Source organism: Pseudomonas sp. P4_C4, from assembly GCF_056402055.1.
The window spans coordinates 1-115,343 of the sequence record NZ_JBFUID010000034.1 but is presented as its reverse complement, the minus strand read 5'-3'; the positions used below and the strand labels follow the sequence as shown (position 1 = coordinate 115,343).

Here is a 115,343-nt window from a genome sequence, read left to right as displayed (position 1 = left end):
GCCGTTCGGGCAGATCAAGGCCGTGACCAACCAATCGCGGCAATTCGCCTATGCGTTTTTCTCGGTGCAATTCACCTACGACACTGATGTCGACAAGGCCATTGAACTGATCCGCGAGGCCGGGCATTCCATCAGCAACGACCCATTCCTGCGCTACAACCTGCAAGGACCGCTGGACGTGTTTGGCGTCGACAAGATGGACCTCAACGGTGTGGTGCTGACCGCACAATTCCGCACGGTGTCCGGTGGCCAATATGCGGTGAGCCGCGCCTTCAACCAGCGTTTGAAAAAGCTTGTGGATAACTGCCCGTGGGTGAACTTCGCGCAGACTTATCCACAGCGGGCGCTGGTGCCGAGGCATCCGGTCGAAGCGCCGCCGGAGATCGAACCAGAGCATGCTGCTGTGTTGATGCCGGATCGGCCGCGTTCTCAGTAAGTCGCCCGGGAGGTTTTTGGCGGCTGTAATGGCCCCATCGCGAGCAAGCTCGCTCCCACAGGGTTTTGTGTTGGCACATCAATCTGTGCCCTTGCCCAGATCAACTGTGGGAGCGAGCTTGCTCGCGATGGGGGCAGAGCAGACAGCTTCAGTGCCGGATCAGCTTGCTGCGCACCTCAGCGCCAGTCTGCTGATCCAGCTCCCCCCAAAACTGCTGCTTGCCAGCAATCTCGGCAGCGACCGGCAACCCGTCGCGATACACCAGCCGATTGCTCGCCAGTGCCGGGACTTTCGCGCCGGGCAATAGCGTGCCGGCGAGGTTCAGCGGATCGACCCCGCACACTGCGACCAGGCTGCCGTCATGGGGTCGACGTCGTACTTCCCGCAACAAGGGGATCGCCTCGGGCAGGGCGAATTGCTCGCCCGCCAGGCCGTTGACAAACCGCCCGCCGCGAATCTCGCCGCGAGCCTCCAGGCGATGGAAAGTACGCAGCAGTTCGCGCCAGCTCGGCAACCAGTCCGCCTCACGTTCCAGCAAGCGCCAGAACACCACACCGTAGCGGCGCAGCAAGGTCATGGCGATGTGTTCAAGGGTTTCGGCAGGCGTCCGCTGGTTTTCCACCACCGGCGCGGCAGGTTCGCGTCGCAACAGGGCCCAGCGCCCGGCGTCGTCCATGCCACCGATAAATGCCCCGCGCCCACGCCGACTGTTGCGCGGCTGGCGCTTGCTGACCGGGGTGATCAGTGCGCGCAATCCGGCGAAGCTGTCGGCATTCACCAACCCCGCGCCCACCAGTTCCTGCAGGGCGATCTCCAGCTCCGAACGCAGCAGGTGGGCCTCATGGATCAGCTCATCGAAAAACAGCGCGCCATGCTGGCTGAGGGCGGCGTGGACCTTTTGCGTTTTCGGCGACAGTTCGCTGACCGGCGTCTGTTCGGTCAAGCCGCTCCAGAGTCCGACCCGGTTGCGCGGCAGCAACACGATCGGCGTGCTGCGCAGGGCGGTGCTGGCGCTTTTGTTGTGCGCAGTCAGGCGCGTCCACACCAGTCTGCCGCTGCGGCACAGATCATCGAGCCAGGTCGCCGAGTAGTCCTTGATCCGCGCCGGCAGGATGTCGCTGTCCCAGGCTGAAGCGGCGGCGGGGTAGCCTTCGAACTGCGCAACGACGGCCGGCAATACCGCCGCACCCTGGCCCTGGCTTGCGCTCGACAGATACTGCCAGTCGAACAGAAACCGCATGAAATCCTGCAACGCCACCGGTTCGATTTCCCGGCGCAGGCGCTTGACCGTATAACGGTGAATCCGGGCCAGCAAATGCCGCTCGCACCATTCCTCCTGAGCGGTGCCCGGGGTGAAGCGGCCGCGCAGCACGTAGCCTTCGCGTTCCAGTTGCGCCAGGGCCTGGTTGACCTGTGTAGCGGGCAAGCCCAGCGGTTCGGCAATACGATTGAGCGCCAGCGGCCCGAAGGTGCTGAGCCGCGCGCGGATCAGTTCGAGGATGGCGTCGTCGGGTTCCCAGGCCTCGTCGAAGTCCGGCAGCACTTGCAGCGATGGCGTCAATTCGGCCTGTGGATAAATTGCCCGCAGGCAGGTCAGGCGCTCCAGCGCCAGCCACAGTGATTGCCCGGCGTTGATCTGCAAACGGCTTGCGCGTCCACTGTCGGCCAGGGTCGTGAGCCAGTCGAGCCACTGCGGATTGGCGTCGGCCTCGGCATCGGTGATGCACGCCAGGCTCATCAAGGCCTCGTGCATTTCATCGATACCGGAGGGCGTCGGCCAGGCTTCGTCGCGCACGGCGGCAATCGCCTCGGCGTCCAGCGCGCCGAGATCGTCGGTGGATTGCGGGTCGCTCCAGCGGCGGTTGAGTACGGCTTGGGTGCGGCGTTCTTCCAGTGGCGCATCGTCGAGAAAGGTATAGGGCCGGGCGCTGAGAATCTCCGCCGCCAGTGGCGAAGGCGCCGGCAAATCGCGGCTGATCAGGCGAATGTCGCCGCGTTCCATGCGCCGCAACAGTGCCAGCCAACCTTCAGTGTCCATGGCTTCGTGCAGGCAATCGTCGAGGGTTTGCTCCACCAGCGGATGGTCGGGAATCTCCCGTTCGCCGGCGAGGTTTTCCACGCAGGCGATCTGGTCGGGAAACACGCTGGCGATCAGGTCTTCGCTTTTCATTCGCTGGATCTGCGGCGGGACTTTGCGCCCGCCGCTGTAGCGCGGCAGCGCCAGGGCCACCCCGGCGTTCCAGCGCCAGCGCACACCGAACAGCGGCGCGTCGAGCACGGCCTGGATCAGGATGTGTTCGGCACTGTTGCTGTGCATGTAACGCCAGACGTCGTCCAGTTCAAAACTGTGGCTGGTGGACAGCGACAGCACGATGGCGTCTTCGCTGGCGGCGGCCTGCAATTCGAAGTTGAAGGTGCGACAGAAACGCTTGCGCAGGGCCAGGCCCCAGGCGCGGTTGATGCGGCTGCCGAACGGCGTGTGAATGACCAGTTGCGTGCCGCCGGACTCGTCGAAAAAACGTTCCATCAGTAGCGTGTCTTGGGATGGCAGGGCCCCCAACGCCTGTCGCGCACGGGCCAGGTAGTCCACCAGTTGATCAGCGCTGGCGAGGTTCAAGCCCAAGGTCTCGGTCAGCCAGTCGAGCGCTGGCTGCAAGTTGCCTGGCGCAGCCCCCAGCAGGTCGTCGAGTTGTGCCTGCAAGCGCGCCACCGCCGCGGACAATTCGGCGCTGCGCCCCGGTGCTTCACCGAGCCAGAACGGAATGGTCGGCGGCTGGCCTTGGGCATCCTCGACCCGTACCTTGCCGGTTTCCACGCGCAGGATCCGATAGGACGTATTGCCCAACTGGAAGACATCCCCGGCGATGCTTTCCACCGCGAAGTCTTCGTTGACGCTGCCGATGTTCAGCCCTTGAGGCTCCAGCAGCACGCTGTAGTCGGCGTTGTCCGGAATGGTCCCGCCACTGGTCACCGCTGTCAGTTTTGCGCCACGGCGACCGCGCAGGGTGCGGCTCACGGCGTCGCGGTGCAGGTAGGCACTGCGGACGCCCTGACGCCCGTTGTAGCCCTCGGCGAGCATGTGCAGCAGCGCCTGGTAGTGTTTGTCGTCGAGCCCGGTGTAGGGCGAGGCACGCCGCAGCATCTCCAGTAGCGCTTGCTCCGGCCATTCCTGGCAACTGACCTCGGCGATGATCTGTTGCGCCAGCACGTCCAGCGGCGCTTGCGGGATCAGCAAGGTATCCAGTTCGCCCCGGCGCACGCAGTCGAGCAGCGCGGCGCATTCGATCAGGTCGTCGCGGGTGGTGGCGAACAAGCGGCCCTTGGGCGTGCCGCCGACCTGGTGCCCTGAACGGCCGACCCGCTGCAGAAACCCGGCAATCGAACGCGGCGAGGCGATCTGGCACACCAGGTCGACTTCGCCGATGTCGATCCCCAGTTCCAGCGACGCCGTGGCGATCAGCACCTGCAGGTCGCCGCGCTTGAGTCGCTGCTCGGCGTCCAGGCGAAACTCCTTGGCCAGGCTGCCGTGGTGGGCCGCCACGGCAGCCTTGCCCAGGCGCTCGCTCAGGTGCCGGCTGAGGCGTTCGGCCAGGCGCCGGGTGTTGACGAAAATCAGCGTGGTCCGGTGTTCCCGGGCGAGGGCGGCGAGGCGGTCGTACACCAATTCCCAGACATCGTTGGCCATCACCGCCGATAGCGGCACGGGCGGCACTTCGATATCCAGATCGCGGGGGCGGGCGTGGCCGATGTCGACGATCTCGCACGGGCGGTCGCGACCCACCAGGAAGCGCGAGACGGCTTCGACGGGTTTTTGCGTGGCAGACAGACCGATGCGCAGCAACGGCTCAGGGCAGAGTGCTTGCAGGCGTTCGAGGCTCAGGGTCAGATGACTGCCGCGTTTGCTGGCGGCCATGGCGTGGATCTCGTCGATGATCACCGTTTGTGTCGTGCCAAGCATCTGCCGACCGGAATCGGAACCGAGCAGCACGTACAGGGACTCCGGCGTGGTCACCAGAATATGCGGCGCCGTCTTGCGCATCGCCGAGCGGTCTTTTTGCGGTGTGTCGCCGGTGCGCACGGCGGTGGTGATCTGCAATTCGGGCAGACCCATCACGCGCAACTGTTCGGTAATGCCGGCCAGCGGGTTTTGCAGGTTGATCTGGATGTCGTTGGACAGCGCCTTGAGCGGCGAGACGTAGACCACCAGGGTGGCGTCGGGCAAGCCTTCGGGGCTTTCCAGGCCGCGGTGCACCAGGTCGTCGATGACGGCGAGAAAGGCGGTGAGGGTCTTGCCGGAGCCGGTGGGCGCGGCGACCAGGGTCGAACGGCGCTGGCGGATCGACGGCCACGCCCGGGCCTGGGCGGCGGTGACCGCTGCGAATGTGTGACTGAACCAGGCGCTGACTGCGGGATGAAAGCCGCTCAGGGCACTGTCTGCAGGAATGGGCAGGTTCATGCAGCAAGTTATGCGGGTGGGTGGCCGAAGATGCAAGTACCACTCAAGATCTTCACCGCCTTCCAGGGCCTCATCGCGAGCAGGCTCGCTCCTACAGTGGATCTTCGGTTCACATAAATCCAATGTGGGAGCGAGCTTGCTCGCGATGAGGCCAGTCCAGGCACCGCAAAAGTCAGACATCTACACTTTACGGGTGACGGTTGCGCACTAAACCCGCAAAATGCAACGATTCCGGCAATTACCAACGACATCGCCTGGGTGCGGTGTCGATAACGCCATTGTTTCAATCAGACTGGGCCTGCTGACTCTATGCGAATGCGCCTTATGTTACTGGGCGGCGGAAATGCCCTTGGGCAGGCGCTGATTCGCCTCGGTGCGGAGGAAGACATCGGTTTCCTCGCCCCCCGCCCGCCCGAAGACGGCTGGGATGCCGCGAGCCTGACACAACTGCTCGACGACACCCGTCCCGATGCATTGATCAACCTTGCCTACTACTTCGACTGGTTTCAGGCGGAGGCAGTGAGCGAACAGCGTCTGGCCGGCCAGGAGCGTGCGATCGAGCGTCTGGCGGAACTGTGCCAGCACCACAACATCGTTCTACTGCAACCTTCGAGCTATCGAGTGTTCGACGGCTCCCGTGCCACGGCCTACAGCGAAAAAGACGAACCCGTTCCACTGGGCTTGCGCGGTCAGGCGTTGTGGCGGATCGAACAAAGCGTTCGCGCCACCTGCCCGCAACACGTGCTGTTGCGTTTCGGCTGGCTGCTGGACGACAGTCCGGATGGCACCCTTGGCCGCTTCCTCGCCCGTGCCGAACAACCCGAAGAACTGCTGATGGCCGACGACCGACGCGGCAATCCGACGCCGGTCGACGATGCTGCCCGGGTGATCATTTCTGTGCTCAAGCAACTCGATTGCGCCGCGCCGCTGTGGGGCACCTACCACTACGCCGGGCATGAGGCGACCACGCCGCTGGCGCTGGGACAGGCGATTCTGACCGAAGCCCGCAGCCTGCATCCGCTGGCCATTGAGGCCCCGACCGCTCAGGCTCACGCCGCGCGTCCGGATGCTGCCGAAGAACCGCAACACGCGGTATTGGCCTGCAAGAAAATTCTGCACACCTTCGGGATCAAGCCGCGCGCCTGGCGTGCGGCGCTTCCCGGCCTACTGGACAGGTTCTATCGCCATGGCTGACGGTCCCGTTTTGATCACCGGTGGTGCCGGTTTCATTGGTTCACACCTGACTGACGCCCTGCTTGTCAAGGGCCATGCAGTGCGGATTCTCGATGACCTGTCCACCGGCAAGCGCAGCAATCTGCCGCTGGATAATCCCAGGGTCGAACTGATCGTCGGCGACGTGGCCGATGCGGCTTTGGTTGCCCAGGCGATGGCTGGATGCAGCGCCGTGGCGCACCTCGCGGCCGTGGCTTCGGTGCAGGCCTCGGTGGACGATCCGGTGCGTACGCACCAGAGCAACTTCATCGGCACGCTGAACGTCTGCGAAGCCATGCGCCAGACCGGGGTCAAGCGCGTGCTGTTTGCCTCCAGCGCGGCGGTGTATGGCAACAATGGCGAAGGTGAGTCGATCGACGAAGACACGCCCAAGGCGCCGTTGACGCCTTATGCGGTGGACAAACTGGCCAGCGAGCATTACTTCGATTTCTACCGCCGCCTGCATGGGCTGGAGCCGGTGATTTTCCGCTTCTTCAACATCTTCGGCCCGCGCCAGGATCCGTCCTCGCCGTACTCCGGGGTGATCAGTATTTTCAGCGAGCGCGCACTAAAGGGCTTGCCGATCACCGTGTTCGGCGATGGCGAGCAGACCCGGGATTTTGTCTACGTCGAAGACCTGGTCGACTTGCTGGTGCAGGCCATCGAGAAACCTCAGGTCGAAGTCGGTGCGGTCAACGTCGGCTGGAACCAGGCGACGACCCTCAAGCAAATGCTCGAAGCGCTGGAAGCCGTGGTCGGCAAGTTGCCTCCGGTGAGCTACGGCCCGGCGCGCTCCGGTGACATTCGTCACTCCCGGGCGAACAACCAGCGTCTGTTGGAGCGCTTCACTACCACAGAGCAGACACCGATGCGTGTGGGGCTGGCGCGGTTGCTGGGGCGATAAATCGCTGCCCTGCGGACGTGAAAAAGGCGCCTTTTTACAGNNACAAATTCCTGTGGCGAGGGAGCAAGCTCCCTCGCCACAACGGCCTGGTTCACCACCACGTGAACATTCTTCCAGCGATGTCGCTTAGAACTTGTAACCCAGGCCAACCATGTACACAAACGGATCGACGTCGATGTTGACCTTGGCGCGGGTGCCCGGGGCAATGGCGTTGTTTTCCACTGTGGCGCGGGTATCGATGTCGATGTAGCGCACCTGGGCGTTGAGCATGACATGGTCGGTCAGCATGTAGTCGGCACCGACCTGCCAGGCCAGACCCCAGGAGTTCTTCGCATTGAAGTTACTGAAACCGGCGGACTTGGCTTCGCTGCTGAGGCTTTCGTCGTAGATCCAGGTGTAGTTGATGCCACCGCCGACATAGGGCTGGAAGGCCGACTTCGAATCCAGCGGGTAGTAGACCACGCTCAGGGTTGGCGGCAGGTGTTTCAGGGAACCGAGTTTGCCGTTGGCAGCAGGCAGGGCGGTACCTTTGAGATTCACGTCATGCTCGAACGGAGTGGCGGCAAGCAGTTCGATCCCCCAATTGTTGGTGAGCATGTAGGCGAAGTTCAGGCCCAGCTGCGTGTCGCTGTCCATGGTCGCCTTGCCGCCCAGGTTGGTACCGGCCAGCGGACCCTGATCGACCTTCACGCTGGAACTGTCGGCTTTCGGGTTAACGGTGATGGCGCCCGCCCGAAGGATGATGTCACCGGCCTCGTGGGCTTGGGCGAGCGGGGCTGCGAGCGCGAAGGCAACCAGCGAAGCGCTGAGCATGGACTTGTTCATGAGGGCTCCAGAGGACGTTAAAAATGTTCGATGTCCAATGGTAAGGTGCCTAACGAATCGGTCTTTTGATGCAGCTCAAGGAAAGTGGTAAGGAATGGATTTTGTAGCGATTTCGATGGCCCTTCGCGAGCAGGTTCTGTGTCTGTCAGGCGATTGGACCACGCGGGTAGCGCTTGAGCTTTTCGATCAGCTCATTGCCCGGGATCGGACGATCGAACAGGTAGCCCTGGCCGACGTCGCAGCGGTGACGGCGCAGGAACGACAACTGTTCGGCGGTTTCGATGCCTTCAGCCACGACCTTGAGTTTCAGGTTGTGCGCCATGGCGATCACCGCGGAGGTGATTTCCATGTCGTCCTGGTTGTCCGGGATTTCGTGGATGAAGCTTCGGTCGATCTTGATGATGTCGATGGGGAATTTTTTCAAGTAACTGAGCGACGAGTAACCGGTGCCGAAGTCGTCCATGGCCAGGGTCAGGCCCAGGCGCTTGAGTTGGTCGAGTTGCAAGTGGGTGTCTTCGGTGGCTTCCAGCAGCAGGCCTTCGGTCAGCTCCAGCTCCAGCAAATGAGCGGGGAGGGCTTCTTCCTTGAGGATGTTGGCAATGGAGGCCACCAGGTCCGGATCGGAAAACTGCTTGGGCGACAGGTTGATCGCCACTTGCAGGTTGCCCAGGCCGGCGGCGGTCAGCGCTTTGCTCATGCGGCATGCCTGGCGGGCGATCCATTTGCCGATCGGAATGATCAGTCCGGTTTCTTCGGCGACGCTGATGAACTGATCCGGGCGGATCATGCCCTTTTCCGGATGGTCCCAGCGCAGCAGTGCTTCCATGCCCAGCAGGCGACCGCTGCGCAGGCACAGCTTGGGCTGATAGAACACGTCGAGCTCGTTCTGGGTCAGGGCTCGGCGCAGGTTGTTCTCGACGAACAGCTTGTAGCTGGCCTCGGCGTTGAGCGCTTCGGTGAACACTTGCACCTGGTGTTTGCCGTTGGCCTTGGCCTTGTGCAGCGCCAACCCGGCATTGCGCATCAGGGTTTGCGGGTCGCGCCCGTGCAGCGGCGCGCAGGCCAGGCCCACGGAGCCGGTGACGCTGATCAACTGGTTGTCGACGAACATCGGTTTGTCGAGGGTCGCCAGCAATTGGTTGGCCACTTGCTGGCCCGTCGACAGGTCAGTGTTGTCCAGCAGCACGGCGAATTCATTACTGGCGAATCGCGCCAGGCTGCCGCTCGGAACCAGGCTGTTGCGCAGGCGCCGGGCGAGGCTGATCAGCAGTTTGTCGCCGGTCTGGTGGCCGAGGCTGTCGTTGATCCGCTTGAAGTTGTCGATGTCCACCAGCAACAGGCTGATCGGCGCATCGCTGTCCCGGGCAAAGCGTTCATCGAGGTTGCGGATGAACGCCGGGCGGTTGCCGAGGTTTGTCAGGTTGTCGGTGTAGGCCAGGCGCTCGATGCGTTGCTGAGCAAGCTTGGTCTGGGTGATGTCTTCGTATATGCCGATGTAGTGGGTCAGCTCGCGGTTGTCGCCGTAAACCTTGGAGATCGACAACTGGCCCCAGTAGGGTTCGAGGTTTTTCCGGCGACTCTTGAATTCGCCTTGCCAACTGTTGCTCTTGGCCAACGCCGAAGGTGCGTCGAACAGCAGTTCACTGAGGTTCTCCAGGGCCGGCAGTTCCGACAGGCGCTGACCGTGCACTTCTTCGGTGGAATATTGGGTGATCGCGGTGAAGCTCGGGTTGACGTATTCCACCACGCCGTCGCAGTTGACCAGCAGAAAGGCGTTGGCACTTTGCTCGACCGCACGCTGAAACAAGTGCAGGGCGCTGGTGGCGGTTCGACGATTGTGGTTACTGATGACCTGGGCAAACTGGTCCGCCAGTTCGCCAGCAAAAGCGATTTCGTCCTGTTGCCAGGCACGGGTCGCACCGGTCTGCTCCAGGCACAGCACGCCGACCACTTGGCCATCGACGCGGATACTGGCGTCGAGCATTGCGTTAACGTCGCGCGGGCGCAGGCTCTCGGCCATCTCCCGGGTACGCGGGTCGCGCATGGCGTTATGGGCGTCGATGGCGCGGCCGGTGTGCAAGGCGTCGAGGTAATCGGGGAACACGCTGACGTCGATCGGTTGCGGCAGCAGGTATTCCTGGTTCGTGCGGTGGTAGGCCGAGATCGGCACCAGCATCGAGCCTTCGAGGTGCCACAGGCTGGCGCAGTCGATTTCGTAAATGTCGCAGGCGCTGCGGGTGATCAGTTCGGCAGCTTCTTGCAGGGAATTGTTGCTGCTGTAGCGTTGCCGGGTCAGCAGCAGGATCAGGTCCTGCTGGGCACGCACCCGGTCCAGATGTAGCAGTTGCTCCTGCTGGGCACGCTGATTGAGTTCCAGGGCGATTTGCAGGCGCGAGTTCTGGGTTTCCAGATCCAGGGCCGGTTGCAGCGGGTCATCCTCGAACAGGCCGTCGATGACCAGCAGATAGCCGCGCAACAGGTGGCGGTTGTGTTGTTTGTAGGCTTCGCCCAGTTCCAGCAGATTCAGGGAGCCTGAGGCGGTGTGCAGGGTGTAGCGGATCAGGTAATGCGTGCTTTCAGTCAGCTGTTGCTGGACCGCGTCGTGCAGTTGATAGCGCGCTTGCGGCTCCATCAGGCTGGCGTAGGGCGAGCCCACCAGCGCACACAGCTCCACGGCCGGCAGGCCGAACTGGCGTTCGCAATTGGGATCAAGAAACAGCAGCGCCCAGCTGGGTTCATTAAGCCGTTCGAAACGCAGCATGCCGAGCCGCGAGGGCACAGGCAACTGCGTCACTACCTCGGCCACCATACGGCTGGCGGCATCGGGTTGGCTTTTCATGGAGGGAAACTCGCTTCGAATATGCTGAACGCGCTGGGCTCTCGCCCTCTTGACTGTTGCCTGCGGCAAGGTTGCATCATTGCGACACCGACTGACAAGAGAGATGAAGGCCAAGTGCTATAAGAATATGTCGGCAGGCGACGGGATTTCTTCAGTCGGTGGCAAAAAGTAATGCTGTTCGCCGAAAAGTCGCAGTTTTGCACGTGTTGCAAATGGCTACGATCTGTTTCCGGATCAGCGAAACCGGATGCCAATGGACTGCAATAACTTGCCTTCCCGATCGTGATAATTCACTTGAAGCTGCCCGGCATCGACGACCAGGTGTGCAAAGTTATCCTGGCTGATCACGTTGCTGGTCAGCTCATGGAAATAGTCGCCGGAAGCGGTGCGGACCAGGGGCTGATCGAGGGCGAACGTGGCGGCCGTGGCATAGGGCAACATTCTGCTGTTGCACAGCGGTGACGAGACGATGGTGTGGACTTCGAAATCCGGGTCCTCGCTGTGGGTAAGCCGACTGGTCAGCGAGCCGTGAACATCACCGGAAATGAACACGACGTTCTTGATGCAGTGTGTGCGAATGCTCTCCAGCAGCCGTAGTCGTTGTTCAGGGAAGGCCTGCCAAGCGTCATCACCCAGGCGTTTGCGGTCGGGGTAGAACATGACACTGGTGACCACGAGTTTGACCCGTGCCGGACTGTGGATCAGCCAGTCGCACAAGGCCTGTTCCTGGGCTGCGTCGAGAATGCGTCGGTCAGTGGTCGACAGATTGCGTCGGGTTCGACTGTCGGTAACAAACCATTCGATATCACCTTCAGTAAATTGATACCAGTATTTGTCCAGTCGTTTATTTATCAGTCCATCACTGGTTAGTGCATGAGCTGGGCTATGGCTGGCCTGATACAACTCATAGGCCCTGATTGCGTTTGCATATAAGTAGTCATCGGACCTGCTCTTGTTGGCGGGCCAGTTGTCCTCTATTTCATGGTCGTCAAGGATCATGTAAGTGGGCAGGCTGGACATTAATCTGCCGATATTTATCTGCGAAAACGCCACGCGATATTTTTGCAGGATTTCCTTGAGTTCCCGATCAGGAGCAATGATGTTCAAATCATCGACGTAGATTTGGTCTCCCGTCATCACCAGCGCGCTGACGGGAGGGCTGGCTTGCTCCACCAGGCGTGAAATTGAAGCGAAGATTCTGTCGCCCAAGTGAGGGGCCAAGGCGATACCTGCGGTCATGCGCAGGTATCGGCAAGAGCCGACAATGTAGGCCCTTGGCAGGTTGGCTTCGCTGGAGCGGGTACGCAATTGATAAGTCTGTCGTGGCCATTGCAGCGGCAGTTCCTTCACCGTGTCGACGGTGTGCGCCGGGCTCGTCGGGCTGAACCACCCGGCCTGATATTCATAGTCGGAGTCGGCGGACAGGTTGTTTAGTGCAAAGACTTCGCACATGTCGTGCTCGGGTTCGAGTTTTGTAAAGCTGCCTTTTGACCAGTGATCTTCGCCTTGTCGTCTATAACGAATGCCGGCAAATACCAAGGTGTTTTTATTGTATTCGCCGCGCAAAAAAATACGTGCGTGATTAGTGGTGGTGTGGCCAATAATCGGGCCGACAGTTGGTTTAAGCATGTTTGAGTCCATTCGGCTGCCAACGAATTAGATAGATGGTTGTTTCGGATGTAATAAGTAGTCTTTCAGTCAAGGCTAGTTATTTGGCCCGAAAAAATATCTGGCAGAAATGGATTCGAGTTGTGGGCGATATCAGCCACAAATGTAGGAAGACGTTTTAAGCAGAAAATTCAGGCAAAAAAAGCCCCGCCAAATTGGCGGGGTTGAGGTACGAGCGTGGCGCTCGGAAACGTGGAACGCACTGGCCCTCCGGTGAGGGAGGGCCGGTCGGTGTTACAGGAGCATGGTGCGGATGTCGCCCAGCAGGTCGCTCAGACGCTTGGTGAAGCGTGCAGCAGCGGCGCCGTTGATCACGCGGTGATCGTAGGACAGCGACAGCGGCAGCATCAGTTTCGGCTGGAAGGCTTTGCCGTCCCAGACTGGCTGGATGGTTGCCTTGGAAACACCGAGGATCGCCACTTCCGGCGCGTTGACGATCGGCGTGAAGCCGGTGCCGCCAATGTGGCCGAGGCTGGAAATGGTGAAGCAGGCGCCTTGCATCTCATCCGACGAGAGCTTCTTGGTCCGGGCTTTTTCAGCCAGGGAAGCAGCTTCGGCGGCCAGTTGCAGCAGGCTCTTCTGGTCGACGTTCTTGATGACCGGTACCAGCAGGCCATCCGGGGTGTCGACGGCGAAGCCGATGTTCACGTATTTCTTGCGGATGATCGCTTTGCCGCTTGGCGCCAGCGAGCTGTTGAAGTCCGGCAGTTCCTTGAGCAGGTGCGCACAGGTCTTGAGCAGCAACGGCAGGATGGTCAGCTTGACGCCGGCCTTCTCTGCAACGGCTTTCTGGGCAACACGGAACGCTTCGAGTTCGGTGATATCCGCCGAGTCGAATTGCGTCACGTGCGGCACGTTCAGCCAGCTGCGGTGCAAGTTGGCGGCTCCGACCTGCATCAGGCGGGTCATCGGCACTTCTTCGATTTCACCGAAGCGGCTGAAGTCCACGACCGGAATCGGCGGGATGCCCGCGCCACCGGTTGCGCCGGCAGCAGCGGCCGGTGCTTCCTTGGCCTTCTGCATCATGGCTTTGACGTAAACCTGCACGTCTTCTTTCAGGATGCGACCGTGCGGACCGCTGGCGCCAACGGCGCTCAGCTCGACGCCGAATTCTCGGGCCAGTTGACGCACGGCAGGGCCGGCGTGAACCTTGGCGCCTGGCTTGGCTGGAGCGGCGGCCGGGGCTGCAACAGGTGCGGCGGCGGCAGGTGCAGCAGCTGGAGCAGGTGCGCTCGGAGCCGCAGCGGCAGGTGCCGGAGCGGCGCCTTTGACTTTCAGCTTGAGGATCAGGTCGCCGGTACCGACTTCGTCATCGAGCTTGATGGAAACGCTTTCCACCACGCCAGCGGCTGGCGACGGGATTTCCATGCTCGCCTTGTCGGATTCCAGAGTGATCAGCGACTGGTCGGCCACAACGGTGTCGCCGGCCTTGACCAGGACTTCGATGATCTTGGCCTTGCCCGCCGAACCGATGTCCGGAACGTGGATGTCCTGAACGCTGTCGGCCACTGGAGCAGCCGGTGCGGCAGCGGCAGGCGCTGGAGCAGCGGCGGCAGGTGCGGCCGCCTGAGCTGGAGCGGCAGCAACTGGTGCAGCAGCACCCGCCACTTCCAGATCCAGGATCAGGTCGCCGGTGCCGACTTCGTCGTTGAGCTTGACGCTGATGGCCTTGACCACGCCAGCGGCAGGCGACGGGATTTCCATGCTCGCCTTGTCGGATTCCAAGGTGATCAGTGACTGATCAGCCGCGACGGTGTCGCCGACCTTGACCTGGATCTCGATGATCTGGGCCTTGCCCGACGAACCGATGTCCGGCACGTACACTTGCTGAACGCTGGCAGCAGCCGGCGCAGCAGGAGCAGGGGCGGCGGCAGGTGCAGCAGCCGGTTTGGCTTCAGCCTTGGCCGCCGGCGCAGCGGCAGCCGCAGGAGCCGCAGTAGCGGCACCTTCGACTTCCAGCTCCAGCAGTTCGTCGCCTTCTTTCAGGCGATCGCCCAGCTTCACTTTCAGGCTCTTGATGATACCGGCCTTCGGCGCAGGCACTTCCATGCTCGCCTTGTCCGACTCAAGTGTCAGGATGCTCTGATCGGCTTCGATACGGTCGCCGACCTTCACAAACAGTTCAATTACTTCACCTTCACCGCTGCCGATGTCAGGTACGCGAATGAGTTCGCTCACAGAATCTCTCCTCAGCAGTCCAGTGGGTTGCGTTTTTCCGGGTTGATACCGAACTTGGCGATGGCTTCAGCCACAACCTTAGGTTCGATGTCACCACGGTCAGCCAGTGCTTCCAGGGCTGCCAACACCACGAAATGACGGTCGACTTCGAAGAAATGACGCAGTTTCTTGCGGCTGTCGCTGCGGCCGAAACCGTCGGTGCCCAGGACTTTGAATTCCTTGGACGGTACCCACTGACGGATCTGCTCGGCGAACAGTTTCATGTAGTCGGTAGACGCGATGACCGGACCTTTACGGCCGTTCAGGCACTCTTCGACGTAGCTCAGCTTAGGCTTCTGGCCCGGGTGCAGACGGTTGGTGCGTTCAACGGCCAGGCCGTCGCGACGCAGTTCGTTGAAGCTGGTAACGCTCCACACGTCGGCGCCGACGTTGAACTCTTCGCGCAGGATCTTCGCTGCTTCACGGACTTCACGCAGAATGGTGCCGGAGCCCATCAGCTGAACGTGGTGCGCCGCTTCGCGGGTGTCTTCTTCGAGCAGGTACATGCCTTTCTTGATGCCTTCTTCGGCACCGGCCGGCATGGCTGGCTGCTGGTACGACTCGTTCATTACGGTGATGTAGTAGAAGACGTCCTGTTGCTCTTCGGTCATCTTCTTCATGCCGTCCTGAATGATCACCGCCAACTCGTAGCCGTAGGTTGGATCGTAGGTGCGGCAGTTCGGGATGGTCGCGGCCAGCAGGTGGCTGTGACCGTCTTCGTGTTGCAGGCCTTCACCGTTCAGGGTGGTACGGCCGGCGGTGCCGCCGATCAGGAAGCCACGGGTGCGGCTGTCGCCAGCGGCCCAGGCCAGGTCGCCGATACGCTGGAAGCCGAACATCGAGTAGAAGATGTAGAACGGCAGCATCGGCTGGTTGTGGCTGGAGTACGAAGTACCGGCAGCGATGAAGGAGCTCATGGCGCCCGCTTCGTTGATGCCTTCCTCGAGGATCTGACCCTTCTGGTCTTCCTTGTAGAACATCACCTGGTCTTTATCGACTGGCTCGTAGAGCTGGCCGACGGAGGAGTAGATGCCCAGCTGACGGAACATGCCTTCCATACCGAAGGTACGGGCTTCGTCCGGGATGATCGGCACGATGCGCGGACCGATTTCCTTGTCCTTGACCAGTTGCGCGAGGATCCGCACGAAGGCCATGGTGGTGGAGATTTCGCGGTCGCCCGAGCCGTCCAGGATCGCCTTGAGGGTGTCCAGTGGCGGAGTCGGGATGTTGAAGCTCTTGGCGCGACGCTGAGGTACGAAGCCGCCCAGTGCGGTACGGCGCTCGCTCAGGTAACGGGCTTCGGCGCTGCCTTCTTGCGGTTTGAAGAATGGCAGGTTTTCCAGCTCATCGTCCTTGACCGGGATGTCGAAACGATCACGGAACAACTTCAGGCTGTCGACGTCGACTTTCTTGGTGTTGTGCGCAGTGTTCTTCGCTTCGCCGGCACCGGTGCCATAACCCTTGATGGTCTTGGCCAGGATGACGGTCGGTTGTTCTTTGTGGTTGACCGCTTCGTGGTACGCCGCGTAGACCTTGTACGGGTCGTGGCCGCCACGGTTGAGTTTCCAGATCTCGTCGTCGGACAGGTCTTCGACCATTGCCTTGAGTTCAGGCGTGTTGAAGAAGTGTTCACGCACGAACGCGCCGTCTTTGGCCTTGTAGTTCTGGTACTCGCCGTCGATGACTTCGTCCATGCGGCGTTGCAGGATGCCGTCGACATCCTTGGCCAGCAGTGGGTCCCAGAAACGGCCCCAGATGACTTTGGTCACGTTCCACTGGGCACCGCGGAACACGCCTTCGAGTTCCTGGATGATCTTGCCGTTGCCGCGAACCGGGCCGTCGAGGCGTTGCAGGTTGCAGTTGATGACGAAGATCAGGTTGTCCAGCTTCTCGCGGCCGGCCAGGGAGATCGCACCCAGGGATTCCGGCTCGTCGCACTCGCCGTCGCCCAGGAAGCACCAGACTTTCTGTTTGCCCGGCTGAATGAAGCCACGGTGTTCCAGGTACTTCATGAAGCGTGCCTGGTAGATCGCCTGGATCGGGCCCAGACCCATGGATACGGTCGGGAACTGCCAGAAGTCAGGCATCAGCCAAGGGTGCGGGTAGGACGACAGGCCCTGACCGTCGACTTCCTGGCGGAAGTTGTTCATCTGGTCTTCGGTGATGCGGCCTTCCATGAATGCGCGGGCGTAAACGCCTGGCGAGGTGTGGCCCTGGAAGTAGATCAGGTCGCCGCCGTGTTCGTCGCTCGGGGCCTGGAAGAAGTAGTTGAAGCCGATGTCATACAGGGTCGCACTGGAAGCGAAGCTGGAGATGTGACCGCCGAGGTCAGAATCTTTCAGGTTTGTACGCATTACCATGGCCATCGCGTTCCAGCGTACCAGCGAGCGAATGCGGCGTTCCATGAACAGGTCGCCAGGCATGCGTGCTTCGTGGGTAACGGGGATCGTGTTGCGGTAAGGTGTGGTGATGGCGTAAGGCAACTGCGAACCGCTGCGGGTCGCGAGTTCACCCATACGGGTCATCAGATAGTGAGCACGGTCTTCGCCTTCTTTGTCGAGAACCGATTCCAGGGCGTCCAGCCATTCCTGGGTTTCGACGGGATCGAGGTCTTGCATGGCTTGCTCCAGGGCGGAAAGGCTACCAGAATCGGTTGCCTGAGTTAGCGACTGGCCTTGTGGGCAGACGTTATGAATTCTTGGATTGCCGACAGGTTGTTCCGGCGGCGTGTAGTTTTACTACAAATCTTCCGGCATTTCAGCCCGTCTAATGTATATACGAGTAGTAAAACTACAGATGAGCGGCTTGTCGCCCCCGGCTGCGTTGTGAGAATAATCGTTAAGGTTGGTCTTTTTCCAACTACAGAAGGTAAAAGCTTGATGCTGGCTGCCAAAATTAAAGAAATCTCAGCTATTTCTAACTTTTGTTCGACAGTCCCTCAGGTAGTGAGTTTTCGAAAACCACTACATGCAGTCCGTTGTACGCCGATCAAGGATAGACCATGAGCCTCCCTTCGCTTGCCGAACTGCCCGCCATTCTCCTGCCGTTGGTCTCCCGCGCCGAGCAGTCGTTCCGGGCTGCCGTCGCTGCCCTGGACGATGACCACGGGCTGTCCACCTGGACGCCGGAACGCTGGGCGCAATTTGCCCGCGTCACCGCCGCCAGCGATTTCGTGATTGAACAGTGTGCTCGTGACCCTTTGATGTTGCTGGAGCTGGTGCAGTCCGGCGAACTGGATCGCCGCTTCGCTCCCGGCGAGTTGTGCGGGCAGATCGCGGCCGCCGTGAGCGAGGCCGAGTCCGACGATCAGCTTGGCCGCGCCTTGCGCCGCCAGCGTGCACGCCATCAGGTGCGGATCATCTGGCGCGACCTGACCCGCCAGGCCGATTTGATCCAGACCTGTCGCGACCTTTCGGACATGGCGGATGCCAGCATCGATCAGGCCTATCAATGGTTGTATGTGCGGCATTGCCAGCAGTTCGGCGTGCCGACCGGGCGGCGCAGCGGCGAGCCGCAGCAGATGGTCATTCTCGGCATGGGCAAGCTCGGCGCCGTGGAGCTGAACCTGTCCTCGGACATCGATCTGATTTTTGCCTACCCCGAGGGCGGCGAAACCGTCGGTGTGAAACGCGCGCTGGATAACCAGGAGTTCTTCATTCGTCTGGGCCAGCGGCTGATCAAGGCCCTGGACCCGATGACCGTCGACGGCTTTGTATTTCGCGTCGACATGCGCTTGCGACCTTACGGTTCGTCCGGCGCTCTGGTGCTGAGCTTCAACGCGCTGGAACAGTATTACCAGGACCAGGGTCGCGACTGGGAACGCTACGCGATGATCAAGTCGCGGGTGGTGGCCGGCGATCAAGTAGCCGGCGCGCAACTGCAGGAGATGCTGCGGCCGTTCGTTTACCGGCGCTACCTGGACTTCTCGGCCATCGAAGCGCTGCGCACCATGAAGCAACTGATCCAGCAGGAAGTACGGCGCAAGGGCATGGCCGACAACATCAAGCTCGGTTCCGGCGGTATTCGTGAAGTCGAGTTCATTGCCCAGGCGTTCCAGCTGATTCACGGCGGCCGCGATTTGAGCTTGCAGCAACGCCCGCTATTAAAAGTGCTGAGCACGCTGGAAGGTCAGGGTTACCTGCCGCCGGCCGTGATCGGCGAGCTGCGTGAAGGTTACGAATTCCTGCGTTACACCGAACACGCGATTCAGGCGATTGCCGATCGCCAGACGCAAATGTTGCCCAGTGGCGAGCAGGATCAGGCGCGCATTGCCTTTATGCTGGGTTTCGCCAACTGGACGGCGTTCCACGAACAACTGATGTATTGGCGCGGCCGCGTGGCCTGGCACTTCGGGCAGGTGATCGCCGATCCCGACGAAGAGCAGGGCGCCGAAAGCGAAGTGGTGGTCGGCGGTGAGTGGTTGCCGCTGTGGGAAGAGGCTCAGGACGATGAGGCCGCTTGCCGCCAACTGGAAGAGGGTGGCTTCAAGGATGCCCCCAAAGCCTTGAAAGCCTTGGCCGGCTTGCGCAGTAGCCCGCAATTGCGGGCGATGCAGCGTCTGGGCCGCGAACGTCTCGATGCTTTTATTCCGCGTCTGCTGGCACAGGCCGTGGAACATGACAATCCGGACCTGGTACTGGAACGGGTGCTGCCGCTGGTTGAAGCCGTGGCCCGTCGCTCCGCGTATCTGGTGTTGTTGACCGAGAACCCCGGTGCGCTGCGGCGTTTGTTGACGCTGTGTGCGGCAAGTCCGTGGATCGCCGAGCAAATCACCCGTTTCCCGTTACTGCTCGACGAACTGCTCAACGAAGGCCGGCTGTTCAAACCGCCATTGGCGCCAGAATTGGCGGCCGAGTTGCGCGAGCGCCTGACGCGGATTCCCGAGGACGACCTCGAACAGCAAATGGAAGCCCTGCGCCACTTCAAGCTGGCGCACCGCTTGCGGGTGGCCGCTTCGGAAATCGCCGGCAGTCTGCCGCTGATGAAAGTCAGCGATTACCTGACCTGGCTCGCCGAAGCGATCCTGGAGCAAGTGCTGGCATTGGCCTGGCGCCAGACCGTGGCCAAGTACGGCACGCCACTGCGCACCGATGGCACCTTGTGCGATCCCGGCTTCATCATTGTCGGTTATGGGAAAGTCGGCGGCCTGGAACTCGGGCATGGTTCGGACCTGGACCTGGTGTTCATCCACGATGGCGATCCGCAGGCTGAAACCGACGGACCCAAACCCATCGATGGCGCGCAATTTTTCACCCGTCTGGGGCAACGGATCATTCACTTGCTGACAGCGCAGACCAACTCCGGGCAGCTGTATGAGGTGGACATGCGTCTGCGGCCGTCCGGTGCGTCGGGGTTGCTGGTGAGTTCCCTCGGGGCGTTTGCCCGTTATCAGGAGAACGAAGCCTGGACTTGGGAACATCAGGCGCTGGTGCGTGCGCGGGTGTTGGTGGGCAGTCAGGATGTCGGCCAGGCATTCGAGAAAGTCCGCGCCGCGATATTGGGCAAAACCCGTGATCTACCGACCCTGCGTCAGGAGGTCAGCGAGATGCGCGCCAAGATGCGCGATAACCTCGGCAGCAAGAGCACGGCGGCCGGCACCGGGGCAAATGCCTTCGAAGCCACGGCGCCGTTCGATATCAAGCAGGACGCCGGAGGTATCGTCGATATTGAATTTATGGTGCAATACGCGGCCCTGGCGTGGTCCGAAACACACCCGCCATTGCTGCGCTGGACGGACAATATCCGCATTCTGGAAGAACTGGAGCATGAAGGGCTGATGCCCGTCGAAGATGCCAGTCTGTTGCGTGAAGCGTATAAAGCCTACCGCTCCGCCGCCCACCGGCAGGCCTTGCAGAAGGACCCCGGGGTGATACCGGGCGACCAGTTCGCGGACGAACGGCGGCAGGTCATGCGGATCTGGCTTGAGCTGGGGCTAAGCTGAAACGGGATATTTGATACGCCAATATTCCCTGTAGGAGCGAGCTTGCTCGCGATGGTCGTTAACGATAACGCGGCGAGCCTGACACCCTGAGGGGTCTCAGGTTCATCGTCGGATCGCCGCCCGGAGCAAGCTCGCTCCTACAGTAGATTTGCGTTGTTCTGTAGAATTTTCGAGGCGGGGAGGCGTAGGCCTCCCCGGTTCGTTTATGGAAACCACATGAAAATTCTGATCGTTGGGCCCAGTTGGGTCGGTGACATGGTGATGGCGCAGACACTGTTCCAGTGTTTGAAGCAACGCCACCCGCAATGCGAAATCGACGTGCTGGCCCCCGAGTGGAGCCGGCCGATTCTTGAGCGGATGCCCGAAGTTCGCCAGGCCTTGAGCTTTCCGCTCGGTCACGGTGTCCTGGAGCTGGCAACGCGTTGGCGCATCGGCAAATCCCTGGCTGGCCAGTACGACCAGGCGATCCTGCTGCCCAATTCCCTGAAGTCGGCGCTGGTGCCGTTCTTTGCCAGCATCCCGAAACGCACAGGCTGGCGTGGCGAGTTCCGCTATGGCCTGCTCAATGACGTGCGCACGCTGGATAAGGATCGTTACCCGCTGATGATCGAGCGCTTCATGGCCCTGGCTTACGAGCCTGGCGTTGAATTGCCAAAGCCGTATCCGCGCCCGACGCTGCAGATCGATTCGGTCACGCGCGAGGCGGCACTGGCAAAGTTCGGCCTGACCCTCGACCGTCCGGTGTTGGCCCTGTGCCCTGGTGCCGAGTTTGGCGAGTCCAAGCGCTGGCCGTCCGAGCATTACGCCAAGGTCGCCGAAGCGAAGATCCGCGAAGGCTGGCAAGTCTGGCTGTTCGGATCGAAAAACGACCATGCCGTGGGCGAAGACATCCGCGCGCGGCTGATTCCCGGTCTGCGTGAAGAGTCAGCGAACCTCAGTGGCGGCACCTCGCTGGCCGAAGCCATCGACCTGATGTCCTGTGCAGATTCTGTGGTGTCCAACGACTCCGGCCTGATGCACGTCGCCGCCGCGCTGAACCGCCCGCTGGTCGCGGTCTACGGTTCGACGTCGCCGGGCTTCACGCCACCGCTGGCCGAGCACGTGGAAATCGTACGCCTGGGCATCGAGTGCAGTCCGTGCTTCGATCGCACCTGCCGTTTCGGCCATTACAACTGCCTGCGCCAGCTCATGCCGCAGGCCGTGAACGAAGCCTTGCAGCGGTTGCAAGGCACTGTGGTCGAGGTCAAATAGCTTGCGGGTTCTGTTGATCAAGACTTCTTCGCTGGGCGACGTCATTCACGCGTTACCGGCGTTGACCGACGCGGCGCGGGCGATTCCCGGCATCAAATTCGACTGGGTAGTGGAAGAAGGCTTTGCCGAAATCCCGACCTGGCATCCGGCGGTGGGCAAGGTGATTCCGGTGGCGATCCGTCGCTGGCGCAAAAACATCTGGCAGACCATTAAGAGCGGCGAGTGGAAGCGCTTCAAACAAAGCGTTCGCGCCACCAGATATGACTTGGTGATAGACGCCCAGGGCTTGCTGAAAAGCGCCTGGCTGACCCGTTACGTCAAGGCTCCGGTGGCCGGCCTCGATAAAAGCTCCGCACGCGAGCCCATTGCTGCGCGCTTTTATGATCGACGTCTGGCCGTTGCCCGTGGGCAGCACGCGGTGGAGCGAGTGCGTCAGTTGTTCGCCATTGCGTTGGGCTATGACTTGCCCAAAGGTCTGGGCGACTACGGACTGAATATCGAGCGCCTGGTGGAGTTGCCGCGCAAGAATCCTTACGTGGTGTTTTTGCACGGCACCACCTGGGACACCAAGCACTGGCCCGAAGCCTACTGGCGCGAGCTGACCGAACGGGTTGGCTACCTTGGCGTCGGGGTGAAGTTGCCCTGGGGCAATGCCCTGGAGAAAGCCCGGGCCGAGCGTATCGCCGCGGGTTTCAAGCACGCCGAAGTGCTGCCAAAACTGAACCTGGCGGGTGTCGGCAAGGTGCTGGCCGGCGCGCAAGCCTGCGTGGCGGTGGATACCGGCTTGGGCCATCTGGCCGCCGCACTGGATGTGCCGACGCTGTCGCTGTTCGGTCCGACCAATCCGGGCCTGACCGGCGCCTATGGCAAAGTGCAGATTCACATGGCCAGCGACTTCCCTTGTGCACCGTGCCTGCAAAAGAAATGCACTTATCAGCCGACGGCTGAAGATGCCCGTCAATTTGACCTGAAACGCGAGTGGCCGTTGTGCTTCACGCGTCTGAATCCCGAGCGTGTCGCCAGCCGACTGAGCACGTTGTTAATGGCTGAGGAGCTGCGCTGATGCAATTGGCATTTGTCCTGTACAAATATTTCCCGTTCGGCGGCTTGCAGCGCGATTTCATGCGAATCGCCCTGGAGTGCCAGAAGCGCGGTCATCAGATTCGCGTCTACACGCTGATCTGGGAGGGTGACGTGCCGCCGGGTTTCGAAGTGCTGGTGGCGCCGGTCAAGGCGTTCTTCAACCATCGCCGCAACGAGAAGCTCAGCGAGTGGATGGAAGCGGACCTGGCCAAGCGCCCGGTCGACCGCCTGATTGGCTTCAACAAGATGCCGGGCCTGGACGTCTACTACGCCGCCGACGGCTGCTTCGAAGACAAGGCGCAGAACCTGCGTAACTCGCTGTATCGCCGTTGGGGCCGCTATCGCCACTTCGCCGAATACGAGCGGGCGGTGTTCGCCAGGGACGCCAAGACCGAAGTGTTGATGATTTCCGAGGTTCAGCAGCCGTTGTTCATCAAGCATTACGACACGCCGCTGGAGCGCTTCCACCTGCTGCCACCGGGCATCGCCCAGGACCGTCGCCGGCCGCCGGATGCCGATGAAGTTCGCGCAGGGTTCCGCGCTGAATTCGATCTCAAGGACGACGAACTGCTGCTGGTGCAGATCGGCTCCGGGTTCAAGACCAAGGGCGTGGACCGTAGCCTCAAGGCACTGGCGGCATTGCCTGCCGAGTTGAGGAAACGCACCCGGCTGTTTGTAATTGGCCAGGATGACCCCAAATTATTCCAGATGCAGAGTGCGACACTGGGGCTTGGAGAAAACGTGACGTTCCTTAAAGGCCGCAGCGATATCCCGCGTTTCCTGTTGGGTGCCGATCTGTTGATCCACCCGGCGTACAACGAAAATACCGGCACCGTGCTGCTCGAGGCGCTGGTGGCCGGTTTGCCGGTGCTGGTGAGCGCGGTGTGCGGGTACGCCCATTACATTGCCGAGGCCGACGCCGGCCTGGTGCTGGACGAACCGTTCGATCAGGCACAGCTGACGCAGTACCTGACCGGCATGTTGAACGACGCTCAAGCAAGGGCGGCCTGGAGCCGCAATGGTCTGGCCTACGCCGGGACGGCCGACCTCTACAGCATGCCGCAGCACGCGGCCGATGTGATTCTGGCGGAGCACGCTTAAATGAAGTTGATGCTGGCTGAACCGTTCAAGAGCCTCTGGGCCGGACGCGACCCGTTCGCCGAAGTCGAGGGGCTCAAGGGCGAGGTGTACCGCGAGCTGGAAGCGCGCCGGACCTTACGCACGGAAGTCGATGGCAACGGATTTTTCGTGAAAATCCACCGTGGCATCGGCTGGGGCGAAATCTTCAAGAACCTGCTCACTGCCAAGCTTCCAGTATTGGGGGCCGGTCAGGAGTGGCAGGCCATTCAACGCCTGCAGCAAGTTGGCGTGCCGACCATGACCGCCGTCGCGTATGGCGAGAAGGGCAGCAACCCCGCCGACCAGCACTCGTTCATCGTCACCGAGGAGCTGGCGCCGACGGTCAGTCTGGAAGATTTCAGTATCAACTGGATCAAGCAGCCACCGGAGCCAAAGCTCAAGCGCGCGCTGATCGCCGAAGTCGCACGCATGACCGGCATGATGCACCGCGCCGGGGTCAATCACCGCGACTGCTACATCTGCCATTTCCTGCTGCATACCGACAAACCGGTGACCGCCGACGACTTCAAACTCTCGGTGATCGACCTGCACCGCGCCCAGACCCGCCCGGCGATCACCTCGCGCTGGCGCAACAAGGACCTGGCCGCGCTGTACTTTTCCGCGCTGGACATTGGCCTGACCCGCCGCGACAAGCTGCGTTTCCTCAAAGGCTATTTCCAGCAGCCGCTGCGTCAGATCCTGATTGAAGAGGCGTCTTTGCTGGCATGGCTCGACGGCAAGGCCAACAAGCTCTACGAGCGTAAACAGCGATACGGGGATGCGCTCTGATGTCGGGTTGGAAACTGGAACCGGCCTACAGCGAACTGGCCGATGACTTTGGCAGCCTCGAGGCTGTGTTTGCGCTGCAAGGCGAGCGTTTGACCAGTGATCTGCTTTCGGAGGTCATCCGGGTCGAGCGCAATGGCGTCAACTATTACGTCAAGCGGTATGTGGGCGCTGGCAAAGGCTTGCGGCGTTACCTGGGCAAGCCTCGGGTGAAGATGGAATGGCAGAACCTCAAGCGCTTCGCCAAGTGGGGCATCCCCACGGCCGAAGTGGTGGCCTGGGGGCTGGAACGACGCGGTGTGGCCTACGCTCGCGGCGCGATGATTACCCGGGAGCTGCCTCGTACCGAAGACTTGTCGGCACTGGCCGAGCGTCGCGACCCGAAACTTTCGGATCGCGCCTGGGTCGATACCGTCAGTCGTCAGCTGGCCGAATATACCCGGACCATGCACGACCACCGCTTCACCCATAATGATTTGAAGTGGCGCAACCTGCTGATCGACGATGAGGCTCGAGTGTTTTTGATCGATTGCCCCAACGGCGATTTCTGGCGCGGTTTCTGGCTCAAGTACCGTATTACCAAGGATCTGGCGTGCCTGGACAAGGTCGCCAAGTATCAACTGTCGGCAACCCAGCGCCTGCGCTTTTACCTGCAATACCGCAATCGGACCCGGCTCAACGCTGCGGACAAAAAACGTATCCGGCACGTGGTGAGATTTTTCGAGGGGCGTGAATGACTGATTTTCTGGCCGCTGAAGACCGAGCGCTGCTTGAGCGCCACGGCCTCGGCACATTCGAAGCACTCTGGGCCAAGCAACTCGATGCGGTGGACGAGCCCAACACCGGTCGCGGCGGCTGGAGCAGCGTGTTTCGGCTGGATCTGGAAGGTCATGGTTTCTACCTCAAGCGTCAAAGCAACTACCTGACCCGCACCTTGCGTGCGCCGTTCGGCGAGCCGAGTTTCGCTCGCGAGTTTCGCAACATCTCCCTCTACCGGAGGATGGGCATTCCGGCGCTGGAAGCGGTGTTCTACGGGGAGCGCAAGGTCGATGGCGAAGTCCGCGCGATCCTGCTGACCCGTGCCCTGGATGGTTGGGACGATCTCGACTCGCTGTTGCAGCACTGGGCTGAATTGAGCCCTGAGCAGCACTCGGAAATCCTCAAGGCCATTGGCGAACTGGCCAGGCAGTTGCACGCTGCACGCCAGGTGCATGGGTGCTTCTATCCCAAGCATATTTTCATGCGCGCCACCGGCAACGGCTATCAGGCTCAATTGATCGACCTGGAAAAAACCCGACCACTGCTGTACGGGCAGCGTGACCGAATCAAGGACCTGGAACCGCTGACGCGTCGCGCGCCCGAGTGGGGAGAGTCGCACCTGCGGCAATTGCTGGCCGCCTATCTGGATCAACCACAGGACAGCTCGTTGATCGACAGCTGGCTGGGGCGTTTGACGACGCGGCGCAGCCAAAAGGGACCACGCTGATGCGTTTATCCGAGTTGAAGTCCGCCGGCCGCAATCCGGCGTTGCCATTGAGCGTTTCGCTGGCTGATGCCGCCGGCCCCGCCGAGCTACAACTGCTGAGCCTGTTGCGGGTGTTGCCGGGGCAGCGTTATGTCGGTGCCGGCGTCTGGCGTGGCCGGCCGGTGTTGGCCAAGTTGCTGGTCGGCAGCAAGGCTTCGCGGCACTTCCAGCGTGAGCTGGACGGCGTGCGCTTGCTTGCCGCTCAAGGATTGACCACGCCGCAGCTGTTGGCCGATGGCCTGAAAGAGGGTGAGGGTGGTTGGCTGCTGTTCGAGTTTCTGGAAGGCGCCGAAAGCCTGGGTGATACCTGGAAGCAGGTTGAGCAGCAGCCCGTGCTGTCCGATGGGCAAGGAGCGGTGCTGGCCGAGGCGTTAGGTGCCATCGGTCAAATGCACCGCAAAGGCCTGTGGCAGGAAGATCTGCACCTGGACAACCTGCTGCGTCAGCGTGGTCGTCTGTACTTGATCGACGGCGCCGGGATTTGCTCCGAAACACCTGGCCAGCCGCTGTCGCGGCAGAAGGTCCTGGAAAACCTCGGGGTGTTCTTCGCCCAGTTGCCGAAGTCGATCGAGCCCTTCATTGAAGAGTTGCTGGTGTATTACCTGCTCAGCAACGGCGAGCACGCCTTGCCCATGGAGGCGCTGCAGAAGCAGATCGACAAGGTCCGCAGCTGGCGCCTCAAGGACTTCCTGATCAAGGTCGGCCGCGAGTGCACGCTGTTCAGCGTCCAGCGCGGTGCCTTCGGATTGCGGGCGATTCGCCGCGAGGAAGAGCCGTCGATGGTGCCGGTGCTGGAGCAGGCCGATACCCTGCTCGATCAGGGGCATCTGTACAAGACCGGGGGCGCGGCGAGCGTCGGTAAGGTCGAGGTGGATGGCCGCACGCTGGTGATCAAGCGCTACAACATCAAGGGCTTCGCCCACTGGCTCAAACGCTTCTGGCGTCCGAGCCGGGCCTGGCATTCATGGCGCGAAGGCAATCGCCTGGCGTTCCTCGGGATTGCCACGCCCAAGCCGCTGGTGTTGCTGGAAAAGCGTTTTCTGTGGCTGCGCAGCCGGGCGTACCTGATCACCGAGTATCTGTCGGGGCCGGACATCATCGAGCGTTTTGCGCCGTATGTTGAAAGCGGTGATGCACCGGAAGCCGAGCTGGCGGCGCTGGATCATTTGTTTGCCGAGCTGATTCGCGAACGCATCAGTCATGGCGACTTCAAGGGGCATAACCTGTTCTGGCAGCAAGATCGCTGGGCGTTGATCGACCTCGATTCGATGTGCCAGCACGGTTCTCTCGGCAGTTTCGCCCCGGCGTATGCCAGGGATCGCGCACGGTTCATGCGCAATTGGCCTGAAGGCAGCGCCCTTTACCGGGTCATCGATCAGCGGTTGCCCAAAGACATCTCCAGCGCTGGCTGAATCAGGACCTTCGGTCCTATCGCGGGCAAGCCCGCTCCCACAGTGAATATGTGTTCGACAAAGATTCAGTGTGGGAGCGAGCTTGCTCGCGATGAGGCCGGAACTGCCAACCGAGAAAGCAGACAAGTTCTTGTGATCCGTCCTACGCGATCTTGGGAAGTCATGAACTGTGGCTGAAATCGCCCCGATGCTAGTTTGCCTGACGTTCTCGGAGGTCAGGCTGTGACGATCAAAATGGCAGTTTCAGCAGGTGTTTTATCAGTGTCGCTAATGGGCTGCGGGACCGCCGCCACCGTCCTGCAGGATGAAGCCGAAGCAGCGCAGGGGCTGCGCAGGCAAAAGACCTATTGCCAGTCCATCCCGCGGGTCTACAGCGGCCTGGCTTATGACTTCTGTGTATTGAATGCGCCGCCAGACCCTACGGGTTTCCTTGTGCCACTCGTATTGCTGGACTTGGCCGTGTCTGGCGCGCTGGACACCGTTGTCTTGCCGTACACGATTTACCGGCAAAGCGTGGACGGCAATATTTCCATCTATTGGCGACCTGCGCGCGGATAAAAAATGTCGCGAGGCCCCGGCCGTAGTTGCATGCCGCTTGCGGCTAGAGGTTTGCCGCTGCTTTTACGCTATAATCCCGCCCTTTAGCTGTCTCTCGCCCCTTGCGAGGGCACATTAATTTTTGAGGCGCTTGCGCCTGCATGCAGACTAAAGAGGCTAGACCCCTGTGGCATTGACGATTCTTGGCCTGTCCGGCGCCCTTAGCCATGATCCTTCCGCAGCCCTGTACATCGACGGCAAGCTGGTCGCGGCGGCTGAAGAGGAACGCTTCGTACGCGATAAACATGCAAAGAACCGCATGCCCTACGAATCGGCGAAATTCTGCCTGGAACAGGCTGGCATCAAGCCGTCCGATGTCGACGTGGTAGCGATCCCGTTCGCCCCGATCAGTCTGTTCGGCAAGGCCCGCTGGCAGTACGCCAAGCGTTACTGGTACGCCCCGGACCGCGCCCTCGACGCGATCCTGATGGGCAACCGTCGCTACAAGCGCTATCGCAACAAGATCGTCTGGTGCCTGGAGCAACTGGGCTTTGATCCGAAGAAGATCAAGATCGAGCCGGTCGAACACCACCTGGCCCACGCCTCCAGCGCTTATCACTGCTCCGGTTTCAAAGAGAAAACCGCGATCCTCGGTATCGACGGCAAGGGCGAGTACGCCACGACCTTCTTCGGTTACGGCGAAAACGGCAAGATCCACAAGATCAAGGAATTCTTCGATCCGGACTCCCTCGGCGGCCTGTACGGCGCGATCACCGAGTTCCTCGGTTTCGATATGCTCGACGGTGAGTTCAAGGTCATGGGCATGGCGCCGTACGGCGACGCCAGCAAATACGATTTCTCGCGCCTGGCTTCGTTCGAAAACGGCGAGCTGGTAATCAACACCGACTACGCCAACGTCATCGGCCTGCGTCGCTACAAAGAGAAGGGCAAGGGTTATTACTTCTCGCCGAAGCTGATCGAGTGGCTGGGTCCGAAGCGCGAAGGCGACATCGCCGACGAGCCGTACATCCACTACGCCGCGAGCATTCAAGCGCTGTTCGAAAAAATTGCGCTGCAGATGATCGACTACTACCTGGGCGACGTGCTCAAGGAAACCGGTAAACTGGCCTACGCCGGTGGCTGTGCGTTGAACGTCAAGCTCAACCAGAAAATCATCGCCCGCGATGACGTCAAAGAGCTGTTCGTACAGCCGGCGTCCGGCGATGCCGGCACCGCGGTCGGCGCTGCTGCCTATGTGTCTCACGCCCGTGGCGTACCGGTCGAGAAGATGGAACACGTCTACCTCGGCCCGTCGTACAGCAACGAAGATGTTATCGCTGCGTGCGCCCGTCACGCCAACAAGCCGACGTGGCGCAAGCTCGACAACATGCCGGAGCAGATCGCCAAAATCATGGTCGATGGCAACCCGGTGGCCTGGTTCCAGGGCCGCATGGAGTTCGGTCCGCGTGCATTGGGCGGTCGTTCGATCATCGGTTGCCCGAGCATTGCGGGCGTGGCTGACCGGATCAACCACCAGATCAAGTTCCGCGAGCGCTGGAGGCCTTTCTGCCCGTCGATGCTCGACACCGTGGCGCCGCAGATGATCAAGATCGATCACCCGGCTCCGTTCATGACCTTCACCTTCGAAGTGGCGGAAGAGTGGAAAACCCGCGTGCCGGAAGTCGTCCACGAAGACGGCACTTCCCGCGCCCAGGTACTCAAGCGCGAATACAACCCGCGCTACTACGACATGATGAAAGCGCTGGAAGTGCTCACCGGCAACGGCGTGTCGCTCAACACCTCGCTCAACCGTCGCGGCGAACCGATGATCTGCTCGCCGACCGACGCCCTGAACATGTTCTTYGGTTCGGATCTACAGTATCTGATCATGGAAGACATCCTRGTGGTCAAAGAGGGCGCGAACGCCTATGACACGTTCGGCTGAACGCCATGTGCTGCAGTTCTGCCACGGCTATGACGGGCCGTTCCTGGACTGCGCACGGCAGTACGCCAGCCTGTTCGCGGGGACCGGTTATCGAGTGACCACGGTGTTTCTCACCGGAGTTGCCGATGCCGAAGTCGCCGCGGGTTGTGCTTCCGATGAAGTGCTATTCATGGAGTACAGCTCCAAGGCCATTCGTGGCCTGAAGCTGGGTGCCATCGGCGATCTGCGCAAGATCGTCGCGTCGCGCAACTTCAGTTTCTGCATTGCTCACCGCTTCAAGCCGATCTATATCGCCTTGCTCGGCACGTCGTTGCCGGTGATTGGCGTGCATCACGCTTTTGACGATTACAAGCGTGGTAGCCGCAAACTGTTCGCGCATATTTTCCGCAAGCGTTTGAGTCTGCTCGGTGTGTCCGACGCCGTGCGCGACGACATGCGCAATTGCCTGCCGAAGTGGCCGGCTTCGCGGATCCAGACCATGTACAACCGTATCGACGTAGATGCCTTGCAAGCCTCGCAGGTGTTGGCTCGCGAGGCCCGGGAAACTCTCGGGCTGGCGGCGGATGCCTGGATCGTCGGCAACGTCGGACGGCTGCATCCGGACAAGGACCAGGCCACGCTGTTGCACGGTTTCGCCGAGGCGTTGCCGGGGTTGCCGGCCAACAGTCAACTGGTGATTCTCGGTAAGGGGCGTCTGGAGGAAAACCTCAAGGCTCAAGCCCGGGAGCTGGGTATCGGTGACCGGGTTCTGTTTCTCGGTCAGGTGCCTGATGCGCGCAACTACTTCCGGGCCTTCGATGTGTTTGCCCTGAGCTCCGATCACGAACCGTTCGGCATGGTGCTGCTGGAGGCCATGGCCGCTGGTGTACCTTTGCTCGCAACGGCGTGCGGCGGAGCGAAAGAAGTGGTCGAAGGCGTGGGCATCCTGTTCCCGTTGGGCGATGCCGAGCGTCTGGCCCAAGGGCTGCAACATCTGGCTGGCATGGATGATCAGCAACGCCGACAGTGTGCCGAGTTAATGCTCGAGCGCCTGCGCGAACGCTTCTCCGATTGCGCGGTACGCGATGCTTTCTGGCATTTGCCGCATGTTACCGAACTGGCACAGAGGGGCTGATGCTCAACCGATTTCAAGGCTGGCGCGAGCGTGGCTGGGCGGTAGTCGACGGCTCGACATACGCCGAAACCTGGCAACGTTATGGCGGCAGTGTCGCGACTCATCCCATGGTGGTCGAGCGGCTGGCGCAACTGGCTGACATTCCGGTGCGTTACCTGGCCTGGGTGCAGGGCGATGAGGTCAAGGCGGCGATCCCGACCTGGGGCCGCGACTTGGCCTTGTCCAAGGACGTGCTCAAGCGTCGCGGCAAAAAAGGTCTGTTCGATCTGGGCAACGCCGAGATCATCCTGCCGGCCGCTGCCGATGCCCAGGTGCCATTGCGCCATCGCGCGCGGTATCTGTCGGCGCTGAACGAAGGCCGTTTCACTGGCATCAGGTTGCAGACCGAGCAACTGGCCATGGCCCGTACCCCCGAAGAGCTGTCGAAAAAGTTTCGCTATAACCAGCGCCGCGAGTTGCGCTTGCTGGAAGAGGCCGGTGGCGTGGTTCGACCGGTGTCCGAATTTTCCAGCTTCGATCTGGCGGCGATTTACTGCGACCTGTTCCAGCGCCGCTGGGGTTTCCCGGCGACGGGTGCCGAGCGCATGGCTGATGTCATCGAGTTGCTGCGCGAGTTGCTGATCGGTTCGGTGATTTTCCTCAACGATGCGCCGATTGCGATTCAACTGGTGTACCGCGTAGAAACCACGCAGTGGATCAGTGTCGAGTACATCAACGGCGGGGTCGATCCACAAACCCGTGAGTTCAGCCCCGGCAGCGTGCTGAGTTTCCTCAATACGCAAAGCGCCTGGGAGCATGCCCGGGCGCAGGACAAACCGTTGCGCTTTTCCTTCGGTCGCGCCGACCGTGAATACAAGGATCGCTGGTGCAACCCCGTGCCGGTCTTCACTGTATGAGCCAAGCCATGAGCCGCAAACAGCAACTGCTCAAGCGCCATCGGCGCAATAAACGCATAGGCCTGTTGATTGCACTGGCGTTGTTGATCGTCATCGGTGTTCTGGTGGCCTGGTGGTTGCCGCTGGTGCTGGCGGTTCTGGGCTGGATTGCCCACGAAGCCTGGTTTGCCGACCATCTGTTCTACTCAGCGAAAGACGATTACCAGTACAGCTTTCCCCCGTACACGCCACAACCCAAGGTGCACCTGAGCGGTGAACATTTGCGGCTGGACGAGGGCGTGATGCTGGTCGACGACGCGACGCTGGTGCTGGCCCTGCGGGTAAAGAGCACCTGGCTGGGACGATTTATCGATCCGGTGGTGGAGTTGGCGGGTGGCGAAAACCCTGACCGACAAACCTTCGAACGGGGCGTGAACGGCCTGCGTTACCTCAATCTCAGTGGTCAGGCTCAGGCGTTGTCGCGCGGTGACCTGCGCTTGCGCGGGCGCTTCTGTCGCGTGTTTGGTGAGCCCGTGCTGTGGGCGTTCGAACATCCGGATTACCGGCGTCAGCGGGTGATGGTCATCGCCCCCCACGCCGATGACGCCGAGCTGGCGGCCTACGGTTTGTACAGCCAGGCCGACGAAACCTGGATCGTCACGCTGACAGCGGGTGAAATCGAAGCCGAACACTATCAGCAGATGGGCCTGAACAAGGTCGATGCGGCCCGCTTGAAAGGCCGTCTGCGCACCTGGGACAGCATCGCCGTGCCACGTTGGGCCGGTGTGCCCGAGGCTCACTGTGTGCAACTGGGTTACTTCTGTCTGCAACTGGCGAACATGCAGGCCGCGCCTGCCGTGGCGGCGGGATCGCGGGAGGCGGATATGAGCGACACCCGGCTGTTCCGCCGGTTGAATCCTTTCGCGCTGCCTGGCGATGCCGATGGCGCGCCGACCTGGAACAATCTTCTGGCGGATCTGCGTGAGTTGCTGCTGCGGGCCCGGCCCGAGGTCATCGTCCTGCCGCATCCGACCCTCGATCCGCATCCCGATCATGTCTGCGCCCAGGCGGCAGTCCTCGAAGCCTTGCAAGGCCTGGACTGGCAGCCGGCCACGCTATTGGGCTATGCCAACCACCTGCACGACAACGACCGCTGGCCGATGGGCGATACCGGTGATGGCATCGCCTTGCCGCCTGCCTTCGATTCGGCCCGGCCGATGCAGCCTTATTGCCTGCCGATGCCGCTGGAGCAACAGCGAGACAAAGCCATGGCGTTGGGCATGATGCACGACCTGCAACCGGCGATGCCGTTCAAGCGTCGCTTGCGTCGGCTGATCCAACGGTTGTTGGCCGGCCGCTTGCTGCCCACCTATGGCCAGAACGAATTCTTTCGCAAGGCAGTCCGGCGCCACGAGCTTTTGTGGTCCCTCAAGCACACACCAGGCAATGTTTCTCAGCGGGGAGAGTTATGAGTCAGCGGTCAAAGGTCCTGCAGCTGCAGCCTGACTACAACGTCAAAGCCCATGATTTCGCCGACCTCGCGGAGCAAATCGTCAAGGCCCTGCCCAGTGATCGCTATGAAGTGACCGCCGCGTTTCTGCGTGGCAAACCCGGGCCGGGCGAAGCGGTGAGCCGAGCCGACCGTTCGGTGTACTTCGAGTTTTCCGACAAGTCCCTCAAGGGCATGCGCCTGCGGGCCATGTGGCAGCTGTACAAGTTCTGCCGCCGGGAAAAATTCGATGTGGTGATCTGCAACCGCTTCAAACCGGTGAACATGATGCTGGCGCTCAACCGCTGGTTGAAAGTGTCGTTGTGCATTGGCATTTCCCACGGCTTTGGCGAGTACGACCGCTTTTACCGTCGCCGCCAGACCCAGCGCCTGATTGATCGTCACTGGCGCTTCGTTGGCGTGTCGCCTGCAGTGAAACAGTATCTGCTGGACTGTGACTGTGGCTTCACCGACCAGAATACCTACGCCATCACCAACGCCATCGACATCGAGCAAGCCGAAGGTCTGCAACACAGTCGTGAAAAGGCCCGTGAACTGTTGGGCATCGATCCGTCGGTGCGGTTGATCGGTGCGTTGGGGCGACTGGTGCCGGTCAAGGGCCATATCTATTTGCTGCAGGCCTTTGCCGCGCTCAAGGACAAATACCCGAATACCCAACTGGCGATCATCGGTGCCGGCCGCGAAGAGTCGCGCCTGGCCGCGGAAATCGACCGCCTCGGTCTCAGCGGTCGTGCCCATTTGCTGGGGTTCAAGGAAATCGCCCTGCAGTACATTCGCGCTTTCGATATCTGGACCATGCCCTCCCTGGCCGAAGGCCTCGGGCTGGCGCTGCTTGAAGGCATGAGCGGGCATTTGCCGGTGATTGCCTCGAACGTGCCGGCCATGTTGCCGCTCATCGAGGGCGCCGGTGGCCTGGCGATTACACCGAAGGATGTGCCGACGCTGCAGGCGGCGCTGGACACCTACCTCGGGCTGTCGGATGACGAGCTCAAGGCCAAGGGTGAGCAGGCCTTCCGTTATCTGCAGCAACACCATGACATCGAGGAGTTCCGTCGGGAATACCTCAATCTGATCGACTCCGGCCTGGAACAGGCCCGCAAGGAACAGCCATGAACGACGCGCAACCCATCGTCACGGTCATCATCGCGTCGTATAACCATGCCCCTTACATCGAGGAAAGCATTCTCAGCGTCCTCAACCAGACCTATCAGAACATCGAGTTGCTGGTGGTCGACGATGGCTCGAAAGATGACAGCGTCGAGCGGATCAAGGCGCTGCAGGTCATCCATGGTTTCGATTTCCGGGTGCAGGAAAACCAGGGGCTGACCAACACCCTCAATGGTGCGATTGCCCGGGCCAAGGGCAGCCTGATCGTGCCGTTCGGTTCGGATGACATCATGCTGCCGGAGCGAATCGCCACCCAGGTCGCTCATATGGACGGCAAACCCGAGGTCGGCATTTGCGCCGGCAACATCGAACTGATCGATGCCGACGGCAATCTCTACCCCGAGAAGCGCCAGCGCCGGGATGTGCCGTTCCGTCGCCTGGACTTCGATGACATGTTCCTGGAGCGCAAGCCCTATCCACCGGCACCCACGCTGATGATTCGTCGCGAAGCTCTGGACAAGGTGGGCGGTTTCGACCCGACCATTCGCCTGGAAGACTTGCTGATCGAGTTGAAGGTGACCCATGCCGGTTACTTCATCGACGGTCTGAATGTGTTGATGGCGCGTTATCGCAAGCACGCCACCAACTCCTACAAGAACCACCGCTTCATGATCGACAGCATCCTGCGCACCTACGCGCTCTTCAGCGATCACCCGCTGTATGACGAGGTGCGCTACAAGTTTCTCAATTCCATGTTCCTCAAGACCGCCAATCGTGATCGCAAGCTGGCGCGGGAGTTGCTGGCGCAGATTCCGTTCAAGGCCTGGAGCAAGAAAACCTGGCGTGGGTTGGGCCGGATGTATTTCTCACGGTTGGAGAAAGACTGAGCCATAGGCTGGATTCAAGGGGGGTGGACGACGTGGCATTGTTCGCGGTGACATGCCTCGATTGCTCAACGTTGTTGAACCGTCTCCTCCAAAAGTTCTTTCCTCGGTTTCCTGTTCTGGCGTAACCAGTGCAGGGTTTTCTTGCCGGCATTGATACCGGGCTTTTCGATGTGCAGGTAGGTCAGGCTGCTGATGATGATCAGCAGGCAACTGCACACGGCCAGCAACGGCAGGAAGACCCACACTTCCCTGGCGTCAAGATGCAATACCGGCGGCAGTCGCTGCACCAGTATCCAGAGCACGAAACCGTGCAGCAAATACGTGCTGTAGCTGATTTCCCCTAGCCAGCGAATGCTGCGTGGTCTCAGGGCGCCGAACAAGGTGTTGCCGGACGCCACAATCACAAAAAACAGTGAAAGCAGCAGCAGCGCTCCCGGATTGAATGCCCGGTTGAACGCCGTAAAGGCGATCGCCAATGCGAGCAGGGCGATGATGCCCGCCAGCGGAGAGAGGCTCCAGGCGACCCATTGTGGACGGCGAACCCAGTACGCCGCAGCGATGCCACCGAGGAAACTGGCCAGGTAGTGCTTCTTCAGCGAGTGTTCCCAGCCGACCACCTGGTACAGGGTGTAGATGCCGATCAGGCACAGCACTGTCTGCATCCAGCCGCCGCGATAAATGAACACCATGGCGGCCAGTGGCAGGGCCAGGTAGAAAAACACTTCATACCCCAGCGTCCAGGTGACGTTGGAGATCAGCATGCCGGTCTGGTGGTACTGGTTGACGTCTGGCCGGTCGAAGATCAGCCAGGCCAGGGTCTGGCCAATGAGCTGGGTGCCGGAGTCCTTGAGTTCCCAGTCCTGCAAATAGAACACACAGACAAACACGGTCAACATCAGCGGCAGGTAGAGCGGGTAGAGGCGAAATAGCCGAGATACCGCAAATGCCAGCCAGTCGTGTTGCCGCCCGTGGGTGAGCAAGCGGTCCCAGAACAGAAAGCTGGTGATCATGAAAAAGAGGGCGACGCTACCCTGGCCGAGCTGCGAGTAGAAGTTGCTCGGCGGAAAATCGATCACGCCGGTTTGCAGAAAGATCCAGGTAATGATCGAGTGGTGCACGAACACGCCGAAGGCCAGATACCCGCGTAAGCCGTCGATGCCGGCAAAGCGGCTTTCGCCGCAATGCTCCAGCTGTCGGGTGAATCTCGGCACGCGGTGCAACAGTAGCGCAGCGGTCGCGATGGCGAGCAGGTAGGCCATCATCGCGATAAGGGGGTTGGTTTCTATCATCAGTGAGCCTGGGCCGAAGGACTCCCGGCCAGCACGTGTCTGTGCAAATTATCCACGTCGGCTTTCGAAGCCGCCGCGGCGTATCCCTGCAGCAGCGCTTCGAAGTGATCCTCGAACAGCCAGTGCCGATCTGATGCGTAGCGTTGCATGTGGCGCAGATTACGCCGCCGCAGCGAAGGGCTCAACGATGAAGGGTAAATTCGCAGGTCGGCCAGGTCGATCAGGCCGAACTCGCCGTCCTCCAGCACCAGCACATTGCCCAGGTGCAGGGAGCGGAAGTAGACCCCTTGCTGATGCAGTTGGGCCATGAATTTGCCGAAGCGCTCCACCAGTGCCTGGCGCACCGCCGGGGCGGTGATGCCTTGCAGGATCTGGCGCAGCGTGTTGCCCGGCAAGGGAGAGTAGTGCACAGCGGTGCTGCCGTCTTCGAACCGGTAGAGGTCGAGGATGTGCGGTGTCGGGATGCCCATGCTGCGCAGTTGCACGCTGTTGACGGCAAAACGATCGGAGTAGGGCGTGAAACTGCCCGAGGTGTACCAGCGGCGACGGCGGAACAGCTTGAGAAAGCTGCCATCGGTCAGGCGCAGGACTTTGGGGCCCAAACCATCTTCTTCGATGACCCGGGCATCGACAGTCAGCTGTTGCAGGGCGCTTGGCGTCGCGGTCTTGATTGGCATGTCCAGCAGGCGCCTGGCCCGTTGATTGATGCTCAACGCGGCAATCAGTGCCAACGGGATCCACAGCAGGAACCAGTGCTCCTTGGGGCGAGAGATAATCCCGCCACCTTCGGTCAGGCCTGCACCGATACCGAAGGCCAGCCAGGCGGAGGCAATGATAAACAGCGGTTGCACGCGATGGCGCCGGCTGCTGATGAAGCTCCACGCAAGGAAGAACAGCCATGGCAGCAGGCCGATAATGCCGACGTAGTAGAGCACGCCCAGGGCGAAGCTATGGGGCTCCTGAAGGAGGTAGCCGGCGCCGGGGTCCAGGCTCAGTCCGGCGTTGTAGCCGTGCCCGATCCATGGATGTTCAGCGATCCTGTCCAGGGCCAATTGCCAGAGTTCGATACGGAAGGAACTGCCTCTTTCGAAGATCTTGTCCGCGAACAACGCGAAAGTCGCCGTTCCTGCAATGAGCATGGAACCAAGCATGAAGACCGGGCGTCGATTCCAGCAGATGTAACACAGCCACAGCGCAGCCAGCGTCAGTGCAACCAGTGGGGTCCTGGAGCCGGTGGCCAGGACGGCGGCGAACATGATCGCCATCGCCGGTATGCTCAACCAAAGTACCTGGTGTCGCTTGCAGGTCATGCTCAGGCTCAGCCAGTAGGTACAGAAAAAGCCGAAAACGTGGGAGCTGAGCAGTGGATTGTCGAACGCACCTACTCCGATCAGGCGCATTTCCGGTTGGTAGATCAGACCGAACCTGTACAGGTTGTAGACAGTGGCGACCAGCGCCACAATCGCGGCGCAGAACAGCAGGGGCTGAATGATTTCGCTGCGATAGCGCACCAGCAGGTAGCAGCCAACGAACAGAAACAGGGTATGCAATGGCGGTTTGAACTGACCAAAGTCGATGTCGTTGCCTGGCCCCCAGCACAGGCTGAGCAGTGCCCACGCCAGAAACAACAGGGCTGCAATGACGATCGGTTCGTGCAGCAGTTCTTTGCTGAGCCGCGGACGCAGGCACAGCGCAATCAGTGCCGGAATGCTGAACAGGCCATAGTAAAGCTTGTGATGCACACTGCGCCCTGGCAGGAAAAACAGTGCACAAAGCAGCAATAAATAACCGAGCGGAAGGATCCACAAGCAAATGAAATCGAAGATTCTATTGGACGTGCTGTTCAACGCGTTTAATTGCATGCTGAGTAACTTATTCCTGAATTGAGCGAGCGTACCAAGGCAGGGACATTTGGTGGCTATTTGACGCGCCACAATACACAGACTGTATGCGATTGCCAGAACCCTGGGGAAGCTGTGCTAAAGTCAGCGTCCTTTTTATCGACAATCGCGTGATATGACCGACTCCAGTCTCTGCGCAAGCCCATCGAGCTTGAAAATCTACTTCCGTCTGCTCGGCTATGTCCGGCCGTACATCAGCCTGTTCCTGATCAGCATCGTCGGTTTTCTGATTTTCGCTTCTACACAGCCAATGCTGGGCTACATCCTCAAGTACTTCGTCGACGGTCTGTCCAACCCTGAAGCGGCGCTGTTTCCAACCGTGCCCTACCTGCGGGATCTGCAACTGCTGCAGGCGGTGCCGTTGTTGATCATCCTGATCGCTGCGTGGCAGGGATTGGGGTCGTACCTGGGCAACTACTTCCTGGCCAAGGTTTCCCTGGGCCTGGTCCATGACTTGCGGGTGCAGTTGTTCAACAACCTGCTGGTGTTGCCAAACCGGTATTTCGACAAGCATAACTCGGGGCACCTGATTTCACGTATCACCTTCAACGTGACCATGGTCACGGGGGCGGCAACGGATGCGATCAAGGTCGTAATTCGTGAAGGCATGACGGTGATCTTCCTGTTTGCCTCGCTATTGTTCATGAACTGGCGCCTGACGCTGGTCATGGTCGCCATCCTGCCGCTGATCGCCATCATGGTGCGCACCGCCAGCAAGAAATTCCGCAAGCAGAGCAAGAAAATCCAGCTGGCCATGGGGGACGTGACGCATGTGGCGTCCGAAACGATCCAGGGTTATCGCGTGGTGCGCAGCTTCGGCGGTGAAAAGTACGAAGAGAAACGCTTCTTCGACGCCAGCCAGGGCAACACCGACAAGCAATTGCGCATGACCCGCACCGGCGCCATCTACACGCCGCTACTGCAATTGGTGATCTACACCGCCATGGCCGTGCTGATGTTCCTGGTGCTGTTCCTGCGTGGCGATGCGTCCGCCGGCGACATGGTGGCCTACATCACCCTGGCCGGCCTGCTGCCCAAGCCGATTCGCCAGCTGTCCGAAGTCAGCTCGACCATCCAGAAGGGTGTGGCCGGTGCCGAAAGTATCTTTGAACAACTGGATGTCGAACCTGAAGTCGATACCGGCACCGTCGAGCGTGACGTCGTCAGCGGTCGCCTGGACGTGCGCAACCTCAGCTTTACGTACCCTGACACCGAGCGTCAGGTGCTCAATGACATCAGTTTCTCGGTCGAGCCCGGGCAAATGGTGGCGCTGGTGGGACGTTCGGGCAGCGGCAAGTCGACCCTGGCCAACCTGATTCCGCGTTTCTATCACCACGACAAGGGCGAAATCCTCATCGATGGCGTCGAAGTGGAACAGTACAAACTGTTGAACCTGCGTCAGCATATCGCCCAGGTGACCCAGCACGTGACCCTGTTCAGCGACACCGTGGCCAACAACATCGCCTATGGCGACCTGGCTGGCGCACCCCGTGAAGACATTGAAAAGGCGGCCAAGGATGCCTATGCAATGGACTTCATTGCTCAGTTGCCTGAAGGCCTGGACACCCAGGTTGGGGAAAACGGTGTGCTGCTGTCCGGTGGTCAGCGCCAGCGCCTGGCGATTGCCCGGGCATTGTTGAAGAATGCTCCGCTGCTGATTCTCGACGAGGCGACTTCGGCACTCGATACCGAGTCCGAGCGGCATATTCAGGCAGCCCTGGATCAGGTCATGAAAGGTCGCACCACGCTGGTGATCGCTCACCGCTTGTCGACCATCGAGAAGGCCGACCTGATCCTGGTCATGGATCAGGGGAAAATCGTCGAGCGCGGCACCCATGATCAACTGCTGGCGCAAAACGGCTACTACTCGCGCCTCAACGCGATGGGCCTCGACGCCCCGGCCGAAGACATCGCCTGACCGCGAAAGGGCGAGCCTGGCTCGCCCTTTCGCGCACCCGACGTGCAACGCGTCCGGTGATTTGTATCCAGACCTTTACGCTTCTTGACCAAGCCGGAATTCATCCCATGGGTTTGTATCGGGCTGCCCGGGAAGGCCGGATCAAGGATTTCACCGGCATCGACAGTCCCTACGAGGTGCCGCTGCATGCGGAGTGTGATATCGATACGCAGGCGATGGAAATGAGCGACGCGTGCCGTCGTCTGGCGTTTTTTTTGCTCAAAAAACGAGCAATAAAGCCCGGCGAATAATCCGGTTGCAGCCACCGCACAAGCCGACACCAACCCTGTGTTAATATCGCGCCCCTGTTCATTCTGTATGTGGGTTGCACCATGAAGTTGTCCATGCCGCGATTCGATCAAGCCCCCGTCTTGGTGGTCGGCGATGTCATGCTCGACCGTTACTGGCATGGTGGTACCTCACGGATTTCTCCTGAGGCGCCGGTGCCGGTGGTCAAGGTCGATCACATCGAGGACCGTCCGGGCGGCGCTGCCAACGTTGCCTTGAACATTGCCGCCCTGGGGGCCCCGGCCTCGCTGGTCGGTGTAACCGGCGACGATGAAGCCGCCAACAGCCTGGTCAACAGCCTCAAGGGCGCCGGCGTGCGGGCCATCTTCCAGCGCATTGCGCACCAGCCGACCATCGTCAAGCTGCGGGTCATGAGCCGTCACCAGCAATTGCTGCGTATCGACTTCGAAGAACCCTTCGCCACTGACGCGCTGGCGCTGGCCGTGCAGGTCGATGAGTTACTCGAAGGCATCAAGGTGCTGGTGCTGTCCGACTACGGCAAAGGCGCGCTGAAAAACCATCAGGCGCTGATCCAGGCCGCCCGTGCCCGTGGCATTCCGGTGCTGGCCGATCCCAAGGGCAAGGATTTCTCGATCTACCGCGGTGCGAGCCTGATCACGCCGAATCTCAACGAATTCGAAACCATCGTCGGTGGTTGCGCCGATGAGCACGAATTGGTGAGCAAGGGCGCGCAGTTGATGCACGACCTGGACCTCGGTGCCTTGCTGGTGACACGTGGCGAGCACGGCATGACCTTGTTGCGTCCGGATCACCCGGCGCTGCACTTGCCGGCCCGTGCCCGTGAAGTGTTCGACGTGACCGGTGCCGGCGATACGGTGATATCCACTCTGGCGGCCGCGATGGCCGCTGGCGAAGAACTGCCTCACGCGGTGGCTCTGGCCAATCTGGCGGCCGGTATCGTGGTCGGCAAACTCGGTACGGCGGCCATCAGTGCGCCGGAACTGCGTCGTGCGATTCAGCGTGAGGAAGGTTCCGAGCGTGGAGTGCTGGGCCTTGAGCAGCTGTTGCTGGCGGTCGACGATGCCCGCGCGCACAACGAGCGGATCGTGTTCACCAACGGTTGCTTCGACATCCTGCACGCCGGTCACGTGACCTATCTGGAACAGGCACGGGCCCAGGGCGATCGCCTGATCGTCGCGATCAACGACGATGCATCGGTCAGCCGCCTGAAAGGGCCGGGCCGTCCGATCAACAGTGTCGACCGGCGCATGGCGGTACTGGCCGGTCTGGGTGCGGTGGACTGGGTCATCAGTTTCTCGGAAGGCACTCCGGAAAACCTGCTGAGCGCGGTCAAGCCGGACGTGCTGGTCAAGGGCGGCGACTATGGGATCGACCAGGTGGTCGGCGCGGACATCGTGACGGCCTACGGCGGTACCGTGAAAGTGCTGGGGCTGGTGGAAAACAGCTCGACCACGGCGATTGTCGAGAAGATCCGCAAGTCGTAGGAGCTGGCGTAGCCTGCGATCTTTTCCGGTAGCCTGGGGATCGTAAAATCAAAAGATCGCAGCCTGCGGCAGCTCCTGCATGGAGTACGCAGGCTGCGATCTTTTGCGTTTAAGAGCTTACCTTTTTACGCGGCACGATTTTCTTCAGCAGCAATTTGGCCTTGCCGCGCAACCGCGCCAGGCCTGAATCCTTCCCTGGCGGGGTCAGACCCTGCTGCCTCACCCAGTCCTTCCAGCGAATTCGCTCGTCGCGAACCAGCCAGCCTTCCTGTTGGGCGAAACTCTCGGCCAGGTATAGTCCGCGCGTGCTGGCCGGGTACAGCTGATCCTTTTTCAAGGTGTAGAGCTCAGCCATCGGGTGGCCGTCCTGCAAGGGCATCAAGTACAGATCGGGGCGCTTGCGGTCGAGGCGGGCGACGAGTTGATCGCCTTCCAGTCTTTCATCGACATGGAACAGGCTCAGGGATTTGGCTTCCCTGGGAACGTCCAGGCGCAAGTCGTAAATCAGTTGCAGTGACGCCGTTGGCAAATGCACGTAAGCCCGCGGGCGCTCTATCAGCATCAGGTTGGCGCAACGTACCGGCCGCGCCGAGCCGGACAGTGGCGACAAGCGAAACGGCAGGGCTTCACGGTAATGCAGGGCGGCCGAGTAGGGCGTCGGCAGCCAGGTGTCATTGAACCGCCCACCGAGCCAGCCTTCCGGAGTTTCCAGCAGACATTCTTCGGCAATTTCCTGGATCGCCGTGTGCAAGGGCAGGTTCAGCTCATGGGCCGGCACGTAGCCGGAGATCAGCTTGAGCACCACATCGCCACGGTCCTGCCGGCGTTGGCGCACCAGCACCCAATAATCGCGATTCTGCCAATGCAGGGTCAGGCGCACCGAAACCCCGAGGTTGGCCAGCTCCAGGGCAAACCGTTCGCTGTCGCCGACCGTCACCGGCCGACGACGTTGCAGGGTCTGGGAGAAATTCAGCGGCCTGCCGACGCTCTGATAAGTCAGGCCTTCGGGGGTCGCTTCGACGAATAACGGCAGGGTCTTGAAGTTGCTCGGGTTCTTTCTGATGAGCGTACGCGACATGTCGGCTCCTGCTTAAGGCCGCGTGGGCGGCGTCAGTGGCTACGTAGGACCTGGGCAACGGTCGCGACATTGTGGGCGAGGTGCAGCGGATTGATGGTCCCGACAATAGCACTGGCAACACCCGGATGTTCAAACAACAATTCGAAACTGGCGCGCACCGGATCCACGCCCGGACTCAGGCAGACATGACCACTGGCGAGGGCTTTTTTGACCAGAATGGCTTTGCCGTGTGCAGCAGCATAGTCAATGACGGCCTTCTCGTTTTGTTCGTTCAGATTGTAGGTGACCATCGCGCAGTCGCCTTGCTCCAGTGCCTTCAGGCCACCGTCGACGGTTTTGCCGGAAAAGCCGAAACCGCGAATCTTGCCTTCGGCCTTGAGCGCGGCGAGGGTCTCGTAGACTTCGCAGTCATTGAGGATCGCCAGGTCGTTACCATCGGAGTGCACCAGCACCAGGTCGATGAAGTCCGTTTCAAGACGTTGCAGGCTGCGTTCCACCGACATTCGAGTGTGTGCGGCGCTGAAATCGTGACGGGACTGGCCGTTGGCAAACTCTTCACCGACCTTGCTGACAATCACCCAATCCTGACGCTGACCGCGCAGCAACGGACCGAGGCGTTCTTCGCTGCGACCATAGGCCGGGGCGGTGTCGATCAGGTTTATGCCCAGGTCGCGGGTGAGTTTGAGCAGCATGCGCGCTTCAACGTCATCGGGAATCCGGAAGCCGTTGGGGTACTTCACCCCTTGGTCGCGGCCCAGTTTCACCGTGCCCAGGCCCAAGGGTGAAACCATCAGGCCGGTACTGCCCAGCGGGCGATGCCGGTCGTGCAGGGTCGGTTGGCTCATGGCAGCAGTTGCTCCCAGGCCGGTACGCCCATCGGCGGCTTCGGCAGTTCAGGCAATGCTGCCGGGTGGCTTGGCTGGATACCGTCGCGGGTCAGGCTGGCGATCACGCGGTCGGCGAAGTCCGGCGCCAGGGCGAGCTTGGTCGGCCAGCCCACCAGCAGGCGGCCTTCCTCGGCCACAAAGGCGTTGTCGGGACGCGTCAGGCCTGATTGCAGCGGTTCGGCGCGATCCACGCGCAAGGTCGCCCATTGCACCGTGCTCAGGTCGATCCATGGCAGCAATTGGCCGAGTTCTTTCTGTGCGGTGGCGATCTGTTCGGCGGGCTCACGGGCCACGCCTTCAGATTCCGCGATATCGCCGCCCAGGTACCAGACCCATTGGCCATCCGCCGCCGGGTGCGTGGTCACGGTGATACGCGGTTTGGTGCCGCCACCCAGGCAATGGGCGTAAAGCGGTTTGAGGCTCGGCCCCTTGGCGATGATCATGTGCAACGGACGGCGCTGCATGGCGGGCTGGCTCAGACCCAGTGCTTCAAGCAATGCCGCCGTCCCGGCACCGGCGCTCAGGACGATGCGCTGGGCACGGATTTCGCGCTCATCCACCTTCAGGCCGACCAGCACGCCACCTTCCAGCAACGGCTCGATTCTCTGCCCGGCGAGCAAACCATCTCCCGCCAGATCGGCCAGGCGCTGGATCAGGCTCGGCACATCGACCACCAGTTCCGCCAGGCGATAGACCTTGCCCTTGAAGCGCTTGTCTTGCAGGGCTGGCGGCAATTGCTCGCCCTTGACCTGATCGACGCGACCGCGCACGGCCTTGCTGGCAAAGAAACTGGTGAGGTTGCCGGCAAGGGTGCCGGGGGACCACAAGTAATGGGCTTCGGACAGCAGGCGCACGCCGGACAGATCCAGCTCGCCATTCCCTGCCAATGCTTCACGCCAACGGCGCGGCATGTCGGCGATGGCTTCCGAGGCGCCAGTCAAGGCGCCATGCAGCGCGTATTTGGCGCCGCCGTGGATGATGCCCTGGGACTTCACACTCTGCCCGCCGCCGAGGCTGGCACTTTCCACCAGCACGGTCGAAAAACCCTGGCGGCGCAGGCGCGCGTTCAGCCAGAGGCCGGCGACACCAGCGCCGACAATCAGAACGTCGGTGGAAATAACGGATGGCATGCAGCGACCTCTGTGTTCAAGACGAGGGCGCAGTATACAGACTCGAAGATTGGAGGGGCTGACGCCAGTACTCTCGAGCCAACGAGTAACCCTGTGGGAGCGAGCTTGCTCGCGATGGCGGCATGGCATTCAGCATCAATGTTGACTGAACAACCGCTATCGCGAGCAAGCTCGCTCCCACAGGGGATTGCGTTTCAAATGTTAGTGACCCGCAGTTTTGGAGAACAGTTGGATGACCACGACGCCCAGCACAATCAACGCCATCCCCAGCATCGCCGGCACGTCCAGCTTCTGCCCATAGATAAACAGCGCTGCAACGCTGACCATCACGATCCCCATGCCGGCCCACACGGCGTACGCCACGCCCACCGGAACGCTACGCACCACCAGGGTCAGCATCCAGAAGGCAATGCCGTAGCCGAGGATGACCAGCACCAGCGGCAGTGGGGTGCTGAGGCCCTTGACGGCTTTCATCGAAACAGTGGCAATCACTTCGGCGCAGATGGCAATGGCCAGGTAGTAGTAAGCGGTCATGGGTCAATCCTCGTGTGAAGTGTTGCTCTCTGAGGTCGGCATTCTAGTGATTCGCCAGATGCGGTAAAGTCATTACCTATCTGTTTTGAAGATGGGTTGAGTCATGAGCATGCAATGGAATCTGGAGCAGCTGCAGTTGTTTGTCAGCGTAGCGGAGCAGCGTTCGTTTTCTGCCGTGGCGCGGGATCAGCGCAAGGCGCAGTCGGCGGTCAGCAGTTCGATAGCGTTGCTGGAAGAAGACCTGGGTGTCAGCCTGTTCGACCGTAGCAGCGGGCGTCAACCGAAGCTCACTGAAGCCGGTACCGCTTTGCTGGACGAAGCGCGGGAGGTGTTGCGCCAGTGCGAACGGCTAAACGGGCGGGCATTGGCGATGATGCGCGGCCAGGAGGCACGACTGCGTGTGGCGCAGGATGAAGCGATGCCTTATCAGCCGATCATCGAAAGCTTCGAGGCCCTGGCGGACAAATTCCCCAGTCTTGAAGTGCAACTGACCAGCGCCGCCCAAGGCGAAGTCGCGCGCAAGCTGGTGGAGCGGCGTGCCGATCTTGGGCTGCTGTTCTTTCACGATCAGATTCCCGAGGCACTTGAACGGCGGGTGCTGGGCAGCGTGGAAATGGTCACGGTGTGCGGCAAGGATCATCCGTTGGCGCGTAAAGGCGCAGTGGACAGCCAACAATTGGCGCAACATCGGCAGTTGCTGATGTCCACGGAGTCGAGCATTTATCCCGGCAGTGATCCCGCCAGCCCGCAAGTCTGGCGCGCCGACAGTTTCTATGTGATGGCCGAATGGCTGGTGCGTGGCCTCGGCTGGGCCTGGTTGCCACGCCACGTGGTGCAGTACCCGACTTATCAGAATCAGATGGTCGAACTGGTCAGCGAATGGACCCCGCCGGCCCTGGTGGTGGAGCTGGTATGGCGCCGGGATGAGCCGCTCGGTCCGGCCGCGCGCTGGCTCGCCGAACGTTTTGCCGTGCACTTGCAGACGATTGGCGAAAAAAGCCGATAAACTCCGCCGCCATGAATAGAACTCTCTACACCGCGCTGTTTTATCTGGGGCTGCCATTGGTAGCGATTCGGCTTTGGCTGCGCGCACGCAAGGCGCCTGCCTATGCCAGGCGCATCGGCGAACGCTTTTCCTACGGGATGCCGACGATGAAACCGGGCGGCATCTGGGTGCACGCTGTGTCGGTGGGCGAAAGCATTGCTGCCGCGCCGATGATCCGCGCCTTGCTGGCGCGTTATCCGAATCTGCCGATCACCGTGACCTGCATGACCCCGACCGGTTCGGAACGCATCCAGGCACTGTTCGCCAATGAGCCGCGCATCCAGCACTGTTATCTGCCCTATGACCTGCCTTGCGCTGCCCGGCGTTTCCTCGATCGGGTCCAGCCGCAACTGGCGGTGATCATGGAAACCGAGCTGTGGCCCAACCATATCCATCAATGTGCCAAACGCGGGATTCCCGTGGCGTTGGCCAATGCGCGGCTGTCCGAGCGTTCGGCCAGGGGATACGGCCGGTTCCCCAGGCTGACCCAGCCGATGCTGGCCGAGATGAGCCTGTTCGCGGTGCAGACCGAAGCCGAAGCCCGACGCTTGCGCGATCTCGGCGCGCGAGTGGAAACCGTCGAAGTGACCGGATCGATCAAGTTCGACCTGACCATCGACCCGCAACTGCTTGAGCGCGCCAGCCAATTGCGCGGGCAATGGCAGGCGCTGGAACGACCGGTGTGGATCGCGGCCAGTACCCATGACGGCGAAGACGAGGTGGTGCTGGCGGCCCATCGTCAGTTGCTGGCCACTCACCCCGATGCCTTGCTGATTCTGGTGCCGCGTCATCCGGAACGCTTCAATTCGGTGTACGGGTTGTGCCAGCAACAAGGTTTTTCCACGGTCCGGCGTTCCAGCGGCGATGCGATCAGTGCGAATACGTCGGTGCTGCTGGGCGACACCATGGGCGAGTTGCTGTTTCTCTACGCCCTGGCGGACAGTGCATTCGTCGGCGGCAGCCTGGTGCCGAATGGCGGGCATAACTTGCTGGAGCCGGCGGCCCTGGCTAAACCGGTATTGAGCGGGCCGCATCTTTTCAACTTCCTCGAAATCGCCGCGCAGTTGCGCAGTGCCGGGGCGTTGCAGGAAGTGGAGGATGCCGAAGGGCTGGCGGTGGCGGTGCAACGGCTGTTCGAACTGCCGCGAGATGCGCAGCGCATGGCAGAGGCCGGGTTGAACGTGATGCGCGCCAATCAGGGTGCATTGCAGCGGTTGCTGGACGGGTTGGGGCGGTTGATCGAGCGTTAGACCGAATGGTCGGACAGAAAAAGATCGCAGCCTGCGGCAGCTCCTACACGGGATTGATGTTCATCCTGTAGGAGCTGCCGCAGGCTGCGATCTTTTGCTTTTACTGATCAGGTCTCGCTTTCAACTGCTCAGCCGCAGCCTTGGCCAGATCCGGTGGCAGGAAGTCCTTGTCCGGGTTGTAGTTCGGATTGAGCCAGCGTGCCAGGGTTTGCAGATCCCCGGGATTCAACGTACCGGCCTGTTGCTTCAAGCGCAGGTTGTCGAGGATGTAGTCGTAGCGGGTGTTGTTGTAGTCGCGCACCGAGGTGTAGAGCGAGCGCTGCGCATCCAGCACGTCGACGATGTTTCGCGTACCCACCTGATAGCCGATTTCAGTCGCTTCCACCGCGCTCTGGTTGGAGATGATCGATTGCTTGCGCGCCTGTACCTGCTCGACATCGGTGTTCACCGCCCGGTGCAGGTCACGGGTGTTTTCCACGATGCTGCGGCGCAGGGATTCGCGTTGCTGCTCGGTCTGGTCCAGTTGTGCATAGGACTGACGCACCTGAGAGTTGATCAAACCACCACTGTAGATCGGGATGTTCAGTTGCAGGCCAACGGTCGTTTGCTCGACGTTGCCACCGTACGGCAGGGGCTGGTTGTTCGGGTTGCTGAAGCCCAGGGCGTCGTTGTCGCCTTTCTCGTACTTGGCGATCGCGTCAACCGTTGGCAAGTGCCCGGACTTGCGTTGCTTGAGGGTCTGCTCGGCGGCGCTGACGGCATAGTTGCTGGCCAACAGATTGAGGTTCTGCCTGCCCGCCGTTTCGACCCAGGCCTTGGCGTCGTTCGGTACTGGCGGCAGGATCGGCAAGTTATGGCTGATGCCCCAGATCGAGTTGTACTGGCGATTGGTCAGGGTGATCAATGCTTCAAAGGCGTCGTCCACCTGGCGCTGCGCAACAATGCGGTTGGCACGTGCGGTGTCGTAGCTGGCTTGTGAGTTCAATACGTCGGTCTTGTCCGAGAGACCAACATCGAAACGCTCGTTGGATTGATCGAGCTGGCGTTTGAACGCCGCTTCTTCGGCCTTGGTCGAGGCCAGGTTGTCCTGGGTGCGCAGCACGTTGAAATAGCTGTTAGCGGTTTGCAGGATCAGGTTTTGCTCGGTCGCCGAGAGTTGCAGGGCGGCCTGTTCGTTGACTTCCTTGGCGGCCTGGAACTGGAACCAGCGGTCAGCCCGGAACAGCGGCTGCGCCAAAGTGGCCTGGTAAGAATGAGCATCGCGGTTGGACGTGGCGGACGGCTGATCGAGATCCGTACGCACCTCGGAAATATTTGCGCCGCCCGAGAGGTTCGGCAGCAGCCCGGCGCGGGCCTGGGGTACGACTTCTTTCTGCGCGCCGTATTGGGCGATGGCAGCCGCCAGATCGGCGTTGTTGTTGACGGCTTCCTGATAAACGCTGACCAGGTCCGTCTTGGTCGATAAGGGCGCATCTGCTGCCCAGGCCATTCCGTTGGACGCACAAGACACGGCAAGGGCCAGTGAGAGTTTGCGCAGCATAGACGATCCCTAGAATTGATATTACGAAGGTAATTTGAGCGCCAAGGCTAAGGCCCCGCTTTGACAGCGTCAATGCCGGCTCAGCGTAGCGAGTGTAGTTGTGCATTGGGGCTGCAACAATCCTGATACTGCGTGTAATTACGCCATTCATCATGGTATTTGCCGTGGGGTTGGCGTTCTTTGCCAGTTGTGTCTAGACTGGCCGGGTTCTTGTCGGGGTGCCTTGCTATGAGGCTGAGATCGAATAATTTCGGATCCCGTTGAACCTGATCAGGTTAGCGCCTGCGTAGGGAACAAGATTTCTCGTCACCCGGCGAGTCCTCTTGTGCTTCGTCCGGGATGTTGTTCGACAATCGAACACCCCTCGAGCACTGAGCACAGCACAGCTGGTTTTCCCAGCGCCCGTGCGTCCATTCGTTTACAGGTTCGCTCCGACAAAAATCCACTGCCTGGATGTGTGTCTGGAGAGCCCGTGATGACTACAAAAGCAAAAATCGCCACCAACCTGAGTGACTCGGCCAAGGTCGATCAGCAATCGGTTCAGCCGTTTACCCGCTCGCAAAAAATCTATGTTCAGGGCACTCGCCCGGACATCCTCGTGCCGATGCGCGAAATCAGCCTGGACGTGACGCCGACCGACTTCGGCGGCGAGGTCAACGCACCGGTAGTGGTGTATGACACTTCGGGCCCGTACACCGACCCCAATGTCATCATCGATGTGCGCAAAGGCCTGGCCGACGTGCGTTCGCCGTGGATCGAATCCCGTGGCGATACCGAGCGCCTGAGCGGCCTGAGCTCGAATTTCGGCCAGGAGCGCCTTGCCGATCCGGAGCTGACCAAGCTGCGCTTCGCCCACGTCAACAACCCGCGCCGCGCCAAGCCGGGTGCCAACGTCAGCCAGATGCACTACGCCCGCAAAGGCATCATCACCGCCGAGATGGAATACGTCGCCATCCGCGAAAATATGAAGCTCGAAGTGGCCCGCGCCGCCGGCCTGCTGGACCAGCAGCACRCTGGCCACAGCTTCGGCGCCAGCGTGCCGAAAATCATCACCCCCGAATTCGTCCGTGAAGAGATCGCCCGCGGTCGCGCGATCATTCCGGCCAACATCAACCACACCGAACTGGAACCGATGATCATCGGCCGTAACTTCCTGGTGAAGATCAACGGCAACATCGGCAACAGCGCCCTGGGTTCGTCCATCGAAGAAGAAGTGGCGAAACTGACCTGGGGCATTCGCTGGGGTTCGGACACGGTCATGGACCTGTCCACCGGCAAGCACATCCACGAAACCCGCGAGTGGATCATCCGTAACTCGCCGGTGCCGATCGGTACGGTGCCGATCTACCAGGCCCTGGAAAAAGTCGGCGGCGCGGCTGAAGACCTGACCTGGGAGCTGTTCCGCGACACGCTGATCGAACAGGCCGAGCAGGGCGTCGACTACTTCACCATCCACGCTGGCGTGTTGCTGCGCTACGTGCCGATGACCGCCAAGCGCGTGACCGGCATCGTCTCCCGTGGCGGTTCGATCATGGCCAAGTGGTGCCTGGCGCACCACAAAGAGAACTTCCTCTACACCCATTTCGAAGACATCTGCGAAATCATGAAGGCCTACGACGTCAGCTTCTCGCTGGGCGATGGCCTGCGTCCGGGCTCGATTGCCGACGCCAACGACGAAGCGCAGTTCGGCGAACTGGAGACCCTCGGCGAGCTGACCAAGATCGCCTGGAAGCACGATGTGCAGTGCATGATCGAAGGCCCGGGCCACGTGCCGATGCAGTTGATCAAAGAGAACATGGACAAGCAGCTGGAGTGCTGCGACGAGGCGCCGTTCTACACCCTCGGCCCGCTGACCACCGACATCGCGCCGGGCTACGACCACATCACCTCCGGCATCGGTGCGGCGATGATCGGCTGGTTCGGTTGCGCCATGCTTTGCTATGTGACGCCGAAGGAGCACCTGGGCCTGCCGAACAAGGATGACGTGAAGACCGGGATCATCACCTACAAGATCGCCGCGCATGCCGCCGATCTGGCGAAGGGGCACCCGGGCGCACAGATCCGCGACAATGCCTTGAGCAAGGCGCGTTTCGAATTCCGTTGGGAAGACCAGTTCAACCTGGGCCTCGATCCGGACACCGCCCGTTCGTATCACGATGAAACCCTGCCGAAGGATTCGGCCAAGGTCGCGCACTTCTGCTCGATGTGCGGGCCGAAATTCTGCTCGATGAAAATCACCCAGGAAGTCCGCGAGTATGCGGCCAACCAACGGATCGAAGCGGTCGACGTGGACGTTGCCCAAGGCATGGCCGAACAGGCCGAGCGCTTCAAGCAGGAAGGCAGTCAGCTTTACCAGAAAGTTTGATCTGACCTGAAAGGGTGGGGCCTGCACAGGCCCCATCGCCAGCAGGCTGGCTCCCACATTGGATCTGTGGCGTTCACATGTCCCCTGTGGGAGCCAGCCTGCTGGCGATAGCGATCTACACAACAACAAATGCCCCTCTGAGATAACACCCTTGAGCATTCAACCCAGCACTTACTCCCCCGATATCGCGGTGCCGACCGACAAGCGTGTGTTCGGCGGTCGTGATCTGTTTTCCCTGTGGTTCTCCCTCGGCATCGGCCTGATGGTGTTGCAGACCGGAGCATTGCTCGCGCCAGGCCTGGGCCTCTCCGGTTCATTGCTGGCGATTTTTCTCGGCACCCTGGTCGGCGTTCTGCTGCTGGCGGCGGTCGGAGTGATTGGCAGCGACACCGGCCTGTCGTCGATGGCCGCGCTCAAGCTCAGCCTCGGTGTCAAAGGCGCGAGCCTACCGGCGGTGCTGAACCTGCTGCAATTGATCGGCTGGGGTTCGTTCGAAATCATCGTCATGCGCGATGCCGCCAGCCTGCTGGGTGCGAAGGCCTTCAGCGAAGGCAGCCTGCTGTCCAATCCCGTGCTGTGGACGCTATTCTTCGGCGCACTGGCGACTTTGTTGGCCGTTAGCGGTCCATTGACGTTCGTACGGCAGATCCTGCGCAAATGGGGCATCTGGTTGCTGCTGGCTGCGTGCATCTGGCTGACCTGGAACCTGTTTGCCAAGGCCGACCTGGCCGCGTTGTGGGCCCAGGCCGGTGACGGTTCGATGCCGTTTGCCGTGGGTTTCGATATCGCCATTGCCATGCCGCTCTCGTGGTTGCCGCTGATCGCCGACTACTCGCGCTTCGGCAAGCGGGCGAAAAATGTCTTCGGTGGCACCGCCATCGGTTTCTTCATCGGTAATTTCTGGCTGATGAGCCTGGGCGTGGCCTACACCCTGGCGTTCGCGCCGAGCGGTGAAGTCAATGCCTTGCTACTGGCGCTGGCCGGGGCCGGCCTGGGGATTCCGCTGCTGCTGATTCTGCTGGATGAATCGGAAAACGCCTTTGCCGATATTCACTCGGCGGCGGTGTCCAGCGGGATTCTGCTGCGCGCCAAAGTCGAACACCTGGCCCTGGCCATCGGCGTTATCTGCACGCTGATTGCCTTGCTGGCGCCGTTGGCCCAGTACCAGAACTTCCTGCTGCTGATCGGTTCGGTGTTTGCGCCGTTGTTCGGCGTGGTGCTGGTTGACCACTTCATCCTGCGCAAGCGTAGCGCCCAGGTGGCCTCGGCCGCATTGCGCTGGCCGGCACTGCTCGCCTGGCTGGGCGGGGTCAGCACCTATCATTTGTTGGCCAACCTGTATCCGGATGTCGGTGCAACCCTGCCGGCACTGGTAGTGGCAGGGTTGCTCCAGCTAGTGCTGGGCCGGGCCTTCAGTTACGGCCGGGAAACAGCTCGGGCTTGATGATGCCGTTCAGGCGAGGGTAGGGGATCTTCAGTTCGACGTGGCCCAGCGCGTAAGGCGCGATGGTGCTGGTTTCGTACTTGAGGATCACCCCACCGTAGGTCAGCGCCACGTTCCGGGTTTTCTGGAACGGCCAGCTCTTCACGAACTCCGGTTCCTGATCGAGTTTGGTGCTGATCAACCAGCTGTTGTGCGCCACCTGCGCGGCTTTCCAGAACGCGTCTTCCTGCCCTGGCACCAGCATGTCCGACAACGTCAGCACTTTATGCTGCTGGCGCGAATAGTTGATGAAACCTCGACCTGCGGTGCCGTGGTCACCGCCGGTGTCCAGGTAGCTGGACAATTCGACGATCACCAAGCCGTCATGCTGCTCACGTACCTTCGCCTGCAGATAACTGCTGTTGCGTGGGCCGGCGGTGCGCAAAAATTCTTCGCGATAGGCCGCCAGGGTCGGAGCGACCGGCGCGTCGGGCGAGGTGCGGGTCATTTGCAGCAGGCGTTTTTCGATGATGCCGTCCAGTGCAGGCTCGGCCGGAAAGTGCAGGGTGTCGATGTTGACCAGCGGGCAATCCGGGTTGCTGCAACCGGGCTTGAGTTGCTCGGAGGCGTCGCGGGTGGTTTCCAGCGGCGTCCGGTAGTTGGGCTGGAACAGGCTCGCGCAAGCGCCCAGGGTCAGGGCGATAGCGGCCACGGAGGCGATTTTGAAAAGCGACATGAGCGTCCTTTCTGAAACAGGGGAAGGCAAAAAGTTACCGGCTTCGACTCTCAACAAAGCAGTCAGTTCGCCACTAAGCTAATTAGAGTGGGTTTCGCCCTCACCGTCCATCCCGCTGACGGGAAAGGGGCTGCATCAAACGTCACGGGCGCGTTAGGATGGCGCGAAGTCGAGGCCCAGGAAAAAAAGCAGCCTCGAACAGGATTTGCAGTAAAAGAGGATTGTCATGACGGATTTTGCCAACGCCATTCCGACCGCCGTTGATATCGTGCGGCGCGAAAAGTGCTACGAGGGCTTCTACAAACTCGAACGCGTGCACTTGCGCCACGAATTATTCGCCGGGGGCATGAGCCGCGAGATCAATCGTGAAGTGTTCGTTCGCCATGACGCGGTCTGCATGCTGCCATACGATCCGCAGCGCGATGAAGTGGTGCTGATCGAGCAGTTTCGCGTCGGTGCCATGGGCAAGACCGACAATCCGTGGCTGATCGAACTGGTCGCTGGTCTGATCGACAAGGATGAAGTGCCGGAAGCAGTTGCTCACCGCGAAGCGCAGGAGGAAGCTGGGCTGGTAATCGGGGCGCTCTGGCCGATGCTCAAATACTTTCCATCGCCGGGCGGCAGCAACGAATTCGTGCATCTGTACCTGGGGCGTTGCGACACTACCGGGGTTGGCGGCCTGCATGGGCTGGAGGAAGAGGCAGAAGATATTCGCGTCACGGTCTGGGCTTTCGAAGATGCCCTGCAAGCCGTACGCGATGGACGTATTGCCAACGCGGCGAGCATCATTGCCTTGCAATGGCTGGCTTTGAACCGCGTTGAAGTGAGGGGGTTATGGTCGTAAACAAGCTGCGCGATCGCTATCGGGTGGACCTGGTGGGGCTGCAAGCGTCCTGCGAGGCGAACTACGCACGCCTGATGCGACTGCTGCCGGACATGCGCAGCGAGCCTGCCGCGCGGCGTATCGCCGTGACCCATGGCGACCAGATGCTCGGCGTACTGGCGCTGGAAGTGCTGCTGACCTGTCCTTACACCACGACCCTGCAAGTGCGTCAGGAACACAGCCTGCCCTGGCTGCCGGTGCCGCAACTGGAAGTGCAGGTCTATCACGACGCGCGCATGGCCGAAGTGGTCAGCGCCGAACATGCACGACGCTTTCGCGGCATCTATCCTTACCCGAACGCCTCAATGCACCAGCCGGACGAAAAGGCCCAGTTGAACATGTTTCTGGGCGAATGGCTGAGCCATTGCCTGGCGCTGGGGCATGAATACGAAGTAGTACGTTAGTTGTGAAGCGCAGTTGTGAACTATGTCAGGTTCACAGGTTTCCCCTTTCGATCGTCCCCCAGCATAATTGCGGCACTTACCCATCCCCGTGATCACGCCCTGGGAGAACGCCTTGCCGAGCGTATCCACATTGACCACCGCCGATCCGGCGTTGCTGGTGCAACTCTCCGACAGCCATCTGTTTGCCGAAGCGGACGGCGCGTTGCTGGGCATGAATACCCGCGACAGCCTGCAGAAGGTCATCGAACTGGTGCGCGCGCAACAGCCGCAGATTGACTTGATCCTGGCAACGGGTGATCTGTCCCAGGACGGGACGCTGGAGTCCTACCGGCAATTTCGTGACATGACGCGCCAGCTCGATGCGCCGGCGCGCTGGATTCCCGGTAATCACGATGAGCCGCAGATCATGGCCGAGGCCGCGGTGCAGAGTGCTTTGCTCGAACCGGTGGTGGATATCGGCAACTGGCGGGTCACGTTGCTTGATTCGGCCGTGCCAGGCTCGGTGCCGGGTTATTTGGAGGATGAACAGTTGCAGCTGCTCGCCCGCGCGTTGAGCGAAGCGCCGGAGCGTCATCATCTGGTGTGCTTCCACCATCACCCGGTTTCGATTGGTTGCGCGTGGATGGAGCCTATCGGTCTGCGCAATCCCGAGGCGTTTTTTGAAGTGCTGGATCGTTTTCCACAAGTGCGTGCCGTGCTGTGGGGACATGTGCACCAGGAAATCGATCAATTACGTAACGGCGTGCGTCTGATCGCCTCGCCCTCGACTTGCATCCAGTTCGAACCGGGCAGCGAGGATTTCAAGGTCGGCGAACAGGCACCGGGCTATCGCTGGTTGCGACTGCTGCCCGACGGGCGGCTGGAAACCGGGGTGGAGCGGGTCACCGGGTTCGATTTCACTGTGGATTACGGTTCCAACGGCTACTGATAAATCCAGTAAACTCCGCCTCTTTTAGCCGACGCACAGGGAACTCAAATGTCCGGTTCGATCCTTTATGTCCACGGCTTCAACAGCTCGCCGTTGTCGAAGAAGGCCTGCCAGTTGATCGACGTGATGGAGCGCTTGGGCCTGAGCGAACACTTGCGCGTTCCAGCGTTGCACCATCACCCGCGCCAGGCTATTGCTCAACTGGAGCAGGCGATTGCCGAGCTGGGGCGGCCACTGCTGGTCGGCAGCTCGCTCGGCGGCTACTATGCCACTCACTTGGCCGAGCGCCTTGGCTTGAAAGCCCTGTTGATCAACCCTGCCGTCAGCCCGCACCGGATGTTCGACGGCTTTCTGGGGACACAGAAAAACCTGTATACCGAAGAGACCTGGGAAATGACCCACGACCACGTGGCGGCCCTGGCCGAACTGGAAGTGCCGGTGCCCCAGGAGCCGCAGCGTTATCAGGTATGGTTGCAGACCGGGGACGAAACGCTGGACTATCGCCTCGCCCAGCAGTATTACCGGGCCTGTGCCTTGCGCATTCAGGCCGGCGGCGACCACAGTTTCCAGGGTTTTGCCACGCAACTGCCGGCCATGCTGAGTTTTGCCGGCATTGGCGCCGATTTGTATCAGGCAATCGATTTCAGCGCATTGTGAGCGATAGCCCCATGAATTCTTTTTTCACCGAACACTGACGACGAGACCCCATGGCCACTCCCAGCGCTAGCTCTTATAACGCAGACGCCATCGAAGTCCTCTCGGGCCTCGACCCGGTGCGCAAGCGCCCCGGCATGTACACCGACACCAGTCGGCCGAACCACCTTGCCCAGGAAGTCATCGACAACAGTGTCGACGAAGCCTTGGCCGGGCATGCCACATCGGTGCAAGTGATCCTGCATGCCGACCACTCCCTGGAAGTCAGCGACGACGGCCGTGGCATGCCGGTGGACATTCACCCCGAGGAAGGTGTTTCGGGCGTCGAGTTGATCCTCACCAAGCTGCATGCCGGTGGCAAGTTTTCCAACAAGAACTACCAGTTCTCCGGCGGTCTGCACGGTGTGGGTATTTCCGTGGTCAACGCCTTGTCCACCGAAGTGCGGGTGCGTGTAAAACGTGAAGGCAACGAATACCAGATGACCTTCAAGGATGGCTACAAGGCCACCGAGCTGGAAATCGTCGGTACGGTCGGCAAGCGCAACACCGGCACCAGCGTGTTCTTCGCACCGGATCCGAAATACTTCGACTCCCCGAAATTCTCCATCAGTCGCCTCAAGCACGTGCTCAAGGCCAAGGCCGTGTTGTGCCCGGGGCTGCTGGTCAGTTTTGAAGACAAGGCCACCGGCGAGAAAGTCGAATGGCATTACGAAGACGGCCTGCGTTCCTACCTGGTGGATGCGGTCAGCGAATTCGAGCGCCTGCCGGACGAGCCGTTCTGCGGTAGCCTGGCCGGTAATAAAGAAGCGGTGGATTGGGCGCTGCTGTGGCTGCCCGAAGGTGGCGACGCGGTCCAGGAAAGCTACGTCAACCTGATCCCGACAGCCCAGGGCGGCACCCACGTCAACGGTTTGCGTCAAGGCCTGCTCGACGCCATGCGTGAATTCTGCGAATTCCGCAGCCTGCTGCCGCGTGGCGTGAAGCTGGCGCCGGAAGACGTCTGGGAGCGCATTGCCTTCGTGCTGTCGATGAAGATGCAGGAACCGCAATTCTCCGGCCAGACCAAGGAGCGGCTGTCTTCTCGTGAAGCGGCGGCGTTCGTCTCCGGTGTGGTCAAGGATGCGTTCAGCCTGTGGCTCAATGCCAACCCGGAAACCGGCATGCTGCTGGCGGAACTGGCGATCAACAACGCCGGCCGTCGCCTCAAGGCCAGCAAGAAGGTCGAGCGCAAACGCATTACCCAAGGCCCGGCGCTGCCAGGCAAGTTGGCTGATTGTGCCGGGCAAGACCCGATGCGTTCCGAACTGTTCCTGGTGGAAGGTGATTCCGCCGGCGGTTCCGCCAAGCAAGCGCGGGACAAGGAATTCCAGGCGATCCTGCCATTGCGCGGCAAGATCCTCAACACCTGGGAAGTCGACGGCAGCGAAGTGCTGGCCAGCCAGGAAGTGCACAACATTGCCGTGGCCATCGGTGTCGATCCGGGCGCGGCGGACATCAGCCAGCTGCGCTACGGCAAGATCTGCATCCTCGCCGACGCCGACTCCGACGGTCTGCACATCGCGACCTTGCTGTGCGCCTTGTTCGTCCAGCATTTCCGCCCATTGGTGGATGCCGGTCACGTCTACGTCGCGATGCCGCCGTTGTACCGCATCGATCTGGGCAAAGAGATCTACTACGCCCTCGATGAAGCCGAACGCGATGGCATCCTCGATCGCCTGGTGGCCGAGAAGAAGCGCGGCAAGCCGCAGGTCACCCGATTCAAGGGCCTGGGTGAAATGAACCCGCCGCAGCTGCGTGAGACCACCATGGACCCGAACACCCGGCGTCTGGTGCAGTTGACCCTGGAAGATTTCGAGGCGACCTCGGAAATGATGGACATGCTGCTGGCGAAGAAGCGCGCCGGTGACCGTAAGACCTGGCTGGAGTCCAAGGGCAACCTGGCCGAGGTTCTGGGCTGATGCGCCTGGGCTTTGCCCTGGCCTGTGGGTTGCTGCTGACGTCGAACATGGTATCCGCCGAGCCGGCGCCACAGTTGCGCCTGTTGTCTGAACATGTCGTCGACGGCATGCGCGGCGGCAACCTGTCCGGGCTGGCGCAGTGCGGCAATGATCTGTGGGCGGTTTCCGACCGCGACGATAATCAGATCTACCGCATGGATACCAGCGAATCTGTCTGGCAGGCTGAAACGGTGCACATCAACGCACCGCCAGTGCCTGACAGCGGCTTGCCCTGGGGGCTGAAGTCTCGCGTCTGGGGGGCTTCTTTCGTGCGTGGCGGTGATCTGGACTTTGAAGGCATCACCTGCGACAGCGCCGGCAATCGCTACATCGTCAGCGAAGGCCATGCTGCTGTCTTGCAAGTGCCGCCAACGGGGCCCGCCGCCTGGCTGAAGATCTCGCCGATGCTGGTTCGCGAGGCACGGGCCAGAGGCCTGCTGTTGCAGTTCAATGCGTTGTTCGAAGGGCTGGCGGTCAATCCGGCAGGCGATCAGTTGTGGTTCGCCGCCGAGCGGCAAGGCCGCGGACTGCTGATGATCAAGCGCAAACAGACCCTGTGGGATTGCGACGGTGGTTGCGTGCTGCTGAGCGAGGCGGGCATGGAAATGCAGCCCGAGCAGTTTCCCCATGCCAAAGCCGTGCCGCGGGACTTCTCTGACCTGTCACTGTTCAACGGCAAGCTGTTCATCCTTGAACGCAACGCCTACCAGATCTGCCGCCGGGATCCGCAGACGGCCAAGGTCGAGCGCTGCTGGTCGTACGCCGCCGAGTTGTTGCAGGAAAACCGTCGTTATCCACAGAGCTACGGACTGGAAGAAGCGTTGATCGTGGATGCCGATGGCGCCTGGGTCGGTGTCGACAACAATTTTGGCGCGCGTGCCGATGGCGAAGTCCGTCCGGTGGTCTGGCGCTTCGCTGCACCGGAAGGTGGCTGGAGTGCCAAGCCGTGAGACAACAAACCCCAGGGCAGCGCATCGGCCGGGTGTTCATGGTGCTGGCCTGGTGTGCGGCGCTGTTTCTGGCCACGCGGTTTTTCGGCCAGTGGGAAGCGCGTCAGCAAAATCCGAATGTGGTGGTCAGTTCGGAGCAGGGCGAAGGTTTCATTGAGGTGAAACTGGCCAGCAATGTGCAGGGGCATTTTGTCGCCAGCGGTCAGATCAACGGTCAGCCGGTGGACTTCATGCTCGATACCGGGGCGACCGATGTATCGATCCCTCTGGATCTGGCCAGGCGATTGAAGCTCGAAGAAGGATTCGGCGTGACCCTGAGCACGGCCAATGGCCTGAGCCAGGGCTATCGCACCCGTATCGAACGCCTGCAACTGGGCGACATCGTGCTGCGGGATGTACGCGCACTGGTGGCCCCGGGGCTGCATGGCGATCAGGTGTTGCTCGGCATGAGCGCACTGAACAAACTTGAATTTACCCAGCGCGGTGGCACCATGCTGCTGCGCCAGACAACGAACCGATGAGGCCCGCATGAGCGACTCCCTTGATCTCAGCCTGGACGGTGTAGAACGCCGCTCGCTGGCTGACTTCACCGAAAATGCCTACCTCAACTACTCCATGTACGTGATCATGGACCGTGCCCTGCCGCATATCGGCGACGGTCTGAAACCGGTACAGCGCCGCATTATTTATGCGATGAGCGAGTTGGGGCTGGACGCCGATTCCAAGCACAAGAAGTCGGCGCGTACCGTCGGTGACGTGCTCGGCAAGTTCCACCCTCACGGCGATTCGGCCTGCTACGAAGCCATGGTGCTGATGGCCCAGCCGTTCAGCTATCGCTACACGCTGGTCGACGGCCAGGGCAACTGGGGTGCGCCGGATGATCCCAAGTCCTTCGCCGCCATGCGTTACACCGAAGCGCGGTTGTCGCGTTATTCCGAAGTGCTGCTCAGCGAACTGGGCCAGGGCACGGCTGATTGGGGCCCGAACTTCGACGGTACCCTCGACGAACCGCTGGTCTTGCCGGCCCGTCTGCCGAACATTCTGCTCAACGGCACCACCGGTATCGCCGTGGGCATGGCCACCGACGTTCCGCCGCACAACCTGCGGGAAGTCGCCACGGCGTGCGTGCGTTTGCTCGATGAGCCCAAGGCCACGGTCGAACAGCTCTGCGAACACATCCAGGGCCCGGACTACCCGACCGAAGCGGAAATCATCACCCCGCGCGCCGACCTGCTGAAGATCTACGAAACCGGTCGTGGTTCGGTGCGCATGCGTGCCGTGTATCACATTGAAGACGGCGACATCATCGTCACCGCACTGCCGCACCAGGTCTCGGGCGCCAAGGTGCTGGAACAGATCGCCGCGATGATGCAGGCCAAGCCGTCCAAGGCGCCGCAAATTGCCGACTTGCGTGACGAATCCGACCACGAAAACCCGTGCCGGATCGTGATCATTCCGGGCGCGCGGAAAAACTTCGACCACGATGCGCTGATGCAGCACCTGTTCGCCAGCACCGAGCTGGAGTCGAGCTACCGGGTCAACGTCAACATCATTGGCCTGGACGGCAAGCCGCAACTGAAAAACCTGCGGGCGCTGCTGGTCGAATGGCTGGAGTTCCGGGTGCAGACCGTGCGTCGCCGCCTGCAATTCCGCCTCGACAAGGTCGAGCGTCGCCTGCACCTGTTGGACGGTTTGTTGATTGCCTACCTCAACCTGGATGAAGTGATCCACATCATCCGCACCGAGGAGCACCCGAAAGCCGCGCTGATCGAGCGCTTCGCCCTCAGCGAAATCCAGGCCGAATACATCCTCGACACCCGTTTGCGCCAGTTGGCGCGACTGGAAGAGATGAAGCTGCGTGCCGAGCAGGATGAACTGCTCAAGGAACAAGCCAAGCTGCAAGCCCTGCTCAGCAGCGAAGCCAAGTTGAAAAAACTGGTGCGCAGCGAACTGATCAAGGACGCGGAAACCTACGGCGATGACCGTCGGTCGCCTATTGTCGAGCGCGCCGAAGCCAAGGCCCTGACCGAGCACGATCTGCTGCCGAACGAGAAAGTGACGGTCGTTTTGTCGGAAAAAGGCTGGATTCGCTCCGCCAAAGGCCACGAAATCGACGCCACTGGGCTTTCCTACAAGGCCGGGGACGGATTCAAGGCGCTGGCAGCCGGACGCTCCAACCAGTTCGCGGTGTTTATCGACTCCACCGGCCGCAGTTATTCAGTGGCCGCCCACACCTTGCCGTCGGCCCGTGGCCAGGGCGAACCGCTGACCGGTCGCCTGACGCCACCGCCGGGAGCGAGTTTCGAATGCGTGCTGATGCCGGAAGACGATGCGCTGTATGTGATAGCCTCCGACGCCGGCTACGGTTTTGTGGTCAAGGGTGAAGACCTGCAGGCCAAGAACAAGGCGGGCAAGGCCCTGCTGAGCCTGCCGAACAACGCCAAAGTCATGCTGCCGCGCCCAGTGGCCGATCGTGAGCAGAACTGGCTGGCGTCGGTGACGACCGAAGGTCGCCTGCTGATCTTCAAAATCAGCGACCTGCCACAATTAGGTAAGGGCAAAGGCAACAAGATCATCGGGATTCCCGGTGAGCGAGTGGCCAGTCGCGAAGAGTTCGTGACGGACATCGCTGTATTGCCGGACGGTGCAACATTGGTGTTGCAGGCCGGGAAACGGACCTTGTCACTGAAAGCGGACGACCTCGAACACTACAAGGGTGAACGTGGCCGTCGTGGCAATAAGTTGCCGCGTGGCTTCCAGAGGGTCGATGCGCTGCTCGTCGAAAACCTCAATTAGGCGACTTAGAAGCGCCGATCTACGATTTAACCCGTAGTTCGGCGCTTTGCGCTGGAGTCGGAACGCATATTCACGGATGATATGGCCTTTCAAGCGCCGGCATTGCCGCGCGTTCTTCATATTTATTGAGTATTTTCACTGTGATCAGCCTTTTAGCGATCACCTGGATGGGACGATGACTGCTCTGCGCCTTCCTTTTATTCTTTTGCTCGTCGGCGTTCTTGGCCTGGCGGGTTGCAGCGTTCACCAACCGGTGTCGTTGTATCAACTGGACGCTGGTAGTCCGGTTCAGCCCGCACAGAACGCGGGCATGGCGGTATTGTTGGGGCCGGTCACCGTGGCCGACTACCTGCAACGCGAAACCCTGTTGCAGCGTCAGCCGGATGGCAGCCTGCAAGCCTCGACCGACGGTCGTTGGGCTGGCAGCCTTTCGTCGGATATCGATCAGCTGCTGCTGCGTCAGGTCGCAGGTCGCCTGGACAGCCAGCGCGTGGTGCTGGCCCCGGCGACAGTGGGCTTCACCCCGGACGTTCAGGTACTGCTGACCATCACGCGGCTGGACTCGGGTGAAAAACAACCGGCGGTCCTCGACGCGCAATGGCGCCTGATCGACCGTCGCGGGCAGGTCCGCGACAACCGCATCATCCATTTGCAGGAGCAGCATGCCGGTAGTACGGCGGCTCAGGTCCAGGCTCAGGGTGTGTTGCTGCAACGCCTGGCCGAGCAGCTGTCGGTGGCGCTCAAGCCGCTGGCCAATCAGCCGCCGATCGCCGAGGTCCCGCGCAAGCCGGCAGCCAAGGCGGCAGCACCTGCGGTAGAACAGGAAAAGCAGCCGAAAATCCCGATGGCCGCGCCGGTCCGGACGGATATGGAAGTGTTCCGCTTCTAAGCCTGGATGGATTTGAAACAAAGCCCGCATTGATGCGGGCTTTGTTGTTTCTGCAGGTTGGAGATATCTAGCGCCTGTCCCGGCCTCATCGCGAGCAAGCTCGCTCCCACAGGGGGCGCGGTCGTACGCAAGAATTGTATTCACAGAGACCAATGTGGGAGCGAGCTTGCTCGCGATGAGGCCAGAGCAGGCTACAAAAAAGCCCGCAGACGATCGCTCATCTACGGGCTTCTTCACCTTGGGGTCAAGGTTTAAGCGCGGCGCTCATGCATCCGCGCCAGTTGCCGTTCAAGCATCGATGGATACGGCTCCATCAACCGTTCCACGCAGCACGCGCCCTCAGGGCTGGCAATCGGGCGGATCCGTGCGCGCTGGCGGATCAAGGCGTCATCACTGATCTTGCGCTCCACCAGCAGCAGGTTGCGGCTGTGTTGCGACAGGGCCAGGGCGTCCTGGGCGGGGTCGGTCAGCAGCAGGTCGATCTGGCTCAGGCCGAACAATTCGTCACCGAGGGTCAGGCCCAGCTGCAGTTGCAGGGTGATGCCGCTGTCCGCGACTTCGATCTGCAACTGGTGGCCCAGAGCCCGCAGCAGCTCGCCACAGCAAATGGCGTTGGTCAGGTAATCGTCGCCGCTGTCTTCGGTGTGGAACAGCATCAAGGTGCTGCCATCGTTCAAGGTTTCCACTTCGCCTTGATACAGCGACGCGGCCTGATCGAGGCAGTCGCGATAGCGTTCGAGCAGTTCTTCAAGACGTGCCCGCGGCAGGCGTCGCAGTTGTTCCTGGGAGCCCAGCTGCACTGCCAGCACCGCGCTGTGTTGCGGCACGCTCGGTGTGGCCTGGCGAATGACCGGTTGCGGGTTGCTGCCCAGCGATTCGTCGCGCAGGTCGGCGAACGGGTCTTCATCTTCATCATCGTCGTCTTCGACGGTGCTGACGATCTGCCGTGGCGCTGGCTTGAGCGCCGCTACCGGGCTGCTCTCGTCGAAACTCGGATCGCGCAGGTTGCGGACTTCGAAGGCCGGGTCGGCTTCGTCATCCATGTCGTCGAATTCCGGTTCCGGTTCCGGCACAGGGGCGGGCTCCGGGGCGAAGTTGGCGTGCAGCTGACGCGCCAGGTCGCCGATTTCGTCCTGGCGGTCGGTGGCCGGGGTGTATTCATCGATGTTGCGCAGCCACACCCGCAATTGCAGCAGCGGCGTGGAGAGATAACGCCCCATGCGCAGGCTCAGGGCCAAAGACAGGGCCAGCAGGATGGCGCTCAGAATGCCCATGCTTTGCAGGCTGATGGTCATCGGCTGCTGGAACTGATCCATGTCCAGGCTGATGCGCAGCTGGCCAGCCGTCACGTCCTGAAAAGTGATCTTGCTCTGGTAGATGCCCTCGGCTTCGCCCAGCAGGCCGTGTTTGGGGCGCTGACCGGCTTCGGCAAGGATGCGGTTATCCATGCTGTAGATGGCTGCATGCGCCACCAGCTTGTTCTTGGTCAGGTTGTTGAGCAGCACGTTGAGGCTGAGGATGTCGTTGGACACCAACAGCTCGGTGGCCGAGGTGGCCGTCTGCGTGGTCAGGCTTTCGCCCAGCGCATCCGCCTGCTCGTGCATGGCCTGCTTGAACTGCAAGCCCATCACACCGGCATAGATGACCAGGGCCAGGGCGACCAGGATCACGTTATGGCTGGCGATGCGCAATGCAATCGGTACACGGCGGTGGCGCAGTGCCCGGAAGATCAGCAGGAAGAAGTTGTCGGTTTTTACTGGCGTGGGCCGGTTCACTTGAGCTCGGCTCTTTTGTCCGTGAAGTTGACGCGCAGTATAGCGACAGGCCCTAGGCCGTCAAAGCGCTCACGGTGCCCGATGGTCACTGAAAGTGGGTAGAATGCGTTTTTTTTCCACCTGCGGGGGTGCGCCTTGCGCGAAATCGTCCTGATAAACATCACGGGAGTCGACCGTCCGGGTCTGACTGCGGCCATTACCGGCGTTCTGGCCCAGGGTGGTGTGAACATTCTCGACATCGGTCAGGCGGTGATCCACGACACCTTGTCGTTCGGCATCCTGGTTGAAATTCCCGACACCGAACAAGGCAAGTCCGTGCTCAAGGACATCCTGTTCAAGGGGTACGAGCTCGATCAACAGGTGCGTTTCACGCCGGTGTCCGAAGAGGATTACCAGCAGTGGGTCGGCAACCAGGGTAAAAAACGCCACATCGTGACCCTGTTGACCCGCAAGGTGACAGCCGGGCAGTTGCAGGCCGTGAGTTCGATCACCGCCAAATATGGCCTGAACATTGATCACATCGATCGTCTGTCCGGACGTATGCCGCTGGACACCCCGGCCGACAAGGGCAAGGGCTGCATCGAGTTCTCCGTGCGTGGCGAGGCGGCTGATCCGCAGGCGCTGCGTGCCGAATTCCTCAGCGTTGCCCAGGAACTGAACGTCGACATCGCCTTCCAGGAAGATTCGCTGTTCCGGCGCAACCGTCGCCTGGCGGTGTTCGATATGGATTCAACGCTGATCGAAGCCGAAGTGATCGATGAACTGGCCAAGGCGGCCGGTGTGGGTGACAAGGTTGCGGAAATCACCGAACGGGCGATGGCCGGTGAGCTGGATTTCCGCGCCAGCTTCAAGGAGCGCCTGGCCTTGCTCAAAGGTCTGGACGTCAATGTGCTGGATTCCATCGGTGCCTCGCTGCGCCTGACCGAAGGCGCCGAAACCCTGTTCGCTGAACTCAAGCGCCTGGGTTACAAGACTGCGATTCTGTCGGGCGGCTTCACCTACTTCGCCAAGCAATTGCAGGCCAAGCTGGGTATCGACTACGTGTTTGCCAACGAACTGGAAGTGGTCGACGGCAAAGTCACCGGCGTGGCGGTCGAGCCGATTGTCGATGCGCAGCGCAAGGCCGATTTGCTGAAGGAACTGGCGCACAAGGAAGGTTTGCGCTTGGAGCAGACCATCGCGGTCGGCGACGGTGCCAACGACCTGCCGATGCTGGCAATTGCCGGGTTGGGCGTGGCATTCCGTGCCAAGCCGCTGGTCAAGCAGTCGGCCAAACAGGCGATTTCGACCCTGGGTCTGGATGGTGTGTTGTACCTGCTGGGCTTCCGCGATCGCGACGGCCAGCTCTAGGCACCACAAATAAATGTGGGAGCGAGCTTGCTCGCGATAGCGGTGTATCAGTCAACGAAGATGTCGACTGACACTATGCAATCGCGAGCAAGCTCGCTCCCACATTAGATCAGAGTAAGGATCAGGCTTTTGGTGAGCCCATGCCCTGACCCATCTGCACCGCTGTACCGGCGGTCATTTCTTCAGCCCACTTCACTTGATCCGGCCCGAACAGCACGACAGCGGTCGAACCCAGCTTGAAGCGACCCAGTTCTGCGCCTTTTTCCAGGTGGATCGGCGCGCGTGCGGCTTCGTCGTAGCGGAAGGTTTTCAGCTCACGTTTCGGCGGCGTGACTAGACCGGCCCAGACGGTTTCAATCGATGCAACGATCATTGCGCCCACCAGCACCACGGCCATCGGCCCGCGCTCGGTGTCGAAAATGCACGCCACGCGTTYGTTGCGGGCAAACAATTCCGGAACGTTTTCAGCGGTGGTCTGGTTGACCGAGAACAGACGACCCGGGATGTAGACCATCTCGCGCAGGGTGCCGGCCAGTGGCATGTGCACGCGGTGATAGTCCTTCGGCGACAGGTAGATGGTCGCGAAGTCACCGCCCATGAACGGCGCAGCATTTGCCGCATCGCCACCCAACAGTTCCAGCACGCTGAAACTGTGACCCTTGGCCTGGAACACGCGACCGTGCTCGATCGGGCCGAGCTGGCTGATCGCGCCGTCAGCCGGGCTGAGGATCGCGTCCGGGGTTTCGTCCAGCGGACGGGCACCGTCTTTCAGTGCACGGGTGAAGAACGCGTTGAAGTGCTCGTAGGCGGTCAGGTCTTCGACCAGGGCCTGGGACATGTCCACCTGATAACGCTTGGCGAACCAGGCGGTGAACGCATTCTTGAACCAGCGCACGCGGCATTCGGCGATGCAGCCGGCCAGTCGCGAGAGCAAGTTGTGGGGCAGCAGGTACTGGCCGAGGAGAAACAGACGCTTGTTCATTAACGGTCCTTAAAAATCTCAAATTTCTACCGGGGTATCGGGATGGTTGCCCCATTCGCCCCAGGAGCCGGCGTAGCCTTTGACCCGCGGATAACCGAGAGCCTTGGCCACCAGATAGGTGAAGCCAGAACGATGGTGGGTCTGGCAGTGGGTAATCACTTCTTTGTCTTTGCTGATCCCGAGTTGTTCGAGGATCTGCGGCATGTCGGTGCGGATGCGCAGCTGGCGTGCCTTATCCATGCCGGCGGTCCATTCGAAATTGACCGCGCCGGGAATGTGGCCACCCTTGGCTGCCAGGACTTTCTCGCCGGAGTACTCCAGCGGGCCGCGAGCATCCCAGATTGCCAGGTCGGCGGCGCCGAGTCGGCTTTGCAGGTATTCGCGGGTGGCGGTGGGTTCATCGTGCAAGGTCAGTGAAACCGGGCCACCCACGGGTGGCGGGATCTGGATCGACATGGGCAAACCTTCTGCCAGCCAGGCCGGCAGGCCGCCGTCGACATAGTGGTACTTGCTGTGGCCGATGACATCCAGCAGCCAGATGAAGCGCCCGGCCCAACCACCGCCTTCGTCGTCATACACCACATAGATCGCATCGGGGTTGTGTCCCAGCTCACCAAACAAGGTTTCGAGTGCGGCCTGCGGGGGCATCAGTCCCGGGGCGGGGGCCTGGCCGAGCTGCGTGCGTTTCGGATCGACAAAGTGCGCGCCGGGAATGTGCCCTTCGGCGTAGCGGGCGGCACTGGTCAAGTCCACCAGAATCAATTCGCGAGCGTCGAGGCGAGGGAGCAAGTCGCTCGGCTCGATCACCAGCGGCAAGCCAGAGAAGTCAGACATGTGAGGTCTCCAGAGCACAAAAGGGGGGATTGTAGCGCAGCTTATTGGCCACGGTGGCTAAAGCTGTGCAGGGCTTTCTCGATGCACTGCGCGGTTTTGCCGAAGGCCTGTACGGAAATTTCCGAAAACGGTCCGCCGCCCTGGTCCGCCACGACGATCATGATCACCCGGCCATTATTGGCCAGCGAGCGTAGCAGCAGGTGTTCGCCGCTGAACTGCGAACGCAGGCTGTTGGGCAGCAGCGCCGAGAATTGCGCGTTGTTGGCTGGAGTCAGGCGCACCTGGGCCTGTTGCGCGAGCAGGCGTTGCAACACGTTGCTCTGGCTGACCACGAAGTTCAACCCGGCCGCTTCCTTCGGCAGACCGGCCGTCTGGTGCGCGCGCAGGTTGGCTTGGGTGCGGTCGGCCATCAGGATCATCACCCGACGCATGCCGCAGGCTGCGAGGGCGTCCCGGGCGGCGATGGTCAGGTGCATGGCGTTGGTGAAGCGACTCGGCTCGGCCAGCAATTCGGCACATTGCTTGCGCCACTTCGCCAGGTCTTCGGCGGTGGGTGCCGATGCCGGCAGCAGCCCGGCGTGGATACGATTCATGCCCCACGGCCAGATCAGTGATTCGGCGGGGTGCCAGAGGTCGGGCATGGCGTGTTGGCGTGCGCTGTTGGCAGCTTGCTGGTGCAGTTGCTGTTGCACCTCGTCCATCGGCATTTGCAGGTAAAGGCTGGTCAGGAATTGCCAGCGCTCACTGTGCGGGCTGTCCCAGGCGTGTTGCGCCGACAGTGCCAGCCCATTGGCCAGCAATACCGTATTGGCCGGTTGATTGAGCCAGCGGCGCAGGGTCGGGTCGTCATCGAGACGGTTCTGCTGGCGCAGTGGATGCTCGCTGTCACGGGCGATGCGCAGGACTTTCACCAGTTCCCGCTGTTCAGTGAGCAGCAGTCGATAGCCCTGCTGCACCCAGATCGGCAAGCGCCAGATCTCCACCATCGCCTGGCCGATCTCCAGCAGGCGTACGCCAAGCAATTGCTTTTCGACTTTGCATGCGGACTCGCCTTTGTGGATGACCCGCAACTCCCATTCTTCGAGCAGTTTTGGATGGGTCAGCGCCAACGGCCACAGGGGCGAAAGAAACAGCAGGCTGCCCCAGTGGATGTCCTGCCACAGCCGCGCCAGGCGGCTGGCGAAAAAACCGTTGGCCTGTTGCGTGGCGTGCTGGCTGATCATCTGCAGCTGACGCAAGGCTTTGGGGATCTCGGACCGGGGTTCGGCGGGCAGGCGCGCGAGCAGTTCTTCCGTGCGCTTCAAGCCGAGGCGGTTGATTGCAATTTCAAGGTTTTCCGCAGGTTCGGTCATGCTGCCATGGGTATGCCGGTTGGCTTCGCGAATCACGCTCAAGGCCAGGGCCGGACTGCCTTGCATCAAGTCAGCGATGTCGCGCAGCGAGCTGCGATTGTCACGGATGGCCTTGCAGACCCGGTCGTGACTGGCTTGCGGAACCGGCAGGCGTACGCCATCGAGAAGCTTGACCCAGCCTTCGAGAGTGGTCGGTTTCGGGGTTGGAACGTTCGTTTCGTTAACCATGGTGGGAGGCGATCATCGTCAACATTACCTGTGCCCGGATGGGGTCAAATCAGTTTTTCGCCTGAACTGGCTATAGTCTGGCGCAGTTTTGCCGATAAGGAGAAGAAGAGATTTTTTAACTTCCGAATATGACCTTGAACCCGACTCAGTAAGTGCTCTCCTAACCTATGGCTAAAATTATCGGCATCATCGTCGTATTCGCGAGCGTGCTCGGCGGATACGTGCTTTCCCACGGCAAGATTGCCGCCTTGATTCAGCCTTTCGAGGTCATGATCATCGGTGGCGCCGCCCTTGGTGCATTCTTGCAGGCCAACCCCGGCTACATGACGATGCACGTGCTCAAGAAGTCCCTGAGCATGTTCGGCTCGCGTTTCAATCACGGCTTCTACCTTGAAGTGCTGGGCCTGATCTACGAGATCCTCAACAAGAGCCGCCGCGAAGGCATGATGGCCATCGAAGGCGACATCGAAGATGCCGCCGCGAGCCCGATCTTCGCCAAGTACCCGACGGTCCTCAAGGACGAGCGCATGACCGCGTTCATCTGCGATTACCTGCGCATCATGTCCTCCGGCAACATGGCTCCCCACGAGCTGGAAGGCCTGTTCGACATGGAGCTGTTCAGCCTCAAGGAAGACCTGGAACACCCATCCCACGCCGTAAACGGCATTGCTGACGCCATGCCCGGTTTCGGTATCGTCGCGGCGGTACTGGGGATCGTGGTGACCATGGCTTCGCTGGGTGAGGGCGATCAGAAGTCCATTGGCCTGCACGTGGGTGCGGCACTGGTGGGTACCTTCTTCGGTATTCTCGCCGCCTACGGCTTCTTCGGCCCTCTGGCCCATTCCCTGGCCCACGATGCCAAGGAAGAACTGAACGTCTACGAAGCCATCAAGGCCTCGTTGGTGGCTTCGGCTTCCGGCATGCCGCCATCGCTGGCCGTGGAGTTCGGGCGCAAGGTCCTGTACCCGGCGCACCGTCCAAGCTTCGCCGAGCTGGAACAAGCGGTTCGCGGTCGTTAAGTTATGGAAAACAATCAGCCGATAATCATCAAGCGCGTCAAGCGCATCGCCGGCGGGCACCACGGGGGCGCCTGGAAAATCGCCTTCGCCGACTTCGCCACGGCGATGATGGCGTTCTTTCTGGTGTTGTGGCTGCTGTCCACCGCCACGCCGGAACAGAAGATTGCCATCGCCGGTTACTTCAAGGACCCGATCGGCTTTTCCGAAAGCGGTACGCCGTACATCATCGATCTGGGCGGCACGCCGACCCTGGCGCCGGAAAACACCCTCAACCCTGAAGTGAAGTCCCAGCCGCAGCCGGACAAGGTCACCATCGATACCGACCAGGTCGAAGGCATGGCCGAGCAGGTCGAAAAGGAGCGCCTCGAGCTGTTGCTGCAAGAGCTGCAGAACAAGGTCGAAGAAAACCCGCAGCTGCAGAAGTTCAAGGATCAGATCCTGTTCGAAATCACGCCGGACGGCCTGCGTATCCAGATCATGGACGCGGAAAACCGCCCGATGTTCGACTCGGGTTCAGCCCGTCTGAAACCGTATTTCGAAGACATCCTGCTGGCCATGGCCGACACCATCAAAGCGGTGCCGAACAAGATCAGCATCAGCGGCCACACCGATGCCAAGCCGTACACTGGCACGGGTGACTTCGGTAACTGGGAGCTTTCGGCCAACCGTGCCAACGCCGCTCGGCGTGCGCTGGTGGCGGGCAGCTATCCGGATGCGCAGGTGGCGCGCGTGGTCGGTTATGCCTCGTCGGCCCTGTTCGATCGCGAGCATCCGTTCAATCCGGTGAACCGCCGTATCGACATCGTGGTGCTGACGAAGAAAGCCCAGCGTGCGATCGAAGGTTCGCAAGGGGCGGAGCCTACGCCTGATGTTCCGCAAGGTTCGGCTGCACCAGGCGCCACACCGGCTGCACCGGTCGATCCGAACGCGTTGCCGGCGGACAAGGAACCGCTGCCGGCCCACGAACTGCGCGAGCGTCTGAACCTGTTCGATGATCCGGCACCGAAACCGGGTGAGCCGCCCAAGCAGTGACCGACAAAAAAGCCGACAGCGATGTCGGCTTTTTTGTCGGCGTTTTCTACGTTAAAAACCGCGGGTGATTCGGGATTTGAGATCGGCGTGAAAGCGATCCGCATTGGATTTGTTGACGCTGCGCACCGACTCGCTACCTGTCACCGATTCCAGCGACATCGAGCGCTTGAGTGTCGCTTCGTTGCGATAGGCATCGATAAAGAACTCGATGTCCCGGTCGCTGATCAGCTTCGGCCATTTATCGAGGTACAGCGGCAGCTCTGTCGGGCCGGTCTTGAACGAGCAGATACGCCGATTAGTGATAGTCGCCTCGCCGATTTCGAACGGCACCCACCAGGACAGCGCGGTTTTCTCCGACACCACCGCCAGCAGGTGCGTGCATTCGCTGATGTTGCGGGTGATCACCCCGGTGATGTCATCGGTGGTCTGGGATTCGATATCCAGTACGTCGAGGTAGGTCTTGATATTGGCCTGGATCAGGCGCCCGTTGATTTTGACCGCGTGGGCACGATCCATGTGGCGGTAGCTGATAAACACTGGCATCAGAAATGTCCCTTGATCGCGAGTTCGCGGTAATAGGCGCCGAGGGCGGTGAGGCGGCAGCCGGTGGCGTGGATGGCGGCGTAGTACATGTGTTCGGCGTCCACCGGTTCGACCAGGCTGTGGCGGTTGCACTTTTGCAGTTGGGCGAAGACTTCGCCGTGTTCCGGGTTGAACTCGGGTTCGGTGGGCTCAAAGCTGGAGGCGAGGGGGTACACCGACTCCGCTTCGGCAAACCATTCGGGGAGTTTGCGCAGGATTTCCTTGGGGATCAGCGGCGACACTTCGCGCAGGGAAATGAACTGCGAGACGTTGGTCTTGAACACCGGACGCTGTTCCCAGGCGTCGAGGGCATTGTCGACAAACGAATAAAGGCTGCCGGGAGTGATCTTGCCCAGGATGTTCGCTGCACCACCGTGCAGGGCCTGGAGCAGCAATCCGGTGAACACGCCGTGCTGCACGCCCTCCATCGCCGGCTCTTCCTTTTTGCAGGCGGTCAGGATGGTCATGCCTTCGCCGACCACGCTGCCTTCACTGCGCAAGGCGCGCAGTTCGCCGGCCGAGCCGCTCTGGCAACAATCGAGAATGATCACTTTGTTCTTGATCTTCGTGGCCTTGCTCGCCCAGTTGAGGATGTCGCTGAGGCGAATCCCGTCCTTGGCGCTCTTGTAGTCCTGCGGGATCAACATGCCTTCGTCGGTGTCGGTATCGAAGCTGCCGTGGCCGGCGAAATACAGCAGCGCGACGTTGCAGTCCCCGGCAAACAGCTCGCGGATCTGGTCTTCGAGTTTTTCCCGGCTCAGGTAGTCCTCGGCGGAGGTCAGTACGATGTTCTTGAAGTTCGGATCGCCATTGGCATCGGTCTTCAAAACGGACGCCATGGCCATGGCGTCATTGCTGCAACCGCTCAGGCGCGATACATGGGTGTAGTCGTTGATGCCGATAAACAGTCCCTTGCGCATGGTTACACCGCCGTATGCTGGCGAATCGCATCGATGATGCTGTTGGTGTTCCACGCACATTCGGCATGTGCCGCGTCACGTACCACCGTGGAAATGCGCTCGGCACCGAACGGCTTGATAGCAATGATCACCTTGCCCATGCGCTTGGCGATCTCGATTTCCTTATTGATCCACTTGCTGTAGGTGGAGTACATCCCGGCCATGATCAATACCGCCGAACACGGGCGAATCTTGTTTTCGATGGCCTCCTCAAGTTGTTTGTCGGTTTTCGCGCCGACAATCGGGTTGTCCGGTGGCACCGAAAAATTCTTGTAGGTGAAACCGGGCTTGGCGTTGAGCAGGCGCACGAAATTGTCGTGGGCGTCGGGGTAGTTCCACGAGTGGCTGATGAATAGATGGTAGGTTTGCATGGGTGTCCCTCGGTGTCGCAGGAGTGCGAAGAGGGTTTGAACTTAGGTGAATACAGGGCGGCCACAAGGTGTCGGCGCGGAAAGAGAAATGCCCTACAAGCGAGCGTGCGCGCGCCTTACAGAAAGGTCTGATATTTAAGCAGGGGAAGATCCAGCCGCCGGCCGCCCCGCTGAAGGCAGGGCGGTCGGCATGTCTGTTTAGTAGCCGTTTTCCGGCAGGCTGGCGATGATCGAGCGGTAGCTGTTCATCCGTTGCTGCTGCACGCGGCCGTCTTCAAGGGCCTTGAGCAGGGCGCAGCCGGGTTCGCGATCATGCTTGCAGTCACGGAAGCGGCAGGTGCCAAGCAGGTCGTTGAACTCGATGAAGCCGGCTTCGACATCGGCACGGCTGACATGGCCCAGGCCGAACTCGCGGATGCCCGGGGAGTCGATCAACTCGCCGCCGCCGGGGAAGTGGAACAACCGCGCGGTAGTGGTGGTGTGGGTGCCCTGGCCGGACAGTTCGGACAACGGGCCGACACGGGCTTCGACTTCCGGCAGCAGGCTATTGACCAGCGACGATTTGCCGACACCAGACTGGCCGACGAACACGCTGATGCGTCCGTCGAGTTGCTTCTGCAACTGCTCCATGCCGTTGCCGTGGTGCGCCGACACTTCCAGCACCGGATAGCCGAGGGTGCGGTAAACCGCGAGCAAGGCATTCAGCGCTGGTGCGTTGTTGTCGTCGATCAGGTCGAATTTGTTCAGCAGCAACAGAGGCTTGATGCCCGCATGCTCGGCCGCCACCAGATAGCGGTCGATCAGGTTGGCGTGGGGCTCGGGCAGCGGTGCAAACACGATGACGATCATGTCGACGTTCGCCGCAACCGGCTTGAGCTGACCACGGCTGTCCGGGCGACACAGCTCGGTGTTGCGCGGCAGTTGCGCCACGATCACGCCGATACCCTGGTTGCCGGCGCGCCAGACCACCTGATCGCCGGTCACCAGCGCCGGCAGGTTGGCGCGCAGGTGACAACGGAATACCTGGCCGGCCAGTTCGCCGTCGCGGGCCTCGACTTCGACCTGCACGCCGAAGTGAGCGATCACCAGACCGTGCTGTTCCGGGCCCAGATCGCCGCCCTCAAGCGCCTCGACAGCCGAGGACTCGCGTTTGGCGGCGCGGGCAGCGCGTTCGCCCTGAATCTTTTCGATGCGCCAGTTTTGACGACGATTGAGTTGGCGTTTGGCCATGGGTGTTCCGTATAAAGAATGCAGCGATTAGGTAAAACGGCCGCGAGTTTAGCACGCCCGGCTACCGGCCTAGGCTAAACTGCGCAGCATTGCCTAGGAGCCAAACATGCAAAACCCACAGAACCTGATCTGGATCGACCTGGAAATGACCGGTCTGAACCCGGACACCGACGTCATCATCGAAATGGCCACCATCGTCACCGACAGTGACCTGAACACCCTGGCCGAAGGTCCGGTGATCGCCATTCACCACAGCGACGAAATCCTCGCTGGCATGGATGAGTGGAACACCCGTCAGCACGGCGGTTCCGGGCTGACCCAACGGGTTCGCGACAGCCGCATCAGCATGGCCGAAGCCGAAGCCGAAACCATCGCCTTCCTGGAAAAGTGGGTGCCGAAGGGCAAGTCGCCGATCTGCGGCAACAGCATCTGCCAGGACCGTCGCTTCCTTTATACCCACATGAAATCTTTGGAAAGCTATTTCCACTACCGCAACCTCGACGTGTCCACGCTCATGCGGCAGCTCCTACAGGGGGTTGTAGGCTTTGGTGAACTGAGTAGACTGCGCGCCTTTTTGCAAGGATCGCCACCATGCTGCTGATGCTCTACCTGATCGCCATCACCACCGAAGCCATGACCGGCGCCCTGTCTGCAGGGCGTCGTGGCATGGACTGGTTCGGTGTGGTGCTGATCGCTTGCGTCACGGCGCTGGGGGGCGGGTCGGTGCGTGATGTGCTGCTCGGGCATTACCCGCTGACGTGGGTCAAACACCCGGAATACCTGGTGCTGACCACGGCTGCCGCCATGATCACAGTGTTCACGGCGCGCTGGATGCGCCATCTGCGTTCACTGTTTCTGGTGCTCGATGCCATGGGGCTGGTGGCGTTCACCCTGATCGGCTGCATCACCGCCCTGGAAATGGGCCACGGCATGTTGGTGGCCTCGGTCAGCGGCGTGATTACCGGCGTCTTCGGTGGCATCCTGCGGGACATTTTCTGCAACGATATTCCGCTGATCTTCCGGCGTGAGCTCTATGCCAGCGTCTCGTTTGCGTCGGCGTGGTGCTACATGCTCTGCATCTATCTGCAATTACCCGATGAGCAATCGATTCTGATCACCTTGTTCGGCGGTTTTCTGCTGCGCTTGCTGGCAATCCGTTTTCATTGGGAAATGCCCAAGTTCGTCTACAACGACGAAGCCTGACGTTCGGCGTGTTGCCGCAACGCCCATTCGACATGCTCACGCACCAGTTCCGAAGGATGCTGCCGTCGCGCCTTCAGCGCTTCCAGCACCGGAATCGTTGAAGGCGCATTGCCCAACCCCACCGCCAGGTTGCGCAACCAGTTTTCGTAACCGGTCCGGCGCAGCGGCGAGCCTTCGGTGCTTCTCAGGAATTTGTCTTCATCCCACATGAACAGTTCCGCCAGCCCGGCATTGTCCAGATTGTGCCGCGGCTTGAAGTCGCTTTCCCCGGACGGGCGGGCGAAGCGGTTCCATGGGCAGACGATCTGGCAGTCATCGCAACCAAACACACGATTGCCGATCAGTGGCCGCAGGTCTTCAGGGATGGCGCCTTTGAGTTCGATGGTCAGGTAGGAAATGCAGCGTCGGGCATCCAGCACATAGGGGCCGACGAAGGCGTTGGTCGGGCAAATGTCGAGGCAGGCGCTGCACCTCCCGCAGTGTTCGGTGGCGTGGGGCGGGTCGACCGGCAGCGGCAAGTCGACGAACAGTTCGGCGAGGAAGAAATAACTGCCTGCCTTGCGATTCAAGACCAGGGTATTTTTGCCGATCCATCCAAGCCCCGCCTGTTCGGCGATGGCTTTTTCCAGCACCGGCGCGCTGTCGACGAAGGCGCGATACCCAAACGGGCCGATCTCGGCCTGAATTTTTTCCGCCAGTTGTTGCACGCGTTTGCGGATCAGCTTGTGGTAATCGCGACCCAGGGCATAACGGGAGACGTAGGCTTTTTCCGGTTTGGCCAACACTTTCGCCATTTGGGTGTCGCCGGCCAGGTAGTCCATGCGCAGCGAAACCACGCGCAAAGTGCCCGGCACCAGCTCTTCGGGGTGCGAGCGTTTGCTGCCGTGGGCGCCCATGTAGTCCATTTCGCCGTGGTAGCCGGCTTCGAGCCAGCGTTCCAGGTGCTGCTCATGCTCGGCCAGGTCGAGGCCGCTGATGCCGACTTGCTGGAAGCCCAGCTCGCGGCCCCAGTCCTTGATGGATTGGGCGAGGGCGGGCAGGTCTGTGGTAATAGCGGGCATGAGACGAGAGAAACCGGAGCTGAGGTGCGTATAATTCTGCCAGACATCGGAGCCCGAAGACGCATGCCGCACACTAAAGATGAATTACCCGACGCGCTGTATAGCGCCGCCCAGGTGCGAGCACTCGACGCGAGCCTGATCGCCGCCGGCGCAGCGGGCTTCGAATTGATGCAGCGCGCGGCGCGGGCGACGTGGCGGGCGCTGGTGCGGCAATGGCCGACAGCGAGCGAATTGAGCGTGCTGGCCGGTCATGGCAACAATGCCGGGGACGGGTATCTGGTGGCTGTGTTGGCCCAGCGTGCCGGTTGGTCGGTGCGGGTGCTGGCGGTGGGGGATCCGCAGCGCTTGCAGGGTGATGCGGCGTTGGCCCATGCCGAGGCGGTGTCTGAAAACGTGCTCATCGAGCCCTGGACGGCACAATCCGGATTGCGCGGTATTGTGCTGGATGCTTTGCTTGGTACCGGCCTGAGCGGCGATGTGCGTGAGCCGTATGCCAGCGCCATCGCCGCGATCAATGCCAGCGGACTGCCGGTTGCGGCAGTGGATATTCCGTCAGGGTTGTGCACTGATACGGGCCGCATCCTTGGTCATGCCGTGCATGCCGACCTGACGGTCACGTTCATTGGCTTGAAGGTGGGGTTGTTCACCGGTGATGCGGCGGATGTGGTCGGCGAACTGGTGTTCAATGACTTGCACGCCGATTCGCAGTTGATTGGTGGCGCGGCGTTCACCGCTCGTCGTCTGACGGCCGCTAACCTTCCGCGTCCAGCGCCCCGGACCCCGACCTCCCATAAAGGCCGATTCGGCCATGTGCTGCTGATCGGTGGTGATCGCGGGTTGGGTGGCGCGATCCTGCTGAGCGCGCAAAGTGCGCTGCGTAGCGGGGCGGGCATGGTGTCGGTGGCGACTCGCAGCGAACACGTGTCCGCCGCGCTGGCGCGGATCCCCGAGGCGATGGTGCTGGGCACTTCGTCGGCCAATCAGTTGATGGTTTTGCTGCAAAAAGTTTCCGTGTTGGTTGTCGGTCCGGGGCTGGGGCAGGCGGGTTGGGGGCGCAGCTTGTTGTCGGCCGCCGCCAACGCACCGCTGCCGCAAGTCTGGGACGCCGATGCGCTGAACCTGTTGGCCGAGGAGCGTGTGAGTTTGCCCAAGGATTGCGTGATCACCCCGCATCCGGGCGAGGCGGCGCGTTTGCTTGGAATGAGTACGCTACAGGTTCAAGCCGATCGACCGGCAGCGGCCCATGCATTGAGCAAAAAATATACAGCTGTCGTCGTCTTAAAAGGTGCCGGCAGCCTGATCGCCCATCCCGATGGGCGTCTGGCGCTGTGTCATCAGGGGCACCCGGCCATGGCCACCGCCGGTTTGGGCGATGTGTTGGCCGGGTTGATCGGCGCATTGCTGGCCCAGGGCATGGAGCCATTTGACGCAGCCTGCCTGGCGGTCTGGCTGCATGCCAATGCCGGCGAGCAACAAGGAAAATTGGGCCGTGGGCTGGCGGCCAGTGATCTGATTCCAGCCATTCGTCAGTTGTTGGAGGAGCAAGCACCGTGTCTGAAGTAACCCTGTACCTGGCTGATGAGCAGGCCATGAGCGACTTTGGCGCACGCATTGCCCGAATCACCCAAGGCCATGGCCTGATCTTCCTCGAGGGCAACCTGGGGATGGGCAAAACCACGTTGTCCCGAGGCATCATTCGCGGCCTGGGGCATGTCGGGGCAGTCAAAAGCCCGACCTTCACCCTGGTTGAGCCCTACGAGATCGGCGACATTCGCGCCTTCCATTTCGATTTGTACCGTCTGGTCGATCCGGAGGAACTGGAGTTCCTCGGTATCCGCGACTACTTCGAAGACGATGCCCTGTGTCTGATCGAGTGGCCCGACAAAGGTGCAGGCTTTTTGCCAAAGCCCGACCTGACCATTACCATTAGCCCGCAAGACAGCGGGCGTTCGCTGAAAATTTTATCCCAGGGCTCGCGTGGCGAGGCCTGGTGTGCCGCTTTGGCATTGGAATCCAAATAGATGATGGGGTTAGGTATGCGCTTTCGCGCGTTGGTGGCTGCCGTAGGGGTGTTGTTTTTGGCGGTGACCGTCGACGCTGTGGCCGATTCGAAGGTCAACAGTGTTCGTCTGTGGCGGGCACCGGACAACACACGACTGGTGTTTGACCTGACCGGCCCGGTGCAACACAGCGTCTTTACCCTGACGGCTCCGGATCGCCTGGTCATCGACATCAATGGCGCGACCCTCGGTGCGCCGCTCAACGTCAACACCTCGAACACCCCGATTACCGCCATGCGCTCGGCTCAACGCACGCCGACCGACCTACGGGTGGTTATCGATCTGAAAAGGGCGGTAACGCCGAAGAGCTTCTCCCTGGCGCCGAACGCCCAGTACGGCAACCGGTTGGTGGTCGATCTGTTCGATAACGCCGCGGATGCCGCTCCTCCTCCAGCGCCAACACCGTCGGTCGCCACGGTGCCCGCCGTGCCGGTCACACCTGCGGAACCGGCGATCAAGTTGCCACCGGCCCCGGCCGGCAAGCGCGATATCATTGTGGTGATCGACGCCGGTCACGGTGGCGAAGACCCGGGGGCTTCGGGTTCTCGCGGTCAGCGTGAAAAAGACGTAGTACTGGCCATCGCCCGTGAATTGCAACGGCAGGTCAACGGCATGAAAGGCTTCCGCGCCGAACTGACCCGTACCGGTGACTACTTCATTCCGTTGCGCGGCCGTACCGAAATTGCCCGCAAGAAAGGCGCCGACCTGTTCGTCTCGATTCATGCCGATGCCGCGCCTTCTGCCGCCGCTTTCGGTGCTTCGGTATTTGCCCTGTCTGATCGCGGCGCGACTTCGGAGACGGCCCGTTGGCTGGCCGACAGCGAAAACCGTTCCGACCTGATCGGTGGTGCCGGCAACGTCAGCCTCGATGACAAGGACCGCATGCTCGCTGGCGTGCTGCTCGACCTGTCGATGACCGCATCCCTGACGTCCAGCCTGAACGTTGGCCAGAAGGTGTTGAGCAACATTGGCCGGGTTACGCCCCTGCACAAGCAGCGGGTCGAGCAGGCCGGGTTCATGGTGCTGAAGTCGCCGGATATTCCGTCGATCCTGGTGGAAACCGGGTTTATCTCCAACGCTGACGAAGCCTCGAAGCTTGCTGCGTCCAGCCACCAGCAGGCGCTGGCGCGTTCGATCAGCAGCGGCGTGCGCCAGTTCTTCCAGCAGAACCCGCCGCCGGGCACTTACATTGCCTGGCTGCGCGACTCCGGCAAGATTGTGCAAGGTCCACGTGACCACCGCGTCAACCCGGGCGAGACCCTGGCGATGATCGCCGTGCGCTATCAAGTGTCGCCCGCCACCCTGCGCAGCGCCAACAACCTGTCGAGCGATGAGCTCAAGATCGGTCAGCACCTGACTATTCCGGGCACTGAACTGGCGGCCAAAGAATGAATCAAGTCGTGAACAACAGCGCTCGCATCGAGCTGCTCAGCCCGCGACTGGCGAACCAGATTGCCGCGGGTGAGGTGGTCGAACGCCCGGCTTCGGTGATCAAGGAACTGCTGGAAAACAGCCTCGACTCCGGCGCTAAACGCATCGACGTCGATGTGGAGCAGGGCGGCGTCAAGCTGCTGCGGGTGCGCGACGATGGCAGCGGCATTTCCGCCGATGACCTGCCGCTGGCCCTGGCCCGTCACGCCACCAGCAAAATCCGCAACCTGGAAGACCTCGAGCAGGTCATGAGCCTGGGGTTTCGCGGTGAGGCCCTGGCATCGATCAGCTCCGTGGCGCGCCTGACCCTGACCTCGCGCACCCGCGACGCCGATCAGGCCTGGCAGGTCGAGACCGAAGGCCGGGACATGGCGCCTCGCGTGCAGCCCGCGGCCCATCCGGTGGGCACATCGGTTGAAGTGCGCGACCTGTTCTTCAATACGCCGGCGCGGCGCAAATTTCTCAAGACTGAAAAAACCGAATTCGATCACCTGCAAGAAGTGATCAGGCGCCTGGCCCTGGCGCGCTTCGATGTGGCGTTCCATCTGCGCCACAACGGCAAGACCATCCTCAGCCTGCACGAGGCCCATGATGATGCGGCCCGTGCCCGGCGCGTGGCAGCGATCTGCGGGCCGGGCTTCCTGGAGCAGGCGCTGCCGATCGAGATCGAGCGCAACGGCCTGCATCTATGGGGTTGGGTCGGGCTGCCGACCTTCAACCGCAGCCAGGCCGACTTGCAGTATTTCTTCGTCAATGGCCGTGCCGTGCGCGACAAACTGGTGGCCCACGCTGTGCGCCAGGCTTATCGCGACGTGCTGTTCAATGGTCGGCACCCGACCTTCGTGCTGTTTTTCGAAGTCGATCCGACCGGTGTGGACGTCAACGTGCACCCGACCAAGCACGAAGTGCGCTTCCGTGAAGGACGCATGGTTCACGATTTTCTCTATGGCACCTTGCACCGTGCCTTGGGCGATGTGCGGCCGGACGATCATCTGGCGGCGCCAGTTGCCACGGCCATCGTCCGGCCTACCGGTCTCGAAGCCGGTGAATTCGGGCCCCAGGGCGAAATGCGCCTGGCCGCCAATGCGCTGCTGGAACAGCCTCAGGCTCAGCCGTCGTTCAATACGCCGGCGGGTTCGGGAGCTGGCGCGGGTTATCAGTATCAATACACGCCGCGTCCGCAGTCCGGTGTGCCTGTCACCGAAGCGCAGGCCGCCTATCGCGAGTTCTTTGCGCCGCTGCCCGAGGCCAATGCCGTTGCGCTACCGGCCGGGCAGGACGACGTCCCGCCGCTCGGTTATGCACTGGCACAACTCAAGGGCATCTACATTCTTTCGGAAAATGCCCAGGGCTTGGTGCTGGTGGACATGCATGCCGCCCACGAGCGGATCATGTATGAGCGTCTGAAGGTGGCGATGGCCAGCGAGGGCCTGAGCGGCCAGCCGTTGCTGGTGCCGGAGTCCCTGGCCGTCAGTCAGCGTGAAGCCGATTGCGCCGAGGAGCATGTTGCCTGGTTCCAGCGTCTGGGCTTTGAATTGCAGCGTCTGGGCCCGGAAACTCTGGCGATCCGGCAGATTCCGGCGCTGCTCAAGCAGGCGGAAGCCAACCGGTTGGTCGCCGACGTCCTGGCCGACCTGATGGAGTTCGGCACCAGCGACCGCATTCAGGCGCACCTGAACGAATTGCTCGGGACCATGGCCTGCCACGGTGCGGTTCGTGCAAATCGGCGTTTGGCCCTGCCGGAAATGAACGCTCTGCTGCGTGACATGGAAAGCACCGAGCGCAGCGGTCAATGCAACCATGGCCGACCGACCTGGACCCAGCTGGGCCTGGACGATCTGGACAAACTCTTCTTGCGCGGTCGTTGATGAGCCAGTTCCCACCTGCGATTTTCCTGATGGGCCCGACCGCCGCCGGCAAGACCGATCTGGCCATCGAACTCACCAAGGTCCTGCCGTGCGAGTTGATCAGCGTCGATTCGGCGCTGGTCTACCGTGGCATGGACATTGGCACCGCCAAGCCTTCCAAAGAGCTGCTGGCGCAGTATCCGCATCGTCTGATCGATATTCTCGACCCGGCCGAGAGCTATTCGGCAGCGGATTTCCGCCGTGACGCCCTGGAAGCCATGGCCGATATCACCGCGCGCGGAAAAATTCCGCTGCTGGTGGGCGGCACCATGCTCTATTACAAGGCTTTGGTTGAAGGTCTGGCAGATATGCCGGCGGCCGATCCCGACGTCCGCGCGCAGATCGAAGAAGAGGCTGCACGCCTTGGCTGGCAAGCCTTGCACGACCAGTTGGCGGTCATTGATCCGGTTTCCGCGGCGCGGATTCATCCGAACGATCCCCAGCGATTGAGTCGAGCACTGGAAGTTTATCGTGTCAGCGGTCAGAGCATGACTGCCCTGCGTTTGCAACAAAGTGCGCAAAGTACTGAAGCAGCCGCTTCGGGACGCCAACAATTGCCCTATACTGTCGCGAACTTGGCCATTGCTCCGGCAAATCGTCAGGTACTACACGAGCGAATTAAACAAAGATTCACTTTAATGTTGGAACAGGGATTCATTGACGAGGTCGTAGCCCTGCGTAATAGAGGTGACCTGCATGCCGGGATGCCGTCTATACGTGCAGTAGGCTACCGCCAAGTCTGGGACTACCTGGATGGCAAGCTGACGTCAGCCGAGATGCAGGAGCGTGGAATCATTGCCACGCGCCAATTGGCGAAACGCCAGTTCACCTGGCTGCGCAGTTGGACTGATCTGCATTGGCTGGACAGTCTGGATTGCGACAATCTGCCGCGCGCCTTGAAATACCTGGGGACCGTCTCCATATTGAGCTGAGTCCTTGCAATTGCCGTCTATCCTTGGGGGTGTGACGGCCAAAGCCATCTGTTTACCTATTTTTATATTGAATCCTTAAAGGAGTGCGGCACATGTCAAAAGGGCATTCGCTACAAGACCCTTACTTGAATACGTTACGTAAAGAGAAAGTTGGGGTGTCCATCTACCTGGTCAACGGTATCAAACTGCAAGGCACGATCGAGTCTTTCGACCAGTTCGTTATCCTGCTGAAAAACACCGTCAGCCAAATGGTCTACAAACACGCTATCTCTACAGTGGTGCCGGTTCGTCCAATTCGTCTGCCTAGCGCAACCGAATCCGAAGCAGGTGACGCTGAGCCAGGTAACGCCTGATAGGAGTCTCCTTTGTTCTTTGAGCGCCACGGTGGTGGTGAGCGAGTAATCCTCGTTCACTTGGATGGACAGGACCCTGAGGCGCGCGAAGATCCGCAGGAGTTTCAGGAATTGGCTAACTCGGCGGGTGCCGAGACCGTCGCGTTTTTTAACGTGCCGCGTCATCGGCCAACCGCCAAGACCCTGATTGGCAGTGGCAAGGTCGAGGAACTGCGCGACCTGGTCAAAGCCGAACAGGCCGATCTGGTGATTTTCAATCACATCCTCACACCCAGTCAGGAACGTAACCTCGAACGTGTTTTCGAGTGTCGCGTGATCGACCGTACCGGTCTGATTCTCGATATTTTCGCCCAGCGCGCCCGTACCCATGAAGGCAAGCTCCAGGTCGAACTGGCCCAGCTTGACCACATGAGCACCCGGCTGGTTCGTGGCTGGACTCACCTTGAGCGCCAGGGTGGCGGTATCGGTATGCGTGGCCCGGGTGAAACCCAGCTGGAAACCGACCGCCGTTTGCTGCGGGTTCGCCTGCGGCAGATCAAGGGTCGGCTGGAGAAAGTGCGCAGCCAGCGAGAACAGTCGCGCCGTGGCCGATCGCGTGCGGATATTCCTACCGTGTCTCTGGTGGGGTACACCAACGCCGGTAAATCCACGCTCTTCAATAACGTGACGAAATCCGACGTCTACGCAGCTGACCAATTGTTTGCCACGCTGGACCCGACCCTGCGTCGTCTGGATATAGACGATCTGGGGCCGATTGTCCTGGCGGACACTGTGGGTTTCATTCGCCACTTGCCCCACAAGCTGGTCGAAGCATTTCGGTCTACCCTCGAAGAGTCGAGCAACTCCGATCTGTTGTTGCACGTGATCGATGCGGCCGAACCAGATCGCATGTTGCAGATCGAGCAGGTAATGGTGGTGCTCGGCGAGATTGGTGCTCAGGACTTGCCGATCCTCGAGGTCTATAACAAACTCGATTTGCTTGAAGGCGTTGAGCCACAAATCCAGCGCGACGAAAACGGCAAGCCCCAACGGGTCTGGCTGTCGGCGCGTGATGGCAGTGGTCTGGAATTGCTTGAGCAAGCCATTGCCGAGTTACTGGGCAGTGAATTGTTTGTCGGTACCTTGCGCTTGCCGCAACGATTCGCTCGACTGCGTGCGCAGTTCTTCGAACTCGGTGCGGTGCAGAAAGAAGAACACGACGAAGAAGGCATCAGTTTGCTGGCCGTTCGTTTGCCCCGGGTCGAGTTGAATCGACTGGTAAGCCGCGAGGGATTGCAGCCGATGGAGTTCATCGAGCAACACACTTTGCAATAAAAGCCTGGGAAAGCGGTTGTGCCGTGGTGACAGGCATTCTGTAGCATTGGTCGGCGCGCCGTGGGTGCGTCTTTGCTTTATCAGATGGAGAGCGCTATGGCTTGGAATGAGCCGGGTGGCAACTCGAATAATCAGGATCCTTGGGGTGGCAAGCGTCGTAACAACGGCGACCGCAAGGGGCCACCGGATCTCGACGAGGCCTTCCGAAAGCTGCAGGAAAGCCTGAACGGTTTGTTCGGTGGCGGTAAGAAACGTGGTGGCGACGACGGCGGTGGTCCGGGCAAGAGTGGCGGCTTTGGCGGCCTGCTCGGTATCGGTCTGGTCGTGTTGGCCGCCGTTTGGCTGTACAGCGCGGTCTATGTTGTCGACGAGCAGGAGCAGGCAGTGGTGCTGCGCTTCGGCAAGTACTACGAAACCGTGGGTCCGGGCCTGAACATCTACTTCCCGCCGATCGACAAGAAGTACATGGAAAACGTCACGCGTGAGCGTGCCTACACCAAGCAGGGCCAGATGCTGACTGAAGACGAGAACATCGTCGAAGTGCCGCTGACCGTGCAGTACAAGATCAGCAACCTGCAGGACTTCGTGCTGAGCGTCGATCAGCCGGAAATCAGCCTGCAGCACGCGACCGACAGCGCCTTGCGCCATGTGGTGGGTTCCACCGCGATGGACCAGGTCCTGACCGAAGGTCGTGAGTTGATGGCCAGCGAGATCAAGGAGCGTCTGCAACGCTTCATGGACACCTACCGCACCGGTATCACCGTTACCCAGGTCAACGTTCAGAGCGCAGCGGCGCCGCGCGAAGTCCAGGAAGCCTTCGATGACGTGATCCGTGCCCGKGAAGACGAGCAGCGTTCGCGCAACCAGGCYGAAACCTATGCCAACGGCGTCGTGCCGGAAGCCCGTGGTCAGGCCCAGCGCATCCTCGAGGATGCCAATGGTTACCGAGATGAAACCGTCTCGCGCGCCAAGGGTGAGGCCGATCGCTTCACCAAACTGGTCGCCGAGTACCGCAAGGCTCCTGAAGTCACCCGCCAGCGTCTGTACCTGGACACCATGCAGGAAGTCTTCAGCAACACCAGCAAGGTTCTCGTGACCGGCAACAAGAACGGCCAGAGCAACCTGTTGTACCTGCCGCTGGACAAAATGGTCGAAAGTGGTCGCAATACCAGCACTCCAATGAGCGGTGCGGCAGCCACCAGCAATGAAGCGAATACGCGTGCGGCAGCAGATCTGCAGCAACAGCAAGCACGTACCAGGGAGAGTCGCTGATGAGCAATAAATCGCTGATCGCCCTTATTGTCGGCGTCGTCGTGGCGATCGCTGCCTGGAACTGCTTCTACATCGTGGCTCAGACCGAGCGTGCGGTGTTGCTGCAGTTCGGTCGCGTGGTCCAGACCGATGTTCAGCCAGGCCTGCATGTGAAAGTGCCTTACGTCAACCAGGTGCGTAAATTCGACGCACGCCTGATGACGCTGGATGCACCGACACAACGCTTCCTGACGCTGGAAAAGAAAGCCGTGATGGTCGATGCCTACGCCAAGTGGCGCGTGAAGGACGCAGAGCGTTACTACACCGCGACTTCCGGCCTCAAGCAGATCGCCGACGAACGTCTGTCCCGTCGTCTGGAATCGGGCCTGCGTGACCAGTTCGGTAAGCGCACCTTGCACGAAGTGGTGTCGGGTGAGCGTGATGCGCTGATGGCGGATATCACGGCTTCGCTGAACAAGATGGCTGAAAAAGAACTGGGCATCGAAGTGGTCGATGTTCGGGTCAAGACCATCGACCTGCCGAAAGAAGTGAACCGCAGCGTGTTCGAACGTATGAGCACTGAGCGTGAGCGTGAAGCTCGCGAGCACCGCGCCAAGGGTAACGAGCTGGCCGAAGGCATTCGAGCCGACGCTGATCGTCAACGCCGCGTGCTGCTGGCTGAAGCCTATCGTGAATCCGAGGAGGTTCGTGGTGATGGTGATGCCCAGGCCGCTGCGATCTATTCCAAGGCCTACGGTCAGGATCAGGAGTTCTACGCGTTCTATCGTAGCCTGCGCGCCTACCGTGAAAGCTTCGCGAACAAATCCGACGTCATGGTCCTCGACCCAAGCAGCGACTTCTTCCACTACCTGGAAAAAGCCAAGCCTTGATACGACGTTGACCTGAATCCTCCCGCCGGGCGGCTAAAACCTCTGGCGGGGTGATCCTTTGGGAAAACGTGTGTATGATGCGGCAGCCGGGAAATTCCCGGCTTTTTTGCGTCTGCATGTTTGATTGCTGTTTTTAAGCAGGTGCCGGGCCGATGGGCTCGACAGTTTTTCGAGGAAAGTGGTCAGCGAAGCCGGTAGAAGGGCTTTTCGCTCCGTCGCTCATGCGCGTGGTTTGCGCACAAGCCGATCATTTTCTGCTTCACTCAAGGATCGCCGACAGGCTGGTCGCCCGGATATAGGGGAAGGCGTAATGGCAACGGTAGACCGCTGGCTTCTGCCAGATGGCATCGAAGAAGTACTGCCACCGGAAGCTGCGCGTATTGAAGTCGCGCGCCGTCAGGTGTTGGATCTGTTCCAGAGCTGGGGTTACGAGTTTGTCGTGACTCCCCATATCGAGTACCTGGAATCCCTGCTGACCGGCGCGGGCCAGGACCTGGATCTGCGCACCTTCAAGGTCATCGACCCGCAATCGGGCCGGCAGATGGGTTTCCGTGCCGACATCACGCCGCAAGTGGCGCGCATCGATGCGCATACCCTGCGTCGTGAAGGCCCAAGCCGCCTGTGCTATGCCGGTAGCGTTCTGCACGCTCAGCCTCGTGCCCTGTCGTCCTCGCGCAGCCCGATTCAGCTAGGTGCCGAGTTGTACGGCGATGGCAGCCCAAGCAGCGACGTCGAAGTCATCAGCCTGATGCTCGCCATGCTGCAACTGGCCGATGTGCCGGATGTGCACATGGACCTCGGCCATGTCGGTATCTACCGTGGCCTGGCCCGCGCTGCCGGTTTGTCCGGTGAAGTCGAGCAACAGTTGTTCGATGCTTTGCAACGCAAGGCCATCGATGAGGTCATTACCTTGACCGAGGGCTTGCCTGCCGATCTGTCGGGCATGCTGCGGGCGTTGGTCGATCTGTGTGGCAATCGTGAAGTGCTGGCTGCGGCCCGCGAGCGCCTGGCCAAGGCTCCGGCCCCTGTTCTGGCAGCGCTGGACGACTTGCTGGCGATTGCCGAACGGCTGTCCGTGCGTTTCCCTGAGCTGCCGCTGTATTTCGACCTGGGCGAGTTGCGCGGTTACCACTACCACACCGGTGTGGTGTTCGCCGTGTTCGTACCGGGTGTTGGCCAGTCCATTGCCCAGGGCGGTCGTTACGACGACATCGGCGCCGACTTCGGTCGCGCCCGTCCGGCGACCGGTTTTTCCACCGATTTGAAAACCCTGGTGACCCTGGGGCGTGCTGAGATCGAGCTACCGTCTGGCGGTATCTGGATGCCTGACAGTACGGATGCAGCACTCTGGCAGCAGGTTTGCCAGTTGCGCAGTGAGGGTCAGCGTGTCGTTCAGGCCTTGCCTGGGCAACCTTTGGCCGCCGCCCGTGAAGCGGACTGCGACCGGCAATTGATTCAGCAGAACGGGCTTTGGCAAGTTTCGCCACTGGCTTCTTGAGTTTTCCTGCCGGCCGCCGCCGGCACCAAGTTTGCGCGAATGAGGACAAGTGTTATGGGTAAGAATGTCGTAGTCCTGGGCACCCAATGGGGTGATGAGGGCAAAGGCAAGATCGTTGATCTGCTGACCGAACATGCTGCCGCCGTAGTGCGTTACCAGGGTGGCCACAACGCTGGTCACACTCTGGTGATCGACGGTGAGAAGACCGTCTTGCACCTGATCCCGTCGGGTGTACTGCGCGAAGGCGTGCAGTGCCTGATCGGCAACGGCGTGGTGGTTGCACCTGACGCCTTGCTGCGCGAGATCACCAAGCTGGAAGAAAAAGGCGTTCCGGTGCGCGAGCGCCTGCGTATCAGCCCTTCCTGCCCGCTGATCCTGTCCTTCCACGTTGCGCTGGACCAGGCCCGTGAAAAGGCCCGTGGCGAGCTGAAGATCGGTACCACCGGTCGCGGCATCGGCCCGGCCTACGAAGACAAGGTTGCACGTCGTGGCCTGCGTGTGGGCGACCTGCTTAACATGCCGCGCTTTGAAGACAAGCTGCGTGAACTGGTGGATTACCACAACTTCATGCTGGTGGGTTACTACAAAGAGCCAGCCATCGAATTCGACAAGACCCTGGCCGAATGCAAAGAATACGCTGAGCTGCTCAAGCCGCTGATGCTGGACGTGACTGCCGAGCTGCACGACCTGCGTCGCGCAGGCAAAGACATCATGTTCGAAGGCGCCCAGGGTTCGTTGCTGGACATCGACCACGGCACCTACCCGTACGTGACCAGCTCCAACACCACCGCTGGCGGCGTTGCTACCGGTTCGGGTGTTGGCCCTATGTTCCTGGACTACATCCTGGGCATCACCAAGGCTTACACCACCCGTGTAGGTTCAGGTCCATTCCCGACTGAGCTGTTCGACGAAGTCGGTGCGCACCTGGCTAAACAAGGTCATGAGTTCGGCGCGACTACCGGCCGCGCTCGTCGTTGTGGCTGGTTCGACGCTGTTATCCTGCGTCGCGCTATCGATGTGAACAGCATCTCGGGCATCTGCCTGACCAAGCTGGATGTGCTCGACGGTCTGGAAACAATCAACATCTGCGTCGGCTACAAGGATGCGGAAGGTAATGGCGTTGCCCCGACTGACGCTGACAGCTACGTGGGCCTGCAGCCTGTGTACGAAGAAGTACCGGGCTGGACCGAGTCGACCGTGGGTGCCAAAACCCTGGAAGAGCTGCCAGCTAACGCCCGTGCTTACATCAAGCGCGTCGAAGAGCTGATCGGTGCGCCGATCGACATTATTTCGACGGGCCCGGACCGCAACGAAACCATCGTTCTGCGCCATCCGTTTGCTTGATAAGTCGTTGATGTAAAACACAAAGGCTCCTTAATCGGGGCCTTTGTCGTATTTGTCTGCAGGACGGCATGACCTTTGCTGTGAACATTAAAAAAGCATTGCTTCCGGCGTGCTATCAATTTAATGGCGCCAAAGCAGAGGGATTTCAGATGTCGGCCGTTCTCTCGTTGTTACAGAGCCGTTTGTTGCGGCCCGTGTTCGTTACCCTTGGTATCGCCCTTTTGGTGCAGGTGCTGGTAGCTGTTGCTCTGACCCGGAGCACGGTGACCGCGCTGGAAGCCGACTTGGGCCAGCGCCTGGGTGCGGACAGTCAAAAGCTTTCCGCTGAGCTTGAGCAGGCGGGGCGCGAAGTCACGTCGAGCCTCGACAGCCTCTCCACCAGTACGCGTCAGCGCCTGACAGCTGGTTTGTCCTCGCGACTGAAGGACGAACAGGCGCAGTTACGCTCAACGCTGGAAAAAGACCTGAAGGACTCCGCCAGCGACATGGCGCAGCTTCTGGCTTCCGTCGCGCCCCGCGCCATGTGGGACAACGACGTTCCGACACTTTCCGAGTTCGCCCGCCGGGCCCAACGCAATCCCAATGTGCTGTTCGTGGTGTATGACGACGCCACCGGCCAGCACCTGACGCGCTACCTCAACCGGGAAAACCCGATCAACAAGGCGCTGCTGGAAAAAGGCCAGGGCGAGCGTGCGCTGGACAAGGTGCTGGATGCGGCGAAGAGCGATCCTTCGGTCTTCTACGTCGAGGCTTCGATCAATCCCAATGGCGTGGAAATCGGCAAGGTCCTGATGGGGGTCTCGACTGCTTCGGTGGAGACTGATCTCGCGGCTCTCGACAAGCGCTTCTTGGCCCTGATCGCCAGCAGCGATCAGTTGGTGGGCGACAGCCTCAAAGGCGCGGCAGCCGACAGCGCCGCGGCCATGGGCTCGCGTCTGCAGTCAGCACAGTCCACGGCGGCTGAAATGAAAGCCAACACCACCAATACGGTGCAGGAAGCCGCTGCGACATTGCGCTGGCGCATCGGTGTGTGTCTGGCGGTGGTGGGTTTCGGTGTCCTGCTGTTGTTGGCGGTGGTGCTCGGTCGCCGAGTGGTCAATCGCCTGAAAATGCTGATCGTAGCCATGGATGACCTGGCGGCGGGCGAGGGCGATCTGACCAAGCGCGTGCAGATCAACAGCCAGGATGAAATCGGCGACATGGCCTCGGCGGTCAATCGCTTTGTGGACAAGTTGCAGCCGATCGTGCGCGAGGCGGGCGATGTGGCCCAGCGCACCGGCGTGGAAATTGGCGCCATGACCTTGCGCAACGCTGGTGCGGACGCAGCGGCTGGCATGCAGCGCGACGAGGTGGCGGAGAGTTTGCGCGCACTGTCGCAAATGGCTGATGAGGCGCAGTCGGAAAGCCACGCCATGCAGGCGGCGCTCAAGCAAGTCGTGGACATTCGCCAGGCCACCGATGAAAACACCCGGACCTCGGCGAAAGTCGGCAGCCTGATCGAGGAGCTGGCGGGGCAGGTCAACACCGGTGCGCAAGTGATCGAGCGCCTGGCGCAGCAAAGTGAGCAGATTGAAGTGGTGCTGACGGTGATTCACGGCATCGCCGAGCAGACCAACCTGCTGGCGCTGAACGCCGCCATCGAAGCGGCGCGTGCCGGTGAGACGGGGCGCGGGTTTGCGGTGGTGGCCGATGAGGTGCGGGCGCTGGCGAGCAAGACGCAGAGCTCCACTGGCGATATCCAGGCGCACATCGTAGCGTTGCAGCAAGGTGCGCGTGAGGCGGTGGCGGCGATTGGTCAGGCCGGGCGCCAGGCCAGTGAGGGTTTGCTGGTGCTGCGTGATAGTGCGCGGTTGCAGCAGTCGGTGCAGGCATCGGTCGAGCAGGTGCATGCGGCGATCGGTCTGGCCACTCAGGCCGCGGCGCATCAGGCGCAGGGCGCGCAGGCGGTGCGGGGGCGGGTCCAGACCATTCATGCCCAGGCCGAGAAGGCGGCACAAGCCGTTGTGGAGACCACGGCGAGCGGCAAGGTGCTCGATGGTCTGGCGGCGCAGTTGAAGGCGAGCCTGGGGCAGTTCAGGGCTTGATGCTTTGTCAGGGATGGCCTCATCGCGAGCAAGCTCGCTCCCACATTTGATCCGGGGTGTTCACAAGCTTTGTGTCCGCCATCGAAACCTGTGGGAGCGAACTTGCTCGCGATGGCGGTCTTAACGACTCAGATACATCCGGGTCGTCAGCAAATAGACCGGCAGCCCCGACACCAATATCAATAGCGCCGCATAAGGCGCCGCCGCCGCAAACTCCACATTCGCGGTATGTGCCCAGACTTCCGTTGCCAGTGTATTCAGCCCGGTTGGACTCAACAGCAAGGTCGCCGTCAGCTCCTTCATCGCATCCAGGAACACCAGGGCAAAAGCCGCCCCCAGCGCCGGGAAAATAATCGGCAGTGTCACTCGGCAGAAGGCACTGAATGACGAAGCCCCCAGTGTGCGAGCGGCCTCCTCAAGTTGTGGTGCCGCCTTGTTCAGGGCGGTGCGGATCGGCGCCTGGGCCAGTGGCAGAAACAGCAGGGCATAGGCGATCAGCAGCAAGGCGGACGTCTGGTAAAGCATCGGCACGTAGTGCAGGGCGAAATACACCAGGGTCAGGGCAATGACCAGCCCCGGCAGGGCGTGCAGTAGATACGGCAGGCGCTCGGCCCAGATCGCCAGTTGACCTTTGTAGCGCACGACCAGCAGGCCGACCGGCACCGCCAGCACCAGGCACAGCGCAGCGCCGCCCAGCGACAGTGCGAGGGATGACAGCAATGCTTCGCCGATTGCCGCCACGGGAAAGGCTGCCGATGATCCCACTGCCAACCAGTAGGCCAGCATGCCCAGCGGAATCCCGCTGCCAATGATTGCCAGCAGCAGGCAATAAAGCTGTCCCGCCACGGCCCAGGGGCCCAGTTGAACCTGTTCCGCGCGTCGCGCCGCACCTTGGCCGGTGCGCACGTGTCGACCCTTGCCGCGTACGCGCAGCTCCAGCCACAGCAGCACCAGGCACAACATCAGCAGTACGGCGGAGAGCATCGCCGCGTTGGCGTTGCTGAACTCCAGTTCGAACTGCTGATAGATCGCGGTGGTGAAGGTTTGCAGGCCAATGATCGACAGCGCGCCGAATTCCACCAGCATGTGCAGGGCGATCAGCAACGAACCCGCCAGCAGCGAAGGCCAGAGCAGGGGCAGGGTGACCTTGAAAAATACGCCCCAACGATTCTGCCCCAGTGTGCGCGCGGACTCTTCGAGGGACGGGTCAAGGTTGCGCAGCGTTGCCGCCACGGGCAGGAAAATCAGCGGGTATTTGGACAGGCTCATCACGAGGATGGCCCCGCCAAGTCCCTCGAAATGAGCGCTGAGGGAAACCCAGGTGAAGCTGCTGACAAATGCCGGAACGGCGAACGGCAAGCAGAGGATCACGCCCCACAATCGTCGGCCCGGCAGATTACTGCGCTCCAGCAACCAGGCCAGCGACAGGCCGATTACTCCGCAAGCAGCGGTGACGCCAATCATCAATGCGAGTGTGTTGCGCAGCAAGCCGAACACATAAGGTCGCCATAGCAAATGCAGCGCTTCTGCCCAGCCTGCCTGCCAGGTTTTCAGGCCGACGTACAGCAGAGGCAGGAGGCTGAGCACCACCAACAGCAACACGGGCAGTATCAGCCAGATAGACGGCCGCTTGCGCCGTGGTGCGTACGCGTGATGCGCGGACAGTGAGGCACCCATCAATTCAGGCCAACGTCACGTTCCAGGTCCAGCGCTTCTTCGGCGTTGCCGAGGTCGGCAGGCGTGACTTTTGGTGCTTCCAGTTCGCTGAACGGATTGAGCCCACGATCAGACTCCATGCCTTTGTGCAGCGGATATTCGGCGGTGGTCTGGGTGATCACACGCTGGCCTTCCTCGCTGGCCATATAGGCGAGCAATTGCTGGGCTTCTTTTGGATGTTTGCTGGATTTCAGGATGGCAGCGCTGGACACGGTGATCAGTCCACCGACATCGCCGCCGGTGAAGTAATGCAGTTTCGAATCGAGCTGGCCTTTTTCACGCTGCAAGGCGAACCAGTAGTAGTTGTTCACCAATACTGTTGAGACTTCGCCGTTTTCCACGGCTTTGAGCGCGACCATGTTGTTACTGTAGGTCTTGCCGAATGCGCGCAGCCCTGTCAGCCATTCTTCGGCAGCATCCATGCCGTGAACTTTGATGATCGCAACGGCCTGTTCCTGAAAGGCACCACTGGTGGGCACGAAGCCGACCTTGCCTTGCCATTTTGGATTGGAGAATTCCATCACCGACTTCGGCAGGTCTTTTTCATCGACCAGTTTCGGGTTGTAGGCCACAACGCGTACCCGGGCAGTCACGCCAATCCAGGTGCCATTGCCGGCGACGTATTCCTTGGGTAGAACGGCCAGCGTGGCGTCATCCGCCTTGGCCAGCAGGCCTTGTTCGCCGAGTTTGTTCAGTGGCGGCGACTCTTCGGTGTAGATCACGTCGGCGGGAGAGCGATCGCCTTCTTCGACGATCTGGCTGGCGAGCTGGTTGCTGCTGCCTTTGCGCACATTGACGTGGATCCCGGTCTTGGCTTCGAAGGCTTTGGCGACCGCGTCGCCGACTTCTTTGTGTTGACCGTTGTAGAGGGTCAGGGCAACCGGATCGGCGGCTTGGGTGAGGGGAGTGGCGAGCGCCAGGCCTAGCAGGGTAATGGTCAAGCCGCGGCGCAGGGTATTTCGAAACATCATTCGCAGGGTTCCTCACTGTCGCATTGCAAAAACTTGCAACAATGATAAACGATATTGTTTCTCAAATGCGCCTTGCGGGGCGTGTTAATCCTGTAGGAGCGAGCCTGCTCGCGATGGGCGTGAACGATGACGCGTGCTAACTGGATAAATGCGTCGTTTGGAAGTTTATCGCGAGCAGGCTCGCTCCTACCGGGGGCGGGTCATTTTCGGAAGGCCAGAAACGCAAAAACCCGCTTTCGCGGGTTTCTGTGAAATTCAAGGCCGTAACCTTGAATTTGAATTGGTGCCCAGAAGAAGACTCGAACTTCCACGACCTTGCGGTCACCAGCACCTGAAGCTGGCGTGTCTACCAATTTCACCATCTGGGCATTCATCTTCAGCGTTGCCGCTGTTGATGTGACGTACTATACGGAGAGCACTTTGATCTGTAAACCCCTGATTTTAAAATTAATAAACCAGTGGCCCAGAATGCAAAAACCCGCTTTCGCGGGTTTTTGTGTGAGCCTTGAAATTCATCTAATCTCAAGCTCGAAAGTGGTGCCCAGAAGAAGACTCGAACTTCCACGACCTTGCGGTCACCAGCACCTGAAGCTGGCGTGTCTACCAATTTCACCATCTGGGCAGTATCGGCAACGTCTCCGTCGTCGATGGCGCGCACTATACGGAGCGTCTTTTTAACTGTAAACCCCCGACATCAAAAAAACCTGGAAAATTTCGCCAGCGGTCTTCAAAACAGCTTTGTGGTGTCGATACAGGGCTTTAGATGGGGCGTCTTAGCCTGAAATTTCCCGTTTCATTACGCCTATGCCAAACTAACCCGCATATAGACAAGGTGAAAACTCTCTAATGGCCGATTGGCAGTCCCTCGATCCCGAGGCCGCTCGTGAAGCGGAAAAATATGAAAACCCTATTCCTAGCCGTGAACTGATCCTTCAGCACCTTGCTGATCGAGGTTCGCCTGCTAACCGCGAGCAACTGGTCGAAGAGTTTGGTCTGACTACAGAAGACCAGATCGAAGCCCTGCGCCGCCGTCTGCGCGCCATGGAGCGCGATGCTCAACTCATCTATACCCGTCGCGGCACTTATGCGCCGGTGGACAAGCTCGACCTGATCCTGGGTCGCGTCAGCGGTCACCGTGATGGCTTCGGCTTCCTGGTGCCGGACGACGGCAGTGACGATCTGTTCATGAGCCCGGCGCAGATGCGCCTGGTGTTCGATGGTGACCGTGCGCTGGCCCGTGTATCTGGCCTTGACCGTCGTGGTCGCCGCGAAGGCATGATCGTCGAGGTGGTGTCCCGCGCTCACGAAACCATCGTCGGCCGCTATTTCGAAGAGGGTGGCATCGGTTTCGTGGTTGCCGACAATCCGAAGATCCAGCAGGAAGTGCTGGTGACGCCGGGTCGTAACGCCAACGCGCAGATCGGTCAGTTCGTCGAAGTGAAGATCACTCACTGGCCGACGCCACGCTTCCAGCCGCAAGGCGACGTGGTTGAAGTCGTGGGCAACTACATGGCGCCGGGCATGGAAATCGATGTCGCCCTGCGTACCTACGACATTCCTCACGTCTGGCCTGATGCCGTGCTCAAGGAAGCCGGCAAGCTCAAGCCGGAAGTCGAAGAGAAAGACAAAGAGAAACGCATCGACTTGCGTCATCTGCCGTTCGTCACCATCGACGGCGAAGATGCCCGCGACTTCGACGATGCGGTCTATTGCGAAGCCCGTCCGGGCAAGCTGCGCCTGTTCTCGGGCGGCTGGAAGTTGTACGTGGCGATTGCCGACGTATCCAGTTACGTGAAGCTCGGTTCGGCACTCGATGCCGAAGCGCAGGTTCGCGGCAACTCGGTGTACTTCCCCGAGCGCGTGATTCCGATGCTGCCTGAGCAGCTGTCCAACGGCTTGTGCTCGCTGAACCCGCAGGTCGACCGCCTGGCCATGGTTTGCGAGATGACCATCTCCAAATCCGGCGAAATGACCGACTACTGTTTCTACGAAGCGGTGATCCACTCCCATGCGCGCCTGACCTACAACAAGGTCAGCGCCATGCTCGAAACGCCGAAGGCGACCGAGGCGCGCAAGCTGCGCGGCGAATACACCGACGTGGTGCCGCACCTCAAGCAGCTGTACTCGCTGTACAAGGTGTTGCTGGCGGCTCGCCATGTGCGTGGCGCGATCGATTTCGAAACCCAGGAAACCCGGATCATCTTCGGCTCCGAGCGCAAGATCGCCGAAATCCGTCCGACAATCCGCAATGACGCGCACAAGCTGATCGAGGAATGCATGCTGGCGGCCAACGTGGCCACCGCCGAGTTCCTGAAGAAACACGAAATCCCTGCGTTGTACCGCGTTCACGACGGCCCGCCGCCGGAGCGCCTGGAAAAACTGCGCGCGTTCCTTGGCGAGCTCGGCCTGTCCCTGCACAAAGGCAAGGACGGCCCGTCACCGAAGGATTACCAGGCACTGCTGGCTGGTATCAAGGATCGTCCGGATTTCCACCTGATCCAGACCGTCATGCTGCGTTCGTTGAGCCAGGCGGTGTACAGCGCCGATAACCAGGGCCACTTCGGCCTGAATTATGAGGCTTACACCCACTTCACCTCGCCGATCCGCCGCTACCCGGACTTGCTCACACACCGGGCGATTCGCAGCGTGATCCATTCGAAGCAGAACACCCCGCACGTTCGCCGTGCCGGTGCGATGACCATTCCGAAAGCGCGCATCTATCCGTACGACGAGGCGGCCCTGGAGCAACTCGGCGAGCAGTGCTCGATGAGCGAGCGCCGTGCCGACGAAGCGACCCGCGATGTGGTGAACTGGCTCAAGTGCGAGTTCATGAAGGACCGCGTGGGCGAATCGTTCCCGGGTGTGATCACCGCCGTGACCGGTTTTGGTCTGTTCGTCGAACTGACCGATATCTACGTCGAAGGCCTGGTGCACGTCACCGCGCTGCCGGGCGATTATTACCACTTCGATCCTGTGCATCACCGCCTGGCCGGTGAGCGTACCGGTCGCAGCTTCCGCCTGGGCGACACCGTGGAAGTGCGGGTCATGCGCGTCGACCTCGACGAACGCAAGATCGACTTCGAGATGGCCGAAAAAACCATCAGCGCACCGATCGGCCGCAAAAAACGTGGCACGGAAGCGGCAGCACCTGCGGCCCTCTCTACAAAAACAGTCGCAGAACCGGCCCCGGCGAAAACCGGTCGTCGTCCTGCCAAGGAAAAGGCGGTCGAGGCCTATCGCCCGAGCGATGCAGCGGCGAAAAACGCTGAAGTGCGCAAGAGCCGTGAAATGAAGCAGGCGTTGCTCGCCGGCGCGAAAAGCGGCGGTAAAGCGGCGTCTACGGGAAAGACCGGACGGTCGGCGCCTGAAAAGGCTGCCGGCGGCAAGCCAGCCAAACCGAGCAAACATCGTAAAGGCCCGCCAAAAGCGGGCTCGGCTCCAGCCAAGAGTGGCGGGGCGCGTAAACCTAAGGCCAAGCCATGAGTCAGTTGGAAAAGATCTACGGCGTACATGCTGTAGAAGCGTTGTTGCGTCACCACCCGAAACGCGTGAAGCAGATCTGGTTGGCCGAAGGTCGCAATGACCCTCGGGTCCAGGCACTGATCGAGCTGGCCAACGAAAACCGGGTCCAGGTCGGTCAGGCCGAGCGCCGCGAAATGGATGCCTGGGTTGAAGGCGTGCACCAGGGTGTGGTCGCGGACGTGAGTCCGAGCCAGGTCTGGGGCGAGGCGATGCTCGACGAGTTGCTCGATCGCACCGACGGCGCGCCGTTGTTGCTGGTGCTCGACGGCGTGACCGATCCGCACAACCTCGGCGCCTGCCTGCGTTCGGCCGATGCGGCGGGCGCGCTGGCAGTGATCGTGCCGAAGGACAAGTCGGCGACCCTGACTCCGGTTGTACGAAAAATCGCCTGCGGTGCGGCGGAAGTGATTCCGCTGGTTGCCGTGACCAACCTGGCGCGCACCCTGGAAAAGCTCCAGCAGCGCGGCTTGTGGGTTGTCGGTACGGCGGGGGAGGCCGAAGTCAGTCTTTATGACCAGGATCTCACTGGCCCGACCATCCTGATCATGGGTGCCGAAGGCAAGGGCATGCGTCGCCTGACCCGCGAACATTGCGACTATCTGGTGAATCTGCCGATGGCGGGTAGTGTCAGCAGTCTCAACGTTTCCGTGGCGACTGGCGTTTGCCTGTTCGAAGCGCAGCGTCAGCGCAGTGTCAAAGCCAAGGCTGCTGCCAAGAAGTCCTGATTAGCGCACGACCCACTGTAGGAGCGAGCTTGCTCGCGAAGGACTCAAGATCACCGCGGAGTATCAGCTTCCCCGCGTTATCGTTGACGACCTTCGCGAGCAAGCTCGCTCCTACAGTACCTTTTAGTGTCGGGGGTTGTTCAATTAATCACCAATTACCTTGCGCCTCCCTCGCCCCTTCTCTACAATTGCGCCCCTTGCTGTGATGGCAGGCACCAACGTGTCTAGCGTCCGCAAGTCCATAAGTGTCATTCACTCCTTGTCTGACCGCTTTTGAGCGGCAGGCTACAACCCGTAAGGAGCATTCATGCGTCATTACGAAATCATCTTTTTGGTCCACCCGGATCAAAGCGAGCAAGTCGGCGGCATGGTTGAGCGTTACACCAAGCTGATCGAAGAAGACGGCGGCAAAATCCACCGTCTGGAAGATTGGGGCCGTCGTCAACTGGCCTACGCAATCAACAATGTTCACAAGGCTCACTACGTGATGCTGAACGTTGAGTGCACTGGCAAGGCCCTGGCCGAGCTGGAAGACAACTTCCGCTACAACGATGCAGTGATCCGTAACCTGGTCATCCGTCGCGACGAAGCCGTTACCGGCCAGTCCGAGATGCTCAAGGCTGAAGAAAACCGCAGTGAGCGCCGTGAGCGTCGCGACCGTCCTGAGCACGAAGGCGCCGAAAGCGCTGATAGTGATGACAGCGACAACAGCGATAACGCTGACGAGTAATCCACGGACCTTTTAAGGAGCCAATTACATGGCACGTTTCTTCCGTCGTCGTAAATTCTGCCGCTTCACCGCTGAAGACGTGAAAGAGATCGATTACAAAGATCTCAACACTCTGAAAGCCTACGTATCCGAGACCGGCAAAATCGTTCCAAGCCGCATCACCGGTACCAAAGCTCGTTATCAGCGTCAGCTGGCCACCGCTATCAAGCGCGCCCGCTTCCTGGCCCTGCTGGCCTACACCGACAGCCACGGCCGCTGAGACCGGGCAGTCGACACGTAGCAAAGGATTGAATGCATGCGGGCCATAGCTGAGTTCATCATGCGCGGCCGTATGCAGGCCACTCTCGTAGTGGCTGGATGCGCGGCGATGCCGTTGTTGTATTGGTTGGGTGCTGCCGCCGGATGCCTTGTGCTCCTGCGGCGCGGATTGAGGGACGCCCTGGGCGTTCTTGCTCTGGGACTGCTGCCGGCATTGGCCTGGTGGCTTTACTCCGACGACCCACGGGTACTTCTGGTGCTGCTGGGGTCTGCGAGCCTTGCGTTGGTTTTGCGCGCAAGCGAGTCCTGGAACCGCGTGCTGCTGGTCAGCATAGCGATGGGAGTGGTGTTTTCAGTGGTGTTGGGGACAGCTTTTGCTCCCCAGATCGAGATGCTGGCGCAGGCTTTGATCAAAGTCATGCCGTCGCTACTCGGCGATGTCTACCAGAAGTTGTCGGTAGACGAACAAGCGCGTTTCGCGTCCCTGATTGCACCGGTCCTGACCGGCCTGATTGCGGCGTTGTTGCAAATCGTCAGCTTGCTGAGCCTGCTTGTCGGGCGTTACTGGCAGGCGTTGTTGTACAACCCGGGCGGTTTTGGTCGCGAGTTTCGCGCCATCCGCTTCCCGCTGTTGCCGGCGATGTTGCTGCTGGCGTGCATGCTTCTGGGGCCGAACATCGGTCCGCAGATGGCCATGTTGACGCCGTTGTGCAGCGTACCGCTGGTGTTCGCCGGGCTGGCCCTGATTCACGGGCTGGTGGCGCAGAAGCGACTGGCCAGGTTCTGGCTGGTGGGGTTGTACGTGACGCTGTTGCTGTTCATGCAACTGATCTATCCGTTGCTGGTGGTCTTGGCCATCGTCGACAGCCTGATTGATTTTCGCGGTCGTTCGGCACCGAAAGATGCCGATAACGCGAACGGTGAAGGTTAAAAGTTAAGAGGATTTTCACATGCAACTGATCCTTCTGGAAAAAGTCACCAACCTGGGCAACCTGGGTGACAAAGTGAACGTTAAGGCTGGTTACGGTCGTAACTACCTGCTGCCTTACGGCAAAGCTACCGCTGCGACCCCAGCCAACCTGGCTGCGTTCGAAGAGCGTCGCGCTGAGCTGGAAAAAGCTGCAGCAGATCGTAAATCGTCGGCTGAAAGCCGCGCTGCCCAACTGGCCGAGCTGGAAGTGACCATCACTGCCACCGCTGGCGACGAAGGCAAGCTGTTCGGTTCGATCGGTACTCACGACATCGCTGACGCACTGACCGCCTCCGGCGTTGAAGTGCAGAAGAGCGAAGTTCGTCTGCCGAACGGCACCATCCGCAACGTAGGCGAATTCGACGTAGCCGTGCACCTGCACGCCGAAGTTGAAGCCACCGTACGCGTTGTCGTGGTAGCAGCTTAAGCAGCACTTGTCGGCTGGCACCCTCGGGTGCTTGCCGGTAACATCGGGCACGATCCTGTTTACAGGTCGTGCCCTTTGTCTTTCTGAAACCCCTGCTTTTTATCACCAAGAATCAAGTGGCCATGAACGATATCTCCGCTCCTGAGCAATACGATCTGCAAACCGCCGCGCTGAAAGTGCCGCCGCATTCCATCGAAGCCGAACAGGCTGTACTCGGTGGTCTGATGCTGGACAACAACGCCTGGGAGCGTGTGCTCGATCAAGTCTCCGACGGCGATTTCTATCGACATGACCACCGTCTGATCTTCCGCGCGATCGCCAAGCTGGCCGATCAGAACATGCCGATCGACGTCGTGACCCTGTCCGAACAACTGGACAAGGAAGGTCAGACTTCACAGGTCGGCGGTCTCGGTTACTTGGGCGAACTGGCGAAAAACACCCCGTCCGTCGCCAACATCAAGGCCTATGCACAGATTGTTCGCGCACGGGCTACCTTGCGGCAGTTGATCGGCATAGCCACGGAGATTGCCGACAGCGCCTTCAATCCGGAAGGTCGTACGGCTGAAGAGATTCTCGACGAAGCCGAACGGCAGATCTTCCAGATCGCCGAGGCCCGGCCAAAAACCGGCGGCCCGGTAGGTGTCAACGACCTCCTGACCAAGGCCATCGACCGCATCGACACCTTGTTCAATACTGACAACGCTATCACCGGGCTTTCTACTGGCTACACTGACCTCGACGAGAAAACCAGCGGCCTGCAACCTGCCGACTTGATCATCGTTGCCGGCCGTCCGTCCATGGGTAAAACCACCTTTGCGATGAACCTGGTGGAAAACGCCGTGTTGCGCAGCGACAAGTGCGTACTGGTTTACTCGCTCGAGATGCCAGGCGAGTCGCTGATCATGCGTATGTTGTCGTCCCTGGGGCGGATCGACCAGACCAAGGTTCGTTCCGGTCAGCTGGAGGACGATGATTGGCCGCGTCTGACCTCGGCGGTCAACCTGCTCAATGACCGCAAGCTGTTCATCGACGATACCGCCGGCATCAGCCCGTCGGAAATGCGCGCCCGAACCCGACGTCTGGTCCGTGAGCATGGCGATGTCGGCCTGATCATGATCGACTACCTGCAATTGATGCAGATTCCAGGTTCAGGCGGCGACAATCGGACCAACGAGATTTCCGAGATCTCCCGTTCCTTGAAGGCACTGGCCAAGGAATTCAACTGCCCGGTAGTGGCATTGTCCCAGCTCAACCGCTCCCTGGAGCAGCGACCGAACAAACGCCCGATCAACTCCGACTTGCGGGAATCCGGAGCGATCGAGCAGGATGCTGACGTGATTATGTTCGTGTACCGGGATGAGGTGTATCACCCGGAAACCGAGCATAAAGGCATCGCTGAAATCATCATCGGTAAACAGCGTAACGGCCCGATCGGTACGTCGCGTCTGGCGTTCATCGGCAAGTACACCCGCTTCGAAAACCTGGCGCCGGGTAGTTACAACTTCGACGACGAGTAAGTTATTCGGCACACCAATTTCCGACCATAGCCGTCGGAATTGGTCAAAATTTGTGCTATATTCCGCGCCCGCGAAATTCAATGAAAGCCAACACCGGTTATCGACATGCAAGCAGCCAAGCCGTTATTTGACTATCCCAAGTACTGGGCCGAATGTTTCGGGCCAGCGCCATTCCTGCCCATGAGCAGGGAGGAGATGGATCAGCTTGGCTGGGATTCCTGCGACATCATCATCGTCACCGGTGATGCCTACGTCGATCACCCGTCGTTCGGCATGGCGATCATCGGCCGGTTGCTGGAGTCCCAGGGTTTCCGCGTCGGGATCATTGCCCAGCCGAACTGGCAGTCCAAAGACGACTTCATGAAGCTCGGTGAGCCGAACCTGTTCTTCGGTGTCGCGGCCGGCAACATGGACTCGATGATCAACCGCTACACCGCGGACAAGAAAATCCGTTCCGACGACGCCTACACGCCGGGTGGCCTGGCAGGCAAGCGTCCTGACCGCGCCAGCCTGGTTTACAGCCAGCGCTGCAAGGAAGCCTACAAGCACGTGCCGATCGTGCTCGGCGGCATCGAAGCGTCCCTGCGCCGCATCGCCCACTACGACTACTGGCAGGACCGTGTGCGCAACTCGATCCTGATCGACGCCAGCGCCGACATCCTGCTTTACGGCAACGCCGAGCGGGCCATCGTCGAGGTCGCCCAGCGTCTGTCCTACGGTCACAAGATCGAAGACATCACCGACGTGCGCGGCACCGCGTTCATCCGTCGTGACACGCCACAAGGCTGGTACGAAGTCGACTCAACGCGCATCGACCGTCCGGGCAAGATCGACAAGATCATCAACCCGTACGTGAACACCCAGGACACCCAGGCCTGCGCCATCGAGCAGGAAAAGGGTCCGGTTGAAGATCCGCAGGAAGCCAAGGTCGTGCAGATCCTGGCCAGCCCGCGCATGACCCGCGACAAGACCGTGATCCGTCTGCCGTCGGTGGAAAAAGTCCGCAACGATGCGGTGCTCTACGCTCACGCCAACCGCGTGCTGCACCTGGAAACCAACCCGGGCAACGCCCGTGCGCTGGTGCAGAAGCATGGCGAAGTGGACGTCTGGTTCAACCCGCCACCGATTCCGATGACTACCGAAGAAATGGACTACGTGTTCGGCATGCCTTACGCCCGTGTTCCGCACCCGGCGTATGGCAAGGAAAAAATTCCTGCCTACGACATGATCCGCTTCTCGGTGAACATCATGCGTGGCTGCTTCGGCGGCTGCACCTTCTGCTCGATCACCGAGCACGAAGGCCGGATCATCCAGAACCGTTCCCATGAATCGATCATTCGTGAAATCGAAGAAATTCGTGACAAGGTTCCCGGTTTTACTGGCGTGATCTCCGACCTTGGCGGCCCGACCGCGAACATGTACCGCATTGCCTGCAAGAGCCCGGAAATCGAATCCGCGTGCCGCAAGCCATCCTGCGTGTTCCCCGGCATCTGCCCGAACCTGAACACCGACCACTCGGCGCTGATCCAGCTGTACCGCAGTGCCCGTGAATTGCCGGGTGTGAAGAAGATCCTGATTGCATCCGGCCTGCGCTACGACCTCGCGGTCGAGTCGCCGGAATACGTCAAGGAGCTGGTGACTCACCACGTCGGTGGCTACCTGAAGATCGCCCCGGAACATACCGAGGAAGGTCCGCTCAACCAGATGATGAAACCGGGCATCGGCAGCTATGACAAGTTCAAGCGCATGTTCGAGAAGTACTCCAAGGAAGCGGGCAAAGAGCAGTACCTGATTCCGTACTTCATCGCGGCGCACCCGGGCACCACCGACGAAGACATGATGAACCTGGCCCTGTGGCTCAAGGGCAACGGCTTCCGTGCCGACCAGGTGCAGGCGTTCTACCCGTCGCCGATGGCCACCGCCACCGCGATGTACCACTCGGGCAAGAACCCACTGCGCAAGGTCACCTACAAGAGTGACGCGGTGACCATCGTCAAGAGCGAAGAGCAGCGTCGTCTGCACAAGGCGTTCTTGCGTTATCACGACCCGAAAGGCTGGCCGATGCTGCGTGAGGCCCTGACCCGCATGGGCCGCGCCGACCTGATCGGGCCGGGCAAGAACCAGCTGATTCCTTTGCACCAGCCGTCGACCGACAGCTACCAGAGCGCCCGTCGCAAGAACTCGACGCCGGCCGGCAGCCACAAGGTTGCAGGGGAAAAGACCACCAAGATCCTGACCCAGCATACCGGCCTGCCACCACGTGCCAGCGATGGCGGCAACCCGTGGGACAAGCGTGAACAGGCCAAGGCTGCGGCGTTCGCCCGCAACCAGCAAGCGGCCAAGGAACGCAAGGACGCGGCCAAGGGCAAAGGCCCCAAGCCGACGCGTAAGCCTGTCGTGCCGCGCTAAACCTCGCTTGAACTCAACAGAACGCCAACCTTCGGGTTGGCGTTTTGCATTTCTGAGCCGCGGAAAATTAGCGTACTGGGCTGAAAGCAGTGTTGGAGCTACCGGCCTCATCGCGAGCAAGCTCGCTCCCACAATGGCCGGGGTTGTGCCTCAGTTGTGTGTTCACAGCAAATACCTGTGGGAGCGAGCTTGCTCGCGATGAGGTCAGTGGTGGTGGCGAATCTGCCGCGCAACGCCACAAATACGTGCGACTGCATCTAACCAATTTCCCGCATCGCCCGATTTTGGTGCTGTACTGCCTCCAGTAACCGGAGAAAGCGCCAGCGCTGCTGGATGGCATAAGTCTTGCGCGCTTTCCTATACGTTCAAGGCTCGCAGGAGGCACGCCGTGTCGATTCATGTCGCATTGCACCACGTCACGCATTACCGCTATGACCGCGCTGTCGAGCTCGGCCCGCAGATCGTTCGTCTGCGTCCCGCCGCTCACAGCCGCACGCGGATTCTGTCTTATGCGCTGAAAGTCTCCCCCGAACAGCACTTCATCAACTGGCAGCAGGACCCTCAGGGCAATTATCTGGCGCGGCTGGTGTTCCCGGAGAAAACCGAGGAATTGCGAATCGAGGTCGATCTGCTGGCAGAAATGGCGATCTTCAATCCGTTCGACTTCTTTCTCGAGCCCTATGCGGAAAAGATCCCCTTCGCCTATGCCGCCGATGAGCGCAAGGAACTGGCGCCGTACCTGGAAACCTTGCCCCTGACGCCGAAGTTCAAGGCCTATCTGGACGGCATCGACCGCACACCGTTGCCCGCCGTGGATTTTCTCGTCGCACTCAACCAGCGCCTGAGCGAAGACATCGACTACCTGATCCGCATGGAGCCCGGTGTACAAACACCTGAGCACACCCTCGACCAGGCCTCCGGTTCGTGCCGCGACTCCGCTTGGTTGCTGGTGCAACTGCTGCGCAACCTGGGGCTGGCGGCGCGTTTCGTGTCGGGTTACCTGATCCAGCTGACCGCCGACGTCAAAAGTCTCGACGGTCCCTCCGGCACCGAAGTGGATTTCACCGACCTGCACGCCTGGTGCGAGGTGTATTTGCCCGGCGCCGGCTGGATCGGCCTGGATGCGACTTCCGGGCTGTTTGCCGGTGAAGGGCATATTCCGTTGGCCTGTAGTCCCGATCCGTCCTCTGCGGCGCCGATCAGTGGCTTGGTGGAACCCTGCGAGTGCGAATTCAGCCACGAAATGTCCGTGGAGCGGATTTGGGAAGCGCCGCGGGTCACCAAGCCCTACAGCGACGAACAGTGGCTGGCGATCCAGGCCCTGGGCCGTCAGATCGATGCCGACTTGCTGGAAGGCGATGTGCGCCTGACCATGGGTGGCGAGCCGACCTTTGTGTCCATCGATGATCCGGACGGTGCCGAGTGGAATACCGCGGCACTGGGGCCGGATAAGCGGCGGTTGTCCGCTGAACTGTTCCGGCGCATGCGCAAGCATTACGCGCCCCAGGGGCTGGTGCATTTCGGGCAGGGCAAGTGGTACCCCGGCGAGCAACTGCCGCGCTGGTCGCTCAATTGCTACTGGCGCCGTGACGGCGTGCCGATCTGGCACAACATCGCGCTGATCGCCGACGAGCAGGAAGACTACGGCGCGGATGGCGCACTTGCCGGGCGATTTTTGGCGAGTGTCGCCGAACGCCTGAAGATTCCGACACGCTTTGTGTTCCCAGCCTACGAAGACAATTTTTATTACCTCTGGCGCGAAGGGCTGTTGCCGCAAAACGTCAGCGCCGAAGACTCGCGTCTGGAAGAACCCCTGGAACGGGCACGCCTGCGCAAAGTATTCAGCCAGGGGCTGGACAAGGTCATCGGCCAGGTCCTGCCGCTGGCGCGCACCGCCAAGGGCGACCAGTGGCAGAGCGGGCGCTGGTATCTGCGCGACGAGCACTGCCGCCTGGTGCCGGGGGACTCGCCGCTGGGTTATCGCTTGCCGCTGGGGTCGCAGCCTTGGGTGAAAGCGGCGGAATATCCGTTCATTCATCCGCAAGACCCGAATCAAGACTTCCCGCCGCTACCCGACACTGCGCAACTGCAAAGCCAAAGCGAAGCTGCCGAGGTACAAGAGCGCGCGCCGAAGCTCGACGAATCCGCCGACTGGCTGACCCGTACTGCCTTCTGCGCCGAAGCGCGGGAAGGCCGGTTGTACCTGTTCATGCCGCCGCTGGAGCGGGTCGAGGATTACCTCGAACTGGTCGCTGCCATCGAAGCCACCGCCGAAGAGTTGCTGTGCCCGGTGTTGCTTGAGGGCTACGAGCCGCCGAGCGATCCACGCCTGAGCAACTTTCGCATCACCCCGGATCCGGGGGTGATCGAGGTCAATGTGCAGCCGTCCGCGACCTGGGATGAATTGGTCGAGCGCACCGAATTTCTCTACGAAGAAGCGCGCCAGACCCGACTGACCACCGAGAAATTCATGATCGACGGCCGGCATACCGGCACGGGCGGCGGTAACCATTTCGTGCTGGGTGGCGCGACCCCGGGGGACTCGCCGTTTCTGCGTCGCCCGGATCTGCTGCGCAGCCTGATCAGCTACTGGCACAACCATCCGTCGCTGTCCTACCTGTTTTCCGGATTGTTCATCGGCCCGACGTCCCAGGCACCCCGCGTCGATGAAGCCCGCAACGATGCCTTGTACGAACTGGAAATTGCTTTCGCACAAATGCCTGAAGCGGGTGAGGAATGTCCGCCATGGCTGGTGGATCGACTGCTGCGCAATCTGCTGATCGATGTGACGGGCAACACTCATCGCGCCGAGTTCTGCATCGACAAACTCTATTCGCCGGATGGTGCCACCGGGCGCCTCGGATTGTTGGAGCTGCGTGCATTCGAGATGCCGCCCCATGCGCGCATGAGCCTGGCGCAACAATTGTTGCTGCGGGCGCTGGTCGCGCGGTTCTGGCGCGAGCCCTATGCGCCGCCGAAACTGGCGCGCTGGGGTACGGAGCTGCACGATCGCTTCCTGTTGCCGCACTTTATCGAGCAAGACTTCGCCGATGTCATCGTCGACCTCAACGCCGCCGGTTATCCGGTGTGGGCCGAATGGTTCGCCGCGCATCTGGAGTTCCGTTTTCCCAAGGTTGGCGACTACGCCGTCAGTGGCATTGCGCTGGAGTTGCGCCAGGCGCTCGAGCCCTGGCACGTGCTGGGCGAAGAGGGCGCCATGGGCGGTACGGTGCGTTACGTGGATTCGTCGCTGGAGCGTTTGCAGGTCAAGCTCAGCGGCTTGCCGCCCCAGCGTTATCTGCTGACCTGCAACGGCGTGCCCGTGCCATTGCAACCCACCGGGCGTGTAGGCGAATTCGTTGCTGGCGTGAGATTTCGTGCCTGGCAACCGGCCAACTGCCTGCAACCGACCATCCCGGTCCACGCGCCCCTGGTGTTCGACTTGCTCGATACCTGGATGCAGCGTTCGTTGGGCGGCTGCCAGTACCACGTCGCCCACCCGGGCGGGCGCAATTACGACAGCTTGCCGGTGAACGCCAATGAAGCGGAGAGCCGGCGAATGGCGCGCTTCTTCCGCATCGGACACACGCCAGGGAAACTTCCTATACCCAATCTGGAAATCAGCGACGAGCTGCCGATGACGCTCGATTTGCGACGTTTCTAAACCGTACGCGACGCTCGGATTTTACGTATATCCGGGCGTCACGAGCCTGCGTTAGTCTGACCGTTCATTGCTGTCTGCCGAGCTTTCCATGCCTGACCTGCTAGACCGCTACCCGCTGACGGCGGGCACCTATCACGAACTGCTCGACGACAGTGGCGCCGTGCGCCCGCACTGGCGCCGGTTGTTCGAGCAGTTGCAACGCAGCACGCCGGCGCAACTGGTGCAGCGTCAGGCCCTGCTGACCCGGCAAATCCAGGAGAACGGCGTTACCTATAACGTTTATGCCGATCCCAAAGGCGCTGACCGACCATGGGAACTGGACCTGCTGCCCCATGTCATTGCCGCCGAGGAGTGGGAGCACCTTGCGGCCGGCATCGCGCAACGGGCCAGGTTGCTCAATGCCGTGCTTGCTGACCTTTACGGTCCGCAACGGCTGATTGCCGAAGGTCTTTTGCCCGCCGAGCTGGTGTTCGGTCACAACAACTTCCTTTGGCCCTGTCAGGGCATCAGCCCGCCTGACGGAGCCTTTCTGCATCTGTATGCCGTGGATCTGGCGCGCACACCCGATGGCCGCTGGTGGGTGACGGCGGATCGTACCCAGGCGCCTTCGGGAGCCGGGTATGCGCTGGAAAACCGCACGATTGTGTCCCGGGCCTTTCCCGAGCTGTACCGCGATCTGAAAGTGCAGCACCTGGCCGGGTTCTTTCGCACCTTGCAGGAAACCCTCGCTCGTCAGGCCCCGAACGACGGGGACGCACCGTTGGTGGTGCTGCTGACGCCAGGGCGTTTCAACGAAAGCTATTTTGAACATCTGTACCTCGCTCGCCAGCTCGGCTACCCACTGGTGGAGGGCGGCGACCTCACAGTGCGCGATGCGACGGTCTACCTGAAGACCCTGAGTGGTCTGCGCCGGGTTCACGCGATCATGCGCCGGCTCGACGATGATTTCTGCGACCCGCTGGAGCTGCGAACCGACTCAGCCCTCGGCGTGCCGGGCCTGCTGGAAGCAGTGCGGCAGGGGCGGGTGCTGGTGGCCAACGCCCTCGGCAGTGGTGTGCTGGAATCGCCGGGGTTGTTGGGGTTTCTGCCGAAGATCAATCAATTCCTGTTCGGCGAAGAGCTGATCCTGCCGTCCATCGCCACTTGGTGGTGCGGCGAAGCGTCGGTATTGGCCCAGGCCCTGGAAAAACTGCCGGAGCTGCTGATCAAACCGGCGTTTCCGTCCCAAAGCTTTGCACCGGTATTTGGCCGTGATTTGGGTGAAAAACAGCGCCAGGAACTCGCCGAGCGCATGCAGGCACGGCCTTACGCTTATGTGGCACAAGAACTCGCGCAATTGTCCCAGGCGCCGATCTGGCAAGCTGAAGACGGTCAACTGCAGCCCCGTGCCATCGGCATGCGCGTGTATGCGGTGGCCAGCCGCGAGGGCTACCGGGTGCTGCCCGGTGGCTTGACCCGGGTCGCCGCGCAAGCCGATGCCGAAGTGGTGTCGATGCAGCGCGGCGGCGCCAGTAAAGACACCTGGGTGCTGGGCGATCGTGCGCCCAGCGGCGAACAATGGAAGGCCCAGCGCAATATCGGCGTGCATGACCTGGTGCGGCGCGATCCATACCTGCCGTCGCGGGTGGTAGAAAACCTGTTCTGGTTTGGCCGTTACTGCGAGCGTTGCGACGACAGCGCCCGTTTGCTGCGCATCATGCTGGCGCGCTATGTCGACGGCGACGACCCGCAAGCCCTGCAGGCTGCGGTGGATCTCGGTGAACGGCTGATGTTGTTACCCGATGAGGGCGAATTGCCGGAGCGCCTGTTGGCGGCGCTGCTCGGCGATGACTGGCCGTTCAGCCTGCGCTCCAACCTGCAACGCTTGCAGTGGGCTGCTTCACAGGTGCGCGGCAAACTCTCGCGGGAAAACTGGCAGGCACTGGTGGAGTTGCAGCGTGAAGCCATGGAGCTGGAAACCGAAGAGCCGGATTTCGGCGAGTTGCTGGATTTCCTCAACCGTCTGGTGATGTCCCTGGCGGCACTGTCCGGCTTTGCCCTGGACGACATGACCCGGGACGAAGGCTGGCGTTTCCTGATGATTGGCCGGCGGCTCGAGCGTCTGCAGTTTCTCAGCGGCAGCCTGGCGGCGTTCCTGCGGGGCGCCGGGGCTTTCGATCAGGCCGGCCTGGAGTGGTTGCTGGAACTGGGCAACAGCAGTATCACCTATCGTTCTCGATACCTGGCGGTGGCACAGATGATCCCGGTGCTCGACCTGTTGTTGCTCGACGAGCAGAACCCTCACGCCGTGTTGTTCCAGTTGAAACTGGTGACCCGCACCCTCAAGCGCCTCAACGACGACTTTGGCGTGCCGCGCGAAACGGCGCTGCCGCAATTGGTCGAGCGTCTGGCGCGATTCGATCTGGGCTGCCTGGAAAACCCGCTGTTCGGCGACGCGAGTGTTCGCGCCGCCATCGAAGGGCTGGCCGCGCTGCTGCAAGAGATCGCCGACGCCGGCGGGCAGGTTTCCGATCGCCTGGCGCTGCGGCATTTCGCCCATGTCGACGATGTCAGCCAGCGCACGGTGTCCGTCTGATGAGCGCCCACTACCAGATTTTCCACGACACCCATTATCACTATGACAGCCCGGTGTCCCTGGCCCAGCAATTGGCGCATTTGTGGCCGCGGCCTTGTGCCTGGCAGCGCTGCACCGACCGGCAATTGCAGATCAGTCCGCAGCCGACCTCGCGTCGCGATGAACTGGATGTATTCGGCAATCCGCTGACCCGGCTGGCGTTCGAGCGTCCCCACGATGAATTGCTGGTCAACGCCAGCCTGACCATTGAAGTGCTGCCCCGACCTGCGTTGGACTTCAATCGGTCACCAGCGTGGGAACAGACCCGAAGCGCGCTGACCTACAGCAGCCAACCGCTGTCGCCCGAGCTACTCGAAGCCTGCCGATACCGGTTTGAATCGCCGTATGTGCATTTGAAGAAAAACTTCGTCGAGTTTTCGCAAAGCTGTTTTCCGCCCGGTCGAGCGTTGTTGCTCGGCGTGCAGGCGCTGATGGAGAAAATCTTCAGCGAGTTCACCTTCGATGCCGAAGCGACCCAGGTGGCGACGCCGCTGGTGGAGGTGCTGGAGCGCCGACGCGGGGTCTGCCAGGACTTTGCCCACCTGATGCTCGCTTGCGTACGGTCCCGTGGATTGGCGGCGCGGTACATCAGCGGCTACCTGCTGACCCAGCCACCGCCGGGTCAGCCACGGCTAATCGGTGCTGATGCGTCCCACGCCTGGGTCTCGGTGTTTTGCCCGGTGCTGGGGTGGGTGGATTTCGATCCGACCAACAATGTGCAACCGGCGCTGGAGCACATCACCCTGGCCTGGGGCCGGGATTTTTCTGATGTGTCGCCATTGCGGGGGGTGATTCTGGGAGGAGGGAACCACGATCCGGAAGTGCGCGTCACAGTGATGCCACTGGATTAACGCAGGTCCCCTGTAGGAGCGAGCTTGCTCGCGAAGAACCCGAGAGCGCCGGGGTGTCAGACTTGCAGCGTTATCGTTAACGACCATCGCGAGCAAGCTCGCTCCTACAGAGGATCGGCAGCAAAGCTGCCAACCCTGGACACAGATCCGGTGGGCCTGATCAGATCATCGGGCCCTGAGGGTCTCAGGCGTCGGGCGCCTGATCTTTCGGTGCTTCAACATCACTTTCTGCGGCCACTTCACCTTCTGCTTCCGGGTTCAGTGCGGCTGCTTCTTCTTCAGCTGTAGCTTTCTTGCGCTGAAGCTTTTCCTCTTTCTTCTGCTCCTTGGCCAAGTCTCTTTGACGTTTGGCGAAGGAATAATTAGGTTTGGCCATGGGCGATCCTCTGGGGTCGAAGGTGAGGTTGAGCGGCGCATATTCTGCCCTGTATCGGTGCCAAGCCGTTAGCTGGGTTTTTGCTCGGCCCATTTTGGCGCTATGGACGGTTGCCAGGCATCCAGAGCATCGATCAGGGTTTGCGGCGATTCGCTCACTTGCAGCATGTCACGGTGCTGCCCGCGAACGAAGCCTTCGCCGACGATATGATCGAGAAAAGACGTCAATTTGCTGTAGAAACCGTTCACTTCCAGCAAACCCAGCGGTTTGCCGTGGTAGCCGAGCTGGCCCCAGGTCCAGACTTCGAACAGTTCTTCGAGGGTGCCAAGGCCACCGGGCAGCGCGATAAAGGCATCGCTGAGCTCGGCCATCCGCGCCTTGCGCGCGTGCATGCCATCGACGACTTCCAGACGAGTCAGGCCGCTGTGGCCGATTTCCTTGTCCTTGAGGCTTTGCGGGATGATGCCGATCACTTCACCGCCGGCCGCCAGCGCGGCATCGGCGACGATGCCCATCAGGCCCACGGCGCCACCGCCATACACCAGAGTCAGCTTGCGCTCGGCCAACGCCCGGCCAAGGGCCACGGCTGCTTCGCGGTAAGCCGGGTTGGTGCCGGTGCTGGCACCACAAAATACACAAACGGATGTTAAAGACATGCCTTGCTCCTTGGTCGATCAGGGCCACAGAGTAAAGGCAGGCGCACGCCACTCCAAGGGCTAGACTTGGTGTTCCGGGGTTTCGTACGTACCGCTGGCACCGCAGGCGTAGGCGGCCAGCAAACTGCACAACAGGCTGTTGATCGACATGACAGACATTCCATTTGAAGGGGGACGGCCTGATGATAGGCCCGGGCCAGACACTTGGCCGGTAGATAATTTGCATCGGCGTCATAGCCCGAAAGTTGTATACAATTTTTGATTCAAGTCATATGAACTTGCGAAGTTTTCAGGCAGTCTTCTGTTCATTCGCGATTTCGTTAACCCTGCCTTGGAGATTCACCATGTTTGCCAAACTTGTTGCGGTATCCCTGTTGACACTGGCCAGCAGCCAATTGATGGCTGCCGAGTGCAAGACCACCATTGACTCCACCGATCAAATGTCCTTTAGCACCAAGGCCATTGAAATCGACAAGAGCTGCAAGACGTTTACCGTGGAACTCAAGCACTCCGGCAGCTTGCCGAAGAACGTCATGGGCCATAACTGGGTGCTGAGTAAAGAAGCCGACATGCAGCCGATCGCCACCGACGGCCTGAGCGCCGGTATCGACAAGAACTACCTGAAGGAAGGCGACGCCCGCGTGATCGCCCACACCAAGATCATCGGCGCTGGCGAGACAGACTCGGTGACCTTCGATGTGTCCAAGCTGGATGCCGCTGAAAAGTATGGTTTCTTCTGCTCGTTCCCGGGCCACATCTCGATGATGAAAGGCACCGTGACCCTGAAGTAATTGAATCGCAGTCATAAAAAAAGCGTCCGTAGTGGACGCTTTTTTTTGCGCTTGTAGGAGCTGCC

88 protein-coding genes, 2 tRNA genes, 2 pseudogenes and 1 riboswitch (1 of these 93 running past the window's edge) are annotated in these 115,343 nt (G+C 60.8%); of the genes and pseudogenes, 63 read left to right on the top strand and 29 right to left on the bottom strand.

All coding sequences use genetic code 11. The features are described 5' to 3' along the window. Positions 1 to 436, top strand: the end of a protein-coding gene (locus AC1DXW_RS18405; protein WP_477753638.1) for a mechanosensitive ion channel family protein. The gene continues 1,679 nt to the left of window position 1, outside the view; 436 of the gene's 2,115 nt are visible here — the last part of the coding sequence; its start codon lies off the left edge, out of view; it ends in the stop codon at positions 434 to 436. Positions 437 to 584: 148 nt separating this feature from the next. Here the strand turns inward: AC1DXW_RS18405 and AC1DXW_RS18400 are convergent, their stop codons facing one another. Then, complete coding sequence (locus tag AC1DXW_RS18400) at positions 585 to 4,892, bottom strand: DEAD/DEAH box helicase (RefSeq protein ID WP_477753637.1); 4,308 nt, start codon at positions 4,890 to 4,892, stop codon at positions 585 to 587. 309 nt (positions 4,893 to 5,201) lie between these two features. Here AC1DXW_RS18400 and AC1DXW_RS18395 point away from each other — a divergent pair, with 309 nt between their 5' ends. Together AC1DXW_RS18395 and AC1DXW_RS18390 are read left to right on the top strand one after the other, a co-directional pair. After that, on the top strand, positions 5,202 to 6,086 hold the full coding sequence (locus tag AC1DXW_RS18395) for a sugar nucleotide-binding protein (protein WP_223461694.1): 885 nt from the start codon (positions 5,202 to 5,204) through the stop codon (positions 6,084 to 6,086). Then, on the top strand, positions 6,079 to 7,008 hold the full coding sequence (locus AC1DXW_RS18390; protein ID WP_477753635.1) for an NAD-dependent epimerase/dehydratase family protein: 930 nt from the start codon (positions 6,079 to 6,081) through the stop codon (positions 7,006 to 7,008). The genes AC1DXW_RS18395 and AC1DXW_RS18390 overlap by 8 nt, the downstream gene beginning before the upstream one ends. Positions 7,009 to 7,134: 126 nt before the next feature. Here the strand turns inward: AC1DXW_RS18390 and AC1DXW_RS18385 are convergent, their stop codons facing one another. From AC1DXW_RS18385 to aceE, 5 genes are all read right to left on the bottom strand, one after another. Continuing rightward, complete coding sequence (locus AC1DXW_RS18385; protein WP_477753634.1) at positions 7,135 to 7,833, bottom strand: OmpW/AlkL family protein; 699 nt, start codon at positions 7,831 to 7,833, stop codon at positions 7,135 to 7,137. Between the two features lie 145 nt (positions 7,834 to 7,978). Further along, positions 7,979 to 10,672, bottom strand: a complete 2,694-nt coding sequence (locus AC1DXW_RS18380) for a sensor domain-containing phosphodiesterase (protein ID WP_477753633.1) — start codon at positions 10,670 to 10,672, stop codon at positions 7,979 to 7,981. A gap of 234 nt (positions 10,673 to 10,906) precedes the next feature. Continuing rightward, positions 10,907 to 12,301: an alkaline phosphatase D family protein gene (locus AC1DXW_RS18375; protein ID WP_477753632.1), complete on the bottom strand. Its 1,395-nt coding sequence runs from the start codon at positions 12,299 to 12,301 to the stop codon at positions 10,907 to 10,909. Between the two features lie 273 nt (positions 12,302 to 12,574). Further along, positions 12,575 to 14,518 carry a dihydrolipoyllysine-residue acetyltransferase gene (aceF, locus tag AC1DXW_RS18370; RefSeq protein WP_477753631.1) on the bottom strand — a complete coding sequence of 648 codons (1,944 nt, stop codon included), beginning with the start codon at positions 14,516 to 14,518 and terminating at the stop codon, positions 12,575 to 12,577. 11 nt (positions 14,519 to 14,529) lie between these two features. After that, entirely contained in the window at positions 14,530 to 17,175 is a 2,646-nt protein-coding gene (aceE, locus tag AC1DXW_RS18365) for a pyruvate dehydrogenase (acetyl-transferring), homodimeric type (protein ID WP_477753630.1), read from the bottom strand. A gap of 383 nt (positions 17,176 to 17,558) precedes the next feature. On the opposite strand from aceE, the gene glnE reads away from it, so the two are divergent. The 15 genes from glnE to AC1DXW_RS18290 all read left to right on the top strand — a co-directional run bounded on the left by glnE (position 17,559) and on the right by AC1DXW_RS18290 (position 35,649). Beyond that, positions 17,559 to 20,498: a bifunctional [glutamate--ammonia ligase]-adenylyl-L-tyrosine phosphorylase/[glutamate--ammonia-ligase] adenylyltransferase gene (gene glnE, locus AC1DXW_RS18360; RefSeq protein ID WP_477753629.1), complete on the top strand. Its 2,940-nt coding sequence runs from the start codon at positions 17,559 to 17,561 to the stop codon at positions 20,496 to 20,498. 216 nt (positions 20,499 to 20,714) lie between these two features. Then, positions 20,715 to 21,749 (top strand): lipopolysaccharide heptosyltransferase II, encoded by a 1,035-nt coding sequence (gene waaF / locus AC1DXW_RS18355; protein WP_477753628.1) that lies wholly within the window; start codon positions 20,715 to 20,717, stop codon positions 21,747 to 21,749. A 1-nt stretch (position 21,750) separates the two neighbouring features. Next, positions 21,751 to 22,812 carry a lipopolysaccharide heptosyltransferase I gene (gene waaC, locus AC1DXW_RS18350; protein WP_477753627.1) on the top strand — a complete coding sequence of 354 codons (1,062 nt, stop codon included), beginning with the start codon at positions 21,751 to 21,753 and terminating at the stop codon, positions 22,810 to 22,812. After that, positions 22,812 to 23,933 (top strand): glycosyltransferase family 4 protein, encoded by a 1,122-nt coding sequence (locus tag AC1DXW_RS18345; protein ID WP_477753626.1) that lies wholly within the window; start codon positions 22,812 to 22,814, stop codon positions 23,931 to 23,933. Before waaC ends, AC1DXW_RS18345 begins: the two co-directional genes overlap by 1 nt. Further along, positions 23,934 to 24,740, top strand: a complete 807-nt coding sequence (gene rfaP / locus AC1DXW_RS18340; protein WP_477753625.1) for a lipopolysaccharide core heptose(I) kinase RfaP — start codon at positions 23,934 to 23,936, stop codon at positions 24,738 to 24,740. Further along, on the top strand, positions 24,740 to 25,474 hold the full coding sequence (locus AC1DXW_RS18335; RefSeq protein WP_477753624.1) for a lipopolysaccharide kinase InaA family protein: 735 nt from the start codon (positions 24,740 to 24,742) through the stop codon (positions 25,472 to 25,474). Before rfaP ends, AC1DXW_RS18335 begins: the two co-directional genes overlap by 1 nt. After that, positions 25,471 to 26,223 carry a lipopolysaccharide kinase InaA family protein gene (locus tag AC1DXW_RS18330; protein WP_477753623.1) on the top strand — a complete coding sequence of 251 codons (753 nt, stop codon included), beginning with the start codon at positions 25,471 to 25,473 and terminating at the stop codon, positions 26,221 to 26,223. The genes AC1DXW_RS18335 and AC1DXW_RS18330 overlap by 4 nt, the downstream gene beginning before the upstream one ends. Next, positions 26,223 to 27,674 (top strand): lipopolysaccharide kinase InaA family protein, encoded by a 1,452-nt coding sequence (locus AC1DXW_RS18325; RefSeq protein WP_477753622.1) that lies wholly within the window; start codon positions 26,223 to 26,225, stop codon positions 27,672 to 27,674. The genes AC1DXW_RS18330 and AC1DXW_RS18325 overlap by 1 nt, the downstream gene beginning before the upstream one ends. 222 nt (positions 27,675 to 27,896) lie before the next feature. Beyond that, a complete protein-coding gene (locus AC1DXW_RS18320; protein ID WP_477753621.1) occupies positions 27,897 to 28,232 on the top strand; it encodes a YceK/YidQ family lipoprotein in 336 nt (111 codons plus the stop codon). 166 nt (positions 28,233 to 28,398) lie between these two features. Next, the gene (locus AC1DXW_RS18315) at positions 28,399 to 30,156 is read left to right on the top strand and encodes a carbamoyltransferase family protein (RefSeq protein WP_477753620.1); all 1,758 of its coding nucleotides are present in this window, start codon (positions 28,399 to 28,401) and stop codon (positions 30,154 to 30,156) included. Further along, positions 30,140 to 31,270: a glycosyltransferase gene (locus tag AC1DXW_RS18310; protein ID WP_477760294.1), complete on the top strand. Its 1,131-nt coding sequence runs from the start codon at positions 30,140 to 30,142 to the stop codon at positions 31,268 to 31,270. Before AC1DXW_RS18315 ends, AC1DXW_RS18310 begins: the two co-directional genes overlap by 17 nt. Beyond that, complete coding sequence (locus AC1DXW_RS18305; RefSeq protein ID WP_477753618.1) at positions 31,270 to 32,166, top strand: antimicrobial resistance protein Mig-14; 897 nt, start codon at positions 31,270 to 31,272, stop codon at positions 32,164 to 32,166. The genes AC1DXW_RS18310 and AC1DXW_RS18305 overlap by 1 nt, the downstream gene beginning before the upstream one ends. A gap of 8 nt (positions 32,167 to 32,174) precedes the next feature. Continuing rightward, a complete protein-coding gene (locus AC1DXW_RS18300) occupies positions 32,175 to 33,617 on the top strand; it encodes a PIG-L deacetylase family protein (protein WP_477760293.1) in 1,443 nt (480 codons plus the stop codon). Further along, positions 33,614 to 34,768, top strand: coding sequence for a glycosyltransferase family 4 protein (locus tag AC1DXW_RS18295; RefSeq protein WP_477753616.1), 1,155 nt, complete (start codon positions 33,614 to 33,616; stop codon positions 34,766 to 34,768). Before AC1DXW_RS18300 ends, AC1DXW_RS18295 begins: the two co-directional genes overlap by 4 nt. Beyond that, a complete protein-coding gene (locus tag AC1DXW_RS18290) occupies positions 34,765 to 35,649 on the top strand; it encodes a glycosyltransferase (RefSeq protein WP_477753615.1) in 885 nt (294 codons plus the stop codon). Before AC1DXW_RS18295 ends, AC1DXW_RS18290 begins: the two co-directional genes overlap by 4 nt. Positions 35,650 to 35,714: 65 nt before the next feature. Here the strand turns inward: AC1DXW_RS18290 and AC1DXW_RS18285 are convergent, their stop codons facing one another. Both AC1DXW_RS18285 and AC1DXW_RS18280 read right to left on the bottom strand, forming a co-directional pair. Next, on the bottom strand, positions 35,715 to 36,938 hold the full coding sequence (locus AC1DXW_RS18285; protein ID WP_477753614.1) for an acyltransferase family protein: 1,224 nt from the start codon (positions 36,936 to 36,938) through the stop codon (positions 35,715 to 35,717). Beyond that, complete coding sequence (locus tag AC1DXW_RS18280; RefSeq protein ID WP_477760292.1) at positions 36,938 to 38,800, bottom strand: O-antigen ligase family protein; 1,863 nt, start codon at positions 38,798 to 38,800, stop codon at positions 36,938 to 36,940. Before AC1DXW_RS18280 ends, AC1DXW_RS18285 begins: the two co-directional genes overlap by 1 nt. A 154-nt stretch (positions 38,801 to 38,954) precedes the next feature. On the opposite strand from AC1DXW_RS18280, the gene msbA reads away from it, so the two are divergent. The 3 genes and pseudogenes from msbA to hldE all read left to right on the top strand — a co-directional run bounded on the left by msbA (position 38,955) and on the right by hldE (position 42,550). Beyond that, positions 38,955 to 40,757, top strand: coding sequence for a lipid A export permease/ATP-binding protein MsbA (gene msbA, locus AC1DXW_RS18275; RefSeq protein ID WP_477753927.1), 1,803 nt, complete (start codon positions 38,955 to 38,957; stop codon positions 40,755 to 40,757). A 104-nt stretch (positions 40,758 to 40,861) separates the two neighbouring features. Then, positions 40,862 to 41,047: pseudogene (locus AC1DXW_RS18270) on the top strand (adenylyl-sulfate kinase); the annotation flags it as partial. A gap of 81 nt (positions 41,048 to 41,128) precedes the next feature. Further along, the gene (gene hldE, locus AC1DXW_RS18265; protein ID WP_477753926.1) at positions 41,129 to 42,550 is read left to right on the top strand and encodes a bifunctional D-glycero-beta-D-manno-heptose-7-phosphate kinase/D-glycero-beta-D-manno-heptose 1-phosphate adenylyltransferase HldE; all 1,422 of its coding nucleotides are present in this window, start codon (positions 41,129 to 41,131) and stop codon (positions 42,548 to 42,550) included. A 109-nt stretch (positions 42,551 to 42,659) separates the two neighbouring features. Here the strand turns inward: hldE and AC1DXW_RS18260 are convergent, their stop codons facing one another. From AC1DXW_RS18260 to AC1DXW_RS18245, 4 genes are all read right to left on the bottom strand, one after another. Further along, positions 42,660 to 43,628, bottom strand: a complete 969-nt coding sequence (locus tag AC1DXW_RS18260; RefSeq protein ID WP_477760291.1) for a metal ABC transporter ATPase — start codon at positions 43,626 to 43,628, stop codon at positions 42,660 to 42,662. Positions 43,629 to 43,660: 32 nt separating this feature from the next. Beyond that, positions 43,661 to 44,473: an aldo/keto reductase gene (locus AC1DXW_RS18255; protein WP_477760290.1), complete on the bottom strand. Its 813-nt coding sequence runs from the start codon at positions 44,471 to 44,473 to the stop codon at positions 43,661 to 43,663. Then, positions 44,470 to 45,645: an NAD(P)/FAD-dependent oxidoreductase gene (locus tag AC1DXW_RS18250; RefSeq protein WP_477753923.1), complete on the bottom strand. Its 1,176-nt coding sequence runs from the start codon at positions 45,643 to 45,645 to the stop codon at positions 44,470 to 44,472. Before AC1DXW_RS18250 ends, AC1DXW_RS18255 begins: the two co-directional genes overlap by 4 nt. 201 nt (positions 45,646 to 45,846) lie before the next feature. After that, complete coding sequence (locus tag AC1DXW_RS18245; RefSeq protein ID WP_007977444.1) at positions 45,847 to 46,179, bottom strand: DMT family transporter; 333 nt, start codon at positions 46,177 to 46,179, stop codon at positions 45,847 to 45,849. Between the two features lie 103 nt (positions 46,180 to 46,282). On the opposite strand from AC1DXW_RS18245, the gene AC1DXW_RS18240 reads away from it, so the two are divergent. Continuing rightward, a complete protein-coding gene (locus AC1DXW_RS18240; protein ID WP_477753922.1) occupies positions 46,283 to 47,185 on the top strand; it encodes a LysR family transcriptional regulator in 903 nt (300 codons plus the stop codon). Between the two features lie 11 nt (positions 47,186 to 47,196). Further along, positions 47,197 to 48,474, top strand: a complete 1,278-nt coding sequence (waaA, locus tag AC1DXW_RS18235) for a lipid IV(A) 3-deoxy-D-manno-octulosonic acid transferase (protein WP_477753921.1) — start codon at positions 47,197 to 47,199, stop codon at positions 48,472 to 48,474. A 100-nt stretch (positions 48,475 to 48,574) separates the two neighbouring features. On the opposite strand, the gene AC1DXW_RS18230 is transcribed toward waaA, so the two are convergent. Next, a complete protein-coding gene (locus AC1DXW_RS18230) occupies positions 48,575 to 50,014 on the bottom strand; it encodes a TolC family outer membrane protein (RefSeq protein ID WP_477753920.1) in 1,440 nt (479 codons plus the stop codon). Between the two features lie 204 nt (positions 50,015 to 50,218). Continuing rightward, a riboswitch (TPP riboswitch) is annotated at positions 50,219 to 50,324 on the top strand. Positions 50,325 to 50,489: 165 nt separating this feature from the next. Between AC1DXW_RS18230 and thiC the strand changes: the two genes are divergently transcribed. Both thiC and cytX read left to right on the top strand, forming a co-directional pair. Then, complete coding sequence (thiC, locus tag AC1DXW_RS18225) at positions 50,490 to 52,379, top strand: phosphomethylpyrimidine synthase ThiC (protein WP_477760289.1); 1,890 nt, start codon at positions 50,490 to 50,492, stop codon at positions 52,377 to 52,379. A 151-nt stretch (positions 52,380 to 52,530) separates the two neighbouring features. After that, the gene (cytX, locus tag AC1DXW_RS18220) at positions 52,531 to 53,823 is read left to right on the top strand and encodes a putative hydroxymethylpyrimidine transporter CytX (RefSeq protein ID WP_477753918.1); all 1,293 of its coding nucleotides are present in this window, start codon (positions 52,531 to 52,533) and stop codon (positions 53,821 to 53,823) included. On the opposite strand, the gene AC1DXW_RS18215 is transcribed toward cytX, so the two are convergent. Next, positions 53,792 to 54,538 carry an RsiV family protein gene (locus AC1DXW_RS18215; RefSeq protein WP_477760288.1) on the bottom strand — a complete coding sequence of 249 codons (747 nt, stop codon included), beginning with the start codon at positions 54,536 to 54,538 and terminating at the stop codon, positions 53,792 to 53,794. The genes cytX and AC1DXW_RS18215 overlap by 32 nt on opposite strands. Before the next feature lie 226 nt (positions 54,539 to 54,764). Here AC1DXW_RS18215 and AC1DXW_RS18210 point away from each other — a divergent pair, with 226 nt between their 5' ends. From AC1DXW_RS18210 to AC1DXW_RS18170, 9 genes are all read left to right on the top strand, one after another. Next, a complete protein-coding gene (locus AC1DXW_RS18210) occupies positions 54,765 to 55,382 on the top strand; it encodes an NUDIX domain-containing protein (RefSeq protein ID WP_008016925.1) in 618 nt (205 codons plus the stop codon). Continuing rightward, complete coding sequence (locus AC1DXW_RS18205) at positions 55,373 to 55,825, top strand: DUF1249 domain-containing protein (RefSeq protein WP_007977461.1); 453 nt, start codon at positions 55,373 to 55,375, stop codon at positions 55,823 to 55,825. Before AC1DXW_RS18210 ends, AC1DXW_RS18205 begins: the two co-directional genes overlap by 10 nt. A 112-nt stretch (positions 55,826 to 55,937) precedes the next feature. After that, positions 55,938 to 56,753, top strand: a complete 816-nt coding sequence (gene cpdA, locus AC1DXW_RS18200) for a 3',5'-cyclic-AMP phosphodiesterase (protein ID WP_477753916.1) — start codon at positions 55,938 to 55,940, stop codon at positions 56,751 to 56,753. A 48-nt stretch (positions 56,754 to 56,801) separates the two neighbouring features. Continuing rightward, the gene (locus AC1DXW_RS18195; protein WP_477753915.1) at positions 56,802 to 57,410 is read left to right on the top strand and encodes a YqiA/YcfP family alpha/beta fold hydrolase; all 609 of its coding nucleotides are present in this window, start codon (positions 56,802 to 56,804) and stop codon (positions 57,408 to 57,410) included. 50 nt (positions 57,411 to 57,460) lie between these two features. Continuing rightward, positions 57,461 to 59,365 (top strand): DNA topoisomerase IV subunit B, encoded by a 1,905-nt coding sequence (gene parE / locus AC1DXW_RS18190; protein ID WP_477753914.1) that lies wholly within the window; start codon positions 57,461 to 57,463, stop codon positions 59,363 to 59,365. Then, entirely contained in the window at positions 59,365 to 60,354 is a 990-nt protein-coding gene (locus AC1DXW_RS18185) for an esterase-like activity of phytase family protein (protein WP_477753913.1), read from the top strand. The genes parE and AC1DXW_RS18185 overlap by 1 nt, the downstream gene beginning before the upstream one ends. Continuing rightward, positions 60,351 to 60,875, top strand: a complete 525-nt coding sequence (locus AC1DXW_RS18180; protein WP_477753912.1) for a retropepsin-like aspartic protease family protein — start codon at positions 60,351 to 60,353, stop codon at positions 60,873 to 60,875. The genes AC1DXW_RS18185 and AC1DXW_RS18180 overlap by 4 nt, the downstream gene beginning before the upstream one ends. A gap of 7 nt (positions 60,876 to 60,882) precedes the next feature. Beyond that, positions 60,883 to 63,150, top strand: a complete 2,268-nt coding sequence (gene parC, locus AC1DXW_RS18175; RefSeq protein WP_477753911.1) for a DNA topoisomerase IV subunit A — start codon at positions 60,883 to 60,885, stop codon at positions 63,148 to 63,150. Between the two features lie 175 nt (positions 63,151 to 63,325). Continuing rightward, positions 63,326 to 64,039 carry a PqiC family protein gene (locus tag AC1DXW_RS18170; RefSeq protein ID WP_477753910.1) on the top strand — a complete coding sequence of 238 codons (714 nt, stop codon included), beginning with the start codon at positions 63,326 to 63,328 and terminating at the stop codon, positions 64,037 to 64,039. 251 nt (positions 64,040 to 64,290) lie between these two features. Here AC1DXW_RS18170 and AC1DXW_RS18165 read toward each other — a convergent pair whose 3' ends face one another. Beyond that, positions 64,291 to 65,814, bottom strand: a complete 1,524-nt coding sequence (locus tag AC1DXW_RS18165; protein WP_477753909.1) for an AhpA/YtjB family protein — start codon at positions 65,812 to 65,814, stop codon at positions 64,291 to 64,293. Positions 65,815 to 65,949: 135 nt separating this feature from the next. Between AC1DXW_RS18165 and serB the strand changes: the two genes are divergently transcribed. Beyond that, a complete protein-coding gene (serB, locus tag AC1DXW_RS18160; protein WP_477753908.1) occupies positions 65,950 to 67,164 on the top strand; it encodes a phosphoserine phosphatase SerB in 1,215 nt (404 codons plus the stop codon). 121 nt (positions 67,165 to 67,285) lie between these two features. Here the strand turns inward: serB and asd are convergent, their stop codons facing one another. From asd to AC1DXW_RS18145, 3 genes are read right to left on the bottom strand one after another with little or no spacing between them, the layout of a single operon-like run. After that, on the bottom strand, positions 67,286 to 68,146 hold the full coding sequence (asd, locus tag AC1DXW_RS18155) for an archaetidylserine decarboxylase (RefSeq protein WP_477760287.1): 861 nt from the start codon (positions 68,144 to 68,146) through the stop codon (positions 67,286 to 67,288). An 18-nt stretch (positions 68,147 to 68,164) separates the two neighbouring features. Further along, positions 68,165 to 68,980, bottom strand: a complete 816-nt coding sequence (gene rhdA, locus AC1DXW_RS18150) for a thiosulfate sulfurtransferase (protein ID WP_477754983.1) — start codon at positions 68,978 to 68,980, stop codon at positions 68,165 to 68,167. A gap of 41 nt (positions 68,981 to 69,021) precedes the next feature. After that, positions 69,022 to 70,560, bottom strand: coding sequence for an HDOD domain-containing protein (locus AC1DXW_RS18145; RefSeq protein ID WP_477754984.1), 1,539 nt, complete (start codon positions 70,558 to 70,560; stop codon positions 69,022 to 69,024). Positions 70,561 to 70,727: 167 nt separating this feature from the next. Between AC1DXW_RS18145 and motA the strand changes: the two genes are divergently transcribed. Together motA and motB are read left to right on the top strand one after the other, a co-directional pair. Then, positions 70,728 to 71,579 (top strand): flagellar motor stator protein MotA, encoded by an 852-nt coding sequence (motA, locus tag AC1DXW_RS18140; RefSeq protein WP_150754807.1) that lies wholly within the window; start codon positions 70,728 to 70,730, stop codon positions 71,577 to 71,579. A 3-nt stretch (positions 71,580 to 71,582) separates the two neighbouring features. Next, on the top strand, positions 71,583 to 72,611 hold the full coding sequence (gene motB, locus AC1DXW_RS18135; RefSeq protein WP_477754985.1) for a flagellar motor protein MotB: 1,029 nt from the start codon (positions 71,583 to 71,585) through the stop codon (positions 72,609 to 72,611). A 51-nt stretch (positions 72,612 to 72,662) separates the two neighbouring features. Here the strand turns inward: motB and AC1DXW_RS18130 are convergent, their stop codons facing one another. The 4 genes from AC1DXW_RS18130 to rsgA form a co-directional block, all read right to left on the bottom strand. Next, positions 72,663 to 73,154, bottom strand: coding sequence for a toll/interleukin-1 receptor domain-containing protein (locus AC1DXW_RS18130; protein WP_477754986.1), 492 nt, complete (start codon positions 73,152 to 73,154; stop codon positions 72,663 to 72,665). After that, the gene (locus AC1DXW_RS18125) at positions 73,154 to 74,113 is read right to left on the bottom strand and encodes a caspase family protein (protein ID WP_477754987.1); all 960 of its coding nucleotides are present in this window, start codon (positions 74,111 to 74,113) and stop codon (positions 73,154 to 73,156) included. Before AC1DXW_RS18125 ends, AC1DXW_RS18130 begins: the two co-directional genes overlap by 1 nt. A 2-nt stretch (positions 74,114 to 74,115) precedes the next feature. After that, entirely contained in the window at positions 74,116 to 74,523 is a 408-nt protein-coding gene (locus AC1DXW_RS18120; RefSeq protein ID WP_477754988.1) for a TIR domain-containing protein, read from the bottom strand. A gap of 198 nt (positions 74,524 to 74,721) precedes the next feature. After that, the gene (gene rsgA / locus AC1DXW_RS18115) at positions 74,722 to 75,753 is read right to left on the bottom strand and encodes a small ribosomal subunit biogenesis GTPase RsgA (RefSeq protein ID WP_477754989.1); all 1,032 of its coding nucleotides are present in this window, start codon (positions 75,751 to 75,753) and stop codon (positions 74,722 to 74,724) included. A 106-nt stretch (positions 75,754 to 75,859) separates the two neighbouring features. On the opposite strand from rsgA, the pseudogene orn reads away from it, so the two are divergent. Both orn and AC1DXW_RS18105 read left to right on the top strand, forming a co-directional pair. After that, positions 75,860 to 76,267, top strand: a pseudogene (gene orn, locus AC1DXW_RS18110) (oligoribonuclease); the annotation flags it as partial. A gap of 77 nt (positions 76,268 to 76,344) precedes the next feature. After that, entirely contained in the window at positions 76,345 to 76,956 is a 612-nt protein-coding gene (locus AC1DXW_RS18105) for a trimeric intracellular cation channel family protein (RefSeq protein WP_477754990.1), read from the top strand. Here AC1DXW_RS18105 and queG read toward each other — a convergent pair. Next, positions 76,938 to 78,017, bottom strand: coding sequence for a tRNA epoxyqueuosine(34) reductase QueG (gene queG / locus AC1DXW_RS18100; protein ID WP_477754991.1), 1,080 nt, complete (start codon positions 78,015 to 78,017; stop codon positions 76,938 to 76,940). The genes AC1DXW_RS18105 and queG overlap by 19 nt on opposite strands. Before the next feature lie 63 nt (positions 78,018 to 78,080). Between queG and AC1DXW_RS18095 the strand changes: the two genes are divergently transcribed. The 12 genes from AC1DXW_RS18095 (at position 78,081) to AC1DXW_RS18040 (ending at position 93,081) form a co-directional block, all read left to right on the top strand. After that, entirely contained in the window at positions 78,081 to 79,580 is a 1,500-nt protein-coding gene (locus AC1DXW_RS18095) for an NAD(P)H-hydrate dehydratase (RefSeq protein ID WP_477754992.1), read from the top strand. Beyond that, complete coding sequence (gene tsaE / locus AC1DXW_RS18090; protein WP_007973252.1) at positions 79,568 to 80,038, top strand: tRNA (adenosine(37)-N6)-threonylcarbamoyltransferase complex ATPase subunit type 1 TsaE; 471 nt, start codon at positions 79,568 to 79,570, stop codon at positions 80,036 to 80,038. The genes AC1DXW_RS18095 and tsaE overlap by 13 nt, the downstream gene beginning before the upstream one ends. Then, positions 80,039 to 81,469, top strand: a complete 1,431-nt coding sequence (locus tag AC1DXW_RS18085) for an N-acetylmuramoyl-L-alanine amidase (RefSeq protein ID WP_477754993.1) — start codon at positions 80,039 to 80,041, stop codon at positions 81,467 to 81,469. Next, positions 81,466 to 83,376 carry a DNA mismatch repair endonuclease MutL gene (gene mutL, locus AC1DXW_RS18080; RefSeq protein WP_477760286.1) on the top strand — a complete coding sequence of 637 codons (1,911 nt, stop codon included), beginning with the start codon at positions 81,466 to 81,468 and terminating at the stop codon, positions 83,374 to 83,376. Before AC1DXW_RS18085 ends, mutL begins: the two co-directional genes overlap by 4 nt. Next, positions 83,376 to 84,347: a tRNA (adenosine(37)-N6)-dimethylallyltransferase MiaA gene (gene miaA / locus AC1DXW_RS18075; RefSeq protein ID WP_477753166.1), complete on the top strand. Its 972-nt coding sequence runs from the start codon at positions 83,376 to 83,378 to the stop codon at positions 84,345 to 84,347. Before mutL ends, miaA begins: the two co-directional genes overlap by 1 nt. Before the next feature lie 92 nt (positions 84,348 to 84,439). After that, positions 84,440 to 84,700, top strand: coding sequence for an RNA chaperone Hfq (hfq, locus tag AC1DXW_RS18070; RefSeq protein WP_007902656.1), 261 nt, complete (start codon positions 84,440 to 84,442; stop codon positions 84,698 to 84,700). 12 nt (positions 84,701 to 84,712) lie between these two features. Further along, positions 84,713 to 86,014 carry a ribosome rescue GTPase HflX gene (gene hflX / locus AC1DXW_RS18065; RefSeq protein ID WP_046039823.1) on the top strand — a complete coding sequence of 434 codons (1,302 nt, stop codon included), beginning with the start codon at positions 84,713 to 84,715 and terminating at the stop codon, positions 86,012 to 86,014. Between the two features lie 96 nt (positions 86,015 to 86,110). After that, complete coding sequence (gene hflK, locus AC1DXW_RS18060; RefSeq protein ID WP_477753167.1) at positions 86,111 to 87,286, top strand: FtsH protease activity modulator HflK; 1,176 nt, start codon at positions 86,111 to 86,113, stop codon at positions 87,284 to 87,286. Further along, a complete protein-coding gene (hflC, locus tag AC1DXW_RS18055) occupies positions 87,286 to 88,155 on the top strand; it encodes a protease modulator HflC (protein WP_007973264.1) in 870 nt (289 codons plus the stop codon). The genes hflK and hflC overlap by 1 nt, the downstream gene beginning before the upstream one ends. A 310-nt stretch (positions 88,156 to 88,465) precedes the next feature. Beyond that, positions 88,466 to 89,653: an ATP phosphoribosyltransferase regulatory subunit gene (locus AC1DXW_RS18050; protein ID WP_477753168.1), complete on the top strand. Its 1,188-nt coding sequence runs from the start codon at positions 88,466 to 88,468 to the stop codon at positions 89,651 to 89,653. 54 nt (positions 89,654 to 89,707) lie between these two features. Next, positions 89,708 to 90,997 carry an adenylosuccinate synthase gene (locus AC1DXW_RS18045; protein ID WP_477753169.1) on the top strand — a complete coding sequence of 430 codons (1,290 nt, stop codon included), beginning with the start codon at positions 89,708 to 89,710 and terminating at the stop codon, positions 90,995 to 90,997. A 149-nt stretch (positions 90,998 to 91,146) separates the two neighbouring features. After that, a complete protein-coding gene (locus AC1DXW_RS18040) occupies positions 91,147 to 93,081 on the top strand; it encodes a methyl-accepting chemotaxis protein (RefSeq protein ID WP_477753170.1) in 1,935 nt (644 codons plus the stop codon). Positions 93,082 to 93,201: 120 nt separating this feature from the next. Here the strand turns inward: AC1DXW_RS18040 and AC1DXW_RS18035 are convergent, their stop codons facing one another. The 4 genes from AC1DXW_RS18035 to AC1DXW_RS18020 all read right to left on the bottom strand — a co-directional run bounded on the left by AC1DXW_RS18035 (position 93,202) and on the right by AC1DXW_RS18020 (position 96,390). Next, positions 93,202 to 94,758 (bottom strand): ABC transporter permease, encoded by a 1,557-nt coding sequence (locus AC1DXW_RS18035; RefSeq protein ID WP_477753171.1) that lies wholly within the window; start codon positions 94,756 to 94,758, stop codon positions 93,202 to 93,204. Continuing rightward, positions 94,758 to 95,768: an extracellular solute-binding protein gene (locus AC1DXW_RS18030; protein WP_477753172.1), complete on the bottom strand. Its 1,011-nt coding sequence runs from the start codon at positions 95,766 to 95,768 to the stop codon at positions 94,758 to 94,760. The genes AC1DXW_RS18035 and AC1DXW_RS18030 overlap by 1 nt, the downstream gene beginning before the upstream one ends. Positions 95,769 to 96,049: 281 nt before the next feature. Then, positions 96,050 to 96,136 (bottom strand) — tRNA-Leu (locus AC1DXW_RS18025). A gap of 167 nt (positions 96,137 to 96,303) precedes the next feature. After that, positions 96,304 to 96,390: transfer RNA gene (locus tag AC1DXW_RS18020), tRNA-Leu, on the bottom strand. A gap of 224 nt (positions 96,391 to 96,614) precedes the next feature. Between AC1DXW_RS18020 and rnr the strand changes: the two genes are divergently transcribed. From rnr to AC1DXW_RS17965, 11 genes are all read left to right on the top strand, one after another. Beyond that, positions 96,615 to 99,251: a ribonuclease R gene (rnr, locus tag AC1DXW_RS18015; RefSeq protein ID WP_477753173.1), complete on the top strand. Its 2,637-nt coding sequence runs from the start codon at positions 96,615 to 96,617 to the stop codon at positions 99,249 to 99,251. Further along, the gene (rlmB, locus tag AC1DXW_RS18010) at positions 99,248 to 100,015 is read left to right on the top strand and encodes a 23S rRNA (guanosine(2251)-2'-O)-methyltransferase RlmB (protein WP_477753174.1); all 768 of its coding nucleotides are present in this window, start codon (positions 99,248 to 99,250) and stop codon (positions 100,013 to 100,015) included. The genes rnr and rlmB overlap by 4 nt, the downstream gene beginning before the upstream one ends. A gap of 307 nt (positions 100,016 to 100,322) precedes the next feature. Continuing rightward, positions 100,323 to 100,745, top strand: a complete 423-nt coding sequence (gene rpsF, locus AC1DXW_RS18005) for a 30S ribosomal protein S6 (RefSeq protein WP_008048087.1) — start codon at positions 100,323 to 100,325, stop codon at positions 100,743 to 100,745. A 28-nt stretch (positions 100,746 to 100,773) separates the two neighbouring features. Next, on the top strand, positions 100,774 to 101,004 hold the full coding sequence (gene rpsR, locus AC1DXW_RS18000) for a 30S ribosomal protein S18 (RefSeq protein WP_002551829.1): 231 nt from the start codon (positions 100,774 to 100,776) through the stop codon (positions 101,002 to 101,004). A gap of 36 nt (positions 101,005 to 101,040) precedes the next feature. Next, positions 101,041 to 101,934 carry a hypothetical protein gene (locus AC1DXW_RS17995; protein WP_477753175.1) on the top strand — a complete coding sequence of 298 codons (894 nt, stop codon included), beginning with the start codon at positions 101,041 to 101,043 and terminating at the stop codon, positions 101,932 to 101,934. A gap of 19 nt (positions 101,935 to 101,953) precedes the next feature. Beyond that, positions 101,954 to 102,400: a 50S ribosomal protein L9 gene (gene rplI / locus AC1DXW_RS17990; protein ID WP_034149636.1), complete on the top strand. Its 447-nt coding sequence runs from the start codon at positions 101,954 to 101,956 to the stop codon at positions 102,398 to 102,400. A gap of 122 nt (positions 102,401 to 102,522) precedes the next feature. Beyond that, positions 102,523 to 103,917 carry a replicative DNA helicase gene (dnaB, locus tag AC1DXW_RS17985; RefSeq protein WP_477753176.1) on the top strand — a complete coding sequence of 465 codons (1,395 nt, stop codon included), beginning with the start codon at positions 102,523 to 102,525 and terminating at the stop codon, positions 103,915 to 103,917. A gap of 105 nt (positions 103,918 to 104,022) precedes the next feature. Then, the gene (locus AC1DXW_RS17980) at positions 104,023 to 106,326 is read left to right on the top strand and encodes a YgiQ family radical SAM protein (protein WP_218430973.1); all 2,304 of its coding nucleotides are present in this window, start codon (positions 104,023 to 104,025) and stop codon (positions 106,324 to 106,326) included. Between the two features lie 388 nt (positions 106,327 to 106,714). Then, positions 106,715 to 109,990 (top strand): transglutaminase family protein, encoded by a 3,276-nt coding sequence (locus AC1DXW_RS17975; RefSeq protein ID WP_477753177.1) that lies wholly within the window; start codon positions 106,715 to 106,717, stop codon positions 109,988 to 109,990. An 88-nt stretch (positions 109,991 to 110,078) separates the two neighbouring features. Continuing rightward, positions 110,079 to 112,565 (top strand): circularly permuted type 2 ATP-grasp protein, encoded by a 2,487-nt coding sequence (locus tag AC1DXW_RS17970; protein ID WP_477753178.1) that lies wholly within the window; start codon positions 110,079 to 110,081, stop codon positions 112,563 to 112,565. After that, positions 112,565 to 113,455: a transglutaminase family protein gene (locus tag AC1DXW_RS17965; protein WP_477753179.1), complete on the top strand. Its 891-nt coding sequence runs from the start codon at positions 112,565 to 112,567 to the stop codon at positions 113,453 to 113,455. The genes AC1DXW_RS17970 and AC1DXW_RS17965 overlap by 1 nt, the downstream gene beginning before the upstream one ends. A 184-nt stretch (positions 113,456 to 113,639) precedes the next feature. Here the strand turns inward: AC1DXW_RS17965 and AC1DXW_RS17960 are convergent, their stop codons facing one another. After that, positions 113,640 to 113,831, bottom strand: coding sequence for a hypothetical protein (locus AC1DXW_RS17960; protein ID WP_110660080.1), 192 nt, complete (start codon positions 113,829 to 113,831; stop codon positions 113,640 to 113,642). 68 nt (positions 113,832 to 113,899) lie between these two features. Next, the gene (locus AC1DXW_RS17955) at positions 113,900 to 114,487 is read right to left on the bottom strand and encodes an LOG family protein (RefSeq protein ID WP_477753180.1); all 588 of its coding nucleotides are present in this window, start codon (positions 114,485 to 114,487) and stop codon (positions 113,900 to 113,902) included. A 344-nt stretch (positions 114,488 to 114,831) separates the two neighbouring features. On the opposite strand from AC1DXW_RS17955, the gene azu reads away from it, so the two are divergent. Then, positions 114,832 to 115,278, top strand: a complete 447-nt coding sequence (azu, locus tag AC1DXW_RS17950; protein WP_477753181.1) for an azurin — start codon at positions 114,832 to 114,834, stop codon at positions 115,276 to 115,278. Positions 115,279 to 115,343: the final 65 nt, after the last annotated feature.

Coding starts and splice junctions, on each gene's coding strand:
- rnr (WP_477753173.1), top strand. CDS start 96,615: ATGGCCGATTGGCAGTCCCTCGATCCCGAGGCCGCTCGTGAAGCGGAA.
- AC1DXW_RS18145 (WP_477754984.1), bottom strand. CDS start 70,560: ATGGTTAACGAAACGAACGTTCCAACCCCGAAACCGACCACTCTCGAA.
- AC1DXW_RS18310 (WP_477760294.1), top strand. CDS start 30,140: ATGACACGTTCGGCTGAACGCCATGTGCTGCAGTTCTGCCACGGCTAT.
- AC1DXW_RS18215 (WP_477760288.1), bottom strand. CDS start 54,538: ATGTCGCTTTTCAAAATCGCCTCCGTGGCCGCTATCGCCCTGACCCTG.
- rplI (WP_034149636.1), top strand. CDS start 101,954: ATGCAACTGATCCTTCTGGAAAAAGTCACCAACCTGGGCAACCTGGGT.
- AC1DXW_RS18130 (WP_477754986.1), bottom strand. CDS start 73,154: ATGCCAGTGTTTATCAGCTACCGCCACATGGATCGTGCCCACGCGGTC.
- AC1DXW_RS18095 (WP_477754992.1), top strand. CDS start 78,081: ATGCCGCACACTAAAGATGAATTACCCGACGCGCTGTATAGCGCCGCC.
- AC1DXW_RS18120 (WP_477754988.1), bottom strand. CDS start 74,523: ATGCAAACCTACCATCTATTCATCAGCCACTCGTGGAACTACCCCGAC.
- hflC (WP_007973264.1), top strand. CDS start 87,286: ATGAGCAATAAATCGCTGATCGCCCTTATTGTCGGCGTCGTCGTGGCG.
- AC1DXW_RS18125 (WP_477754987.1), bottom strand. CDS start 74,113: ATGCGCAAGGGACTGTTTATCGGCATCAACGACTACACCCATGTATCG.
- AC1DXW_RS18240 (WP_477753922.1), top strand. CDS start 46,283: ATGAGCATGCAATGGAATCTGGAGCAGCTGCAGTTGTTTGTCAGCGTA.
- AC1DXW_RS18210 (WP_008016925.1), top strand. CDS start 54,765: ATGACGGATTTTGCCAACGCCATTCCGACCGCCGTTGATATCGTGCGG.
- AC1DXW_RS18305 (WP_477753618.1), top strand. CDS start 31,270: ATGCTCAACCGATTTCAAGGCTGGCGCGAGCGTGGCTGGGCGGTAGTC.
- motA (WP_150754807.1), top strand. CDS start 70,728: ATGGCTAAAATTATCGGCATCATCGTCGTATTCGCGAGCGTGCTCGGC.
- parE (WP_477753914.1), top strand. CDS start 57,461: ATGGCCACTCCCAGCGCTAGCTCTTATAACGCAGACGCCATCGAAGTC.
- dnaB (WP_477753176.1), top strand. CDS start 102,523: ATGAACGATATCTCCGCTCCTGAGCAATACGATCTGCAAACCGCCGCG.
- rpsF (WP_008048087.1), top strand. CDS start 100,323: ATGCGTCATTACGAAATCATCTTTTTGGTCCACCCGGATCAAAGCGAG.
- rhdA (WP_477754983.1), bottom strand. CDS start 68,980: ATGTCTGACTTCTCTGGCTTGCCGCTGGTGATCGAGCCGAGCGACTTG.
- AC1DXW_RS18260 (WP_477760291.1), bottom strand. CDS start 43,628: ATGTCGCGTACGCTCATCAGAAAGAACCCGAGCAACTTCAAGACCCTG.
- azu (WP_477753181.1), top strand. CDS start 114,832: ATGTTTGCCAAACTTGTTGCGGTATCCCTGTTGACACTGGCCAGCAGC.
- AC1DXW_RS17955 (WP_477753180.1), bottom strand. CDS start 114,487: ATGTCTTTAACATCCGTTTGTGTATTTTGTGGTGCCAGCACCGGCACC.
- AC1DXW_RS17970 (WP_477753178.1), top strand. CDS start 110,079: ATGCCTGACCTGCTAGACCGCTACCCGCTGACGGCGGGCACCTATCAC.
- hldE (WP_477753926.1), top strand. CDS start 41,129: ATGAAGTTGTCCATGCCGCGATTCGATCAAGCCCCCGTCTTGGTGGTC.
- AC1DXW_RS18325 (WP_477753622.1), top strand. CDS start 26,223: ATGCGTTTATCCGAGTTGAAGTCCGCCGGCCGCAATCCGGCGTTGCCA.
- AC1DXW_RS18205 (WP_007977461.1), top strand. CDS start 55,373: ATGGTCGTAAACAAGCTGCGCGATCGCTATCGGGTGGACCTGGTGGGG.
- AC1DXW_RS18385 (WP_477753634.1), bottom strand. CDS start 7,833: ATGAACAAGTCCATGCTCAGCGCTTCGCTGGTTGCCTTCGCGCTCGCA.
- msbA (WP_477753927.1), top strand. CDS start 38,955: ATGACCGACTCCAGTCTCTGCGCAAGCCCATCGAGCTTGAAAATCTAC.
- rsgA (WP_477754989.1), bottom strand. CDS start 75,753: ATGGCCAAACGCCAACTCAATCGTCGTCAAAACTGGCGCATCGAAAAG.
- AC1DXW_RS18085 (WP_477754993.1), top strand. CDS start 80,039: ATGATGGGGTTAGGTATGCGCTTTCGCGCGTTGGTGGCTGCCGTAGGG.
- AC1DXW_RS18170 (WP_477753910.1), top strand. CDS start 63,326: ATGACTGCTCTGCGCCTTCCTTTTATTCTTTTGCTCGTCGGCGTTCTT.
- AC1DXW_RS18395 (WP_223461694.1), top strand. CDS start 5,202: ATGCGAATGCGCCTTATGTTACTGGGCGGCGGAAATGCCCTTGGGCAG.
- AC1DXW_RS18255 (WP_477760290.1), bottom strand. CDS start 44,473: ATGAGCCAACCGACCCTGCACGACCGGCATCGCCCGCTGGGCAGTACC.
- AC1DXW_RS18185 (WP_477753913.1), top strand. CDS start 59,365: ATGCGCCTGGGCTTTGCCCTGGCCTGTGGGTTGCTGCTGACGTCGAAC.
- AC1DXW_RS18195 (WP_477753915.1), top strand. CDS start 56,802: ATGTCCGGTTCGATCCTTTATGTCCACGGCTTCAACAGCTCGCCGTTG.
- miaA (WP_477753166.1), top strand. CDS start 83,376: ATGAGCCAGTTCCCACCTGCGATTTTCCTGATGGGCCCGACCGCCGCC.
- mutL (WP_477760286.1), top strand. CDS start 81,466: ATGAATCAAGTCGTGAACAACAGCGCTCGCATCGAGCTGCTCAGCCCG.
- rfaP (WP_477753625.1), top strand. CDS start 23,934: ATGAAGTTGATGCTGGCTGAACCGTTCAAGAGCCTCTGGGCCGGACGC.
- AC1DXW_RS18380 (WP_477753633.1), bottom strand. CDS start 10,672: ATGAAAAGCCAACCCGATGCCGCCAGCCGTATGGTGGCCGAGGTAGTG.
- AC1DXW_RS18300 (WP_477760293.1), top strand. CDS start 32,175: ATGAGCCGCAAACAGCAACTGCTCAAGCGCCATCGGCGCAATAAACGC.
- aceE (WP_477753630.1), bottom strand. CDS start 17,175: ATGCAAGACCTCGATCCCGTCGAAACCCAGGAATGGCTGGACGCCCTG.
- AC1DXW_RS18330 (WP_477753623.1), top strand. CDS start 25,471: ATGACTGATTTTCTGGCCGCTGAAGACCGAGCGCTGCTTGAGCGCCAC.
- AC1DXW_RS17995 (WP_477753175.1), top strand. CDS start 101,041: ATGCGGGCCATAGCTGAGTTCATCATGCGCGGCCGTATGCAGGCCACT.
- AC1DXW_RS17965 (WP_477753179.1), top strand. CDS start 112,565: ATGAGCGCCCACTACCAGATTTTCCACGACACCCATTATCACTATGAC.
- AC1DXW_RS18250 (WP_477753923.1), bottom strand. CDS start 45,645: ATGCCATCCGTTATTTCCACCGACGTTCTGATTGTCGGCGCTGGTGTC.
- rpsR (WP_002551829.1), top strand. CDS start 100,774: ATGGCACGTTTCTTCCGTCGTCGTAAATTCTGCCGCTTCACCGCTGAA.
- AC1DXW_RS18035 (WP_477753171.1), bottom strand. CDS start 94,758: ATGGGTGCCTCACTGTCCGCGCATCACGCGTACGCACCACGGCGCAAG.
- glnE (WP_477753629.1), top strand. CDS start 17,559: ATGAGCCTCCCTTCGCTTGCCGAACTGCCCGCCATTCTCCTGCCGTTG.
- AC1DXW_RS18295 (WP_477753616.1), top strand. CDS start 33,614: ATGAGTCAGCGGTCAAAGGTCCTGCAGCTGCAGCCTGACTACAACGTC.
- AC1DXW_RS18280 (WP_477760292.1), bottom strand. CDS start 38,800: ATGCAATTAAACGCGTTGAACAGCACGTCCAATAGAATCTTCGATTTC.
- AC1DXW_RS18045 (WP_477753169.1), top strand. CDS start 89,708: ATGGGTAAGAATGTCGTAGTCCTGGGCACCCAATGGGGTGATGAGGGC.
- AC1DXW_RS18230 (WP_477753920.1), bottom strand. CDS start 50,014: ATGCTGCGCAAACTCTCACTGGCCCTTGCCGTGTCTTGTGCGTCCAAC.
- AC1DXW_RS18105 (WP_477754990.1), top strand. CDS start 76,345: ATGCTGCTGATGCTCTACCTGATCGCCATCACCACCGAAGCCATGACC.
- motB (WP_477754985.1), top strand. CDS start 71,583: ATGGAAAACAATCAGCCGATAATCATCAAGCGCGTCAAGCGCATCGCC.
- waaF (WP_477753628.1), top strand. CDS start 20,715: ATGAAAATTCTGATCGTTGGGCCCAGTTGGGTCGGTGACATGGTGATG.
- hfq (WP_007902656.1), top strand. CDS start 84,440: ATGTCAAAAGGGCATTCGCTACAAGACCCTTACTTGAATACGTTACGT.
- AC1DXW_RS17980 (WP_218430973.1), top strand. CDS start 104,023: ATGCAAGCAGCCAAGCCGTTATTTGACTATCCCAAGTACTGGGCCGAA.
- AC1DXW_RS18030 (WP_477753172.1), bottom strand. CDS start 95,768: ATGATGTTTCGAAATACCCTGCGCCGCGGCTTGACCATTACCCTGCTA.
- AC1DXW_RS18245 (WP_007977444.1), bottom strand. CDS start 46,179: ATGACCGCTTACTACTACCTGGCCATTGCCATCTGCGCCGAAGTGATT.
- parC (WP_477753911.1), top strand. CDS start 60,883: ATGAGCGACTCCCTTGATCTCAGCCTGGACGGTGTAGAACGCCGCTCG.
- AC1DXW_RS18345 (WP_477753626.1), top strand. CDS start 22,812: ATGCAATTGGCATTTGTCCTGTACAAATATTTCCCGTTCGGCGGCTTG.
- AC1DXW_RS18290 (WP_477753615.1), top strand. CDS start 34,765: ATGAACGACGCGCAACCCATCGTCACGGTCATCATCGCGTCGTATAAC.
- queG (WP_477754991.1), bottom strand. CDS start 78,017: ATGCCCGCTATTACCACAGACCTGCCCGCCCTCGCCCAATCCATCAAG.
- AC1DXW_RS18375 (WP_477753632.1), bottom strand. CDS start 12,301: ATGCTTAAACCAACTGTCGGCCCGATTATTGGCCACACCACCACTAAT.
- rlmB (WP_477753174.1), top strand. CDS start 99,248: ATGAGTCAGTTGGAAAAGATCTACGGCGTACATGCTGTAGAAGCGTTG.
- AC1DXW_RS18390 (WP_477753635.1), top strand. CDS start 6,079: ATGGCTGACGGTCCCGTTTTGATCACCGGTGGTGCCGGTTTCATTGGT.
- AC1DXW_RS18040 (WP_477753170.1), top strand. CDS start 91,147: ATGTCGGCCGTTCTCTCGTTGTTACAGAGCCGTTTGTTGCGGCCCGTG.
- AC1DXW_RS18335 (WP_477753624.1), top strand. CDS start 24,740: ATGTCGGGTTGGAAACTGGAACCGGCCTACAGCGAACTGGCCGATGAC.
- AC1DXW_RS18285 (WP_477753614.1), bottom strand. CDS start 36,938: ATGATAGAAACCAACCCCCTTATCGCGATGATGGCCTACCTGCTCGCC.
- AC1DXW_RS18400 (WP_477753637.1), bottom strand. CDS start 4,892: ATGAACCTGCCCATTCCTGCAGACAGTGCCCTGAGCGGCTTTCATCCC.
- AC1DXW_RS18050 (WP_477753168.1), top strand. CDS start 88,466: ATGGCAACGGTAGACCGCTGGCTTCTGCCAGATGGCATCGAAGAAGTA.
- AC1DXW_RS17960 (WP_110660080.1), bottom strand. CDS start 113,831: ATGGCCAAACCTAATTATTCCTTCGCCAAACGTCAAAGAGACTTGGCC.
- waaA (WP_477753921.1), top strand. CDS start 47,197: ATGAATAGAACTCTCTACACCGCGCTGTTTTATCTGGGGCTGCCATTG.